Raw genomic sequence first — 112,842 nt, 5'->3', positions numbered from 1 at the left:
GCCGACAGCGTCGATACGAAATAGGCGAACAGGCCGCTGGCCACGATCATTCCGATCGGCGCGCCGAGCTGCGGAACCATGGCATACCAGCCACGCTTTTCCTCCGGCACGTTGAGCGCGAGGAGCGAGGCGAGCCCGTCCCATGCGCCGCCCAGCGCAAGGCCCTGCCCGATGCGGAACACGGCAAGCAGGATGATCGCCCATACCCCGGCATCGGCATAGGATGGCAGGAACGCCAACCCGACGGTCGAGGTACCGAGCAGGAAGAGCGCCGCGGTCAGTTTCGACGCGCGACCGTAATTGCGGTCGACCGCCATGAAGATCAGCGATCCGAACGGCCGCGCGACGAACGCCAGCGCGAAGATCAGGAACGAATAGATCGTGCCGGTCAGCGCATCGGCGAACGGAAAGATCAGCGCGGGAAATACCAGCACCGCGGCGATCGCGAACACGAAGAAGTCGAAAAATTCCGAAGTACGGCCGATAATCACGCCGATGGCGATCTCGCCTGGCGCAACTTCGGTGTGACGGGCATTGATCTGCCGCGCATCATGTTCGACCGCGCCGGAACCCAGCGCTTGTCCTGCACTCATTCGCTTCTACTCCACGCGGCGCGACGCACGGGCGACAAGCCCGCGCGTTTCCCGCAAATCCAATAACGCATCAGCCTCCATATCGTAGCATTGTCGATCGGGGGATTGGACAAAATGTCCAATGTCGCACTGCACAAGCGATTGCTAGTTCGCGCCATCATGACACGAATCTCCTTTTCCGGTGTGCGGTCGCGCGCGCTGGCCGTTGTTGCTGCGGCCGGCCTGCTGCCGCTTGTCAGCGGTTGCAGTTCGGCCGTGCTCAATCCGTCGGGCGACGTCGCCGCGCAACAGCGCGACCTCATCATCATCGCGACCGTGCTGATGCTGCTCATCATCATCCCGGTGATGGTCCTGACCGTATTGTTCGCGCGCAAGTATCGGCACCAGAACGAAGATGCCGATTACGATCCCGACTGGGACCATTCGACCCAGCTCGAGCTGCTGATCTGGTCGGCGCCGCTGCTCATCATCATCTGCCTCGGCGCAGTCACATGGACGAGCACGCACCGTCTCGACCCCTATCGGCCGGTGGAACGGCTCCAGCCCGGTCGCCAGATCGCCAAGGATGTGAAGCCGCTCGACGTTCAGGTCGTGTCGCTCGACTGGAAATGGCTGTTCATCTATCCCGAATACGGGATCGCGACGGTCAATGAGGTCGCGGCCCCCGTCGATCGGCCGATCACCTTTCACCTGACATCGTCGAACGTGATGAACGCCTTCTACGTCCCCGCGCTCGCCGGCATGATCTACACGATGCCGAGCATGGAGACGAAGCTGAACGCGGTCATCAACAAGCCCGGCAATTACGAAGGGTTCAGCTCGAACTTCTCGGGCGACGGCTTCTCGCACATGGATTTCCGCTTCCACGGGCTGAGCGAGGCAGGGTTCAAGCAGTGGATCGGCAAGGCCAAGCAATCGGGCCGTGCGCTGGACACCGCGACCTATCTGAAGCTTGAAAAGCCCAGCGAAGACGTTCCCGTCATCCGCTATTCGCAGGTCGCACCCGGCCTCTACGACAAGGTGATGAACCACTGCGTCGCACCGGGCAGCCGGTGCATGCGCGATATCATGCGCGCCGACGCGGCAACGGCCGCCGGCAAGTCCGAAGGCGAGCCGTCCATGCCGATGCACATGGAGGGCGCCGGCCACGCAGGAACGAGGGCGCAGGCCGAACCCGAGGCACGCGTGATGCGGCTGCACGGCGCGGGCCTGACCCCGCCCGGACGCGACGCGCCGCAACAGATGTCCGCCGATGCAGCCCGGTCGCAGCGCGACCCGGCGACGCTTTGAACTGGTATTGATTATGGCACACGCTCCCATCCCCCCCACGAGCCCTATTTTCGGCCGGCTGACGCTTGACGCGCTGCCGTTTCACGAGCCGATTCTCGTCGCCACCTTCATCGGCGTCGTCTGCGGCGCTTCGGTCGTTCTCGGCCTCATCACCTATTTCAAATGGTGGGGCCTGTTGTGGCGCGACTGGTTCACCAGCATCGACCACAAGAAGATCGGCATCATGTACATGGTGCTGGGCCTTATCATGTTCCTGCGCGGCTTTGCCGACGCGCTGATGATGCGCGCGCAGCAGGCGATGGCGTTCGGCGACAATGCCGGATATCTGCCGCCCGAACACTATAACCAGATCTTCACCGCGCACGGCGTCATCATGATCTTCTTCGTGGCGATGCCGCTGGTGACGGGGCTGATGAACTATGTCGTGCCGCTCCAGATCGGCGCGCGCGACGTCAGCTTCCCGTTCCTCAACAATTTCAGCTTCTGGATGACGACGGCAGGCGCCGTCATCACGATGATTTCGCTGTTCATCGGCGAATATGCGCGGACCGGCTGGCTCGCCTTTCCGCCGCTGTCGGACATCAACGCCAGTCCCGGCGTCGGCGTCGATTATTACATATGGGGCTTGCAGATAGCCGGCCTCGGTACCTTGCTGTCCGGCGTCAACCTGATCGCGACGATCCTCAGGATGCGTGCGCCGGGCATGACGATGATGAAGATGCCGGTCTTCACCTGGACGGCGCTGTGCACCAACGTCCTGATCGTCGCCGCCTTCCCCGTGCTGACGGTCGTTCTCGCACTGCTCAGCCTCGACCGTTATGTCGGCACGCAGTTCTTCACGAACACCTTGGGCGGCAACCCGATGATGTACGTGAACATGATCTGGATCTGGGGCCACCCCGAAGTCTACATCCTGATCCTTCCCGCATTCGGCGTATTCTCGGAAGTCGTCTCGACCTTCTCGGGCAAGCGGCTCTTCGGTTATTCGTCGATGGTCTATGCGACGATCGTCATCACGATCCTCGCCTATCTCGTGTGGCTGCACCACTTCTTCACCATGGGCTCGGGCGCCAGCGTCAACAGCTTCTTCGGCATCACGACGATGATCATCTCGATCCCGACAGGTGCGAAGATATTCAACTGGCTCTTCACGATGTACCGCGGCCGTATCCGCTTCGAACTGCCGATGATGTGGACGATGGCGTTCATGCTGACCTTCGTGATCGGCGGCATGACCGGCGTGCTGCTCGCGGTGCCGCCGGCCGATTTCGTGCTGCACAACTCGCTGTTCCTGGTGGCGCATTTCCACAACGTCATTATCGGCGGCGTGCTGTTCGGCATGTTTGCCGGGATCAACTACTGGTGGCCCAAGGCGTTCGGCTTCAAGCTCGACCAGAAATGGGGCAAGCGCTCCTTCTGGCTCTGGGTTGCCGGCTTCTACTTCGCGTTCATGCCGCTCTATGTGCTCGGCCTGATGGGCGTGACGCGCCGCCTGCAGCACTTCAACGACCCCAGCCTGCAGATCTGGTTCGAGATCGCGGCCTTCGGTGCGCTGCTCATCGCCGGCGGCATCGCCTGCATGGCGATGCAGTTCGCGGTCAGCATCCGCGACCGCAAGAAGAATGTCGATCTGACGGGCGACCCCTGGCATGGCCGCACGCTCGAATGGTCGACCTCTTCGCCGCCGCCGGCGTATAACTTCGCCTTCACGCCCGTCATTCACGACAATGATGCGTGGTGGGACATGAAGCGCCGCGGCTATGAGCGTCCGACCACGGGCTTCGAAGCGATCCACATGCCCAAGAACACCGCCGCCGGCATCATCCTGGCCGGGATCAGCGTGGCGTTCGGCTTTGCGATGATCTGGCATATCTGGTGGCTGGCCGCGGTCAGCTTTGCCGGCCTGATCGCTGTCGGCATCGGCCACACCTTCAACTACGACCGCGACTATCACATTCCCGCCGAGGAAGTGGTGGCGACAGAGGACGCGCGCACCCAGGCGCTCGCGGTGCAGGGCTGAAAGCTATGAGTACGACGACACCCAACGCCTTTTACGACGGCGATCGCCCGCTCTTCCACCTTCCGGAAGAGCCGCATCATCCCGAAGGCCACAGCACGATGCTGGGCTTCTGGCTGTATCTGATGAGCGACTGCCTGCTCTTCGCGGCGCTGTTCGCGATGTATGCGACGGCAAGCCACAGCTATGGCGGCGGTCCCGGCCAGCACCAGCTGTTCGAACTGCCGCTCGTCGCGCTCAACACGACGATGCTGCTGCTGTCCTCGATCACCTATGGCTTTGCCATGCTGTTCATGGAACAGGGCAAGAAGGGCGCGACGCTCGCCTGGCTGGCGATCACCGGCCTGTTCGGCGCCTCGTTCATCGGCATCGAGCTGTACGAGTTCTCGCACCTGATCCATGAAGGCGCGACGCCGCAGTCGAGCGCATTCCTGTCGTCCTTCTTCGCGCTGGTCGGCACGCACGGGCTGCACGTCACCGTCGGCCTCATCTGGCTCGTCACGCTGATGGTCCAGGTTTCGAAAAAGGGTCTGATCCAGGCCAACAAGCGCCGTCTGATGTGCCTGTCGATGTTCTGGCACTTTCTCGACGTCGTCTGGATCGGCGTCTTCACCTTCGTCTATCTGATGGGAGTCGCCCAATGAGCGCCACCCCTGCCACCCACGGCACCGACCACGCACACGCCCATGACGATCATCATGAGGCAGAGATGCCGCATGGTTCGTTCAAGGGCTATATGATCGGGTTCATCCTTTCGGTGATCCTGACGGCCATTCCCTTCGCGCTGGTGATGACCGGGGTGCTCGACCGCAGCACGACGGTGGTTGCCATCCTGGCGATGGCGGTCGTCCAGATCTTCGTCCACATGGTCTATTTCCTCCACATGAACTTCAAGGTGGAAGGCGGCTGGTCGATGCTGGCGCTGATCTTCACCGTCGTGTTCGTGCTCATCACGCTCGCCGGGTCGATCTGGGTCATGTATCACATGAACACCAACATGATGCCGATGTCGCCCGCCGCGATGGCGCAATCTGGATGAAGCGAGGCCGGACGGGCTTTATATTCCTGCTGACGCTGTCGGCGGTCGCCTTTGCGGGGTTCGTATCGCTCGGCATCTGGCAGATTCACCGGCTGGCATGGAAAGAGGCGCTGATCGCCCGCGTCGACGCGCGCGTGGCGGCGGCGCCGGTGCAAGCCCCCGGCCCCGATCTCTGGCCCGACATCACCGCGAAGAATTCCGAATATCTGCATGTCCGCCTGCGCGGGCGGTTCGAGCATGACAGGAACACGCTGGTAAAGGCGGTCACCGACCTCGGCTCGGGCTATTGGGTGCTCACCCCGCTCGATACGAGCCGCGGGTTCACCGTGCTGGTCAACCGCGGCTTCGTCGCCGGCGCGAGGCCCGTCACCGCGCCGACGGGCATCCAGACCATTACCGGCCTGCTGCGCATCTCCGAACCCGGCGGCGGCTTCCTGCGGTCGAACCGCCCCACCGAAGACCGCTGGTATTCGCGCGATGTCGCGGCGATCGCGAAAGCGCGCGATCTGACCCATGTCGCCCCCTATTTCGTCGATGCCGACAAGCGACAGGAAGCGCGCAACTCGCCGATCGGCGGGCTTACCGTCATCCGTTTCCACAACAATCATCTGGGCTATGCCGTCACCTGGTTCGTGATGGCGCTCGGCGCGCTGGTCGGCGCTGGCCTGTTGATCCGCGAGCGGTTTCGGCCCCAAAAGGCCTGATGGCCGAAACACGGGCGACCAGCACAGACGTCAGCGCCAATGACAATATGCGCCAGCTCATCGCGCTGCGGTGGCTGGCCGTCATCGGCCAATATGCAACGATCCAGGTGGTGCACTTCACCATGGGCGTGCATCTGCCGATCGCACCCATGTTCGCCATTCTGGCGGCGCTGGTCGTCCTCAACGTCGTCAGCACCGTCGCGCTTCATCGCGGCATTCGCATGGGCGAGCGCGAGTTGCTGCTCGCGCTGCTGATCGATGTCGCCGGATTGGCGGGCCTGTTATATTTCAGCGGCGGCGCGACCAACCCGTTCGTTTCGCTTTTCCTGTTGCAGGTCGTACTCGGCGCGGTGCTGCTGCGGCCCGCATCGGCATGGGTCATCGTCGGGGTTACGACCGCCAGCTTCCTGATCCTCGCTGTCGCGCACCGGCCGCTGGTGCTCCCGCCGCGCTTCATGCTGGGGATGTTCGATCTCTACATCATCGGCGCGCTCATCAGCTTCGTCCTGATCGCGGCGCTGCTGGTGCTGTTCCTCGCCCGGGTGAATGCCAACCTTCGCGCCCGCGACGCGCGGCTGGCAACGCTCCGGCAACAGGCGGTCGAAGAGGATCATATCGTGCGCATGGGGCTTCTCGCCTCGGGTGCCGCGCACGAACTCGGCACGCCTCTCGCGTCGCTATCGGTCATCGTCAACGACTGGAGCAGGATGCCTAGACTGACCGAAGACTCCGAAATCGCCGAAGAGATTGCCGACATGCGGGTCGCCGTCGATCGGTGCAAGGCGATCGTCAGCGGCATCCTGATGTCGGCCGGTGAGGCGCGCGGCGAACAGACCGCCATCACGACGGTGGGCCGGTTCTTCGACGAAGCGGCATCGGAGTGGCGCAAGCGCAACGGCGACGGGACGCTGGTCTTCACCAACCATCTGACTGCCGACCCCGCGATCGTTTCCGACGCCGCGCTGAAGCAGGTGATCTGGAACGTGCTCGACAATGCATGGGAAGCCTCGCACCAACCGATCGAACTCGCCCTCACCCGCGATGGCGACGAACTGGTGCTGACGACGCGCGACCATGGTCCCGGCTTTGCGGATGCGATCCTCAGCAACTGGGGAAAGCCCTATCAGTCGACCAAGGGACGCGAAGGCGGCGGGCTTGGCCTGTTCCTCGTCGTCAACGTCATGCGCAAGATGGGAGGGCGCGTAGAGGCGAGAAATGATCCATCGGGCGGCGCGGTCGTTACCCTCGCACTACCGCTGGAAACGATCGCATGGACAGGAGAAAGACAGCGATGAGCGACCGGACGCTGCTGATCGTCGAGGACGACGCAGATTTCGCGCGCACCCTCAAACGCTCGTTCGAGCGGCGCGATTACGCGGTCTCGCTCGCGACCTCGCTTTCCGAAGTCGATGCGCGCCTCCACGACGACACGCCCGACTATGCAGTCGTCGATCTGAAGCTCGGGACCGAATCCGGCCTCAATTGCGTGAAGGCGCTGGCCGAACATTCATCCGATACGATCATCGTCGTCCTGACCGGCTATGCCAGCATTGCGACGGCAGTGGAGGCGATCAAGCTGGGCGCGACCCATTACCTTCCGAAGCCGGCGAACAGCGACGATATCGAGGCTGCTTTCGGTAGAACGGCAGGCGACACCGAAGCGCCGATGGCGGAGCGCGAGACCAAATCGGTAAAGACGCTCGAATGGGAGCGTATCCACCAGACGCTCGCGGAAACCGATTTCAACATCTCCGAAACCGCGCGCCGCCTCGGCATGCACCGCCGCACGCTGGCACGAAAGCTGGAGAAACGCCGTGTCAGTTGACCGGCTCCGCGCAGAACCTGCCCTCTAACGCACCGACGGATTACGGCCCGATATCGTTAAAGCTGGTGCGGTATTTCTGCCCGCCGCCGCCACCGAACCCGAGCGCCTTGGCAATCGGATCGTTCCAGCCATAATTGTCGGGGCGATACTGTACCTGCCCCGCCGCGCCGACAAATGCCGGATGATAAAGCAGGCGCACCGGGATTTCCTTCGGCAGGGGCACATAGGAATTCTCGCCCGAGGTGCGTGCCTTTTGCCATTTGTCGACGACACCTTCGTCGCTCGCGATCATGTCCGCAAAGCCCAGCGCGTCGTGAACCCGCACGCAGCCATGGCTCAGCTGTCGCACATTCCTGTCAAACAGGCTGCGCGCCGACGTGTCGTGAAGGTAGATCGCCTGACCGTCCTTCATGTCGAACTTGACCAGGCCGAGCGCGTTGCCCTCACCCGATTTCTGAACGATCCAGCCGTTGCGCCATTCAAGGTTGTTGCGGCGGAAATAGGCTTGGCTCTTCCCCGCCATCTCGGTCCGCTGGATCGAACGCGGCACCGTCCATGTCGGGTTGGCGACAAGGCGAAAGATCGGCGCCTGCAGCTGCGGCGTTTCCTTGCCCGGCTGGCCGACGATAACCTTGCGGCGGTTCACCGGCTGACCGTCGCGGAAATATTGCAGCTCAGCCGCAGCCGTATTGACGTCGATCCGCGTCGCCGGCGGCGTGCGCGAAAGCCAGCGACGCCGATCGAGCGCGACCGCGAGCGAACGCGCATGCTCGGCCGGACCGGCGTTCAGCGCCGACAGCGTATCGGGACCTACGATGCCGTCATCCGCGATGCCAAAATCGGTCTGCAACTGTTTGACGGCGGTTTCGATCCGGGGCGTATAGAGGTCGGCGTTCTGCGTGTCCTGCGCGCTTGAATCGCCGCCATCCGCAGGTGCCGGGGCAGTGTCGGGCTGCTTCTCCAGATAGCCGCTGCTTTCCAGCGCCTTTGCAATCAGCGGAACGCGGGGGTCGTGCTCACCGACATGGATCAGGTCGCCATGCCCGATCTCGGTACGCGTTTCCCGCTTTGCCGCCTTCGACTGGTCGAGATAGGCTTTCGACAGCGCGCGATATTCGTCGGTTTGCGGTGCAAGGCTGTCGAACCACTCACCCACCTTGCCCGTTTCGAGCGCCTTTTGCAGGCCTTTCGGCAGGTCGATATCGGGGCGCGGTATCGTGTAGATCTTGTGCAATTTCGTCGGGTCGGTGAGCCCCCGTGCCAACGCGCCTGCATAGTACAACGCCGCTTTGGTCAATGCGACATCGAGCGCCGCCGGCGTCGCGCCTTCCGTGTTCGGCAGGAAGGTCACGCGGTCGAGGCCGTGACGCGCCCTGTCCGCCAGTTCCTGGCGAAGCGCCTGCTCCGCCGCGGGCGACCATGCCGCCTGCCAATTCCGCGACTGATAGAACTGGTTCAGAACATCGCCCTTCGCCGCATCGCGAAGCGCGGATGCGTCGATCGTGGGGGGCGACGAATCCGTGGTCGAAGCCACCTGTACCTTTTGGGTCGATTCTGCCTTGGAATTGCAGCTTGCGACTGCGGCGACAGCGGTGAGCAAAATGCCCAGCGAGCTATGCTTCATCCGGCGTTCGGTCCTCTTGTACTGTTACTCTACTCAGACGAAACCGGCGCAGGATTCCTTCTGACAACTGCTTGGACGAAAACGGCCGAACGCACAACTCGTTCCGTTTGCCGAATAATATCGCCACCGACTGGCGACGCCAGGACAAGAGTAAGGGGGCGCCCCGTCGCAGCCCCCCTCAACACGATAAGCTTTTCCCGGGAGGCTAGGCCGCGGCTTGCAACGGTACGGGGTCGCCGAACGTCTCGCGGTGAACGCGCCGCTCTGCCTCCATCGTGTAGGAAGCGAAAATCTGCCCGAGCAGAAGCTCACCGGATTCATCAGGGCCGGCAACGTCGGAAGCATCGGCCAGCATCTCCTCGATCTCGGCGCGCGCCGTGTTCGCCGCCACGATAAGATCCTGCGATGCGCCGAACACGCCGGCTGCCGCATTGATCATTTCGGCCGCCCGCGGGCCGTCGCGTCCGAGCAGACCCAGCGCCTCGCGGAGCTGGACATCGACGCCTTCGAGCAGCGCTATCGAACCCGATGCCTGCTCCTCCAGTTCGGCGATCTGCCCGGCGTCTGCGGCGGCGCTGGTTTCTCCGAAGCGCGCTGCGAGTTCGACCGCCTGGTCAAGCCCCGCCATTGCCGCACGCGCGCACTCGACGATATCGCCGGTCAGCGTGCGAAGCTGCTGCGCAATCACGTCGAAGCCATTGGCCTGCAAGCCCATCTGCGCGCATTTGGCAGTGGCATTGAGGCTCAGTAACCGCATATTGTTCTCGATCCGCGCAATCGCATCGACATGGCCGAGCAGATCGTTGACGGTCTGCTGCACCATGCTCGCCAGCCGGTCGAGCTTGCGGCGCTCGGCGCCATATTCGCGCAGCACCGCCGTAGCCGCGCGCATCTCGGTAGCAAGGCGGGTGAGGATCGATTCCTCACGGTCGCCCTGGCCATAGGTCCCCTGCCCCTGATCGCGCATCGTCTGCGCGCTCTGCGCAAGCTGGGCGAGCGCTTTGTCAAGTTCGGCGCGGTCGGTGTCGAACGAAGCCGCCAGATCGGCAAGCTGCGCTGCCTGGAGTTGAAGCACAGTCACGCGCGCGGCGGGCCCGACCTCGTCAGCGCCATTTCCGACACGGGCCAGCGCCTCGCATATATGATCGATGCGCTGGTGCGTGCTGTCGCCGATCTGCAACGAGACGACGGCACGGGCGACACCCTGCGCAATGCTCCGCGACAGCGCGGTCGTCTCTGCACTGCCGCTGGAGGCGCGGTCGCGGTGTTCCTCGAGCGCGCCGACATTGCGGCTGATCTCGGCGGTCAGTTTGGTCAGCGCGGGCGCGTGGCGTGCCTCGAACACCAATTGCCGCTCGGAAACCTGGCGTACCGCATCGTGAAGACGGCGATATAGTTGCGAAAAGGCGGTGATGCGATCCGCCGCCGTGTCCGAAAGCACCACAATGTCATCGGTAAAAACATCGAGCCCGGCCTCGTGCCCCGCGGTTTCCTGCGCCACCACCTGCGCATTCAAAGCGACGATGCCGAGCAGCTTGGCCGCCCGGACGAGATCGGCGACCGGCTGGTTCGCCTCGGCAACGACCTTCAGCAGTCCGCCTACGGTCGATCGTTCGTCGGCAAAGGTCCGTGCGATTTCTCCGGCGCGCGTTCCAACGGCGTTCAGGCGCTCGCAGGATTCGCCGAATTCCTCGCTCTCGAACGAACGCGGCAACGCTTCGAACGCGCCGCCAATGCCGTTCAGGACGCCAGCGCAAGCGGTCAGGCGATTGCCGACATCGGTGAACAGGGCGTCGCTGCGTCCCCGGACGCCGGACAGTGACGCGGTAATCGGGCCGCTGTCGAAATCAAGATCAAAGGCGTGCGACATCAGTTTTTCCCTCGTTCGGCGCATTCGCGCCCGAATGCCGTGATTGCGGGTGCCATCTGTGAAAGCGACAGGACGCGCGCGGCGCCGCCGTGCAGAACCGCCTCTTTCGGCATGCCATAGACCACGCTGCTTTCTTCATCCTGCGCGATCGTATCCGCCCCGGCCGACCGCATTTCAGCCATTCCGCGAGCGCCATCGTCGCCCATGCCGGTCAGCAGCATGCCCATCGCATCGCTGCCTAATTGCTGGGCCGCGGAGCGGAACAGCACGTCGACCGACGGCCGGTGCCTGCACACGGGCGGCGCATCGACGATCTTGACGCTCGTTCTCTCCCCTGCCCGCGACACGAGCATGTGGCGCCCGCCCGGCGCGATCAGCACCTCACCGCGAAGGACGGGATCGCCGTCCTTCGCCTCTCGCACCGTCAAGGCCGACAATCGGTCGAGCCTGCGGGCAAAGGCGGCGGTAAACTTGTCGGGCATGTGCTGGACGATCACGATGCCCGGCGTTCCGGCAGGCAATGCCTCCAGAACCTCGCGGATCGCCTCGGTCCCGCCGGTCGAAGCGCCGATACAGATGACCGGCTCCCCCCGTTGCATCCGCGCAGCCTTCGCGGCGAGCGCAGCAGGCGATCTGGGTGGAATAACGATATCGGCGGTCAGCTTGGCATTTTGCGGGCCTGACGGCACGGCAATCGCTTGCATCCGCTTGCGCGAACACGCCGCTGCGCGGGCGATTTCGCGCAACTGGTCGCCATTATTGTAGATGAAATTGCGCGCATCGAAATGCGGTTTTGCGACGACGTCGACTGCGCCCGCCTCCAGCGCCGCGAGATACGCGTCCGACCCCTCCTCCGCGATGCTCGAACAGACGACAACCGGGATCGGCCGCTGCGACATGATCTTCTTCAGAAAAGTGATGCCGTCCATCCGCGGCATCTCCAGGTCCATGAACAGCACGTCGGGCACCTGCTTGCGCATGCGCTGCGCGGCGGCATAGGGATCGCCGGCGCTTCCGATCACTTCGATCGACGGATCGGCGTTCAGAATGTCGGTAAGCGCCATGCGAACAGAAGCCGAGTCATCGACGATCATCGCCTTGATTACGCGGCCCTTGCACGGATCGCCTTTGTCCTTGCGGTCCATGTCAGCACTCCTGGAAAACAGCGGGCGCGACCTGGGACCAACCCAGGCGGGTGCCCACCATCGATTCCGCATGACCAAGCACCAGATACCCCCCGGGGCGAAGGTGCTGGCGAAGACGCATCACGACCGCTTCCTGATCTTCGGGTTCGAAATAGATCAGCACGTTGCGCAGGAAGATGACGTCGAAGTCGCGGTCGACATTGTACCGCTTGTCCATCAGGTTCAGCGTCCGGAACTCGGTATGGCAGCGCAATTCGGGCGCAATGCGCACCTTGGGAATGACGCCCGGCGCACGCGCGAACATGACGTAGCGCGACTGTTTCGCATCGGGCACCGGCGCGATGACATCCTGCGAATAAACCGCCCGCTTCGCATCGGCGATCATCGACGCGCTCAGATCGGTGCCGAGGATATGCCAGTCGAACGCCTGTCCCGCCGCAACCATGTCGGCAAGAACCATCGCGATGGTATAGATCTCGGCCCCGTTCGAGCTCGCGGCACTCCACATTTTCAGTCGCGGCGGTTGTGGCCGGTCGCACGCAAGTAGCGCCGGCACGGCGGTCCGCTCGAGAAAGGTGAAGTGATCGGGCTCGCGGAAGAAGTCGGTCTTGTTCGTGGTCGCCACGTCGACGAGATACGGCAATTCCTCGGCCAAGCCGCCCTTGTTGAAAAGGTAGCCGCAATAAGCGGCAATTGAAGCGAAGCCCGCCTGCAACGCACGCTTGCGCACCCGCCCTTCCAGCATCATGCGCTTGCCGTCGGGCAGCTTGATACCCGAGGTTTCGTTGACGCTCGCGGCAATCTTGCGAAAGTCGCGGAGCGAAAGCGTATCGTCCATCGGCTGGGCACGCGCCGCCGACCAGTGTTCAACACCCATCGCACGGCTCCAGCACGTTCTCCGCCAACGCCTTGCGCGCGTCGCGGCCCACCAGTGCCGCGAAGTCGAGCACCGTGACGAACGCCCCGTTGCGGCGTCCCACCCCGATGATCGCGCGCGACGCGGTGACACCGATCGCCTCGGGCGGCTCGAGCGTATCGCTATCGAGCTGCGTCACCTCGAACACACGGTCGACACGAAGGCCGACGCGTGGGGCCGCCTGTCCGTCGGCGGGGAATTGCAGCACCACGATCCGGGTCTGTTCGCCATCCACAACGTCGGGCAGATCGAGCAACCGGCGCAGGTCGGCAACGGGCACGGTTTCGCCACGAATGTCGATCAGGCCCAGCAAGTGGCGCGGCATCTGCGGCAGTCGGGCGATCGCACCGGCGGCGAGGATTTCCTGCACCTCGCCGACCGGTACGCCAAATACCTCGTCCCCGGCGCCGAGCGTGACATAAGTGAGCTGCGTGCTCATCGCCTTGCTCCGTTTCAGGCCGCGCCGCGGCGCACGAACTGTGCGTCGAGACCGTCCTCGCCGTCCTCACCATCGAGATCGAAGTCGAACGCATCGCCCGAACCGCCACGGCCTTTCAGCTGCGGAGAGACGATCGCCAGTTCGCGCTCGATCGCGCCGCGCTTCGGGCGAGCCGGCTTGGCGAACGAACGCTCGCCGCCGCCATCGACGTTGAAATAGCTGATCGTGCGCTGAAGCTGTTCGGCCTGGCCGGCCAGTTCATCGGATGTCGACGACATCTGCTCGGCAGCGCTCGTATTCTGCTGTGCAACCTTATCGAGCTGCTGGATCGCGGTGTTGATCTGCGACGCGCCGATCGTCTGTTCACGCGCGGCGGCGGAGATTTCCTCGACAAGCTGCGCGGTGCGCTGAATGTCGGGTACGAGCTTGCCGAGCATCTCGCCAGCGGTCTGCGCCGACTGGACCGTCGTTGCGGAAAGGCCCGAAATCTCGGCCGCTGCCGCCTGGCTGCGCTCGGCGAGCTTGCGCACTTCGGACGCCACCACGGCGAAGCCGCGACCATGTTCGCCGGCACGTGCCGCCTCGACCGCGGCGTTCAGCGCGAGCAGGTCGGTCTGGCGAGCGATTTCCTGCACGACCATGATCTTTTCGGCGATCGTCTGCATCGCGGCGACAGCCTCTGCAACGGTCTTGCCGCTCTGCGTCGCGCTTTCAGCCGAATTGCGAGCGATCGTTTCGGTCTGTACCGCATTGTCGGCGCTCTGCTTGATCGTCGCGGTCATCTCTTCCATGGAAGCCGATGCTTCTTCGGTCGAGGCCGCCTGCTCGGTCGCACCCTGCGAAAGCTGTTCGGCGGTGGCCGACATCTGCTGGCCGCCAGATGCAACGTTGCGGACCGCCGAGGCAACCTCGGTCATCACGCCAGAAAGGCGATCGAGCGCGGTATTGAAATTGGTTTTCAGTTCCTGATAGGCGGCCGGGAAATCGGCTTCCACGCGAACGGTCAGATCCCCCTTGGAAAGGCGGTTGAGCGCGTCCTGCAGCGTGTGCACGACCATCTTCTGATCGACGGCGGCATCGCGGAAAGTGTGCATGGCGCGGGTCAGACGTCCGACGCAGTCGGTATAGTCGGTGAACTGGATGGGGCTTTCGAGATCGCCATCGGCAAGTCCCTCCATACGCAAGACGGTCGTGACATAGGGATCGGCGATCGCCTTGCGGAAAAGATAGCCGAACACGATGCCCAGCGTTGTGCTGACGCCACCGATCATCAGCGTGTAATGACCGCCGAGGAAGAATTCGGCCGCGATGACGGCCACGATCAGCATCACCATCGTCCCGAAGGCGACGGAGAGCTTTTTGCGGATCGGTGCATTTGCTTGGAACCAGCGCACGGGAAAGTCCTTTCGAGAGTGAACGAACCGTATCTTCAGCACCCTTGGCTGTCGGGACACGGACCGAATGCGTGTTAAGAAGATGGCGACTGCTCGGGCCGACTGTTCTCGACCACCTGCAGATCCGCCGGTTACGCGGCCATTCTCACGCGGCCTCCGGAATATCCGACCGGTCGGCCGATCGGCTTATCGCCTCGAAGATCGTCGACAGATCGGGAATGATGATGAAGCCGTCGTCGCGTTGCACGATCGCGCGGACATATTCGCGCGGCCAGCGCATCCCCACCGACGGCGTCGGCTGAAAGTCGCGCTCGTCGATATCGCTGACCGCAGTGACCGCATCGGCCATGATGGCGACCGTCAACGGCTCGCCATCGAGCGTGATTTCCACGACGATGATGCGCGTGTCATGGTCGGCCGCGCGGCGTTCGCATCCGAACATCACGCGCAGGTCGGTCAGCGGTACGATCCGCCCGCGAACATTGACCAGACCATCGGCATAAGCTGGCGCGCCCGGCACGCGCGTCACCGGCGCGACTTCCAGGATTTCGCATACGCAGCTCGCCTCGATCGCGAACATCTGGTCGACCAGACGAAAGATCAGCCGGTCGCTCATGCTGCTTCCCTTTCCTCGATGCCGGCAGGCGTGCGCTTCATCGCACCCATGCCGATCAGTTGCGCCACGTTCAGGATCAGCGAAACGCTGCCGTCGCCCAGGATCGTCGCTCCCGAAAAGGAGTTCAGGCCCGAATGGAGCCGCGAAAGCTGCTTGATGACGACCTGGTGGTTGCCGAGGATCTGATCGACCGCCAGCCCGACACGCGCATCGCCCGCCGACACGACGACGACCTTCTGGAAGTCGCTCGTTTCGCCTTCGGCGCGAAACAGTTCGCGAAGCCGTAGGAACGGTACGATCTGTCCCCGGATGTTAAGGAAATCGCGACCCCGGCGGTCGACTGCCGACGCCGGAAGCTCGACGCACTCCTCGACCGCCGCCATGGGGATCGAGTAGCGCCCGTCGCCGACGCGCACGAGCATGCCGTCGATGATCGCGAGCGTCAGCGGCAGGCGCAGCGTGATCGTCGTGCCGCGCCCCGGTTCGCTCGTCAGGTCGATCGTGCCGCGCAGCGCCTCGATGGTCTGCTTGACGACGTCCATGCCGACACCGCGGCCGGACAGTTCAGTGACCTCGGCGGCGGTCGAAAAGCCGGGCGCGAAGATCAGCGGATAGATTTCCTCGTCGCGCATCTCGGCATCGGGACTGATAATCCCGTTTTCCTCCGCTTTCTGGCGGATGCGCGCCGCATTCAGGCCGGCGCCGTCGTCGGTCAGCGTCACCGTGACCTCGGCACCCGAATATATCGCCGCGAGCCTGACGGTGCCGGCGGCAGGTTTCCCCGCCGCCACGCGCGCATCGGGATTTTCGAGGCCGTGATCCACCGCGTTGCGGATAAGGTGCACGAGCGGGTCTGCCAGGCGCTCGATCACCGTCTTGTCGAGCTCGGTCTCCTCGCCCGACGTGACGAATTCGATCTCCTTGCCGAGCGACCGCGAAAGATCGGACACGAGCCTGCGGAAACGACCGAACAGGCTGCCGATCGGGACCATGCGAATTCCCATGCTGGTGTCGCGCAGACCGCCGATCAGCCGTTCGAGTTCCTCGGCGATGCCCTGAAGCGCGGGCGGCGCGCCATCGGCAGTCAGCTCGCTGAGACGGGTCTGGGCGATCACGAGCTCGCCGACCTGATCCATCAGCGCATCGAGCCGTTCGGCAGGCACGCGGAGCAGCGCGGCCTTCGCAGCGGGCGCGCTGGTGGCGGTGACGACCTCACTGCGCGGCGCGGCCTTTTCCTCCGGTGCATCGCCCGGCACCGCCGCCGCTTCTCCAGCAGGTTCGTCGATCCGCGAAACCTCAAGGTCGAGATCGTCGCCCTGGAACAGGAACACGTCCTCGATCGCCGCCTGCGGATCGGTCGCCTCGATGACGACCTCCCACCCGATATAGCAGCATTCGGGATCAAGCTCGTCGAGCAGAGGAATATCGTCGGTCAGCGCCGAAATGGTCGCGGGCCCGATCTCGGCAAGCTCGTCGAGCCGCAGAAGCGGGTTGGTGCCCATTGCCAGGGCGTCCGCGGGCAGCTTGAACCGGACGCGCCAGCGACCGGCGACACCGTCTGCGGCTGCGGTGGAAACGGGTTCCGCCACGGACGCATCGGAGGCGCCACCTTCCTGCGGCGCGATCGCGTCGAGCGCGGTCAGGATGCGCGCACCGCCTGCAGTATCGGCGTCGGGATCATTGATAAGGCCATCGACATGGTCGCGCGCCTGGAGCGCAAGCGTCACCAGATCGGCAGAGATCGGCTGGCCGCTCTTGCGAACGCGGTCGAAAGCGGTTTCGAAACCGTGGACGAACTCGGCGACCGCGGTGAATCCGAACATCGCCCCCGATCCCTTGATCGTGTGCAGCGCGCGGAACGCGGCGTCGACAAGTTCGCGATCGGCAGGCGCCTGTTCGAGGTCGAGCAGCGTGGTCTCCAGCTGCTCGAGCAACTCCTGCGCCTCCTGCCGAAAGGTCTCGGCTGGATCGACGCGGGTCATCAGCCGGTGACCTTCTTGATGACCGACACGAGCTGCGTCGGGTTGAACGGCTTGACCATCCAGCCGGTGGCACCAGCCGCCCGCGCCTCGCGCTTCAGCGCTTCGTCGGACTCGGTGGTGAGCAGAACGATGGGAACGCCCTTGCTCGACGGGTGCTGGCGATATTTGCGGATGAACTCGATGCCATTCATCACCGGCATGTTGAGGTCGACCACCACCGCATGGACGGTGTTGGTGCTTGCCTTGGCATAGCCTTCGGACCCGTTTCCGGCCTCGATGACCTGGTGCCCTTCGGCGGCCAGCGTCATCGCGACCATCTGCCGGATCGATGGCGAATCGTCGATGGTCAGGATCGTCTTGCTCATGATTCCTCGCATTCGGAAAGGTTGGCGTCCGGCGCCCAGAAGGCGGCATCGGTGGATTGCGGCATGCCATCGGCATCCAGAATGCCCATGCGCTTCAGCACCGCCGTCAGCGGCGGATGGCACGGGTCAGCCAGCTTCAGGTCTCCACCGGCGGCTTCGGCCGAGCGGCGCGCGCTGAGCAGCAGCTGAACGCCGGCCACGTCGATGCTGTCGGCCGCCGAAAGGTCGACCGTCACCGGATACCCTCCGGCGAGCTCACCTTGCAGTCGAGGCGCGACTTCAGCGACGGTCTGCACCGTCAGCTCGCTGCCGACATCGAAAATCGTCACGTAAGACTCCCCACGGGCTGACCACATCGCCTGAACGGCGGATCGGCATCGGATGAGCGACGCATGGGCGCTTCACCGTCCGTCGGTCACATATTAGGAAGATCGGGGAGGTGTTCAGAAACCGATCACGGCTTTTTCGATCGGCAGCGGACAAATTAGGTTCAAAATGGTGTCTTTTGTCCCTACGCTTCCTAACCAAGTTTCGTAACGCAGGCCTAAGATGCCGCGCGATACTGCGCGGTTTAGGTAATGAATAGGTGCGTATGGTTTCCAGGCTTCGTGAAACCACAAGAATAGACACTACGCAGATTGAGCGTATCGCGCGTGTTTGTGCCGGGCTTGCCCTCGTAATATCGCTATTGGCGCTTGCCCGAATGGGAATCGGCGCTTCTTCGGTCACGTCAGTGTTCGGTATCGACCTTATGCCGGTGCCGCTGGCGATGACCGGATTTGCCTGTCTGGCCTTTTCGCTGCTCGCCCATATTCGCGGCGATCGCGACGTTGCGACGGCTCTGCTGACGGTCCCCGCACTGGTTCTGATCCTGTTCGCGACCCAGCAAGTCGCATCGGTGACCGTGCCCAACTGGGTGTTTTTGAATTTCGTCGGTCCGGTCTCGACAACCGCGACACCAGTGGCGGACCTGCTGCTCCTGACGCTCGCGACCCTGCTTGCCCAGCGCCCACAACGCAGCGCCGGCGCCGCGTCGGTGATCTTCGCCAGCCTCACGCTCGCGTTCGCGGTAATGTCGTTCGTGACGCTGGCATCGGACCTGATCGAAGAAGGGGCGCTGGGCCGCTACCTTCTGATGTCGCCGGCAGCCGCGCTCTGTTCCGTTCTGCTTGCAACCGCCATTTTGGCGCTGCGTCAGGAATCGGGCTGGCCGACCCTTTTCCGGTCGGGCGCGTCCGGTCGAATCCTTAGAACCGCCTTCCCTGCCGTCCTGATCGTCCCGGTGGTCATGATGGTTGTCGAGCTGCTGCTCGTCCGATCCGACACTCTCTCCGCCCCGTTGGCCGGCGTTCTGGCTGCATGTGGCAATGTCGTAACGCTATCGGCGATTGTCCTTTGGGCAGCGCGAGGCATCGCTCGCAGCCAGGCAGCACTCTACCAAACCACCGAGGCGCTGGATTCGGCGGCAGTGATGATTACCGACCGCGACGGCACGATCCTGCACTGGTCGGAAGGTTGCGAGCGGCTGTACGGATGGAGCAACGCCGAAGCGGTCGGCAGATCGAAATATGAATTGCTGAACACCGCTGAACGGGGTCAACCCGCCACCGCTCCCCGGCTGGCCGACGGTGCCCTCAGTGCTTCGCGAACGCTCGAGGAATGCGGCAAGGACGGCGAGCGCATCACCATTGTCGAAGACGCGCGACTGATAAAGCGCCCCGACGAAAAGCTGCGGCTGGTATTATCGGTAACCGACATTTCGGAACTGACCAGGACGACCGCCGCTCTCCGCGAAAGCGAAGCAAGGCTCGAACTGGCGCTCGACGCACACTCGATCGGCATCTTCGAATGGGACCGCAAGACGGGCGACCTGCGCTGGTCGCTCGGTGCAGAGCGGCGGCTTGGGCTGATACCGGGCCAGATAACCTCGTTTGACGACTGGACGCGGTTTACCGAACCGGAGGATCTCGCCGTCATCGAACGTGTCCTGGCACGTGCGGTCGCTGAAAAGTCCAGCCGGTTCAGCTTCTCCTACCGTTTCAACGCACCGAGTGGCGAGCAGCGCGTGATCGAGGGATCATCGCGATGCCTATACGACGCGGATGGCGAGTTGGCGGGAACGGTCGGCGTCAATATCGACGTGACGGATCGCGTGAAGGCGGATCGTGCCCTGCGCGCCAGCAACGAACAGTTTCGGTCGGTGCTTGAAACCGTGCCGAGTACGATGCTGATCGTCGACGAACAGGGAACGGTGCTGTCGTTCAGCAAATCAGCCGAAGCCTTGTTCGGCTATGCAGCCGAAGAAATCATCGGACAGCCCGTCACGCTCCTGACGCGGGAAGACACAGACGGAAACGGGTTGTCGGAAAATTTCAGTGCGGAACACGCACGGACGCCGGCGGGAATGCGCACGCTCACGGCCCGTCACCGCGACGGCAGTGACGTTCCTGTCGAAGTCTGGGTGGGCGAATTCGGCACCGAGAAATCGCGTCTTTTCACCATTTTCATGCGCGACATCAGCGAACGACTGCTTGCCCAGGAAAGGCTGTATGACCTGCGCACCGAGCTGGCTCATGTGTCGCGGGTGAATACGATGGGCGAAATCGCCGCCGGTATCGCGCACGAACTCAATCAGCCGCTATCCGCGATGGTCAACTTCCTCGGCGCGGCGAAAATGATGCTGAAGCCCGAAGCTCCTCGGCCCGAACAGGCCACCGAAGTTGTCCAGCTCGCCTCCGAACAGGCGATGCGCGCGGGCGACATCATCCGCCGTTTGCGCCAGTTCGTATCGCGTGGCGAAGTCGAGATGCATCCGCTGCACCTGGACAAGGTCGTCGAAGAATCGGTGGCGCTCATGCAACTCGGCGGGGGTCAGTACGACATCACGCTCGATATCGATCTTTCGGACGACCTGCCGCGCGCCCTGGCCGACCGCGTTCAGGTCCAGCAAGTCCTGGTGAACCTGTTGCGCAACGCGATCGAGGAATTGCGCAAAATGCCCAAGGACCAGCGGCGCATCGGTATCCGCGCGAAACAGATCGATGCCGAGGTGATCGAGATGTGCATCGAAGACAGCGGCCCCGGATTGCCGGACAATATGCTCGATCAGCTATACACCCCTTTCGTTTCGACCAAGAAAACGGGCATGGGTGTAGGACTGTCGATCTGTCGCCGTATCGTGGAGGCGCATGACGGCACATTGACGGCGGAAAACAAGGAAGAAGGGGGAGCCGTGTTCAGATTTACCTTGCCGGCAATGCGAGAGGAGGAACTTGCGTAATGCGCAGCATCTATCTCGTTGACGACGACGATGCGGTCCGCGCATCGCTCCACGCGCTTCTGATGGTCTATCAGAACACGATTATCCGCGGTTTTCGCTCGGGTGACGCGTTTCTTGAAGAACTCGACGATCTCGGCCCCGGCGCGGTTCTGCTCGATTTCCACATGCCGGGAGCGACCGGGCTCGACGTGTTGAAGCAGATCGGGGACCGCCCGGAATTTTCTTCGGTCATCCTGACCGGCCAGGGCGACGTCCAACTGGCCGTCCAGGCGATGAAGGCCGGCGCAATCGATTTTCTCGAAAAACCTTATGAGCCCGAAGAGCTTCTCAAAACGGTGGAAATAGCATTTGCGCGGCTGGACGAAGATGGCCGCGCAGCCGCGCGCACCGAAACGGCGAAGGCGAAACTCGAACGGCTGTCGGCGCGCGAACAGGATGTGCTGGAAGGGTTGATCGACGGAAATTCGAACAAGGTGATCGCGCAGGATCTGGAAATCAGCCCGCGAACCGTTGAGATCTACCGAGCCAACATGATGGAAAAGCTGGAGGTGCGAAGCCTGTCGGAAGCACTGCGCGTGGCTTTTGCCGCCGGGATGATCGAAGACTGATCCACCGGCGCACCGGACGCATTCAATCCTGATCGGGTACCGACAGCCATTCGCGTATCTGGTGTCGAATGGCCTGGGTACCACCACTGCGCGGGATGATCGCCACATCCTCGCTCTGGGCATCTCCGAGCGCGGGTTCGTGATTGGCGCTGATCAGGATAATGCGCCCCTGCCAGCCATGTTCCTGCAGCAGTTCGCGCCGCGCTTCAGGCGCGCACCGCAACTGGTCGGCGTCGACGACAAGGACCGAATGCGCGCGCAGCCCGTCGCTGAGACTGGCCCGACGGTAATCGCGCGCCGTGACCACCGTCTCTCCGTCCATGCCGAGCATCGCCGCCAGAGCGGATCGCCAGACATAGTCTTCTGAAGCTACGACGATTGGCAGCGCCGGCCGGTACATCTCATCCCCCGCAGATTTTCATGGTGCGCGGCGCATGTGGCCCAACTCGCCTTCTTGGCGGGAACCTATGCCGCCCTGCACGCCATTTCATCTAAGGAGAAATACCTAGGCCCGGTCACCTAACGCGCCCGGCCATCGATTTTGCCGTCCTGCGCGCCGTCTGACCCGTGCTGCGTCCTATAATGCCCTGCGAAGCAGATAACCGTGCGTGCTCTTCGCAGCGACCGGTCCTGCCCGAACTGTAATGAGGAACGCCAATGCACTGGTACAAGTCAACCGCCCCGATCAGGCTGAAGCTGCTGATCGCTTTCGGTTCGCTGATAGCCCTTACCGGCGTGGTTACGCTGGTCGGTGTTATCCTGGGCGATCCGATCACCATGGCCACCGGCGCGGCCGCGATGCTGCTCGGCACAATCATCAGCGCCTTTTTCCGACACGCGATCTCGGCACCCTATGTCGCAACCGTTGAACGGATGGAGGGCCTTGCGGCTGGCGATCTCGACAGCGCGATCCACTTCACTGACTATACGGACTGTGTCGGGCGGCTGACCAAGGGAATGGTAACCTTCCGCGACGCTGCCGTCACCCAGAAGCGCCAGGCCGAAGAACAGGCAGAGGTGGTGAAGGTTCTCGCCTCTCATCTCGCCAAACTGTCCGAAGGCGACCTGACGGCTGAGGTAAAGACCGAATTCCCGCCTGCCTATGCCGAGCTGAAGACCAACTTCAACGAAGCGATCAACCGGCTTCGCGAGATGATTACGGCGGTCAATGACAGCGCCGGCGCGATCGGCACCGGTTCGCGCGAAATCGCGCAGGCTTCCGAGGATCTGGCCCGCCGCACCGAAAGCAATGCCGCCAGCCTTGAGGAAACCTCGGCCTCGCTCACGCAGATCGACGACCGCCTCAAGGCGACGGCGAATGCCGGCCAGCGCACGGTCGAACGCGCCGACGGTGCGATTGCAGCCGTCAAGGGCGGCCGCTCGATCGCCGACGAAGCGGTTCAGGCAATGGGCCGCGTCAGCGACAGCGCCAAGGGCATCGACGCGGTGATCGAAGGCCTCGACAAGATCGCCTTCCAGACGCGCGTTCTTGCGATGAACGCGGCGGTCGAAGCCGGTCGTGCCGGTGAGGCCGGTCGTGGCTTCGCGGTCGTCGCCGACCTGGTCAGCGCGCTCGCCATGCGCGCCGAGGAAGAGGCGAAGCTCGCCCGTGACCAGCTGACCGTGACCCAGACCGACATCGGCACTGCCGTCGATGCCGTTCAGAAGGTCGACGGTGCGCTTGCCGACATCACCGAAGGCGTCAGCGAGGTGCATCAGCTGCTCGGCACGATGGCGGCCGACAACCAAACCCAATCCGCGTCGGTGACCGAGATCAGCTCGGCGATCGGCACGATGGACCAGTCGACGCAGCAGAATGCCGCGATGGTGGAAGAAACCTCCGCCGCTGCACGCAATCTGCTCAACGAGGTGTCCGCGCTGACCGAACGCGCATCGCTGTTCAACATCGGCAACGGCGCCCGCTCCGGTTCGGCCAAGCCGAAGGTGCAGGTCACGGCTCCCGCGACCAGCATCACGACGACGCCGCTTCCGGCCAAGAAGGAGCAGCCCTACGTCTCTCCGGTCAAGCCGCTTGCGAGCAACGGCGCCGGCGATGGCATGGACGGCTTCGACGACTGGCAGGACTTCTAAGCACCGCGCCAGCGAAAGGATCGGCCGTCCCCTTCATGCGAAGGGGGCGGCCTTTTCGTATGTGCGCGACAGGCACACCGTAGAATGATGTGGCTTGCTGATGACGTGGCTTGCTCGCTGTCGATCGCCTCGGCAAGCAATGGCTGTCGGTAGCCGGTGTCCTGCCTCTCAACCGGTCAGGCCGTCTGGCCGGCGCTCATACCACCCCCGGGGTTTTCCGCCCCGCCTCTGGGAAGGACCGCCTTCCCCACAGCGACAACAAAAAAGGGGAGCGGCAGACGATGCTGCCGCTCCCCTTTGCGATCCGTGTTTTAAAACCGGGTGGCTTACGCTGCCTGGCGCTGACCGCCGGCAAGCCCCTCCATGATGCTGCGGTTTACCTCGATCAGGTCATCGACCGGTTCGCGCCCGGCGATCACGTCACTGGTGAAGCGATCGACCCAGAGCGCCAGCGATACGATGCTCGCGCGGAGCTGGTCGGGCAGACCGTTTCCGGTCGATGCGCAGTCGGCGGAAAACACGTTCCACATCTCGCGATTGCGGTGCAGTGCCGAGGCCAGGGCGGCGCCGGTATGGCCGGCATCGCGCGCGACGATCATTTCGCCGGTAATCTGCCCCATCAATCGGTGTTCGGTAGTTCGGGGCGCCTCGGCGAAGCGCCGGACGCTTTGATAGGCGGAAAGCGACATGCAAACTCCTCTTGTCGTCTCCTTCCCATTTTAGAAGGCATGGGCGCGCCGCATGGCCCTGCCCTCCCGCTTTTTCCCGGTCGCCCGCCCGCCAGCCGGTTTCCAGCCATCTATAATGAAAATGTTCCGGGTGCCGCACGGCGCCCACGGCCTGGAAAATTAACCATGACAATCCCTGCGCATTCGCTTCCCGACACGGCCATGGCACTGACCGAGGTGCTGAAGACCACGGGATTCACCCGCGTTGCCGCGCTGGGACGTCCGTCGCCCTTCATCGAGGACGCGCTTGCGTGCCATGTTCAGTCGGTCGGTGGCGCGCTCAAGGTGCTCGGTTCGGACTGGGGGCCGAAAGCGATCCCGTCGATGGGCGATGGCTGGGCATGGGTTCTTTCGGACGTGAGGAATTATCACGCCGCCTATCACCAGCTCTATGCCGTCGATGCCTATTGTCGCCGCCACAACCAGCCGATGTTGGTGCTGATGCCGCATGTGCTGGGAGAGGTCGCACGGCGCGACCATTATCCGCGCCCCTATCTGACACCGCCGGCCTGGCGCAAGCGGACCGAAGAGGTGCCCGGAACCGCCGGCCTGCGCCGCGCGATCGCGACCGGCGGTGCGCGCAACGGCGTGGTTACGGCGGTCGAGGACATGGTGTCCGAACGCTCCGACATGGGCGCAGCGCTCACCTGGGCGCACCTGCCCGCCCTGAACGGCCTTGGCGCGCTGTTCGATACCGATGCCGAATGGGCACCCCGGCTCGCGGGCGCGCTCGCCAATTATCACACCAGCAGCATCATCGCGGCGATGAGCGCGCGCCAGATCCGCGAATATCTCGCGATGCTCGACGGGCGGAACCCGCCCTGCTGAGCGCTGCGACAAAGAAAGCCGGGGCGCACGCGGCCAACCATCCGCCGACCGTCCTATAAATTCAAAGACCTGTTTTCACGAAAGACGAGCGAAAAACCCATGCTGAACGGCGTTGGCTTCATCATCATCCTGGGCTGCGTCTTCGGCAGTTTCATGATGGCAGGCGGCAAGATGGACATCATCACGCACGCGCTGCCGCATGAACTGATGGCGATCGGCGGCGCCGCGATCGGCGCGTTCCTGGTCGGAAACTCGATGGGGATCGTCAAAAAGGCCGGCAAGGGTGTCGCGCGCGCGTTCAAGGGGCCGCGCTGGAAGGACAGCGACTATCGCGACCTCCTGACGCTGATGTTCGCGCTGCTGACGACGTTCCGCAAGGGCGGCGCAACGGCGATCGAACCGCATCTCGACAACCCGAAGGAAAGCGCTCTTTTCAACCGCTATCCCCGCATCCTGGCCGATCACCATCTGGTCGAGTTCATCTGCGACTATCTGCGCATGATGACGGTCAGTTTCGAAGACCCGCATCAGATGGCGGAGGCGATGGAAAACGACATCGAACGCCATCACCATGAGGAACTCGGTCCGCAGCACGCGCTCCAGATCATGGCCGACGGGCTTCCCGCGATCGGCATCGTCGCCGCTGTTCTGGGCGTCATCAAGACGATGGGTTCGATCGACCAGCCGACCGAGGTGCTGGGCGCGATGATCGGCGGCGCACTGGTCGGCACCTTTCTCGGCGTGCTGTTGTCCTACTGCGTGGTCGGCCCGATTGCCGCAAAGCTTCTCGAGATCATCGAGGCCGATTCCAAGCCCTTCAACATCGCGAAGACGGCCGTCATCGCGCATGCCCAGGGCCTTCCTACCCAGGTGGCGATCGAGATCGCGCGGCGCATGACGCCGTCGAACTACGCGCCCTCCTTCCAGCAACTCGAAACCGCACTCGACGAGGCGAAGAATGAACTCAACGCTCAACCCGCCTGAAATGGCTGACGCGACCGAAACCGTCCGCCTGCCCGACAACGGCACGACCGTGTCGGCAGAGGAACTGCGCGTACAGCTCGTGCTGGCGCTGGACACCCATGATGCCGTGACCGTCGATGCAGGCGAAGTCGAAAGCATCGGACAGGCCGTCCTGCAACTGCTCGTCGCCGCGCGCGCCGAGGCGCAGGCCGCCGAAAAGCCATTCACCATCATCAACCCGACCCCGGCCTTTGTGGAGCGCGTTACGCGCTGCCGCCTGGCGGACGCGGTCGGATTCGAAATCGAAGGAGCCGACGCGTGAGCAAGCGAATTCTGACCGTCGACGATTCGGCGAGCATGCGAATGCTGCTGAAGGCGTCGCTGACCAAGCAGGGCTTCGCGATCGAAGCCGCCGAGGATGGCGAGCACGGCCTTGCGCGGATGCACGAGCTGAATCCGGACCTGCTCATCACCGACATCAACATGCCGAAGATGGACGGTTTCGAACTGATCGAAGCGGTCCGTCAGCTGCCGCAGTTCCGCGGCACGCCGATCCTCGTCCTGTCGACCGAATTCTCCGACGAGAAGAAGTCGCGTGCGCGCTCGGCCGGCGCAACGGGCTGGATCACCAAGCCCTTCGACCCTGACAAGCTGGGAGCGGCGATCCGCCGGGTGTGCCCATGAGCGACGATCTCGACGATATCCAGGCGATCTTCTTCGAAGAATGCGCCGAAGGTCTGGCCACCGCCGAGGAAGGCCTGAGTGCGATGGCCGATGGCGACGCTTCGGCGGACGTCATTGCGGGCGTGTTCCGCGCGGTCCATTCGATCAAGGGCGGCGCCGGTGCGTTCGGCCATGAGGCGCTGCAAAGCTTCTCGCACCGCTTCGAGAACGTCCTCGACGAGGTTCGCGGCGGCAAGATTCCGGCATCGTCCGATGTCTGCCGCACGATGTTGCTCGCCTTCGACGTGCTGTCCGACCATGTCGCCGCGGCGCAGGGTCAGGCTGACATTCCCGAAGATGCAGCCATCCTCGCAGAGCTCGAAAAGCTCCTCGACGACAAGGGCGCTGCGGCGAGTTCCGCCGCGCAAGCCCCTGCCGAAGCAGCGCCGGCGGACGACGGTGGCACGGACGAGTTCGGCTTCAGTCCGGTGACCGTCGATCTCGACGACCTCGACTCCGACCCGTTCGGGTTCGAGCCGGTGACCGTTGCGATCGAGGACCTCGACGCGCCGGCACCGACATGGACGGTCCGCTTTGCACCGTCGCGCGAAGCGATGGCGAATGGCGGCGAACCGCTGCTCGTCATTCGCGAGCTCGAACGGCTGGGCGCGGAGATCAGTGCCGTCGAAACCGATACACTGCCGCCGCTGCGCGACCTCGATCCAGAGGGCGCCTATTTCGCCTGGACGGTGAGCGTACCGGCGTCGGTCGAAAAGACCGTCATCGAGGAATGTTTCGATTTCGTCGCACCGGACTCGGTGGTCGAAATCGCGCAGGAGGCCCCTGCTCCCGCCGCCCCGGCCGCCGACGATGGCCCGGCCCCGGACGGCCCCGAAGCGATCGCCGATACCGACGCCCCCGCGCCCGAGGCAGAGGCAGAGGCAGAATCCGATGCCGAAGCTGCAAAGGACGAGCCCGAGGCCGAGATCAAGCCCAAGGCAGTAGAGAAGGCGGCGCCCGCTGAGGCGAAGATCGCCGAGGTCGTGCAGAATATCCGGGTCGACGTGTCGAAGCTCGACATGCTGCTCAACCTTGTCGGCGAACTCGTCATCCGCAACTCGATCCTGTCGGACCGCCTGTCGAGCGCCGATCAGCAGCGCGTCGAACTGCCCGAGCTTGCGCGTCTGACGCGCGAGATACAGGACAATGTCATGTCGCTGCGCGCGCAGCCGATCCGCCAGGCATTTTCGCGCGTGCCGCGAATGCTGCGCGAACTGTGCGTCTCGACGTCGAAGGACGTTGCGCTCGAAATGTCGGGCGAGACGACCGAAGTCGACAAGAGCGTCATCGAAAAGATCGGCGAGCCGCTGACGCACATGATCCGCAACGCCGTCGACCACGGTATCGAAAGCGCCGAGGAACGCGTCGCCAAGGGCAAGCCCGCCCAGGGCATGGTGCACCTGTCGGCCGAGCAGAAGGGTGCGCGCATCTTCCTGCGCGTGGCCGATGACGGCCGCGGCATCGACCGCGAGCGCGTGTTCGCCAAGGCGGTCGAAAAGGGCATTATCAGCGCCGACGCGACACTGAGTGACGACGAGATCGACAACCTGATCTGCGCGCCGGGCTTCTCCACGGCAGAGACGATCTCGTCCATCTCCGGCCGCGGCGTCGGGATGGACGTGGTACGCAGCAACGTCGAAGCGCTTGGCGGACGGGTCGAAATCAGCTCGGTTCCGGGCAAGGGCACGACCTTCACCATGGTCCTGCCGCTGACGCTCGCGATCCTCGACGGCATGGTCGTCCGCCTTGCCGGACAGCGCTATGTCGTGCCGCTCGCCAATGTGGTCGAAACGGTCCAGCCTGAAAGCGATCAGGTCCGCCCGGTCGCGAACAGTTCGGAAGTCATCGACCTGCGCGGCACCTATGTACCCGTCAAGCGACTGTCGGACCTGTTCAACCTGCACCCCGGCGCGCGCGACAATCCGCAGGATTGCGTCGTCATCATCGTCGAGACCGATGCCGGCCATGTCGGCCTGATGGTCGACACGATCGAAGACCGCCGCGAGGTCGTCATCAAGAGCCTCGATCAGAATCTCTACCCGATCCGCGGACTGGGTGGCGCCACGATCCTGGGCGATGGCTCGATCGCACTGATCCTCGACATCGATGCGCTGGTCGCATCGCCCTCCTCCTCCAACAAGTTCGCGCTGAAAGGAATCGCAGCATGAGTTCGGTTGAAAACACGGGTGAACGCAAGATCGTAACCTTCCTGCTGGGCAAGCAAATGTTCGGCATCGACATGTCGGCGCTGATCGAGATCCGCGAGTGGGAAGAGCCCACTCCGCTTCCCAGCGTGCCCGCCCACATCAAGGGCGTCACCAACCTGCGCGGCCATGTCGTGCCCGTCGTCGGCCTGGCCGAGCGGCTGGGCTGGGCACCGAGCGTGCTGCATTCGCGCTCGTGCATCCTCGTCGTCAATATCGGCGGCAAGCATGCCGGTTTCCTGGTCGATGAAGTCGCCGACATCGTGGCGGTGGACGAAGGTTCGATCCAGCCGGCACCGTCTGTCGAAAGCTTCGAAAGCGGCGTCATCAGCGGCCTCGTCCAGGTTGGCCAGCGCAGTTCGGAAGGCGCCGAGGACAAGGAGCAGACGATGGTGTCGCTGCTCGACCTCGAAACGCTCAGCCCGACGCGGCACATGGACCTCGCCGCCTGATGTCGACCGCGTTCGCCACCGCCGCCGCGGTCGGCGCGGACGCGTCCGGCGCCGAGGAACTGGCGCCGGCCGAGTTCGCCCGGATCGCAGCCATCATGCAAAGCGAGGCGCGCATCGCGCTGTCGCCGGCAAAGACGACGCTTGTCTGCTCACGACTGAGCCGGCGGTTGCGCACGCATGGGCTGACGACGTTCCGCGACTATCTGTCGCTCGTCGATCGCGATGCCGAGGAACGCGCGGCGATGGTCGTCGCGCTGACCACCAACCACACGCACTTCTTCCGCGAAAACCATCATTTCGAACATTTCCGCGAGCATGTGGTGCCCGAACTGCGCCAGCGCGCCGAGGCTGGACATCCGATCCGCATCTGGTCGGCCGGCTGTTCGAGCGGCGAGGAAGTCTACACGATCGTGATGTGCCTGCTCGGCCCGTCGCGTTCGGGCGCTCGCTGGGTTTTCGACCGCGACGTCAAGCTGCTTGCGACCGACATCGCACCGCATGTCGTCGCGGCGACGCGACGCGGTGTCTATTCCGAAATGACGGTCGAGCCGATCCCCGAGGCGTATCGCCGCGAATGGCTGCAGGCGCAGGGAAACGAATTCGCGATCGATCCGCAGGCACGCCAGCTTGTCACCGCGCGCGAACTCAACCTGTTCGGCCAGTGGCCGATGCGTCAGCAATATGACGTCATCTTCTGCCGCAACGTGATGATCTATTTCGACGATCCGGCGAAAGCCGAGCTCGAACAGCGCTTCGCCCAGATGCTTCGCCCCGGCGGGCACCTGTATATCGGCCATTCCGAGCGGCTGATCGGCCCTGCTGCCGACATGCTCTCCAGTTGCGGCCAGACCATCTATCGCAGGGACGCGGGGCAATGACACGGCCGATCCGCACATTGATCGTCGACGACAGCGCGACGATAAGCTCGATCCTAGAGGCCGACCCCGAAATCGAGGTCGTCGGCGCAGCGCCCGAGCCGAATGCCGCGCGTGCGATGATCAAGGAGCTGAACCCCGATGTCGTGACGCTGGACGTCGAAATGCCCGGCATGGACGGCCTTTCGTTTCTCGAAAAGATCATGCGACTGCGGCCGATGCCTGTGGTCATGTGCTCGACACTGACCGCGCGCGGCGCGGAGGTCACGATCGAGGCGCTGCGCCTCGGCGCGACCGACTGTGTGGAAAAGCCGTCGGCAAAGGCCTCCGACCTCGCCGAAGCGGGCAATACGCTGCGCGACAAGGTGAAGGCCGCCGCCCAGTCGACGGTCCGCCGCATCAACCAGCCCGAACGCATCACAGGGTCCGCCGGCGGCATCGACGACCGGGTCATCGCCATCGGCGCCTCGACCGGCGGGGTGGAAGCGCTCTTCACGATCCTTCCTGCCCTGCCCGCCGATACGCCGCCGATTCTGATCGTGCAGCACATGCCGCCAGCCTTCACGACCAGCTTTGCAAGCCGCCTCGACGGCGTATGCGCGATGCGTGTCGTCGAAGCGACGGATCGCACGCCGATCGCGCGTGGAACCGTCTATATTGCTCCTGGGGGCGACCGGCACATGACGCTCGCAAACGGTCCGCGCGGCAACATCCGCCTGATCGAAGCCGAACGCGTGTCCGGTCACCGTCCCTCGGTCGATATGCTGTTCCGGTCGGTGGTGCCGCTTGGACGCCGTGCGGTCGGCGTGATCCTGACGGGCATGGGCGACGACGGCGCGGATGGCCTTCTCGCCATGCGTCAGGCCGGCGCGAGCACCTTGGGCCAGAACGCCGCGAGTTGCGTCGTGCATGGCATGCCGGGCGCGGCAGCCGCACGGGGCGCGGTGGAACGCGAATTGGGGTTGTCGGCGCTGCCCGAGGCTATCCTCGCGGCGTGCCGCAAGAATTAGGAGTATTCAATGCCGGCAGCATCTGCAATCAGGGTGATGGTGGTCGACGACCAGACGAGCATGCGCGCGATGATCCGTCGCACGCTGCAGGATCTGGGCTTTCGCGACGTCCGCGACAAGGCAAGCGCGACCGAAGCGCTTGAGGCTGTCCGCGCCGACCGCGTTCACCTCATCATTTCCGACTATAACATGCCCGAAATGGACGGACTGCAATTCCTGCAGGAAGTTCGCAAGGACGCAGTGATCGGCAAGACCGTCTTCATCATGCTGACCGCGTCGGCGGAAAAGGAAATCGTCCAGAAGGCGGCGGAGATGGGCGTCAACAACTATGTCGTCAAACCCTTCGCGCCCGCCGCGCTGAAGGAAAAGATCGAGCGCGTCTTCGGGGCGCTGACCTGACGCCATGCGCAGGGTCGCGATCATCCAGGGCGAGCACCGCGTCATGGCCGAACCGGGCGTCATGCTGACGACCGTCTTGGGGTCCTGCGTCGCGGTCTGCCTCCACGATTCCACGGCGAAGGTCGGGGGAATGAACCACTTCCTGCTCGGCGAACCGACGCCCGGGCAGGAGGTGCGCAGCGAAGACATGCAGCGATACGGCATCCACGCGATGGAACTTCTCATCAACGACATGATGCACTCTGGCGCCAAGCGCGAACGGCTGTGCGGGCATGTCTATGGCGGTGCCAACATCATCGCCGGGCTGGGTTCGATCGGCAGCAGCAACGCCGCGTTCGCGCTCCGCTTCATGGAGATGGAAGCGATCCCGATCCGTCACCGCGACCTTGGCGGAAACCAGGCGCGAAAGGTCGAATTCCTGCCCTTTGACGGCAAGGTCCGCTCTATCAAGGTCAACGACGTTCCGCCGGTCCAGAAACCGCAGCGTATCGCCGGCAACGACCTCGAACTGTTCTGACGCGAGGCCGCCTCTCGGCCCGCCGATCTTCTAGAATATAGTATGGACAATCACGATCATCACGCCGCCGACCTGTGTCGCGCGATCGCAGAGGAAATGCGTCAGGTAGGCGCGTTGGTGGAGGAACTCGCCAACGTTCTGGTTGCCGATGACGACATCGCCCTGCGTCATCTCGACCGGCTTCAGGCATTCGACCTCGTCATCCAGCGAACCGGCGAGAGCGCGCAGCTGCTCGACAGGCTCGCCGCCGGCGCTCACTCGCACGAGGCCGTCGAGGGGGTGCGCCTGGAATGCGTCCAGCAACGCCTTCGCGATGCGATGAAGGCGGCCTGAAATGCCGCTGGAGAACGCCGAACGCCCGATCGTCATCCGGCGCGTGAAAAAGGTCGTCGGCGGCGGCCATCACGGCGGTGCGTGGAAGGTCGCCTATGCCGACTTCGTCACCGCGATGATGGCGTTCTTCATGCTGCTCTGGCTTATTTCGAATCCCGACAAGCAGATGCTCAAGGGGCTGGCCGAATATTTCTCTCCAGCCGATCCCAGCAGCTCGAGCGCCATCGGCGCGGCGCAGACGATGGCGGGCGCGGCAAGCGCCGGCAACAGCCGCAACGCCCAGTCGAACAGCCGCTCCGCCACCGGCACGCCAGCGATGGAAGCGGCGACCGCAGGCGCAGCGCGCGGCGGCACCGCGACGGTGCCCGACGCGGCCTTGCGCGTACTGGCGCAGGAACTTCGCATCGATCTCGACACCGTGCGGGCAAAGGATGACGCATCGAACAACGTCGATGTGCAGGAAAAGGACGATACGCTCAGCATCAGCCTGATGGACACCGCCAAGCGCGCGATGTTCCACAGCGGTACCGCGAAGCTCAATCCCTTTGCGATCACGCTCCTGTCGCGGATCGCGCGCAAGGTTTCCGACAGCGGTGTTCAGATCGCGATCGAGGGCCATACCGACGCGCGCGGGGGCCTGAGCGATGCCAATTGGAAATTGTCCGGCGACCGGGCCCAGGCCGCGCGCAACGCGATGATCGCAGCGGGGCTTTCGCCCGATCGCTTCACGCAGGTGATCGCAATGGCGGGCACGCAGCCTGTTTATCCGGACCAGCCGAACCGGCCGGAAAATCGCCGCATCACGATCGTGCTTCAGGCCGCCGGATCGGCCCTGCCCCCCGATACGAGTTTCCGCTTTTGAGGAGTCCGCCATGCCATCGGTAAAGAAACTTCTCGTCCCGCTCGCGCTTCTCGCCGGCGGCATAGGCGTAGGCGGCGGCGCTGCCTATGCGACCACGATTCTTCTCGGCCCGCCACCTGCCGCGGGCGCCGCAGGGCACGAGGATGCCGAGCCGACGACATTTGTCGATGTCGATAATGTTCTGGCGCCGCTCGTCCTTCCCGACGGAGAGCGGCTCGCCGGCTATGTGTCGTTCCAGCTGGCGCTGGAAGTTCCTGCCGACCGCGCCGACGACATCTCAGCGCGGCTGCCGCTGCTGCGGCACGAAATCAATATGCGAACCTATCGCCAGCCGATGGCGAGCGGCCCCGACGGCACGCTTCCAACGCTCGAGGTCTTTCGCAACGTCGTTCGGCAAGCAGCCGATGCCGCCTTCGGGAAAGGCGCCGTATCGGCCATCGCCATCGCACAAGCCACGCCAGCATAAGACTGAGGACAGAACCATGCTCCACACCGAACATAATCAGGAAGCCCGTTCCGTCAGCCAGGGCGACGCGGGTACCGAGCCGCGCGACCGCGCGGCCCGTACGGTCACGCTGTTCCTGCTCGGCCGTTTGCGCACCGATCGCGGCGACGGCATCTGCCGCATCCGCAACGTCTCGTCAGGCGGCATGCAGATCGAAACCTTTTCCCCGCTGAAGGTCGGCCAGCGCGTCGAGGTTGCTGCGCGCAACGAAAGCCCGGTGCGCGGCCATGTCGCATGGGCCAGCGGCACGACCGCGGGTATCAAGTTTTCCGCGCCCATCGACAGCCGTTCGCTGTTGCGCCCTCCGGTGCTGCCGCTGGCGCGCAATGTTTCTATTCGCGCGCCCCGCTTCGCCACGCGCACGCGCGCCGTCCTGACGATCGAGGGCAAAAGGCACGATGTCCGCGTGTTCGACATCTCTCCCGGCGGAGTGCGCCTCGGCACCTCGGCGGCGCTGCCTCAGGGAAGCGAATGTCACCTCGCGATCCCTGGACTGCCTCGCTGCCACGGCACCATTCGCTGGGCGGATGAAGACAGTGCGGGCATCTTCTTTACCGAAAAGCTCGGCTTCGCATCGCTTGCGCCGTGGCTCGACGATCAGGCGGTCCGCTTCGCCGAGGACGATAGCGCGCAGTAATCGTTTCCTTCGGGGGCGGCGTGTCAGCCTCCCCCGAAGCTCCTGACCAGCGACCCGGCGACCAGCGCCCAGCCATCGACCAGCACGAAGAATATGATCTTCATCGGCAAGGATATTGTCGGTGGCGGCAACATCATCATGCCCATCGCCATCAGCACCGCCGACACCGCCAGGTCGATCACCAGGAAAGGCAGGAGCAGCAGGAAGCCGATTTCGAACGCGCGGCGCAGTTCGGAGATCATGAAGGCCGGGACCAGCGTCGAAAGCGGCAGGTCGTTCCGGCTCGCCGCCGGCTTGCCCGACAGCTCTACGAACAGGCCGAGATCGCTTTCATTGACCTGGCCCAGCATGAACGTACGGAAAGGCGCCGCAGTGCGTTCGAACGCCTGTTCCTCGCTGATCTTGCCCGCGGTGTAGGGGGTAACGCCCTGATCCCACGCCTTTTCGAAGGTCGGCGCCATGACGAAGAACGACAGGAACAGCGCCAGGCTGATGATGACCGGATTCGGCGGCACGCCGGGCGCACCGATGCCGGTGCGCAGCAGCGACAGCGCCACCACGATCCGCGTGAACGATGTGACCGTCATCAATATGCCCGGCGCAAGGCTGAGCACCGTCAGCATCAGCACGAGCTGGATGACGCGTCCCGACAGCGAACCATCGCCGCCAAGGTCGAAGGTCGCGCTCTGTGCCAGCGCCTCGGCGGGCATCAGCAGAAGGCCCGCGACCGCAGCGACGCGCAACAGGTGAACGGGTTTCATGTCAGGCGTTCCGTTTGAGCAGGCGGTTGAACCAGGACGGCAGCGACACGCCCGACCGATCGAGCACCGCATCGACGAAGTCGGCGAAGCTGCGCGGTTCGGCTGTTGCCTCGGCCATATCGGTTTCGACCATCTCGGCGAATTCAGTTTCGGGCATCGCTTCCGCCGGTTCGGTGGAAGCGTGGTCAACGGTTTCGACCATCAGATGCCCTTCCGGCGACAGGATGATAAGGTGTTCGCGACCATCGCGGCGCAGGAGCACCGCGGAACGGCGCTGGTCGATGCCCAGCCGTTCGACCAGTTCGAGCCGGCGGCCCGAATGACCGCCCACGCGTCCAGGCAGGCGCAGGTCATAGCGGCGCACCACCCACAGCGCGCCGGCCAGCAGGCCGAGCACGATGGTGAGCGCGCCCAGCGTGCGAATGATAGCCAGTGCTTCCACTTCTCAGCCTTCCCGGCGAACGACGTCGTCGACCTGCAGCGACATCTTGTCGCCGGCGACGCGGATCTGCCCCTTGGCGACCACCCGGCCGTTGACGAAAACCAGCGTGGGATCGTCTTCCTTGCAGTCGAGCGGAATCATCGCGCCGCGGCTCATCTTGAGCACTTCGCGGATCGGCAGCGTGGTCGATCCCAGCATGATGGTGCAGTCGACCTGGATATCGTTGAGTACGGACATGGCAACAATTTCTCCCTCGCATCCATCCTAGGAAGAAAAGTCCCTGCCCCGGCCGCCACTAGGCAAAATTTTCCTATGAGAGAGAAAACGGCGCCGCCAACCGCGGCTCGGCAATGGGAAACTGACGAAGATGGACCTGAAGACTTCGGTTGATATCTCCGCCTCGGGCCTGCGCGCGCAGTCGCTGCGCATGCGGGTAATCGCGGAAAACCTCGCCAATGCGGATTCGGTTTCGGAAACGCCCGGCGGCGATCCCTATCGGCGCCAGGTGACGACGTTCAAGGCCGAGGTCGACCGTGCAACCGGTGGAACCAGCGTAAAGGTGACCGGCGTCCGCGAGGACCAGTCGGACCTGCCGCGCGTCTATCAGCCCGGCAATCCGGCCGCAGATGCCGAAGGCTATGTGAAGATGCCCAACGTCAACTCGCTCATCGAAACGGCCGACATGAAATCGGCGCAGCGTTCCTACGAAGCCAATCTGAATGCCATCGAGGCTGCACGCAGCCTGACGATGCGCACCATCGACCTGCTCAAATAAGGAAACTTCCAGATGTCTATCGGTGCTTTCGACGCGACGGCCGCCTATGGTCGCGCCATCGGCGGTGTTGCGTCCTCGAAGCCGTCCGGCCTCTCGCCCGCGGGCGACGGCGAAGCCGCCGGCGGCTTTGGCGAGATGGTATCCAACCTCGTCTCCGACACTGCCGGAAAGCTGCACAGTGCGGAACAGGCGAGCATCAAGCAGGTCGCCGGCAAGGGCGATCTGATCGACGTCGTGACCGCCATCGGCGCTGCCGAGACCGCGCTCGACACCGTTGTCGCCGTGCGTGACCGGGTGGTCAGCGCCTATGGCGAAATCATGCGCATGCAGATCTGACGGCGCCACCGGACACATCCCATGAACGCCACCGACGCCATCGAGATCGCGCATGCCGCGCTGATCCTGATCCTGACGATCGCCGGCCCGATGCTGATAACGTCGCTTATCATCGGCGTGGCGATCGGCCTGTTTCAGGCGCTCACCCAGATTCAGGAAATGACTCTGACCTTCGTGCCGAAGCTGATGGTCATGGGCTTCGTCCTGCTGCTCTGCCTGCCGATGATCGGCGACGCGATGTCGCATTTCATGACGCAGATCAGCGACAAGATCGTGACCGGCTGACCGGCGTGGCCGACCTTCCCGCCCAGGCATCGAGCTTCCTGATCGTGTTCGCACGATTGGGCGCGGTACTGATGATGCTGCCCGTCTTTTCGGACGATGCGGTACCGGGCCAGATCCGTCTGCTCATCGCGCTCGGGCTTTCGCTCGGGCTGTACGGCCTGCTCGGCCCGCAGGTGCCCGAGGTCGGCAGCGACGCCAAGCTCGCCGCCACGGTGGTGGCAGAACTCGCGACCGGGCTGGCGCTTGGCATGATGGTGCGGATCATGTTCCTCGCCATCACCATTGCCGGATCGGTGATGAGCCTGCAGACCGGCCTGACCTCGGCCGTCGTGCCCGATGCCGGGCTGGGCGGACAGGTGCCGGTGATGGCCAAGGTCGTGAGCGTGGCCGCCGTCGTGGTGTGCCTGGCAATGGGCGTGCACCATCTGTGGATCGCGGCGATGGTCAACAGCTACAATGTCTTTCCGGTCGGCGGTCTTCCTCCGGCCGACGATTTCGCCAAGCTTGCCGTTGCCACGGTCACGCGCGCGATGGCGCTGGGCGTAAGCCTGGCGGCGCCGCTGATCGTGTACGGCATCGTGTTCAACGTCGCGCTGGGGCTGTCGGCCCGTCTTGCGCCGACGATCCAGGTCTTCTTCATCGCACAACCGCTGAACATCCTGCTTGGCCTCGCGCTGTTTGCGACGATTATCGGCGCGGTGCTGACCGGCTTTGCCGATGCGATGACGGGCTGGATGCAGAGCGGCTGGAGCTGACGCGATGGCCGATAGCGACGACAGCGAAAAGACACACGACCCAACCGACAAAAAGCTCTCCGACGCGCGGGAAAAGGGCGATGTCGCCAGTGCCCCCGAGATGCGGCATGCGAGCATGTTCGTGGCCGCCGTGGTGGTTACCGGCGGGATGGGGGCATGGACCATCTCTCGCATGCTGACGCTGTTCGTGAAGCTGTGGGGCGATGCCGACGACTTTTCGCTGCGCACCGGCGGCGGCGCTCAGCTTTTCGCCTCCACCCTGATGGGTCAGGTTGCGCTCGCGATCGGGCCGCTCCTGCTGCTGCTCGTATTCTTCGCGCTGCTGACGATGTTCCTGCAGGGCCGCCCCACCCTCGCCTGGTCGCGGCTCAAGCTCAAATGGAACAAGTTGTCGCCGATGGCTGGCGCCAAGCGCCTGTTCGGCAAACAGGCCTTTGTCGAGTTCGCGAAGACGCTCGCCAAGTTCGCGCTCATCAGTTGTGTCGTCCTGATCGTCATCTGGCCGCGCGCGCGCGGGATCGAGACGCTGGTCGGCGCGCCGGTCGGTTCGGTCGGAGCGATGGTCGCAAGCCTGGTCTTCATGATGGTGAAGGCCGCCACGCTGCTCGTCGCGGCGCTGGCACTGTTCGATTTCGTCTATCAGCGCCGCGCATTCCTCAAGAAGATGCGCATGTCGCTTCAGGAAATCCGCGACGAGCACAAGGAGGCCGAGGGTGATCCGAAGATCAAGGCGAAGGTGCGCTCGATCGGCATGGAGCGCGCCAAAAGGCGTATGATGTCCAAGGTGCCCGAAGCGAGCGTCGTCATCACCAACCCGACCCACTATGCGGTCGCACTGAAATATGACCATGGCCAGATGGCAGCGCCGACCGTCGTGGCGAAGGGTGTCGATGCCGTCGCTTTCAAGATCCGCGAAATCGCGACCGGTGCCGGCATTCCGGTGATCGAAAGCCCGCCGCTTGCGCGTGCGCTCTACGCCAGTGCCGATCTCGACAAGCCGATCCCCACCGAACATTATTCGGCGGTCGCGGAAATCATCGGTTATGTCATGCGACTGGCACGCCAGAAGCGCTAGAGACGAGCGGATCGTCCGGCCCTTGCTGACGCTGAAAAAGGCAGGTTCGCCTCAGATTTCGATGTCGAGCTTCGCCAGTTCCACGCGGACGCGCAGTTCGATTTCGGACATGATGCCGGCAAGCACCGGATCGGCCGGTGTCTCGGCCTGGCGGACCCAGTCGGCGAGCTGCTCCAGCCGCTGCGGCGTCAGCTGACCCGCAACCAGTTCGGCGTGCAGCGCCTCGAGCTGGTCGAGGCCGCGTTTCCCATTTTCAGCCATCTGGCGGCGGCGCTCCTTTTCGGGGTCGATCGCGGCAAGCGTTACAAGCATCTGAAGCGAACCGAGCGGCTGGCCCGGTTGCGCGGTCGGTTGCGGCACCGGAGCAGGCGCGGCCTGTTCCTCACCGCCCGCGAACGGGTCGGTCTTCACAGCCATCGCCGCAAGAATGCGGGGGACAGGCGGTAGCGCGCCGATTTGCACGATAAACTCCTGCCGGGCGCCAATCTGCACCCTCTTCTTATCCTATAAGACAAAAATAGACCCGTTGCGCAGAAGAGAGGGAGAATATGCGCATCACCGTTCTGATAGCGGCGCTCATGGCGCTGATCGCGGTCGGCACGCAGCCGGCACAGGCCAATTCGCGCATCAAGGACATTGTCGATGTCGAGAATGTCCGGCCGAACCAGCTTGTCGGCTATGGCCTAGTTGTCGGCCTTGCCGGCACCGGCGACCGTATCCGCAACGTCCCCTTCACCGAGGAATCGATGCAGGCGATGCTCGAGCGCATGGGCGTGAGCGTACGCGACACGCAGTTGCGCACGAAGAACGTCGCCGCCGTGTCGATCACCGCCACCATGCCGGCCTTTGCCCGGTCGGGCTCGCGCATCGACGTGCAGGTATCTGCGCTGGGCGATGCAACCAGTCTGCAGGGCGGCACGCTGCTCGTATCGCCGCTGCGCGCTCTCGACGGAGAGATCTACGCAGTCGCGCAAGGGCCGGTCGCCGTCTCCGGCTTCAAGGCCCAGGGCGCCGCCGCCAATATCAGCCGCGGCGTCTCCACCTCGGCACGGATCGCGGGCGGCGCCATCGTCGAACGCGAAGTGCCCTATGCCCTGGCCTCCGCAACGACGCTCAAGCTCGCGCTCAAGAACCCCGACTTCACGACCGCGCAGCGTATCGCCAGCGCGATCAACCAGCGCTTTTCGGGCGTGGCGCGGATGCTGGACCCGGCCACCGTCGAAATCGCCCCGCGCGGCGCCTATCAGGGTTCGCTCGTCGAGTTGCTGCCGCAGATCGAGAATATTTCGGTCGCGGTCGATCAGCCTGCGCGCATTGTCGTCAACGAAGCGGCCGGTACCGTCGTGATGAGCGCCGATGTGAAGATCAGCCCCGTCGCCATCGCGCAGGGCGGCCTTACGATCAGCGTTTCGGAAAGTCCGATCGCTTCGCAACCCGCGCCGTTCGCGCGGGCCGGCCAGACCAAGGTGCTGCCGCGAACGCAGATTGCAGTCGATGACGGCAACGGCGCATCGCTCGCCATGCTCGACCAGGGCGCAACGCTCAAGACGCTCGTCGGCGGCCTGAACAGCCTGGGCGTCAGCCCGCGCGACCTCATCACCATTCTTCAGGCGCTGAAGGGTGCCGGCGCGCTTCAGGCAGATATCGAGGTACAATAATGGATCGCATCACCCCGCCGGGCGCGCTGCCGCAAGGACCGCAACTGCCCACCGCAAAGGCCGATATCGGTCGCACCGCGCAGGAATTCGAAGCCGTCTTCCTTGGCGAGATGTCCAAGCTGATGCTCGAAAGCGTCGATATGGGAGACCAGTTTTCGGGCGGGCACGGCGAAGAGATGTTTCGCGGGATGCTCGCCGAAAAACTCGGTGGAGAGATTGCCCGCCGCGGCGGCATCGGGCTCGCACCGAACGTCATGGAACAGATGATACGGATGCAGGGAGGATCGCAATGATCGAAGAGATGCTCGACACCGCGCGCTCGCTGGCCGCGCTGATGGAAGAGGAAAGCAACGAACTGACGGGTCGCGGACGCCATACCGACCATGCCGAAATCGCCGCGGCCAAAACGCGCCTCGTCGCACGGCTGGAAACCGAAGTCGCACGGCTGAACCGTGAATCGGCCGATTGGGTGACGAAGCTCGACGAAGCCGACAGCACAGCGCTCAGCGACGCGATGGCCGCGCTGCGCGATGCAGCGATCGTCAATGCGGGGGTGCTCGACCGGCAGCTCAGCCTGTCGAACGAAATGATCGACGCGGTATCGGCCGAGGCCAAGCGCCTGACGGGTAATCGCGGGCTCAGCTATCAGGCGACGGGCGCGCTGTTCGCGCGCGACGGTTCCAGCCCGATCTCGGTGAACACGCGGCTCTGATCCGCCTGGCCACCGCCAACGAAAAAGGGGTGCCGCATCCGGCTCTGGATGCGGCGCCCCTTTTATATTGTCCGCAGCGGATCAGCCGTTGCCGCGGCCGGTCGCGGTTTTCAGAAGCTGCATCTGCTTGCGATACAGATTGGTAAGCGCGGTGAAGTCGGCCTGGATCGAACCGAGCTTCATCACCTGTTCTTCCAGCGTCACATTGTTGCCGTCGGGCTTCGTTTCCGTGACGTTTTCGTCGAGCACGACGTTGCCGCCGGTGCGCTGCGTCGCGCCAAGCGCCTTCATCGCGCTGCTGATCTGTACCGTGGGCCGCGCGACATGCGGGCCACCGGCCGCGTCGACCATGCCGGCAAAGCTCGGTGCGGTAACCTCTCGCGCCTTGTATCCGGGCGTATCGCCGTTGGCGATATTCTGCGCCACGACGTGCTGCCGCTCGGACAGGTGCTTCATCGCGACGCCAATGCCGCGCATGATTGCGGGTGTGGTATCGGTCATTCGTACAATCCCCAAAAAAGTCAGAAACCGAACATTGTGCCGCCGCCCGTACTGAACGAGGCGGTCAGGCCGCTGATGCGGGTAAGTGCATCCTGATACCGGGCGATCTGCGCCTGCTGATAGGCGGACACGCTGCCCGCCCCGCCTGCGCTGCCATTGACGATCGACGCCTTGCTGCTGTCCCAATAAAGCGAACGATACGCCGTCTGGGTCATCGAAATCGCGCTCTTCACGCGTTTCAGCGCAAGCGCCGCGCCTTCCTTCGTCGACAGGTCGAGCGCATGGGTGAGATCGAGGCCATAGCTGCCGCCCGGCGTCACCTTGGGCGCGTTCACGTCATAGGCCGGCGGCGCAACCAGTTTTGCGGCGGGCAGACCGAGTTTTTCGAGCGCATCGCGTCCTTCGGAACCAGCGATCAACTCGATCGTGCTGCCGGGCTTGGCGCTGATGCTGAGCGTGCGCTGCCCATCGCTGCCGGGCGTCGTTACCGTCGCTTTCGAACCGGTTATCTTGCTCACCTTTGCCGACAGCGTCGTCAGCGTCTCGTCGGCGTCGATCGTAATGCGGCGCACCGCACCGTCGTCGACCCGGATCGAAAACTGATCTCCTGCGCGCAAGCTGGTCTGCGCGGTCAGCTTGACCGAATTCTGGTCGGTCACGACACCCCTGTGCAGGCCAAGCGCGCCGAGCACGGTCGATCCGCCCGTCGCCGCAGTAACGCGAACCGGTTCGGTACGATGCGCGGAAAGGCCGAATTGCTGGTTGCTCGCGATCGCGCCGGTCGCGGCGTCGAGACGGGTAACGAAGCCGTCCACGGCGCCGCGCCGCGTCGCGCCGAGATCGCCCGTCGTTCGCCCGCCGGCATACAGCGAGCCGTTCATAAAGGAGAGGCTGTCGATCTGGTCGTCGCCGCCCGTCCCGACATAGGAAATATCGGCGCTGGCGAGATCGGCCGAAAGACGCGCCACGAACCCGTCGCGACCGCCGGCCATGCTGTTGACCTGTCCGCCGTTCAACGCTGCAGAGGCGGCGCCGCCGACCGCGATGGTGCCGTCATCTGCAACCGCAATCGCCCGTGCATCGGCCTGTCCCAGCGCGAATTCGCCGAGATCGGTGGCAAGCGAGGCGGCATCGATCCGGCGCACCTTCGCGGTGCTGCCCTCTCGCGTCAGCGCGAGCAGTTCGCCGCCTTGCCCGATCGCCAGTGCGTTCAGCGTGTCGCCGCCCCCGCTGTCGATGCGCCGCCGCTCGCGCAGGCTGCCATCGGCATCCAGCCGTGCGATGAATGCATCGCCGCCGCCACTCGACGTCTTGCCGCCGACATAGATCGCGCCGTCGCCGCCGACCGTGACCGCTGTCGCGGTGTCGCTGCCAAGCGCGCGCACCAGCGTGGAGGACAGCTCGTCACCATTGGCGTCGAAGCGTGCGACGAGCATGTCGCCATCGGCATTGTCCCCGTCGAACATGCCGGTGACCGTGCCCGCCACGACGACCTGGCCGTCCGGCCCGATGCTGACCGCAGCGCCCTCGGCCGATCCGGTCGCACCGAGTTCGCGCTGCCACAGGACATTGCCCTCGCTATCGACCTTGGTGAGGAACAGATCCTGCGACCCGGCGACGCGATTGGCGCCGAGATCGCCCGCCGTGGTGCCGACGATATAGCTCGACCCGTCCGAAGCGGTCGCCATCGCGCGAGCGGATGTAGCCGCGAAGCGGTCGGTCGGCGCTGCCTCCACGCCCTCGATCGGCGCATATTTGGGCGCGTTGAGTTCGGCGCGCTCGGTCGCCAGCCGGTCGAGCGCGGAAATGTTCGACAAGGTACGCCGCGTCGCCGCGCCGGCAGGGTCGTCGATGCGCATCACCTGGGCCGAGGACGGCGCGTCGAGGCCGGTCAGACCGGTGGCGACCATCAGCGCATCCTTGCCGCCGATCTGGTCGATAGAGACTTCTTCCAGCCCCGGATTCTCGACCCTGAAGCCCCAGCTTCCGGTGCTCTTGTCGGGCACGAAGCGGACCAGCCAGCGCGGCACCGGATTGCCATTCGCGTCGAGATTGACGCTGCCGTCGGGATTGCGGAGCGGAACCGCCGCAATCGCACCGTTGATGGCTTCGGAAACGGAATCGAGCGTCGGCGGCTGTGGGCCGCCCGCCAGATCGACGTTGATCGTATCGCTGGCGGTGCCGCGCTTGATCGTGATCGCGAACTGTTCGGTGCCGCTGAGCGCGGCAAGCGGCGCGTCGCGCGCATCGGCGACGCCCTTGCCCAGCGTCTCGCCGATCGTCCCTGCCGCGTCGATCGCGACCGATTTGACGCTGCGGCTCGGCTGATCGAACGCGATGGCGAGCTTGTCGCCGCCTGCGCTGCCAAGAAAGTTCTGAAGGTCGGTCAGGCCTTTCGAAAACACGCCCTGCAACGTCTCGCGCACCGATGCGGTCGGCCCTGCGACCGCCGCTTCGGCCAGCGCGCGCAGACTGTCCAGCGCCTTGTAGGTCGTGAACGCGGTGGCGACATCGGGCGTCAGCTTCTGCCCGTCGCCCACCCTGGTGTCGATGATCGTCGAAAGCCGGCGGATCGCGGAAACCTGGGCGGAAAGTGTCGTATTCGGCTGCGCCTGCTTCCATGGCGGCGTGGTGGCAGGTGTGGAAAAGGCCACCTTTGCCTCTCGAACGGCGCGTGTTTCGAATGTGAGCGCGCCCGAACCGAAACTCGCGAAGCTGTTCGATCCGGTGAGCAGGCTTAGCCCTGCCAGGCTGCTGTTGAGGTTCAGGCTCACTTCTTGTCCATTCCCGCCATCAGGTCGTTCTTGATCCTATAATAGGAGGAACAGCCACGCATGCGGGCGTGCGCACGTGAATCTTTGGATCTGGGGAGATCATGAATGACGACGATGCCAGCGGTCGGCGAACCGCCCGAGCTCAAGAAATATAGCGGGCCGCAACGCGCCGCCGCGCTGATGCTTGCGCTTGGCAAGGAGCATGGCGCGCCGATCTGGGAGCAACTTTCGACCGACGAGATCAAGGAATTGTCGTCGAGCATCTCGCAGCTCGGTCGCCTCCCCGCTACCGTCGTCGAATATCTGCTCGTCCAGTTCACCGGCGAGGTTTCGAGCATGGCCTCGCTTCACGGTTCCTATGAAACGACCGAGCGGCTGCTCAACGGCATCCTCCCCGACGACAAGGTTCGCGAGATCATGGAGGATATCCGTGGTCCGTCGGGCCGCACGATGTGGGACAAGCTGTCCAATGTCAGCGAAACGGTGCTCGCTGCCTATCTGCGCAACGAATATCCGCAGACGGTCGCGGTGATCCTGTCCAAGCTCAAGCCCGAACATGCCGCGCGCGTGATCTCCGAACTGCCGGGCGATTTCGCGATCGACGTCATCCAGCGAATGCTGCGGATGGACCCGGTGCAAAAGGAAATCGTCGCCGAGATCGAGCAAACGCTGAAGAGCGAGTTCATGACCAACCTGTCGCGCGCGCAAAAGCGCGATCCGCACGAGGTCATGGCCGATGTCTTCAACGCGCTCGATCGTTCGACCGAGGAATCGATGCTGACGGCGCTCGATGCCTGCAATCCGGAATCGGCCGAGCGCATCCGCGCGCTGATGTTCACCTTCGAAGACCTTGCCAACCTGTTGCCGGCGGCGATCGCCGCGGTCGTGAAGAATGCCGACAAGCGCCAGATGGCGCTCGCGCTGAAGGGCGCGCCGGAAGAGATGAAGCAGCTCTTCATGGGCGCAATGACCGAACGTGCGGCGAAGATGCTGCGCGAGGACATGGCCGCGATGGGGCCGGTGCGCGCACGCGAATGCGAAGAAGCGCAGACCGAACTCGTCCGCCTCGCCAAGTCGCTCGCCGATCGCGGCGAGATTGTGCTGGTCGATCCGAAGGCCGACGAAGCGATGATCTATTGAGGCGATGCGGACGATGGATACCAGCTTTCAGGTAAAGCCGTTCGGCTTCGACCGTGTCTTTGCGGAGCCCGAGCGGCGGCGCGAATATCGCCGCAAGACCGACGCGAGCGATCTCGCGATCGAAGTGGAGGCGCTGCGCGCGGAGTTGAACGCGCTTCGTCAATCGCAACAGGACGAACTGGCCCGCGTGCGCACCGAGGCGTTCGAGGCCGGCCTCGACCATGCGCGCACCGAACGCGACGCAGCGATCCTGTCGTCGCTCGATGCGCTCCAGGCCTCGCTCGAAGCGGTGTCGGACCAGCGCGACGAACTGGTCGCCGAATATTCCAGCGATGCTGCCGAACTCGCACTCGTCGCCGCCGACACGCTTGCCGGCCATGCCGTGCGCCTGGAGCCGGGCCGGACGATCGACGAGGCAATCGGGCGCGTGCTGTCGCAGGTCGCGCGCGGTCAGGAAGTGCATGTCACCGTCCATCCCGACCTGCTCGACGATATCGAACGCAGGGTCGAAGCGCGTCAGGCGAACGACCGTCGGCGCTTGTTCCTCAGCGTTTCGGCCGATCCCAACGTTGCGCCCGGCGATGCGGTGCTCGTCTGGGAACGCGGCGGCGTCACGCTGGATGCGGCAGCGCGCCGTGCAGCCGTGATGACCGAGCTCGAGCCGCTGTTGAAGCGGGGCGACGGCTGACATCGTCGCTGCCGGACATTCACCCGGCAAAAATTTCCCACCGGCAGAATTTGCCGCCCTCCGCCATCCTATAATGATCCCGAGACCAGGGCCGCAGCGCCCACCACTACAGATCGGGATCAACCTTGGAAGCTCTGCGGAAAATCGTCGAACAGCTTGGCCCGCGCCGACTGCTCCTGATGGGCGGGGTCGCTCTCACGCTGCTGGTCGCGCTTGCGGCGGTCGCCATGAGCGGCGGGTCGTCGGATCGGATGGGGTATCTCTATACCGATCTCGACCCGTCGGCTGCCCAGTCGATCACCGAGAAACTGCGCGCGCAGAACGTCCCCTTCTCACTGTCCGGCGACGGCACCGCGATCCTCGCTCCCGAAGACCGGCTGCCCGAGCTGCGGATGAGCATGGCGGGCGAACAGCTGGGCGGGAAGATCGGCTATGAAGTGCTCGACGAGCAGCAGCCGTTCGGCATCTCCTCCTCGCGCGAGAAGATGAACGAAACGCGCGCGATCGAGGGTGAACTCTCCCGCTCGATTGCGACGCTTCAGAATATCGCCAATGCGCGCGTCCATATCGTCATGCCCGAACGCGCGCTGTTCGCTGCGGAAAAGCGCAAGGCAAGCGCGGCCGTCACGGTCAAGACGCGCGGCCGCCTGTCGCAGGAAAATGTCGAGGCGATCCGCTATCTTGTCGCCGCCGCGGTTCCCGAACTGTCGCCTGAATCGATCTCGATCGTCGATCAGACGGGCGCCTTGCTCGCCCGCGCGGGCGAGGTCGGCGAAATCGGCGCGAGCCAGGCCGATGAGCGCAAGGTCGCGATCGAAAGCCGGATCCGCCATCAGGTCGAATCGCTGCTCGAACCGATTGTCGGCGTCGGCAAGGTCCGCGCCGAAGTCGCCGCCGATATCGACCGCGACCAGACGCGCGAGGAAGCGCAGGTCTATGACCCCGACAATCAGGTCATCGCGCGCCAGGTAACGGTGGAATCGGGCGACCAGAGCCGCGAGAACCAGGCCGGTGCGCAAGGTGCGACCGTCGCGGCCCAGTTGCCCGAGGGCCAGGGCCAGATCGACGGCAATGGCGGCGATACCCGCGAAAGCGCGCGCAACGAGAATTCCGAGGACACGACCTATCAGAACAGCAGCCGGCATACGGTCACCGTTCGCACGCCGGGTCAGATCAAGCGGCTGACAGTCGCGGTGATGGTCGATGGCGGCGACAAGGACCTGCCCGCCGAACAGACCCAGCGGCTGACGCGGCTCGTCGAAAACGCCGTCGGTTACGACGCGGATCGCGGCGACAGCGTGATCGTCGAAAGCATGGCCTTCGCCCAACCCGGCGAGATCGCCGATGCCGAAGGCGGCCTGCTGTCGAACCTTCCGGTCGATCAGCTCTTCGGTATCGGCAAGCTGCTTCTGATCGCCGCCGTCGGCCTGATCGTGCTGCGCATGCTGAAACCCAAGGCAGCGCCCGCCGATGCCGCCGGACTGATCGCCGGGCCGGACGGCCAGCCGATCACGCTTACGCCGCAGTCCGGTGAAGCCGGCGAAGCGGGTGAAGGCGGCGGTCAGGCAGCGATCGAAGGACCGCAGCTCGACGATGAAATCGCGCTCGCTCAGGTCGAAGGAAACATCAAGGCATCGGCGCTGAAGAAGATCGGTGAAGCGATCACCGGAAGCCCGGCCGAATCCGCCTCGGTGATCCGCCAGTGGATGAATGCATAATGGAGACGCCAGTGAACATGGATGTGGATAGCGGCGACATCACCCCGCCCCTGCCGACCGAAGCGGTCGATGCCGGTCCGGAACCAATGCCCTTTGAAGACCTGCCGACGATCGAAGAAGCGCCCGCTGCGCCGGCCGGCCTCGAAGCCGTGTACGACGTGCCGGTCAAGGTTCAGGCAGTGCTCGGCCGCGCCCGGATGTCGGTTGCCGAACTGATGCAGATGCGGCCCGGCCATGTCGTCGAACTCGACCGCAAGGTCGGCGAGCCGGTCGACATCTTCGTCAACAACCGCCTGATTGCTCGCGGCGAAGTCGTGATGATCGACAATGCGCTGGGCGTCACGCTCACCGAAATCGTGCGCCAGGAAGATTGATGTCCGGTTCGCTTTCCACCCCGGTGCGGATGCTGCTGGTCGGCGCGCCGCGCACCACCTTCCGCCAGGCCGCCGAAATGGCGCGCGAAACGGGTGCCCAGGTGTGCATGGCCGATGACGCGGCCGCAGCGCTCGAACAGCTTCGCCGCGCCGGTGGCGATCTGGTGATGATCGACGTCGCGCTCGACGTGGCCGGCTTCATCGCCCGGCTCGGTGTCGAGCGGATGAGCGTGCCCGTGATCGCCTGCGGCATCGACGCCCCCGCCGACCGTGCGGTGGCGGCGGTGCGCGCCGGCGCCCGCGACTATCTGCCGCTGCCGCCGCAACGCGATCTGATCGCCGCGGCGATCATGTCGGTCGCGCACCGGCCGCTGCGGATGATCGCCAAGACCGATGCAATGACGCGCGCGGCGCGCTTCGGGTTGTCGATGGCGGCCTCCGCCGCGCCGATCCTGATCCGCGGCGAGCCCGGCACCGGCAAGGAAGTGATGGCGCGCGCGATTCACGCAGCCTCCACCCGGACCGGGCATTTCATCAGCGTCGAATGCCAGGGTGTCGCTCACGAAATCCTTTCTTCCGAACTGTTCGGTCACGAAGCCGGCGCCTTTGCCGGCGCGGTCGCCCCGCGTGTCGGTCGTCTGGAGGAAGCGGCGAACGGCACCGTCTTCCTGCGCGGGATCGAATCGCTGTCGCCGACGCTCCAGGCCGATCTGCTCGGCGCGCTGCAACAGCGCGAAGTCCGCCGGCTGGGCGCCGCAAGACCGTCCGTTCTGACCGCAAGACTGATCGCAAGCACTTCGCGCGATTTGAAGGAACAGGTGGCCCATGGCGGTTTTCGCGCCGACCTTCTTGCCCGGTTGAGCCTTGCCGAGGTCAACCTGCCGCCGCTGCGCGAACGCGGCGAAGACATCGCAGCGCTTGCCCACCACTTCGCCGAGCATCTCGCTGCGGCCAACGACATGCCCCGCCGCGGTTTCGACGATGAGGCACTCGCGATCCTCGCGCGCTATCGTTGGCCCGGCAATGTCCGCGAACTGGAAGAAACGGTTCACCGGGCGATGCTGATCTCGCGCAGCGACACGATCGGCGCCGATGCCCTTGTCCATGCCGACGGTTCGCGGCTCGCCGAACATGCGCCTGCCGAAACGGCGAGCGACGAAATCACGGTCGAGGGCCTTGTCGGACACACCGTCGCCGATGTCGAACGCGAACTGATCCTGCAAACGCTGGAGCGCTGCCAGGGCAACCGCACCTCTGCTTCGTCGATCCTCGGCATTTCGGTGCGCACGATGCGCAACAAGCTGAAGAGCTTCGTCGAAGCCGGCATCCCCGTCGCCCCTTCGCACTGACGCTGACCGGAACACCCCATCATGCCGCAGCAGATCACCGACCTTCTCCAGCGCATCGGCGCCAATCGCGACCTCGCGCTCGCCATCGGCGTGATCGGTATCATCGCGATGCTGATCCTCCCGATGCCCGGCTGGATGCTCGATTTCGGCCTCGCGCTCTCGATCACCCTTTCGGTGATGATCCTGATGACCGCGCTGTTCATCGAAAAGCCGCTCCAGCTTTCGGCCTTCCCGACGATCCTCCTGATCGCGACGATGCTGCGGCTCGGCCTGAACCTTGCCTCCACCCGCCTGATCCTGGGCCACGGTCACGAAGGTCCGCACGCCGCGGGCGGCGTCATCGCCGCGTTCGGCCAGTTTCTGATGGGCGGCGAGACCGTGATCGGTCTGACGATCTTCATCATCCTCGTCGTCATCAACTTCGTCGTCATCACCAAAGGCGCCGGACGCATCGCCGAAGTCGCCGCGCGGTTCAGCCTCGACGCGATGCCCGGCAAGCAGATGGCGATCGACGCCGATCTGGGCGCCGGCATGATAAGCGAGGAACAGGCACGCTCGCGCCGGCAGGAGCTGGAAGCCGAAAGCGGCTTTTTCGGCGCGATGGACGGTGCGTCGAAGTTCGTGAAGGGCGATGCCATCGCTGGCTTGCTGATTACCGGCATCAACGTGCTGATCGGCCTCGTCATCGGCGTCGCGATCCACGGCGTGGCATTTGGCGAAGCGTTCAAGACCTATACGCTGCTGACCGTCGGCGACGGCCTTGTCAGCCAGATTCCGGCGCTGATCGTATCGACCGCGGCGGGTCTGCTCGTGTCGAAGGGCGGCATGGCCGGCAAGACCGGCACGGCGCTGAGCGAACAGCTTGGCCGCTATCCCAAGGCGTTCGGCATGGTTGCGGTGTTGCTCGGCGCACTGGCGCTGATGCCCGGCCTGCCCTTCCTGCCCTTTGCGACGCTCGCCGGTGCGTGCGGCTATGGAGCATGGGCGCTCAGCCGCAAGGCAGAGGCCGAGGCGGCGCGCGCCAAGGCAGAGAAGGCGGAAGCGGAAGCGGCCGCCGTCGAAACCGAAGAACCGATCGCCAACACGCTGGCGATCGACGCAGTGCGCGTCGAAATCGGATATGGCCTGCTGCCGATCATCAACGGATCGAACACCGAACCGCGGCTTGACGATCAGGTCCGCGCGCTGCGCCGCCAGATGGCGACCGATTTCGGCTTCGTGCTGCCCGCCGTCCGCATCCTCGACAATATGGCGCTGGGCGCGAACGAGTACCGCGTCTTCATTCGCGAGACCGAGGCGGCAGCGGGCGAGATTCGCATCGACCGGCTGATGGTCATCAATCCCGGCGGCGGCGATATCGGCCTGCCGGGCGAGGCGACGCGCGAACCCGTGTTCGGCCTGCCCGCGATGTGGATCGACCGCGAACTGCGCGACGAGGCCGGGCTGCGCAATCTGACCGTCGTCGATTGCGGAACGATCATCACCACGCACCTGACCGAGCTGGTGAAGGACAATATCGCCGACCTGCTCTCCTATACCGAGACGCAGAAGCTGCTGAGCGACGTTCACAAGGATACCGAAAAGCTCGTCGCCGATCTGGTACCTGCGAAGATCAGCATCTCGGGCGTGCAGCGCATCCTTCAGAACCTGCTATCCGAAGGCGTGTCGATCCGCGACATGGCGACGATCCTCGAAGGCATCGCCGAAGCGGCGCCGCTGACCCAGAATCTGACGCAGATGACCGAGCATGTCCGCGCACGGCTTGCCCGCCAGATCAGCGCCCAGCAGAGCCGCGACGGCGCGATCCCGATCCTGACGCTGTCGGCGCACTGGGACCAGGAGTTCGCCGAAAGCATCATCGGCGATGGCGACGAGCGGCATCTCGCCATGGCGCCATCGAGCCTCCAGAACTTCATCGGTCAGGTGCGCGAGCTGTACGACCGGCTTGCCGGAGAGGGTGAAATCCCGTGCATCCTCGTCAATCCGATGATCCGCCCGTTCGTCCGCTCGATCATCGAGCGCGTGCGCCCGGCGACCGTCGTCCTGTCGCAGAACGAGATCCACCCGCGCACGCGGATTCGCTCGCTCGGCAGCATCGGCAATCAAACTGCGCTCGAAGCCGCCTGATGACCGCGCAGGCTTCTATAATGCTCCACAGGCGCCCCCCGGGTGAAAGGACCGCATGACCTATTTCCTCTCGCTCGTCACCGGCAGCAACTTCTCCCCAAGGTTGTCCGGGGGCGCCACCCCATTCAATGGCAGCGGCGGCGGCAATGCCTTTGCGAGCCTTCTCGGCGCGGCGCCCATGGGCGCCCCGGCAGAGGGTGCGCCACCGGCCGGCTCCGGCCTGCCGACCGCACCCGGCATGAACGCGTTGCTCGCCACTGACGCCGGAACCGGCGCGGCGCAGGCTCAACCCGGTATCGCCACCGCGCCGACCGCAGCCGATGGCAAGCTGGGCACGGTGGCCGATCCTGCGGCGACGGAGCAAATGCCCCCGGCGGACGATGCCAAGGGCAAGACGGTGACCCAATCGACGCCGGGCAATAAACCCGACGGCGAGATGCAGGCCATTACGCCAAAGCCGGTAGCGGACGCATCTCCGCAGCTCGACAAGACTGCAACTGAGACCGAAGGCGAACCTGAAGAGGCCGTCATCGACGCTCAGCCTGCCATGGATTCGGCGCCCGAGCCGAAGGACAAGGAGCATCTGACGGCCAAGGACGTGCGGCCCGTGAACGATATCGTGGCATCGCTGCCGCCGTCGGCCGCCGCACCGGTCGAAGCCGCGAAGCTTCACCCCTCGCAAGACGCGGCGCAAGAAACTTCCGAACCCGATGACGATGCGTCGCTGCCGGCGGTCGCGCGCAAGGACAAGGAAACCCTGCGTTCGGGCGCCGCACAGCTTGGCGGTCGCGCCACCCCTGCCCCGGCTCAGCCGGCAGCAGACGGCACGGCGAACGACTTTGCCCGCCACATCGCAAACGATGGTGGCGACGGTGCTTCATCGCTGGCGGCGGCAACCGGTTCTGGCGCGGATCACAACACCCCCAAGGCGGCGGACACCATTCGCATGCCATCGCACACAGCCCCGTCCGAAGCGGTTGTGTCGGCTCGCGCCGGACAGATCGGCAAGGACCTCGCGGTCGAAATCGCGAAGCACAGCAAGGACGGTCGCGACAGCCTGACGATCCGTCTCGATCCGGCCGAACTCGGTCGCATCCATGTCCGCATGCATTTCGACGATCAGGGCAGCCTGCGCGCGCATGTCAGCGCCGAAAGCAACGCCGCGCTCGATATGCTGCGCCGCGACAGCCAGGACCTTGCGCGCGCGCTGGGCGATGCCGGTGTGCGCACCGACGGGCAATCATTCCGCTTCGACGGGCGTGGACAGGATGGCAGCCAGCACGGCCAGCGCCACACGCACACGCCGCAGCACCCCGACACCCTCGCCCATACCGGTGAACCGATGCCGGAAGAACCCGCCTATCGACGAGTCCGCGCCAGTGGCGGCGTCGATCTCTTCGCCTGAGGATTACAGACCATGACCAGCATTTCCGCCGCGACCACGGCGCAGAACGTAGCCGCATCGCCAGCCGCGACCAGCAGCCTCACCGCCGATTTCAACATGTTCCTGAACCTGTTGACGACGCAGATGCAGAACCAGGACCCGCTCGATCCGATGGATACGTCGGAATATACGCAGCAGCTGGTGCAATATTCGCAGGTCGAACAGTCGATCCAGCAGACGTCGACGCTCAAGGACATCCTCTCCAGCCTGTCGACGCAGGACATGGCGCAGGCGGCGAATTTCCTCGGCAGACAGGCTGAATTCGACACGCCCGTCGCGGGCCTGTCGGCGGACACGCCGGCGCAGTGGCGCTGGCAGGCCGACCGTTCGGTTCAGTCCGTCACCGCCACGATCAGCGACGCCAGCGGCCGCGTCGTCGAAACGCGCACGCTTACACCCGGCAAGGACGGCGAGTTCGTTTGGGACGGCTCGCTCGCCAATGGCGGCAAGGTCGCGCCGGGCAGCTACTCGCTGGAGCTGCAAGGTCTCGACTCGAACGGAACCAGCGTCCCTGTCACGGTTCATAGCGTAGGCACGGTGGGCGAGGTCGCGACCGTCGATGGCGCGGTTCAGCTCGGCGTCAACGGCGCCACGCTTCCAGCCTCGGCGATGGTCCGGATGGTGTCGCAGAACGGCTAAAAATCAAGCGCATGGCCGCCTGAGGCGGGTACGGCGCGCTATAATGAAAGAAGGACATGGCTGCTTCCTCCCTTGTATCGCGACATGCCATGTTCGGACTTCCGGGGTTCCTGCGTGCCCCTTTCGCAGGATAAGGCCCCTTCGTGTTCGCTCCCTGTCGAGGGGGCGCCCCCGGAAGTCCTCTCTTCGCAGAGAGCGGTGCAACAACAACTGTTCCCCCAAACAGCGTCGCCGTGCCCGGTCTCTGATCGGCTTGTCTGATTTTCAGGCGGCGAGCGTGGCGGCCTCTGCCTGCACATCGCCCTGCGGCACGACCTCTTCGATTGAGAAATCGCGCACCTCGCAGCCAGCCGGCGGGACGGGCCCGACGACGACCGCCAGGCAATCGGCCAGCGACGGATCCTCCTGCGGGCCGATCACATCGATCACGTCGTCCATGTCGAGATCGCCGCTCTGCATCAGCTTGTCGGCCGCCACGGCCCACAGCGCGCCCACGTCGGCAAGCGACAGACGCATGCTCACCGAAAATTCGCGGATGGAGCTGGCGCCGGCAGTCGACGAGAACTGATTGGCAAAGACGTGTGCGCTCAACGCATGACCCTTATGTGCGACCGTTAAGAGGCGCGCATTGTCGCGGATATCATGCGTTCGACCAATCCCGGTGAAACACGCTACGGGTTTTTGCGGAGGTTTGCGCATCAATGTACGCGCGCCGCGCGGCGACGTTCCAGCTCGCGCGCATGGGCGCAGACAAGGCATAGCTCGGCATAGACCCGGTCCCATAAGGGGGCCGGAATATGGAAGGGCCTGGGCTGATGAAGCTGGTCGATGATCACGGCGGAGGCGGGTTCGTTTTCAAGCTGGAACCGCGTCGGAAAGGCACCGCCGATTTCTTCCTCGGGCATCTCGCCCGGCACCGCCAGTCGCGCCGACATGATGTATCCGAGCAGGATGTCCGCGCCGTAAGCATCGAGCATCACCTTGCCCGCGCGCGGCGAATCGGGTCGGTCGATCACGACCAGCGCACCTCCGGGATGCGGTTCCACGCTGACCCGCACAACCGCCCCGAATGCGTCGGCGATCTCCCGAACTCTGGGAAACAAACCGTTTACTCCCTCTCTGCCTGGATTCATTATAGACGCTGACGCCCGAAAGCGCAGGCTTTGCCGCCGCTTCATTTTCACTCCGCACCCAAAAAAATGGGGGCCGGACATGCGTCCGACCCCCGAAATGCCCGCCCATCAACGCGGGAGAGCAAGATACACCACTTAGCGGAACAGCGAGGTGATCGTCTGCGGCGCCTGGTTGGCGATCGACAGCGCCTGGACGCCGAGCTGCTGCTTGACCTGCAGGGCCTGCAGCTTCGCCGACTCCTTGGCGAGGTCGGCATCGACGAGGTTGCCGATACCGCTTTCGATCACGTCGGACAGCTTGCTGTTGAATTCAAGCTGACCCTCGATCTTGCGCGAAGCCGAACCCAGCGTGCTGAGCGTGCTCGTCACCGTGGCGGTCACGGTGTCGATTTCGGTAAGCGCAGTGTCCGCATCGGCCTTGGTGCCAAGACCGGTGCCAAGGGCGGTGGTGACGTTGGTGTCGAACGCCTGGTTCGCAACGCTCAGCGTGCTCGTGGTATCGAGCGACTGCAGCGCCGAGACCTTGCCGGTCGAGGTCGCGTCATCCTTCAGCAGGTTCGTGCCGTTGAACTCCGAAGAGGCGATGATCGTGGTGATCTGCTCCTTCAGAGCCGTATAGTCGGCATTGATCGCCGTGCGGCTGTCAGCGTCCAGGCCGTCGTCCGACGCCTGGATGGCCTTGGCCTTCATCTGGTTGAGGATGTCGGAGATCTGCTCCGTACCCGCAACCGCCACGTCGACGGTGCTCTTCGCCCGGTTGAGCGACGAGTTGACCGCCCCGAGACCACCCACGTCACCGCGGAGGGTCTGCGCAATCGTGAACGATGCCGAATCGTCCTTGGTCGAGGCGACGTTCAAGCCGGTGTTGATGCGGCTCTGAACCTGGGAGAGACCCTTGTTGGTCGCATTCAGGCTCTGCAGAGCCGCCATCGCACCGACGTTGGTGTTGACTGAGAACGCCATTTTCAAATTTCCTTCTGGGAAAAAGAGCCGCCTTCTGCGGCCCGGGTCAGTGACGCTGACCCCCGACGCACCGCACAGATCGCGGCCCGCCCTTCATTCTGGAAAGAAATCGCAAGGCGCCCCAAACCGATCGCTTCTTTTTTTATGGTTACCAGAAACTTACCGCAGCCATGCTGCGCACAACGAAACAGCGCGCCGGGCACTGCCCGACGCGCTGCCGACGGAGAACCGGATAACCGAACTTAGAACGGAAACAGCGCTTCGTAGATCTGCTGGCCCCAGCGCGCCTGCTGAACGTCGGTAAGCTGGCCGCGGCCGCCATAGCTGATCCGTGCCTCGGCGATCTGGCTGTGCGCGATCGTGTTGTCACGCCCGATATCCTGCGGCCGGACGACGCCGGAGACGATCAGTTCACGCAGCTCGAAATTGACGCGCATTTCCTGGCGACCCTTGATGACCAGATTGCCGTTGGGCAGCACGTCGGTGACGATTGCCGCCATCGTCATGTTGATCGTCTCGCTGCGGCTCGTCGTACCCTGCCCGCCCGATTTGGACGAGGAGGACGCATCGACCGCCTTCGCCGGATCGCCGGGAAGAACCTTTTGTAGGCCGAGCAGCGACGCGATCCCCACATTTTCCGATCCGTTGCGCGACCGCGATGTGGAATTGCCCACTTCTGCCTTGTCGGCGATGTTGATCTTGATGGTCAGGATATCGCCGACGCGCGAGGCGCGCTGATCGTGGAAAAGCGCGCCAGCTCCGGCGCGGAACAGCGATGCGCTGGGTTCGGGGCGTTCGACGCCGGCCACGGGCTGGCCGCGGCGCTTCGCCGTCGATTCCATCGCCAGCGACGGTTCATAGGCGGGCGCGGCAACGGGTTCGACCGGCGTCATCGCCGGCGCCTTGCCGATCCGGCCGAGCTGATCGAACGACGCACATCCCGACAGCATCGCGCCCAGCGCGATCGATGAGATAATCTTCTTCATTTTCCTGAACTCCCCAAGGAAAAGCTTAGCGAGCGGCGATACGGACCGCGCCCGAGCCCTCGACGACGGCGTCGAGTGTGTGATTGGTTGCTTCGCTGAACACGCGAACCGGCTCGCCCAACGCCGCGTCGCCCAGCGCGCGGCCATTTGCGGTGATCGCCAGCGAACCGCTGCGAATGCTGATCGTGACCGGCTCCCCGCGCCGGACGAGCCGCGGCTCGATCAGGTCGCCGCTGCGCACCGGCATGCCGGCGCGCAATATCCGGCGTGCCTCCATTCCGGCGGCATCCTGCGCGGAAAGCACGCTGCGCGCGCGCGCCACCGGAATCTCTTCGCTGACGAAGTCGCTGGCCGTAAGCACGTCGCCGCGCTGCACCGTATGCGTAAGCACGTCGGCGGCGGCGGTCGCCGGAGCGGTCTGCGCTGCGGCGGGCACCGCGCAAAGCAGCGTCGCCGCGCCGAACAGCGGACAAAGGTTTCGCACCGCCGTCATCGCAGCTGGCTCGTCGTGCCGAGCATTTCATCGGCGGTTTTGACGACGCGGCTGTTCATCTCATACGCGCGCTGCGCGGTAATGAGCGCGGTGATTTCGGCCACCGGATTGACGTTCGAGGCCTCGACAAAGCCTTGTGCGACGCTGCCGAAACCGGGTTCGCCCGGCGCCGCGATCGTCGGTTCTCCCGACGCTGCCGTGGCGAGGAACAGATTGTCGCCCTTGGCCTCCAGCCCAGCTTCGTTGACGAAGGTGGCAAGCTCGATCTGACCGACCGTCTGCATCTGCGCCTGGCCCGCCAGCTTCACCTGCACTTCGCCGGTCTTCGAAATCGCGACATCGACCGCGCCTTGCGGAACGGTGATGCCGGGTTCGACCCGCAAGCCCTGCGAGGTGACGAGTTCGCCCTGATCCGAAAGCTGGAACGACCCGTCGCGGGTATAGGCGATCTCGCCAGAAGGCAGCTGGACCTGGAAATAGCCGAGCCCCTGAATGGCGAGGTCATAGCGGTTGTCGGTCTGCGTCAGCGCGCCCTGTTCGGCGATGCGATAGACGCCGCCAGTGCGCACGCCCGCGCCGATCTGGATGCCCGACGGCACGCGGGCCTCGGGTCCGTTGGACGCGGCGCCGGGGCGCGAGACCTGCTGATAGAGCAGATCCTGAAATTGTGCGCGCTGCCGTTTGAACCCCGTGGTGTTCATATTGGCGATATTGTTCGAGATGACATCGACATTGGTCTGCTGCGCGAGCATGCCCGTGCCGGCGATCGAAAGAGAACGCATGGGTTTTGCCTTTCAGTGAAATCGGGTGGATCAGCTCACCCGGCCAAGCCGGTCGAGCGCGCGCTTGCGCATGTCGTTCAGACTTTCCGACATGCGAACGCTGTTCTGGTACGAACGGAGGATCTCGATCATCGAGGTGGTCTCGAGGATCGGCTGGACGTTCGATCCCTCGACGCCGCCGCTGCGCAATTTCGTTTCCTCGGCGGGAAGCACGCGGCCTTGCGCACCGGCATAAAGGCCGTCTCCGCGCGGGGCGAGGTTCGTCTCGTCGTCGAATACCGTGACCGCCAAGCGGCCGAGCGGGCCGTCGGTCCCCATCACGGTACCGTCCCCGGCGATCGAGATGCGTCCGGCCTGTTCGGGCGGAACGTTGATCGGCTGTCCCGCCTCGTCGAGCAGGCGCTGGCCGCCGGCGGTCGCGAGATCGCCGCTTTCGAGCACCTTTACGAATCCCGCGCGCGTATAGGCGGTACCGGCGCCGTCGGGCAGTTCGACACCCAGATAGCCCGGCCCCTCGATCATCACATCGAGCGGATTGCCCGTCGGCTGGAACGCGCCAGGCGCCATGTCGTGGATCGCCCGGTAGTCGAGCACGAATGACGTGTCCTTCGCGTCGTCGACCAGCGCCTTGTCGGCCTTTTCGACATATTCGTGAAAAACCGGCTGTTCGCGCTTGAATCCGACGGTCGAAACATTGGCCATATTATTGGCCACGATGTCGAGCCGCCGCTTCAATGCCTGTTCCTGGCTGAGCAGCACGTAAGACGAAATATCCATCTGCCGTCCGTTTCAAAAAATCGGCTTCGAAAATCGTCACTCGGCAAAAATTGCCGGGTCACCATCCTATAATAGGAAGAAAACACCCCGCCGCGGCGGACCCGACGATTTTTACGAAGGAAGGCAAGGCGCCCGTGACGACCGAGACCGACGAAACGAACACGCCGGCAGAAGCGGCCAAGCAACCACGCTTTTCGAAGAAGAAAAAGATCATCGCCGCGGCAGGTGCGGTGGTGCTGCTCGGCGGCGGCACCGGCGGCGCGATGATGTTCATGGGCGGTGACAAGGCGGCAGCCGAAAGCGACCATGGCAGCGCCGATGAGGGCGGCCATGGCGAAGCCGAGAGCGGCGGACACGGGGAAGGCGGCGAAGCCAGCTTCGTCGACGTGCCGCCGATGGTCGTCAACCTGCGCACCAGCGACGGCCAGGCACGCTTTCTGAAACTTCACTTTCTGATCGTGCCGTCAAATGCAGACAAGAAGGCGGAGATCGAGGAAAAGATGCCGCTTATCATCGACCGCTATCAGCCGTTTCTGCGCGAATTGCGGCCCGAGGATCTGGCCGGCTCTGCCGCAGTCTATCGCATCAAGGAAGAACTGATCCTGCGCGCGGGCGAAATTGTCGGCACCGGCGGGGTCAGCGATGTTCTCATTCAGGATCTGATTCAGCAATGACCGGCGACGATTTCGAGGAAATCGCCCTCCCCGAACCGCCCGCGGCGGATGTCGGCGGAGAGGTGACGTTCGACCAGGCGGGTATCGACGCGCTGTTCGGCGATGCGAACGAACCGCTGCCCGAAAAGAGCGGCCTGCGCGCAGTGATCGAATCGCGCGTCGTCAGCCACGAACGGCTGCCGATGCTCGAGGTCGTGTGCGAGCGCATGGTGCGGTCGTTCGCGACCAGCATGCGCAATCTGACGTCCGACGCGATCGAGGTTTCGCTCGACGAGATCGTGCCCGTGCGGTTCGGCGATTTCATGAGCCGTGTCTCGCTGCCCGCGATGATTGCGGTGTTCAAGGTGCCGACCTGGCAGGACTATGGCCTCGTCACGGTGGAATCGAACCTGATCTATGCCGTTGTCGACGCCCTGCTCGGCGGCAAGCGCGGCAGCGCGCCGCAGAAGATCGAGGGGCGCGCCTTCACGACGATCGAAACGTCGCTGGTCTCACGCATGATCGAGCTGGCGCTGCGCGAGTTCAGCGCCGCGTTCGAGCCGATCGCCCCCGTCACGATGGAGCTGGAGCGGATCGAGACCAGCCCGCGCTTCGCGGCGATCGCAGGTCCCACCAACATCGCGTCGGCGGCGACCTTTGCCGTCGATATGGACGGCCGCGGCGGACGCTTCACCATCCTTTTGCCTTCGGCCACGCTCGAACCGGTGCGCGGCAAGCTGACCCAGCGTTTCATGGGCGAAAAGCTGGGCGGCGATACGACGTGGAAGGATCATATGGAGGCCGAGATCCGCCAGACCGAGATCGAGATTTCGACGCTGCTCGGCGAACGCGAACTGCGACTGGCCGATGTCCGCGCGCTTGAAGTCGGTCAGACGCTCGCGTTCGATGTCGCCCCCGACAACCCTGTCGAGGTGCAGTGCGGCGGCGTTCCGCTGGCCCGCGCCCAGATCGGCCGGCGCCGAAATCATATCGCAATCAGCATGGTCACCGAAATCGGACAGGAACAGGCACGATGAGCTTCACGACCTTCACCAACATCATCACCATCATCTTCTGCCTCGCCGTGCTGGTGCAGAGCGTGCGCATGATGCGCAGCCTGAAGGAAGTCCGCGAAGGACAGCTTGATCGCACGGTGACCGCACTCGACACGGCAACCGCGCAGGCGCGAACGGTGCTGTCCAACCTGAAGAACACGCTGTCGACCGACGGCGCGGCGAATGCGCGCGCACTGGCTGATGCGAAAGAAATCCGCGAAGAGCTGAGCATGATGATCGGCATCGCCAACGCCATGGCGGAACGGCTCGTCGAAGCGGCGGCGGCCCCTGCACCCGCCGCAGCGCAGCCCAAGGCAATGACCGCGAAAAAGGACGATGCCGCAAAGGCCGAGCCCGCTACCGCCGCAAAGCGCAAGCGCGCACCCGTAAAACGCACCCCGGCGAAGCGCCCCGCGACATCGGCCAGGACGCGTAAGACCGCGCCCAAGGCCAGCGAGGCTGCAAAGCGGGGCGAGACTGTCGCAAAGGCCAAGAAGCCAGCCACGCGCAAGACCACATCGACGCGCGCAACCGCCAAGGGCGAGCCGCACCTGAAGGTCGTGGCGTCGATCGAGGAGGCAGCGTGATGCTGTATCGCCCTTCTTTGTTGATGCTGACCGCCGGCGCCGCGGCCATTTCGATGGTCGCGCACGGCGTCAGCGCCTCGCCCAACGCTGCTGAGGAGAAATCTGCCAAAGCGGCTGAGCAGACCCGGCTCGGTTCGGCGATCGAAACCGATCTTGCAGAGCGCGACAAGGCCGAGAACAAACGCGCCCGGGCGCTCGACCTGCGCGAACAGGTGCTGAAGGCCTCGCAGAAGCGGATCGATGCCCGCCTGAAGGAAAAGCAGGCAGCGCAGGCGACGGGCAAGGACGACAAGGCCAAGGCGGCGGAGGCCGAACAGGACGCCACCGTCGATCAGCTTGCGCGCATCTATCAGTCGATGAAGGCCAAAAAGGCCGCGATCGTGTTCGAAAAGCTCGACCTGGACGTGCAGCTTGCGGTCGCCCGCAAGATGCGCGAGCGTTCGACGGCGCAGCTCTTGGCGGCAATGAGCCCTGCAGGCGCTGCCCGGCTCAGCATGGCGCTGGCCGGCCGCAAGCCCGAACCGGTCAAAGTCGCCGTTTCGCAGCCGAGCAAGGCAACGCCGCCCGCGAAGGCGGAAGCCGGGAAAACAGGAAAGTAATTTGGGGGGCGTGCGCGGTCAGGAAGACCGCGCCGCCACTTCTACCAGCAGGACGCGGGCGATGGCCGGTTCGCGCTTGTGCATCGCCTGATTCAATTCGGCCGAAAAGCGGCGTGCGTCGACGGCGATGAACGGCGACGCCGACAGCCGCGAAAATTCGGAACCGATACTCAGCGCCTGCGCGCGCAGCGTCGGCAGTTCCGCCGTCAGCTTCTGCGCCGCCTCGTCATCCTTGGCTTCCAGGACGATCCTGAAGCGAAGCGCTCCTTCGACACGTCCGGCATCGACGATCGGCACCGAAATGCGCTCCATCGGAATGAAGGCGAGGTCCGTTCCATTGCCGCCGCCCGATGCCTGCGCGCCGCCAAGCGGTAGCGCCGCGATCGTCGCACTGCCGATAAGAAGGAGCCTGCGCATCATGTCGTCTTGTCCGTCACGGGGATCGAAAAGTCCGGCCAGCCGACACCTGCGGCCCGCCACCTTTCTATAATAGAGGATAATTTCATTCGGAGACCGCATGAGCCGCGATCAGAGGCCTGGAAAGATCAAGATCGTCAGCAGCGGCAGCCCCTCGCCCGGAGCGGGGAGCGCCGTTGCGGTCGCGAATGGCGCGCAACAGGCGGGAGGCGGCGCAGACGCCGCTTCGGGCGCCGCAGCGGCAGACACGGCGCCTGCTACCGGCTCGTTCCTGATCCCTGCGATCCTGTTTCTGGTCGGCTGCCTGGTCGGTGGCGCAGGGCTCGTCGCCCTGCTTCGATTTGCGGGCTGATCGTTATGCGAACGATCCTTCTCGTCTCATCGGCATGGCTGGCACTGACCTCGGCAGCCCCGGCAACCGCACCGAACGGCGACCATGCGTCCGGCCACCAAGCACCGTCCTCGCCCGCCCAATCGCAGGGCGCTGGAAAGCAGGTCGATCACGCGCCGTCCGTTGCGCTACCCGGCTTTGCGGCGTCGCTCGCCAATGCGCCGATGATCGAAGCAAGCGAAGCCTGGAAGGCGGTTCCCTATCGCGACGCGTGGCGCGCGATCGCGCGCAGCACGCCCGGCACGCGGCAACAGGCGCGGTGGCGCTACGCCTCCAGCCTGATCGGCAGTGGCGATTCAGCCGATGCGCTCGGCGTGCTCACTGTAATGGCCAAGGACGACCCCGACCTCGAACTCGTCCCCGCCTATCAGCTCGCGCTCGGCGCGGCGCTGGTCGGGCTCGGGCGCACCGGCGATGCGCTCGCCGCGCTGTCCGGCGACCGGCTGGTCGACAATCCCGAAGCCTGTGCCTGGCGCCTTCGTACGCTCGGTGAGGCGGGGATGGGATCGGACGCGCTGATGCAATGGTCCTGCGCGCGAACGGCGATCGCTTCGCGCCCACGCGGGCAGCGTGCTCCGTTCCTGATCGCGGCCGCGCGCGCCGCGCTCGATGCCCATCGTCCAGCGCGCACGCTGGCGCTGCTCAATACGCTCGCCGATTCCGATCCTGCCGTGAACCTGTTGCGCGGCCGCGCCTATCTCGCGCTCGGCCAGGAGCAGGAGGCCCGTTTGCGTCTCGACCGCGTCGAAGACAATGGCACCCCGTTTCAGGCCGCCGACGCCAGGATCTCGATGATCGAGGGCCGCGTCGCGCATGGCCACGGTGCTCCGCGCGACATGCTGAAACAGCTCGACAAGATCAGCTATGGCTGGCGCGGGGGCAAGCTTGAAGAACGTGCGCTGCGGCTGCGCTATCGGCTCGCCGGCAAGCTCGAGGAAGACCGCGCCGTGCTGCAGGCCGGCGCCACGCTGTTTCGCTATTTTCCTGCCTCGACCGACAGCGGTGCGCTGCTCTCCTCGCTGCAGGACCGCCTGGCGGGTATCCTGGCCCCCGACAGCAAGCTCGCGCTTCCCGAAGCTGCCGGATTGTTCTGGAATTACCGCGATCTGACGCCAGCCGGCGCGCGCGGCGACCTGTTGGTAAGCCAGCTCGCCGACCGCTTGCAGGCGGCCAGGCTCTACAAGCGGGCGGCCGAACTACTCGACTATCAGTTGACGGCGCGGCTGAAGGACGTCGCGCAAGGCCCGCTCTCGGTGCGCGTGGCGAAACTGTATATTCTGGCGGGCGAACCGGACGAAGCGCTCCATGCGATCCGCGATACCGACGGCAATGTCTATCCGGACGACATGCGGTGGTCGCGCAACCGTGTCGAAGCCGTGGCGCTCAACCAGCTCGGCCGCACCGAGGAGGCGCTCGCAACGCTCGAAGGCGTACCCGACGGCGATGCGATCCGCGACGAAATCGAATGGCGCCGCCGCAACTGGAAGGCGCTGGCAGAGGGCGGCGAGATCACGCTGCCGAAGGCGGGCAAGCTTAGCGACGTATCCCAGGCGATCATCCTGCGCCGCGCCGTGGCGCTGGCGATGCTCGGCCGCGAAAGCGGGCTGGCGGGTCTGCGCGATCGCTATGGCAAGGCGTTTGCCGGGCTGTCCACTGCCCCGGCTTTCGACCTTCTGACCGGTCCGCTCGATGCGCTGAATCCCGATACCGTGGCAGGCGCGATGGCGGCGATTCCGACCGCAAGCCCGGCCGGCGACATCGCCGATCTCCTCGCGATCGATCCGGCTGCGGTCCAGCTCGCAAGCAAATAGGTCGTACACGGACCGAACAACGAAAAAAGGGGCGCGGTCTGAAGACTGCGCCCCTTCTTTCACATCTGCCGCGGTTGCGGTGAAGCCTGCCCTACAGGAATTTGGTCAGGTTCAGCGACGAAAGCTGGGCAAACACCGAATAGCTCGCCTCCAGTGTCGCCTTTTGCTGGGCGAGATCGACCGCGACCTTGCCGAGGTCGGCGTCCTCGTTATCGGCGATAATGTCCTGAAGCAGCAGCGAACGCTGTTCGGCGCGCTCGCTAAGCGTTTCGAGCTGGCCCTGTTTGCGCCCATTTTCGCCGTTCACCGCGCGCAATGTCGTCATGCCGTCGTCGATCTGCGTCAGTGCGTCCTGCAGCGCGGTCTTCTGCGCATCGGTCAGCGTCGCACCGATCGGCCCCGCCGCCGCAAGCGTCCGGAACGCTTCGTAAATGCCCTGCCCAACCTCGCTCGCGGTGATACCATAGGTGATGTTGCGTCCATCGGCGATGTGCGCGGTCGGGCGCACGTCATCGTTGCGAAAGGCATCGGTGGACGGGGTCGCCGCCGCCTCGGCCAGCGTCTGCGGCGCAAAGGGCGTGACGTCGCCGCGCGATCCGGAGAATAGCGAAACGCCGCCCTCGGCCGCGTTGAGGCTGTTGCGGAACTGATCGAACGCGCCCTGGATCATGTCCTGCAGCCCCGACGACTGGTCGGTGCCGATCGAAGTGACGATCTGCGTCCGCAGATCGCCCATCGCGGTATCGATGCCGGTGACGTGCGCGTCGTAGATGGCAAGCGTCGTCGCAACATGCTTCGACGTCTGTGCCTGCGCCTGCTGCTTGGCAAGCATCGAATGTGCCGAGATCGTGCGCACCGCTTCGGTGCCCAGCCCGGCATAGTCATGCGCCTTCTTGCCCGTCGACAGCGATGTCTGGGTGGCCGAAAGTTTCTGCTGTGCCCGCTGGATGGCGTCGGCCATCGTGCGCTGGAGGGGAATGGTGGCAACCCGGTTCATTACGCTACCTTTCAGCGGACCATTTCAAGAAGTGTGTCGTACATTTTCGTCGCCGTCGTCATGACGCGCGCAGCGGCCGAATAGCTGTTCTGCAGCACGACCATCTGCGACAGTTCCTCGTCCAGATTGACGCCGGCATAGCTGTCGCGGCGGTTGACCGCATCGTCGCGCCGGGCAGTGGCGTCGGACAGCATGTCCTTGGCCTGTGCGGCCTCGGTCCCGGTACGCCCCATCAACAGACTGGAAAAACGCTCGATGGTCGAGGCGCCGTCCTTGCCGAAATCGACGACCGCAGCCAGGGCATCGACAAAGCCGCCGGCGCCCCGCGTATCGCCGCTGCCGACCGCTGGCTGCCCCACGGCAGCGCCCGTCTGAAGCTGAGCGAGCGGCAGCTTGCGCGGGTCGGACAGAACGGCACTGCGCACCGCTGCGCTGTCCAGTCCACTCGCATGGCCGGTCAGCCCCGAAAGCGTCGAGAAGGATACCCCCGTGCCATAGCGGCTGGTCGAATCGGACGGGATCGATATCGATGCACCGGCAACGCTCGGATTGGCGTCGAACTTCATCCGGCCGCGATCGTCGAGGGCAAAGGTGCCGAACGCGCCAAGCGTTCCCTGATTCAGCTCGGTCACGAGATCGCCGAAGGTGGGACCGACCGACCCGGTCAGCGTCGCCTTGCCGAGGGTACGGCCCGCCGAATCGCGCAGCACGATCTGCGCTGTCTCCCCGGCACCGAAACCATGCGGGTCGCCAGCGTCAAAGCCCGGTGCGACCAGCGTTCCGCTCTCGCTGCGCAGAATGTCGTTCATTCCGAAATAGTGCGAAAAGCCGTTACCCGCACGGGCGCTGGGCGGCGTGCCCTGCCCGATCGCGACACCGTTCGCGCTGCTTGTCGCGGCAAGCGTCAGGCTTCCGCCCTGCAGGCTGGCGGTTGCCTGCCCGCCCAGCCCCGCATTGATCGCGGCGATCGCGTCATCGACGGTCGCTCCCGCACCCAGCGCGTCGAAATCGACCGACGTGCTCGCGACCAGCACGCCTTTCTGGTCGGTGACGGCAAAAACCGCCTGCCCGGTAAAGCCAAGCCGATCACCGCCGATCAGCCCCGTCGGCCGTCCTTCAAGCCGGTTTGGCGGCGGGAACGTCGTTCCGGCGTTCGATACCGCGTTCAAGGTCTCTGCAAGCCCGCCGAACAAAGATCCGAGCTGGTCGGAAAAGCCCGGCAGCGCACGGTCACGCAGGTCGAGCAGGCCGCCCAGCTTGCCACCGATCGCCGCGGTATCGAGCTTTTCGCCGGTGGCCGCGCCGGGCTCCCCGGACGAATTGGCGAAACGGATGTCGATCACCGGATAGCTTGGCTGCGCGACCCCGTCTCCCGCGACCGGATAGGAAAGCTGGCGCAGCCGGCCATCGACCAGCACCGCACCGTTTGCGGCGTCGATATTGATGCGACCGTCGGGCTGCTGGCGGGTGGAGATTTTCATCATCCCGCTCAGTTCCTCGATCGCGGACATGCGCTGCCCCTCGGCGCCTGCCGTGCTGCGGCCCAGCCCTTGTTGCTGCGCGACGGTGGCGTTGAGCGTATGGATGCGCTGCAACAGGCCGTTGATCTGATCGACCGAATAGCCGACTTCCGACTCCACGTCCCCGCGCAGTACCGCGACGTCGCTGTCGAGCTGACGGAGCGACGCCACGGCATCCTGCACGTTCGATGTAAAGGCGGACGCGGTCTGGGTGGAGCTCTGCGCGCCGGTCATCTCGATCGCGGACGCGGCAATCGCGTCGAGCCGCGCGGGCAGCCCCGATTCCGCCCCCGGCTCGCCGAGCAGCGCCTGCAAACGATCGAGATAATTGGCGGTCACATCCGCCCGGCCCATGTCGCCCGAGCGCAGATATACCGACTGTTCGAGAAAACGGTCGGCAACGCGCGCCGGCTCTCCGATGACCACGCCGGAAACGCGTCCCTGCGTGACACCGGTCGAAAGGGATACGCGCTCGCGCGCATAGCCGGGCGTGCTGACATTGGCGATGTTGTTCGATACCGAACGGAGTCCGGCCTGCGCAGCAGACAGGCCGGATACCGCCGATCCCAGGATTTCACTTAACGACATCTGGTCGTGCCCTGTCAGCTATTGGCGTCGATCACGAACGTCAGCGCTTCAGCGCGCTGACTTCCTGGAGCATGTCGTCCACCGTGGTGATGATCTTCGACGACGCGCTATAGGCGCGCTGGAAACGGATCATGTTGGTGAACTCCTGCGCCAGATCGACGTTCGACGCCTCCAGCGTTCCCGCCGAAATCGCACCGCTGCCCAGTTCGCCGGGGCGATTGATCGCGACATTGCCCGACTGCTGCGAAACGCCATAAGCATTGCCCGGCAGGCGGGTCAGGCCGTCGGGGTTGGCGAAGGTCGCGACCGGCAACTGGAAGACCGCGCGCGCGGTGCCGTCGTCGAAGATGGCGCTGACGACGCCTTCCTTGTTCACCTCTACCGAGACGAGATTGTTGAGCATGCCGCCATCGACGCTGGAGGCGATCAGCGCGGATTCGCTGCCGAACTGCGTAAGTCCGTCGAGCCCGTCCTGGCTGCCGAGGTCGAGCGAGATCGGCGACGATCCCGCCTGGTTGTTCCACGCGACGTTCAACGTGTCGAACAGCGCCGGCGTCGAATTCGCGAGGTCGAGGCTACCGTCGGGATTGAACGCGACATTGCCGCTCGACAGCAGGCCGTTGGCGGCGGTCACTTCGGCCGGATCGCCATAGACCTCGGCCACCCACTGGTTCGGGCCGGTCTTGGCAAAACCCATCGTGATCTGGTGTGCACCACCCTGCGCGTCGTAGATTTCGAAGGTGCGCGAGAAATGCGGGGTCAGCGTGCCCGTCGCCATGTCGCCCGCGGCATAGGCGCCGGTCAGCGGGGCCTGCGTCGATTGCAGATTGGCGCGCACCTGAAGATGCGAGGTGGCGACCGCCGTCCCGGTAAGGCCGCTGAGGCGAACCGGCTGCAATTCGTTGAGGCTGCCGGTGTTGGTGAAACCGCCGGTCGCATCGAGCTTCCAGCCTTGCAGATAATAGCCGGCGGTATTGCGCAGATAGCCCTGTTCGTCGGGGCGGAAGGCGCCCGCGCGGGTGAATGCGACGCCGCTGGCCTGGTCTTCGGTCGCGCGCGTCACGAAAAAGCCCGCACCCTCGATGCCGAGATCGGTCTGGCTGCTCGACGCCTGGAGCAGCCCCTGTTTGGAAATCGTTGCGCGCGGCGCGGCCGCAACGCCGCCCGCCGAATAGCTGCTGCGGATCGATCCATCGGTGACGAGCGATTTGAAATCGGCCTCGACGCCCTTGTAGCCGATGGTGTTGATGTTGGTGATATTGTCGGCAACGGTCGCCATTGCGCTCGACTGGGCGCTAAGGCCGGACACGCCGGCATAGAGAGCGGAATAAAGGCTCACGAGATGCATCTCCTGGTTCACGGGCGGCGCGCGCCTGCCCCAGATGCAATTGTAGAGGGGTCACGACCCCAATCCCAAAGGGCGGCAAATTTTTCCTAGCTGCCCGCCCGGCGGTGCGACGCGCCTCTATAATGGGAGCATTCAGCAACCAAGGACCGCCCGATGCTCCGCATTTCCCTTCGCGACAATGAAAAGATCGTCATCAACGGCGCAGTGCTGCGGTCTTCGGGCCGGACCGACATCGTCGTAGAGAATGAGGCGGCGATCCTGCGCGGCCGCGACGTGATGGCTCCCGAGGACGCCGATACGCCGGCCAAGCGGCTCTATTTCGCCTGCATGATGGCGTATCTCGATCCTGAAAATCTGGTCCAGCACCAGAGCCATATTCTTACGCTGTTCGAACAGCTCATCCACGCGCTCGAAGCGCCCGAGGCGAAGGCGAACTGCGTCGCCTTCGCGCGCCGCGTCGCGGCCTGCGATTTCTATCGCGCCCTGACCGAATGCCGCGCGCTGATCGCCTATGAGGCAGAGGCGCTCGGCCGGCTGCTTCCGGCTGACGCCGCCTGAGGCCGACCGATGCAGACGCTGGCGTCCGCAACGCGAGCGATCGGCGCGATCGCTCCCGACCGCCACTTCGGCAAGGTCGCCGCGGTGCGCGGCGCGTTGATCGAGGTCGAAGGACTGCTCGGCGCCGCGCGCATCGGGTCGCAGATCGTTATCGGCAGCGATGAAGGACTGGTCGATGCGGAAGTCACCGGTCTCGACCGTGACGTTGCACACTGCCTGCCGTTCAGCGATCCGCGCGGCGTCGCGGCCGGATCGCGCGCGGATCTTGCCGCCGGCCAGTCGCGCCTGCGCCCGGCCGATGGCTGGCTGGGCCGCGTGGTCGACGGGCTGGGCCGGCCGATCGATGGCAAGGGGCCGCTACAGCTCGGCCCCGAAGCGCGTCCGATCAAGGCCGATCCCCCCGCAGCCGCGAGCCGCAACCGTGTCGGCGCCAAGATCGAAACGGGTGTCCGCGCGCTCGATATCTTCGCACCTTTGTGCAAGGGGCAGCGCCTGGGCCTATTCGCCGGGTCGGGTGTCGGCAAATCGACGCTGATGTCGATGCTGACGCGGTGGACCGATTGCGACGTCGCGGTCATCGGACTGATCGGCGAGCGCGGGCGCGAGGTCCAGGAATTCATCGAGGACGATCTCGGCCCCGAAGGACTGGCGCGCAGCGTCGTCGTCGTCGCCACGTCCGACTCCCCGGCGCTGATGCGCCGTCAGGCGGCCTGGACCACGCTGGCGATGGCCGAACATTTCCGCGACGCCGGGCGCGACGTATTGTGCCTGATGGATTCGGTCACGCGCTTCGCCATGGCGCAGCGCGAAATCGGCCTCGCCAACGGCGAACCGCCCGCCACCAAGGGATATACGCCGACCGTCTTTGCCGAATTGCCGCGCCTGCTCGAACGCGCCGGCCCCGGCGGGCCGGGACAGGGATCGATCACCGGGCTGTTCAGCGTGCTGGTCGATGGCGACGATCACGACGAACCCATCGCCGATGCGGTGCGCGGCATTCTCGACGGCCATATCGTCATGTCGCGCAAGATCGGCGAGCGCGGTCGCTATCCGGCGATCGACCTGCTCAAATCGGTGTCGCGCATGCTGCCCGAATGTCACAGCGACGCTGAAAATGCCGTCCGCATGAACGCCGCTGCGCTGCTTTCGACCTATGCCGACATGGAAGAGCTTGTCCGGCTGGGCGCGTACAAGGCGGGGTCCGACCCCGCTGTCGACACCGCGATCCGCCTCGCACCCGCGATCGAGAATCTGCTCAAACAGACCAAGAAGGACCGCGGCAACGCCGAACAGGATTTAGCGCAGCTCGCGGCACTGCTGGAGACGCCCGCATGAAGACCCCGTTCGACGCGATCCTGCGCACCCGCAGACGCGAACTCGATCAGGTGCGCATCGCGATCAATGCGGAAGCGTCGCGCCTGGTCGAGATCGACGATGCGCATGCCGTGCTGCGCGAGGAAGTCGCGCGCGAATGTCATACCGCCTCGGCCGACTGGGCGATGTCGACGCATGCCTATCTGCGCCGCAAGCTGGCAGAGCGCGCAACGCTTCATGCGCGGCGCATCGCTGCGGCGGAGAATGTCGAGATGCTGCGCGGACGAGCGGCCGAAACCTATGGCTCGATGCGCGCGATCGAAAACGCCGCGGACCGGTTTCGCTTCGATGTCGAACGCAGGCGCCAACGCGCAGAGCAGCAGGCCGCCGACGAGGCAGGGACCGCCCGCTTCGTTCGCGACGCAAATGCCGCGCGGCGACCGCAGGCAGGAGAGCGATGATGCAGACGATCGACCTCGGCACGATGAACCCCGCCGCGCGCGCTCGGCTGATTTATTCGCAAGCGCGTTCGGAGGTGACGGACCGGCTGTGGCAGGCCGCAATCGGCGGCGCCGACCGGGGCACCGATCGTGCGGATTCGTGGCAGGCCGCCGGCACGCCCGGATCGCTCGATTCGATGCTGACCTCGCTTGTCGCGCGTAACAGAGCACCGGGCAGCGCATCGCTATCCGGTCCCGAATCGCTGCTGCCGGCAGGGTATAGCCCGGTCACCCCCACCGTCGTTGCGCCCAGCCCCGGCCCGGTCGCCAACATGGCGGCGCAATCGAACGGAGCGGTCGATGCCGTCGGTGGACTGGGCGTCAACGCCGGCTATGCGCCGGCGCTCGAGCGCGCAGCGGAGCGAAGCGGCGTCCCCGCCCCTTCGCTCGCGGCAATCATCGATGCCGAAGCGGCCAAGCGCTCCGACGGGAGCTGGAACCTGTTTTCGCGCAATCCGCGTTCGAGCGCGGCCGGGCTCGGTCAGTTCCTGTCACGGACCTGGATCGGGATGGCCGAACGCGAGGGGAACTGGCTCAACGACGTCGCGCGCGACAAGGGCTGGCTCGATTCGCGCGGCAATGTCCGATCCCAGGCGCGCGGGCCGCTCCTGGCGCTGCGGTACGACGCCGAAGCGTCGATCAATACGATTGCCGATTATGCCCGGTCGAATATCGACCATATCCGCAATTCGGGCATTCGCACGCCCGACAACCCGGCCGCGCTCGCAAAGCTCGCTTATCTGGGCCATCATCTCGGCCCCGGCGACGCCGTTCGCTTTCTGGACGGGGGGTTGAGCGACCGGCGCGCAGCCACGCTCTTGAAGGCGCAGATCGGTGCCGGTCGGGCTGCCGATCGTATCGATCAGGCGGGAAGCGCCGCCGATGCGCACCGCGCCTGGCTCAACAACTATATCGCGTCGCACATCCGTCCCGACCGATTCAGCGACAACGGCGCCACCGCTTACGCATAAATTCCGTCGGACGATCCGCGAACCCTCTAAATCATCCTATATTTCAACCTATATTTGCTAACGGCTTGATCGGCTGACCTCTGAAGGGGGCAGTCGCCCACCCGAAGTCATTTATCTATATTTTTCCTATTTTTTCCGTGTGATGAATGCGCGATCCGCGAAATTTTCTGCGGTACGCCGCCAAAACGCGATCCGTTAACCTAGGTATTAGTACATATAGGATCGCCAACATTCCTTTAGAGCGCTGGCCTCTATCCCCGTCATGCCCGGTAGCGGTTACCGGCACTCAAGGGGAAGAGTTACGATGTCGAAGACCACTGACGCACTGGAAGCCGCGGTCGCCGCGGTCATCGCCAACAAGCCCGCTGACGGCAGCCGTCCGACGGCTCGCCAGCGCGCCAATGTCGACAAGGCTTTCGCCGCGATCCTGAAGCTTATCGCGCCGCGCATTCGCCACTTTGTCCGTCAGTACGGTCTTACCGCCTTCCATGAGGACGCCGAACAGGTCTGCGCCATTGCCGTGCACCGCGCAATCGAGGCCTATGACCCGGAAAAGGCGAAGTTCACCACTTTCGTCAACTGGCAGATCCGCGGTGAGCTGCAGAGCCTGCGCTTCCGCATGATGACCGACCAGCGCCCCTCGGCGAAGAAGGTCGATGGCGTCACCGTTTCGATCCACGCCGGCACCACCACCGCCGATGGCGAGGAAACCACGCTCGAAGCGCTGATCGAGGACGAAGACGCCCTCGATCGCACCGAAGAAGCGGCGGCCGAGCATCTTGCCGACCAGGCGTCCATCGCCCTGATCGACGCCTATATCGAGCAGGAGCGCGCCGCCGGCATCGCCCAGTTGCGCAAGCGTTCACGCACCCGCCGCCCGTCGACCGAGCTGCGCAAGGCGCGTCCCGACCTGCCCGTCGGCTTCCGCGCCCACATGCCCGCGGTCGATCCGGCCGAGGTGGAGAAGCTCGACGAGCGTCTCGAGCGCGACCGCGAGATCATCAAGCGCAGCCTGTTCGAAAGCGACACGCAGCATGCGCTGAGCCTCGACACCAGCCTGACCCGCGAACGCATCCGCCAGATCACGCGCCGCGCTTCGAAGCACATGGCCGAACTGGTGACCAACGACCCGCGCTTTGCGATGCTGGCCGGACGCGCAGCCGCCGTCGCCGCCAAGCCGGCTGCTCAGCCCACTGTTTCGACCGCCGGCATTCTTCCGGCGATGCACCAGCCGCACAACAAGATGGTTTCGGTTTCGAAGCCGGCGGCTCGCACCGAAGAAACTCTGGATCGCGGCACGGATGCCAAGCCGCACAACGAACGCGTCGAGCACGGCAGCGCACTGCCGGCCTGACCAACCGGAACCGCCCGGCTGCCGACCCCGCGGTCGGGCGGACCAACCCCAATTCGTAAATAAAAAGTTTACGGCGGGCGCCCGAGCTATCGAGCGCCCGCCTATAATGCTCCTGTCTGACAGAGAGGTGGATAGGTGGCAGGTTTGCAGTGGTGCGGTTCGGGCGCAGAGGCGAAAAATCGCACCTGCCGCCGATCAAAGGCGACGCAGTTCCGCATCGCGCCGGCCGACGCCGGACGGATCCGCTGTTACGCAACCGAAATTCTGGATCGCGCATCCGCCTGCTTTCTGACCGTCTCGCTCGACCCGAAACGGCCTGACAATCCTGTCATCGCCCTGCTCGACGCCCAATGGAATCCGCTTGCAGATTCCTCTGCCAACACCTGCCATGCAACCCGGCTCCTGCGCGCCGCGCTGGCGCCGCTCCTGCAGTCTCTCTCCGAAGCATGGCCGCCGCACGCACTTTCGCAACCGCTGGGTGTCGTCAGCGACGGAAGCGGTATCGGCTTCAGCCCCGACCTGCCCTGCCCGCATCACGAAAACTGGGCGGGCCACATATTTGACGGCGATGCGCGACTGATCGAACTCCTTGCTTTCCAACCCGGATCGACCTGGTCGCTGCTTTCCACGCTTTCGGGCGGCGATACGCGGCACTGATTTATCTCTTTGGAAATTCGGCATATTGCGCTATCGCGCGGGTGATGGTGGTTAATGCCGGATCCAAAACTCTCTTTGCCGACGGACGCTGCTAGCGCCGCCCAGGCCGAGCGCATCGCGCTGATCGAGATCGACCGCTTTCGCAAGGTGGTCTTTCCCAATCGTCTTCGCGAGCTCCGCATCGAAGCCGGCCATCCGACGCTGGTCGGGTTCGCCGCGCATGTAACCGACATTCCCTATATCCGCCTGTCGAAGATCGAACGCGGAGAGGTTGTCGCCCGCGCTGTCGAGTTGCGGCGCGTGGCAGCGGCGCTCGCGGTTTCGCCGACGGCGCTGCTGATCGACATCGATTCGCAATATTTCGACATTGCGCGCTGGGCCTCGCCATTCGGTATCGAGGAAGACGGCGAGGAAGCGGAACTCGCGATGCTGCTGGCCGCGGCGTTGCGCCAACGGCGCACGGACGACGCAGCGCTGACGCTCGCAGCACTGGAAAGCGAATACGGCCTGCCGCCAGTCATCGTTTCTCGCGTCGAACACGCAGCGAAGCCGGTCGACCGCTGGAATGCGGCGACGATCGCCGCGCTATGCGCGATCATCGGCGTTGCCGACCCCGAGCATCTCGAACAAGGGCTGCGGCAACTTCATGCCGATGGTGCGCTCGACGAGGCGCTGCGGCAGATTCCCGGGGCAACCGAACGCGAGGACCGGACGCGGGAACGCGTCGCGGCACTGCGCCGGGAACTTTCCGAACCTGCGACTACGCCGCTTCCCGGCAACGAGCCGGCGCATACTAATGTGGACAGCGCCGAAAAGCGGATGCTGGCCGTGATCGGATCGCCGATCGCCGACGGGCTGATCGCAGACATCGCGACCGGCGAACATATCGCCGCGCCACTTGGCGCCGGCCCCCGCGCTTATGCATTGCGAATTTTCCGGTCCACGCTTGGCCCCGGGCTTCCCGCCAGCGCGATCCTGACCGTCGACCCCGACCGTTTTCCGGCCCCCGGCGGCCTTGCAGTGATCCGCGAAAACGGTGCGTTGCGCGTCGTCGGCATCAGCACCGATCGGACCGGCGCGATGATCGGGTTCAGCCTGAACCCGGATAGCTCGGTTGCGATCGACGTGCTGTCACCGCAGGACGTCGCAGCGGTGACAGCCGCCTCCTTCTAGGACTTTCCGTAAGAATCCATAGCTGCGGCGATCGCTCGGCTCCGCCTCCTATAATGAGGGGGTGAGCAAAGAATCGGATATCGCCGTGCAACAAATCGCTTCCCGTATCGACGCTCCACTCCTGCGGCGCGCTCTGCAAAGCGTCGCCGACTTCGTGCGGTTGCCCGGCGTTGGCGAATTGATCGTAATGGGGTGTCTGGTCGCTGCCGCCATGTTGCTGGCCGACCACTGGGACGCGCAAAGCCAGCTCCTTCTGCTCCTTACCGAACACAGCCAATTGAACCTCGACGATGCGCTGATGGGCGTGCTCGCGGCGTCGTTTCTTTTTCTCGGCTGGGCGATACTGCGGAACGTAAAATACCGGGCTCTGCTACGCCAGCGCATCGCGCTGGAGCAGGAAGCGCGCCAGCTTGCCGAAACCGATGGTTTGACCGGATTGCTCAACCGCACGGCGCTTGGCCCGCGCTTTGCCAGCCTGCGCAAGGCCGCGCGCCGCGATCAGCAGATGACGATGATGATTCTCGACCTCGACCGTTTCAAGGCGATCAACGACGTTCACGGCCATCCTGCGGGCGACAGCGTGCTGGCTGCGATCGGCGCCCGGCTGACCGACGTAGCAGCCGAATTTTCCGCCGTCGCAGCACGGCTGGGCGGCGACGAGTTCATGCTGTTCCTCGTCCACGACGCCGGATCGCGGGCCCCCGACCGGCTGGCACAGGCGATTCTCGAACGGTTTCGGCAACCGATCGAAACCGGGACAGGCACGCTCATTGCCGACACGAGCATCGGCATCGCATCGCAACCCTGCCAGCGTGCCAATTGCACCGAACTGCTCAGCCGTGCCGATACCGCGATGTATGCGGCAAAACGGTCCGGCAAGGACCGAATCCGCCATTTCCGGCCGGGAATGCGTCAGGGCCTGCGCGACCGCTCCAAGCTCGAAACCGAATTGCGCGAGGGACTGGGACGCGACGAGTTTTTCCCGGTGTATCAGCCGATCTTCGCGCTGAACTCGGGCACGCCGGTCGGATTCGAATGCCTGGCGCGCTGGAAACATCCGCAGCGCGGCCTGCTTCTGCCAGAGCTCTTCATCCCGATCGCGGAAGAGACCGGCTATATTACCGAACTCAGCCTGAAAATGCTGCGTCAGGCATGCCGCGACGCGCGTCGCTGGCCGGACGCACTGATATTGTCGGTGAACATCTCTCCGCTTGAACTTCGCGACGCCAACCTTGCGACCGAAATGCTCGCCATTCTGAAGGAGGAAGGCATCTCGCCGAACCGGTTGAGCGTCGAGATCACCGAATCCGGCCTTATCGCCGACCCTCGCGCGGCCGATACAGTGCTCTCCCGGTTGAAAAGCGCCGGCGTGTCGATCGCGCTGGACGATTTCGGCACCGGCTATGCCAGCCTGCAACATCTGCGCGAACTTCAGATTGATCGCATCAAGATCGACCGTTCGTTCGTCCAGCAACTCACAACTCGCACCAACAGCGAAATCGTCCGCGCCTCGATTGCGCTTGCCCGAAACCTGTCGCTGGGCATCACCGCCGAAGGCGTCGAATGCAGCGACAGCGTGGACCTGTTGAAGGATTGGGGCTGCGATCTGGGCCAGGGTTTCTATTTCGGAAAGCCGCTATCCGCGTCGGAAGCCACCGAAAGCCTCCTGGGTGGCTCGCTCTCGGATAGTGCCCTTCGCGGCGGGCAGGTCGATGCGGCCTGACGCACTGCGCCGTTCACCTGCACGATCAGTTCGCAAGTCGAATGGCGCCATCGCCATTGACGCGCCTGTCAGGCGTGACATGCTTGCCCGATGCGGATCGCGGTGTTCGGAACCAAGCGATACGATCGCCAATATCTGACCGAGGCGAATGCCGGCTTCGGCCACGAACTGCTGTTTCTCGAGCCGCGCCTCGACCGGGTGACAGCTCCGCTCGCGGATGGTGCGCCCGCGATATGTGCGTTCGTCAACGATCAGCTCGACGCCGCGGTGCTCGAGACACTTGCCGCCGCAGGAACGCGGATCGTCTCGCTGCGCTGCGCTGGATATAACAATGTCGATCTGGCCGCGGCCCAGCGGCTGGGATTGCCCGTCGTCCGCGTGCCCGCCTACTCGCCGCACGCCGTCGCCGAATTCGCCATCGGCCTGTTGCTTGCGCTCGACCGCAAGATCCACCGGGCCTGGGCACGCGTGCGCGAAAACAATTTCGCGCTCGACGGACTGATCGGACGCAATCTGCACGGTCGCTGTGTCGGGGTGATCGGCACCGGCCGCATCGGTGCGCTGGTTGCACGCACGCTGAAGCTCGGTTTCGGCTGCGAAGTGCTCGCCAGCGACGTTGCCGAAAGCGCGGAACTGGCGGCGATCGGCATCCGCTATGTATCACGCGAAGAGCTGTTCGCCCGGGCCGAAATCGTCACGCTGCACTGTCCGCTGACGCCCGATACCCGCCACATGATCGACGACGCCGTCATCGCCGCAGCGCGCGACGATCTGGTCATCGTCAATACCAGCCGCGGCGCGTTGATCGACACCCGCGCGCTGATCGCCGGGCTCAAGTCGAAGAAAATCCGCGGTGTCGCGCTCGACGTCTATGAACAGGAGGCCGACCTGTTCTTCGAGGACCTGTCGAACGAGATCATCGACGATGACGATTTCCAGCGGCTCCTGACCTTTCCCAACGTCCTCGTGACCGGGCATCAGGCGTTCCTGACCGAAGAGGCCTTGCGCGGTATCGCGCACACAACGCTCGCCAATGTCAGCGAGTTCGAGGCGGGGCGGCCACTCGTCAACCAGCTCGGTCCCCATCACGTACATCCGAAATAGGTCCGGCGGCGGTTTCCGCGTCTAAGCCAGATGCCCCTCGATCCGCGAAAGATGACGCGCCTGATGGCGCGCACGGTGATCGAGCAATGAATAGACCACCATCTTCAGTCCGCTCGCGATTGCAAAGGAAACGAGCGCATACCCCCAGACGAACAGCGCCAGTCGCCAGCCGACCGGCTGCATGAACCAGCCATAGACCACCGCAAGCGTGCCGAGCACCTGCGTCGCCTCGCACGGCACGATCAGCTTCCAGCTTGGCCAGGGCCGCTGCCAGATCGGCCCCTTGTTGCGCGTGAGGTAGATCGTCATGTGCCCCGCCACCAGCAGCTTGAGGAACACCACCGACTGCACGACGGGCGCGGCCAGATGGAACTGATCGCGCGCCAGCCAGAACACGCCGAAGCTGCTGAACACGCCGAACACGCCCAACGCAGACGCCACCGTCAGCACGCGCACCATGTCCCAGCGCACGGGCTTCGGCGCGACGGGTGCGTTGTCATAGGCGATCATCATGATCGGGATGTCGTTGAGCAGCGCCAGCAGCACGACCATGATCGCGGTGACGGGGTAGAAATTGAACGCCAGGATGCTGGCGGTCATGAACAGCAGCACGCGTATCGTCTCTGCTATGCGATAGATGGCATAGCCCGTCATCCGCTCGAAAATCTGGCGCGCCTGTTCAATGGCGCTGGTAATGACCGACAGGCCCGGCGCGGTCAGCACCAGATCGGCGGCAGCGCGCGCCGCATCGGTCGCGCCCGATACCGCGATCCCGACATCTGCCTGTTTCAGCGCCGGCGCATCGTTCACGCCGTCGCCGGTCATCCCGACGATATGCCCGGCATCCTGCAGCGTCTTGACGATCGCGAACTTGTGTTCGGGAAATACGCGCGCAAAGCCGTCGGCGGCCTCGATCTTCGGCAACAGGCTGGCCGAGGCGGTATCGCCCTTTTCGAATACACGGTCGGCAACGACGATGTTCTTGCCGAGATCGACTTCGCCCGCGATCTGCCGCGCGATCGCTTCATGATCGCCGGTCACCATCTTGAAATCGAGGCCCATCGCCCGCGTGGCGGCAATGGTCTCGGCGCTGTCGTCGCGCGGTGGATCGAACAGCGGCAATATGCCGAGGAAGCGCCACGCCTTGCCATCGTCGGACCGCGCCACGCCGAGCGTGCGATATCCCTTGGCCGCGGCGGCCTCTACCGTCTTGTCCACGCGCGCGGACAGTTCCGGGTCGGGGGCGCATAGTCCCAGGATCACCTGCGGCGCCCCCTTGGCGACGTGGAAATGCCCGCCATCCATCGCGACCGCGGCCTCCGAACGCTTGGTGACCGGATCGAAGGGCTGGAAATGATCGATATGCGCACGCTCGATCAGCGCCGGATCGGGCAGCGCGGCGACGACCGCGCTATCGATCGCATCGGGGGCGTCGCGGCGCGAAGCGAGCGCCGCCGCCGCCAACAGGTCGGAAACCTCGACGCCGTCGGCGGGCTGCGGATCGCCGAGCGTCAGTTCGTTCTTGGTCAGCGTACCGGTCTTGTCGGTGCACAGCAGGTCCATGCCCGCCATCTCTTCGATCGAGACGAGGCGCGACACGATGGCACGCATCCGCGCGAGCCGCTCGGCGCCTACCGCCATCGTTACCGACAGCACCGCGGGAAGCGCGACGGGGATCGAGGCGACCGCCAGTATCAGCGCGAACTGCGCGGTTTCGATCAGCGGGTCCTGGCGGAACAGCGCAGCCGTGCCGATCACCAGCACGAGCCCGATCGTCGTCAGGATCAGGAAATTACCGATGCGCAGCACGGCGCGCTGGAAATGCGACACGCTTTTCGCGCTTTCGACCAGGTGCGCGGTCTTGCCGAAATAGGTGTTCATTCCGGTTGCCGTGACCACCGCCGTCATCTCGCCCAGCCTGGCAATCGACCCGGAATAAGCGGTGTCCCCGGGCTTCTTGTCGACCGGCAGCGATTCACCGGTAAGCGCCGATTGATCGACGCTCAGATAATCGCCGCCGACCAGCCGCGCATCGGCGGGTACCACGCTGCCGATCCTCAGTGCGATCAGATCGCCCGGCACCAGCAGCCGCGCCGCCACCTCCTGCCATTTTCCGTCGCGGCGGACGTCGGCTTTGAGCGCCAGCCGCTGCTTGAGCAGCGCGATCGCGTTGTCGGCCTTCGCTTCCTGCCAGAAGCCCACGCCGGCATTGACGAACAACATGGTCAGGATCACCGCGAGGTCGGCCCAGTGCCGCACGACCGCCGAAAGCACCGCGGCGATCTCGATCATCCAGGGGATCGGCCCCCAGAAGAAATGCGCCAGCCGTTCGAGCAAGCCGACCCGGTGTTCGGCGAGTATATTTTCGCCGTATTGCCGAAGCCGGGCGCTGGCCTCCGCCTCGGACAGCCCTTGCGGATCGCTTAATTCGGCTTGGTCGGTGTTATCGCCGGTCACATCAGAACCGGCGGCGACCCGCGAATTTGGCCGGTGCTTGTCCATCACCATGCGGAAACAGCCAGCCGCGTCGCCCCCAAAGACCGGGCATGATCCCGCACGGCTCCAATTCCCGAAACGGAATCGGATGGCACCATCCTTGTGTCGAACACAGCCGCCTCCAAAAACGGTGGCAGGTTTATGTCGCGTCAGGACCGCGCTGAATGGGTATTGTCCCGTAAGCTGGGGCGGGCGTGGCTACGACCAAAAATATGAGGGTCTAATCGCCCGCACGCCCCGCTCTGCTAGCGACCGCCTCGACCAGTCGTAGCGGCAGCGATCCCGGCGCGAGCACCGCATCATGAAAAGTCCGCACATCGCCAGCATCGTGTCGCAAAGCCGCAAGCCTGTCTGCCATCAGGAATTCGGCGGCGCGAATGCCGGGTTCGAGGCAAATGCGCGCAACATCGTCCTCGATCGGCGCGAAGATCACACCTTTGCCCTGCAGGTCGCGAAGCTTCGCGACAGCGTACTGCCGAGTCCAGCCATGGTGATGGATGCCGGTATCGGCGAGGGCACGGCCGACGCGGAACAGTGCCCATTGGATGTATCCGAGCTCGGCCGCCGGATCGCCTTCGAATGCACCGGTATCGGCCATCAGCCGTTCGGCGTAGATCGCCCACCCTTCCGTGAAGGCTGCGGCATGGGCCAGCCGTAACCGGTGCGGCGCCGCAGCTGCCTCAATCGGCATCTGCAGCATGTGGCCGGGCAACAGCTCATGGTGGACAACACTCGGCAACGTCCAGCTGGGGCGCTGGCGGATATCACTGAGGTCGACGAAATACCCCCCCTCCCCCGATCCGTCGGCGGGCGGCACCGTGCGATAGCCGCCCCTGCCGGCGACCTCATCGGCCGGCGACATGCGCCGCGCCGCGACATGGTCGACCGCCGGCGGGATATGCGAGAACGCCCGCGGCAACCAGGAACGCGCGCGGGCAAGGCGTCGGTTCATGTCGGCGACGGCACGGTCGCGCCCCGCATCGCTGTCGGGATAAAGGTAACGCGGTTGCTCCGCCAGCAAGCGAAAGCGTTCGCCGGTCGATCCGCTTTCCATGCCGATCGATCGGAACAAGGTGTCGGCCCTCGCCACAAGATTCCGGGCAAATGTTTCCGCCCGCGTATGGGCCGAAGCCGGCCTCACCGCCTTACCCAGCGCACGTTCGAGCATCAGCGCGAAATAGTGCGCCCCACCGGGGACTCGCGACAGGCCGGGTGCGGTGGGAGCGATGCGCTGCTGCCCTTCCAGAACCGCTACCTGATCGACCAGTGCATCGGCTACCGCCCCCTTCGCCGCGGCGGCCGCGGCGGTTACCTGCCGCACCGTTTCTGTCAGGAGTGGCCGCGGCAGAACCACACCGCGACGGGCGGCGAGCGCAAGTCTGTCCGTTTCTGCGGCCAGTTCGCTTGCCGCGACCGGCTTACCCGCTGCGACCTTCCGCCACCCGCCGTTGCGCGGAGAAACCGGATAAGGCGATCCGCCCGGCGCCAACCAGGGCCAGATCGCCTGCATCCGTGCGTCCGTGGCGAGCCCGTCTCGCACCGCGAGAAGATCGAAGCGCCGAACCGGAGACAGTCCAGCCGGGTCGAATCGTTTCAGCCTGGCCAGACCGGCGACAGGGTCGCCCGCGCGAGCGATATCGTCGAGCAGCGCGAGCAATTCGGCATCCTTGCGCAATGCGGCTCGGGCGACCGAGGGCGGGAGCACCGCAAGCGCGGCCGCGCCACGCATGAAGTTTCGCCTGGAACAAGGTGAAAGTGCGCTCAGATCAGCACCTCATGCGTGCGCGCCCAATTGAGAAGCAGTTCGGGCCAGCGCCCCGCCGGCTTGCCGATGACGCGACGCATCGCAAAGCCGTGACCGCCATGTTCGAACAGGTGCGTTTCGACCGGCACCCCCTTCGCCTTCAGCGCGGCGCGGAACATCAGCGTGTTCTCCACCGGAACCGACGGATCATCCTCGGCATGGCAGAGGAAGCAGGGCGGCGTGTTGTCCTTTACATTCATGTCGGGCGAATGCGCAGTCTCAAGCTTCTCGTCCGCGTTCTTCCCGATCAACGCCGTTCGCGACCCTTCGTGTGCAAAGGGCCTTTTCATCGTCATGACGGGGTAGATCGGCGCTGCGACCTTTGGCCGCGCCGAGAGGGTATCGGCATCGTCGATGGCGTCATATGTCTTCGCATCGAAACGCGTTGCCAGATCGGCACACAAATGGCCGCCGGCGGAAAATCCCATTGCGCACACCCGTGCCGGATCGATCGCATAATCGGCTGCACGGTGGCGGATCAGCCGCATCGCGCGTTGTGCATCGGACAACGCGACATCGGGTCCGGCCGCCCATCCCTGGTCGGGAAGGCGGTAGAACAGGACAAAACAGGTAAATCCGCGCTCGGCGAGCCACTGCGCCATCTCATAGCCTTCGCGGTCGATGACGACACGAACGTAACCACCGCCTGGCATGATCAGCATCGACGCGCCATTGGGCCGCCACGGCTTGAACACCGCCATTCGCGGCACGGTTATATTGTCCACCGCGCGGTCGTTGATCGCGCTGTCTTCGCTGCGTTCCTCGACGCTTTCGGTCGGTGGATTGGCGGGCATGCCCGGCGCGCCATCCGGCCAGAGGTCGATGGTCTCTACGGGTTGCGGCCAGGCGGGCACGTCATCTCCTGCGATATGCGGCGGGGCGGTCTGTGCCGTCCCCTTTCCAGAAAGCCCCATGCCCGCCGCAGCGAGCGAGCCGATAAGTGCGGTGCGGCGGTCGATCATGAGAGCGCCCTGTAGGTGAAGTTGGAAAAGCGAACCTCGCCATCGCCTGCCGAATAGAGCGCGGGGCGCAGGCTGAGGAAATCATAGGCCGTGTTGTGGTTGTACCCCGACACTTCCATCTGGACGTCGAACTTGTCCCAATTCCGGCCGCTGTCGGCGCTGGTGTACATCGTCACGATGTTGCGATCATTCTCGATGGCGACGCGCATTCGACGCCCGATCTCGGGCGGCTTGCCAGTCTGTCGCTGCAAGCCATAGCGGTGCATCATCAGCCCCTTCGCGTTGAGTCCCAGTCCGGCATAGAGCCGGCGATTATAATAGAGCAGCAATCCCCCCTCGGCGCCGGGATCGATCCCGACATCGACTTCGATCCGATAGGCGTGATCGCCGCAGATACAGGTGATCGGGGAGCAATCCGACGGCGTCGCGCCCTTGCCGCGAACCCGCATCACCCCATTCGCCCGCTGAACCCGCGCCTTCTCGTCAGGGCCGGGATCGTAGAAGGACCATTGGATGCCGAACTTGTCGGTCGAAAAATCGTCGCTGAGCGGCATTCCCGTCGGCAACTCGCCGAGATCGAGCGGCTTTTCCAATGGCGTCGAAAGATCGCCGCCGACCGGCCTCGCCCACCCGTCCGCGCTCCATTCGAACGGTTGCAACAGTGCCTGACGGCCCAGGGTCCAATAGCCATTTTCATATCCGTGATAGACCATCCACCACTGGCCGCCGGGACCTTCGAAAGGCGTGGCATGACCACGCGACCACCATTTCTCCGTAACGCTCTTGGTGTGAACGACCGGGTTTTCCGGATCGTTTTCCCACGGCCCGTCAAGCGTTCTGGATCGAGCCATGATGACCATGTGTCCGGTTGGCGGCCCCGCCGTGCCGCCCACTGCGAGCGTCATGTAATAATAATCGCCGCGCCGCGTAATCTTGGGGCCTTCCGGTGCGAACGTCTCTACGACCCAATCCTTGGGATAATGCCACGGGTCGTAGACATGCTCGACCGGTCCGGCGGTGCGAAGCCCGTCGGGCGTCAGCTTCACCCGGTCCCCGCCCGATAGGAAGAGGTATCGCGTACCGTCCTCCGCCACGGCATGGCCGGGATCGATATGGTCGGGAAGGCCAAGGTCGATCGGCTCCGACCACGGACCGTCAATATTCTTGGCGTGAATGACGTAGATCGATTTCTTCGTCGGCGTGCGCGCGGGAATATACACGAAATAGCGCCCGCCATGCTTCACCAGTTCGGGCGCCCAGACCGAACCGATCGGCGTGGTCAGTGCTGCGGTAACCGGACGCCAGTTCACCAGGTCGCGGCTGTGCCAGATGACGATCCCGGGATAAGCGTCGAAGCTGGAAAAGGTCAGGTAGTAATCGTCACCGTCGCGGAGGATCGTCGGATCGGGATGATCGCCTGCGAATATGGGATTGAGAAAGGCGCCGTTGCCGAGATCGGCTTTGCGCTGACTTTCGAACCCCTCACCCCATTTCATACCGGCATAGGGGTCGAGCGACGAACTTGCGCGCGCGCCCTGCCCCAGTGCGATTTTCGGAACCGTACCGAGCAGCCCGGCAGCCGCCACAGCCTTCAACCCGGTCCTTCGATCGAACATCGCTGACTCCTTGTAAAATATGGCTGGCGCAACAGGAGTCGCGCCAGCCACGAGGTGGGGAAAGTCAGTTGCGACCAGCGATCACAGCTTGAACCGAACACCAGCCATGATGACCCGACCGAAATGGTTATATTCGTAATTTCGCCGGGCAAAGTCGTCGACGAAGCGGTAGCGATAATCATCGGTCAGGTTGGTTCCGTCGAGCGAAAGCTCGATCTGATCGGTCAGTTCATAGCGGATCGCCGCATCGAGATTGAACGAACTGCCATATCCATCGAAGATATTCTTGTTGTTACTGGTACTGGTCAGATATCCGCTCCGATAGGCACCCGAAATACGGATCGAGAACTTGCCGTCGTCATAATAGATGGTTCCGTTCGCCGACCGCTTCGACAGGCCGAGCAGCGGGCGGGTATAAACCTGCTTGTTGACCGTATAATCGACCTTGCTGTCGACCAGCGTCAGGTTACCCAGCACGCCGAACGACCTGAGCGAGTCCGAAAATACCGAGAAGGGAAGATTAAGCGCGATCTCCATACCCTTCAGGCTCGCGCCCGGGCCGTTGATCGTGGTCTTGAACTCGAATTCGCGGTTCGGCTTGGCACCATTGACGATCGCGTCATAGACCGGCGTGCCAGGCGTCAGGATCGAGGTAGGGAGCCCGCTCGACGCATAGGTTCCTTCGCGGGTGCTTCCCAACGGGAAGCTGACGATATCCTTCTTGAACAACGCAACGGACGCCAGCGCCCCCGGCGCGAAATACCATTCGACCGCCGCGTCGTAGTTCGTCGCCCGGTACGGATCGATGAAAGGATTGCCCGATGAGATGCGAAAGTTGAATTCATCGACCGAACCGCCCGGCGTAAGCGCTCCGAGCGACGGGCGAGTCATCACCTTCGCGATGGCGCCTCGGATAATCACATTCTTGGTCGGATGCAGGTTGAGGTTCATCGCCGGCAGCCAGTCGTCATAGCCGCGCGACACCGATACGTAGGAACCGCTGACGAAACCCTGCGATGTCTGCGCCGTGTGCGCATAGCGGACTCCGGCGTTACCGGTCAGTCGCAGCCCGAAGACATAGGTTTCGAAATCGGCCTGGAACCACCCGCCACTGTCCTTTTCGCTAACCGAGCGCTGGTCGCCCTCCTTCAACACCGCAGGACGGTTGTAGAGGTCGAGAAAGGCAGTTCCCGCCTGAAGGTTGGGTTCGACCCAGGCATTGGTGTTGCCCGACGGCTGCCCAGCATTACCGAGATGAAAGATGTCGGACAGCGCATCGGTCACCGGCGCGCCATATTGACCGGGTGCGCAGGTGAACGCGCTGCAATATTTGCTGTCGCGCCGATACCCGACGGTATCGAAGTCGAACCGCCGATAGAACGGACCGCCGGTCAGCGTGAAATCGTCGGTGACGTCCCATTTCAGGTCCAGCGCAGCCGTGCGGAACTTGTTGGTGACCGATGACGGGCGATCCCGGAATTCGGCGAACTGGAACGCGCCGGGATCGGTGATTTCCGACCCGAAGGTCAGGACCGGCGTCTTCATGTTGGTATAATCGTAACTATACCCCGTAGCATCGCGATTATCGAACATCAGCGAAGTTTCGACTGGAATATCGGCATCCGATCGCGAGAACCCGCCACGCACGGTCGCGCTGAAGACATCGCTGAACGCCTGTTTCAGCTTGCCCGAGATCTGATAGAATTTGGTCTCGCTCTCGCGGTGATAGCGTTCGGTCCGGACATAGACGTTGTTGAGGTCGGCCGAGATGATGTTGTTGTCGCTGTCGATCGTATAGTTCGACAGGTCTATCCCGTCCTCGTTGCTGCGCAGCAGGACCTCGCCCCAGTGCTCATCGCGGTTTTCCTTGAAATCGGAGAACAGGCCGTCGATCGAAACCGAAGTCCGATCGGTCGGTTCCCATTGCAGCGAAGCCGTCGCGCCGAGACGTTCGCGGTCATGCGACACAAGCCCGTATCTGGGGATGCGGGGGTGAAACGCATTGGAAACCTCCGCGCAGCCTGCGTCGCCAGGATTGGCCGTGCAATCCACGCCATCGACCGAGCGGAAATCAGCCTGTGCCCAGCGAACCGAATTATTCCCCAATTCGGCGGTCTTGTACTTGGAATAGGCGACAGACGCCGAAACACCGAATGTTTCGTCGCTGTTGACCCATCCCAGCAGGCCGGCCAGTCGCGGCCCGACATTGTTGTTCAGGTCGTTATATCGCGCCTGTGCGCTGGCCGTCACCGTCACGCCCGATCCGTAAGCGAGCGGGTTGCCCGTGTTGAGATCGACTACCGCGCCCAGCGAACCTTCGTCGATTGCCGCCTCGGCGGTCTTGTGAACGACGATCGAGGAAAACAGCTCCGAGGCGAAAATATTGAAATCGAATGCGCGGTCGCGATTGGCCGACGCACCGTCGGTCGACGTCGCGATCGTTTCCATCCCGTTCACACGAACGCGTGTGAACTGCGCACCAAGTCCGCGGACGGTGATCGCACGCCCCTCGCCCGCGTCGCGTTCGATCGCAATGCCGGGAATGCGCTGCAATGATTCGGCAAGGTTCTGATCGGGAAATTTCGCAATATCTTCGGCCACGATCGCATCGACTGCCGAATTCGATTCACGCTTCAGGTTGAGCGCCGCGTCGAGCGATGCGCGATACCCGGTGACGACGATCTCGCCGCCTTCGGACTGATCGCCGACCGTCGGCCCGTTCTGCTGCTGATATGGCGCCGGCGCGCCCGGATTGACGCCGTTTTGATCGCCACTGTTCTGCGCCTGCGCAGTGCCCGTGGCCAGAACGATCACCGATGCGGCGCAAAGCAGCCGCGCCGAAATCGCCTTCTTCCCTCTCGATCCCCGCAAACCCCGCATGTATCCGTCTCCCTTTTTCTCCGGCCCGATTTTCCCGGGCTATCCGGCATGACACCGGTTTCTATCGATGGGTTGCACGGTGCAACCCGGTGATGTTTTCGGAGAATTGGGATCGAATCACGGCGATTCGGCCAAGTCTCCTCTCCTTACCACCGCGTTTTTGCGGCTATTGTCGTTCTTATCGTCCGGTGATTACGGCCTGACCGCCTTTAAGTAACCGGTGTCATCAACACTGATGACAGATATTTTGCTTGTCAAGCGCTCGCTCCAACTCCTTTGCCGGTGTGGCTTTCAGGTCCCTGGCTGGATGTAGGGCACGCGCGCAAACAACTCGCGCTGCCAGCGGCGCGGATCATCGCTAAGCTTTGAATTTACGTCGAAAATCATCGTTTCGCGGTTCGGCAACGTATAGCCTTGCCAGCGCGCCAGTCCGGCGTGATTGGGGGCGCCCGTCCGCGCGCAGGCAAGGAAGGCGTCCATCATCTGGCGGCTGACGCGCCGCGCGCCCTCCCCCGTGCCGGTAATCGAACCCGGCGCATCAAGCGTGCCGAATACCAAGGGAATGTCGAGCATATGGGGCGCACCCCGATTCGGTTCGATCGGAGATTGGAAATCGAGCTGATATACCCAGGTCGGGGCACCCGCTTCGGCGCGCCTATCGGCCTCGATAATCTGCCCGCGCCAGCTTCGCCCCGCAGTCGTTGCCGCGTAAAAGACGTCGGTAGGCGACATCTGCGGAAAATGACCGCGATACTGCGCGACGACCCATTCGGGCAGGATGTCGATGCGCAACTCGGGCGCCATGCGCGCGGGCAGGTTTTCCCACGTCAATCCGCGGACCCGCTTGCTGTCCGGCGGAATGAACGCCCGCGTCTCGTCATGCGTATTGCCCAGGATCATGGGTATCGCGTTCGACTGAGGATTGGCGTCGGGCCAGAACGGGTGCCGCGTCAGCCATTTCATGTCGAGCACCGGCCCGAAATAGACATGGCCGCCCAGGATCGGGTCAACCGCACCTAGTCCGTCGATCAGCCGTTCGACCGGCATCGCGAGCAGCGGCGAAAGATCGCTCTCGCTCACCCCCACGGCGTCGAGATAGGAGCGGGTCCTTTCGCTCGCGTGAAGCGGGCCCGATGCTGTCACTTGCTGCCCGCTCATCGTCGCCGCGCGCTGGAACAGCCCCTTGGCCGCCGGCATGCCCATCATCGTCGCGATCTTCGCGCCGCCGCCCGACTGGCCAAAGACGAGGATGCGGTGGGGATCGCCGCCGAACGCGGCGATGTTGTCGCGCACCCATTTGAGCGCGAGAATGAGGTCGAGCTGGCCGACATTGCCGCTATCGGCGAAATGCGGGTCAAGCCGCGCGAGATAGAGATAGCCGAGCGCGTTGAGCCGATGGTTTACCGTGACCACCACCGCATCGCCATGCGCGGAGAGCTTGTCGCCATAGTTGAGCGGATCGATCACGCTGCCCGACGAATAGGCGCCGCCATGGATGTAGAGCATCACCGGCCGCTTCGCGCGGCTGTCCGCTCCCGGCGTCCAGATGTTGAGGAAGAGACAGTCCTCGCTCTGCCTCGCGTACCGGTCGCCGGTTTGCGGGCAGGAAGCGGCGAATTCGGTCGCATCGTGGACGTCGCGGTTGGGTTGCGGCGCCAGCGGCGCCTGAAACCGGCGGCTGCGCGTATCCTGTCCGTAGCGAATTCCGCGAAAGACGCTCAAGCCGGCTTCGCGCATGCCGCGATATCGCCCGCCGGGTGCGTCGACGACCGGGTCTCCGCCCGCGGCGCGCGCCAGCCCCGGCAGTGCGCCGATCGCGCCCAGCCCGGCGGTCGCGCCGATCAGTTCGCGTCGCCGCCAGCCATGCTTCGCTCCACGCGTCTCCATAGCCCCCTCCTTTTCAAGGCAAGGCGGACCCGCTTCTTGCGGCGGGTCGCTTCGCATTGCCCCTGTCGACGCGGTCGCGGCGCCTGACGCCGCTCCGCCCTTTCGTCAGCGTGCCAGCCAGCCGCCGTCGACCGCCAGCACATGGCCGTCGACATAATCGGAGGCGTTCGATGCCAGGAACACCGCAGCGCCGCCCATGTCCTTCGGATCGCCCCAGCGCCCCGCCGGAATGCGTTCGAGGATCGATTTCGACCGATCGGCGTCCTCGCGCAGCGCCTGCGTATTGTTGGTGGCGATATAGCCCGGCGCGATCGCGTTGACGTTGATCCCCTTCGCCGCCCATTCATTGGCCAGGATCTTGGTCAGCCCGGCCACGCCGCTTTTCGACGCGGTATAGCTGGGCACGCGGATTCCGCCCTGAAAGCTCAGCAGCGAGGCGATGTTGATGATCTTGCCCCGCCCCTGTTTGAGCATGTGGCGCGCCGCGGCCTGACACAGGAAGAAGACGCTCTTCATGTTGGTGTCGACGACCGCGTCCCAGTCTTCCTCGGTGAAATCGATACTGTCATTACGGCGGATGATGCCGGCATTGTTGACCAGGATGTCGCAGCCGCCCAGCTTCTCGACCGCCTCTGCGACGACGCGCGCTACCGGCTCGATGGTCGACAGGTCGGCCGACACGATCTCCGCCTTGCGACCAAACTCGCGCGCGCGGGCAACGGTGTCCTCGGCCGGTGTCCGGCCGACCGCGGCGATGTCCGCGCCCGCCTCGGCGAGCGCCAGCGCGATTCCCTGGCCGATGCCGGTATTCGCGCCGGTAACGACCGCGACCTTGCCCGTCAGATCGAACATGTTTGCCATGTCGCTTACTTCAGCTGGCAGATGTCGAGGACGTTCATGTCGGTATAGTCGAGATTCTCGCCGCCCATCGCCCAGATGAAGGTATAGGCCTGCGTCCCCGACCCCATATGGATCGACCAGGGCGGGCTGATGACCGCCTGCTCGTTCTCCATCACGATGTGCCGCATCTCGTCGGGCTGCCCCATATAGTGGAAGACACGGTCATCCTCGTCGAGGTCAAAATAGAGGTAGATTTCGCTGCGCCGGTCATGGAGGTGCGGCGGCATGGTGTTCCACACGCTGCCAGGCTGAAGGATGGTCAGCCCCATCAGCAGCTGCGAGCTTTCGCAGATGCCGGGAATGACGAGCTGATAGATCGTCCGCTCGTTCGAGCTTTCCAGTCCGCCCTTTTTCAGCGGATTGGCCTCGGCAACCGAAATCTTCTTGAGCGCGCACGCCTTATGCGCGGGCAGCGACACGATGTAATAGCGCGCGCCGTCACCGCCGAACTGCACGTCCTTCGACCCCATCGGGATATAGAGACAATCCTTGTTCCGCATGTCGAAGCTTTGGCCATCGACCGTGATCGTGCCCGGCTGACCGATATTGACGACACCCATCTCGCGCCGCTCGAGGAAGGGATGCCCCTTCGCGCTTTCCGGCTCGGTCTGGTCGGGCAGCTTCAGCGCACCGCCCTTGGGCACGGCGCCGCCGATCACGAAACGTTCGTTGTGCGAATAGTTGAGGTTGATCTTGCCATCCTCGAACATGCCCTGGACCAGATAGCGGTCGCGCAGCTCGTCGTTTTCGACCCGCTCCATCATGTCGGGATGCGTGGCGTGATAGGTTTTCTCGAACATGACTGCTCCTGCTTCGCAATTGGGATCGCAAGTCTGCGATCGCGTGAGCCCCGGAAATCAGTCCTTCCCGGCCATATGCGCCACATGGCGGCAGCCGAAGACCTCTCCCCGTCGGCCCCTTTTTATCCGACTGACCGAATGGGTAACCGGTGTCAGATGTCAATGCAAGACCAGCACGGATGGGGCGAATGGTTTTTCAGTCGCGTGGCGGCGGAGCGACCGAACTGCGCCGTATCAGGGTCGAAAGGAACATTGACGGCTCGTCCACTTCCTGCTCGCCCTCGGTAACGCTCATCGTCAGCTTCAGAGCGGCGGAACGGGCCATGGTGGCAATCGGCCAGCGCACCGTCGTAAGCGGCGGCCAGATGTGACTGGCAATCGGCGTATCGTCGAACCCGACGATCGACAGATCGGTCGGCACGTCCATCCCGCGCCGCCGTGCCGCCTGGAGCACACCAGTCGCCATCTCGTCATTGCTGGCAAAGATCGCCGTCGGCCGCGGCGACAGGTCGAGCAGCCGTTCCGCGGCAAGCAATCCCGATTCGAACGTATAGTTGCCGTCCGCGATCATGCTCCTCGGCTGCTTGATACCCGCTGCTTCCAGCGCATCCTCGAAACCCAGGCGACGTTCTATCGCCGAGCGAAATCCGTGCGGCCCGGACACGAAACCTATTCTGCTATGCCCTTGGTCTATAAGATATTTTATCGCGTCTCGCACCGCCTCACGATCGTTCGACGCAACCATGTTTCCCGGCTCGTCGAGTTCGGCCGACCCCATCCGGACATAGCGGCACCCAATCTGGCGACACAGCTCCGCCAGCGAGTCGTTTTCCGAAATCGGCGGCATCAGGACAACGCCGAACAGCCGCTGACGTTCGAGGAACTGACGAATATCCTCGAGCATATTTGCCATGCCACGATCGACCGGACGCACGACCAGTTCGAATTCGGTATCGCGGATCGCTTCGAGGATGCCCTGCTGAACCTTGAGCACGGTTTGCGCATTCGGATTGTCGTGGACCAGCCCGATCAGGAAGTTGCGGCGCAGCGCCAGCGCGCGCGCCTGCGGATTGGGGACGTACCCAAGCTGTTTGACGACCTCCTGCACTCGTTTGCGCGTATCGTCATTCAAAAGCGGCGAGCCGTTGACGACGCGGCTGACCGTCTTTTTCGAAACGCCGGCGATCCGCGCCACGTCATTGATGGTCGGCTGCGACCCATTTTCTCTGTTTTTTGCGGCCATCCGCCATCCTTCGTGCTTCCGACTGACGCCCGGACAAAATGGAACAGCCCAAGCTACGTCAGTCCCATCCCTTCCTGCTGCGCGAACCGCCCAAACGCAAGCTTTTAAGCGGCTCTGCGAGGATATGAACAAGCATGGCTTGCTTGTGACACCGGTTTCCCATATCGCTATGGCAATTGGGCTGGGGCTTTTCATCAATACCAGCCGGCGAAAGGGAGAAATGCCGAAATGAACGCGAGCGCAAAGGCGATCGCGGAACGGTTCGTCGATGCGCGCCGGTCCGCAACCGCCCTATCCCAATATCCCGGATCGCCCCCCGACACGCTGGAACAGGCGTATCGCATTCAGGACGAAGCCATCGCGCTCAACGCCCAACCCGTCCTTGGCTGGAAGGTCGGAAGGATCATGCCGCCGCTCGATACGCAATATGGCGCCGACCGCCTTGCCGGGCCTATCTTTTCGGCAACCGGGGCCGGTGACACAAATCCCATGCCCGTATTCGCGAACGGTTTCGCCGCCGGCGAGGCGGAGTTTCTGCTTCGCATCGGCAAGCGCGCGCCGCAGGGAAAGACCGAGTTCACGCTCGATGAAGCCGCGGACATGCTGGACGCAGTGCATCTCGGCATCGAGGTCGCGAGTTCGCCCTTCCCCGGCATCAACGACATGGGGCCGGGCGTCACCATTTCCGATTTCGGGAATAATTTCGGGCTGTTGATTGGCGCGGCCGTGGCCGATTGGCGCAATTGCGGCTTCACCGACTGGAACGTGACTTCCTACCGCAATGGCGAAGAGATCGGCCATGGCAAGGCGTCGGCGATGCCGGACGGCCCGATCGGAGCGGCAAGCTTTCTGTTTTCGCTGCTGGCCAAGCGCGGTATCGCGGTCGAACCCGGCCAGTGGATCTCCTCGGGCGCGGTAACCGGGGTCCACCCCGTTTCGGTCGGAGACGAGTTCGCCGCCCGGTTCAACGGGCACGATCTGCTGACATGCACGTTCATCGCCGCTGGAGCATCCGGCTAACGCACCCGGCAATCGCGCGCCGGCTAGGGTTGGTCGGCGCGCTCTTTCAACGGATAGGCGATCAGCAGCACCAGATTGGCATCGCCGGTCTGGCGGATGCCCACATCGTTGCCGTCGTAAAGATAGGCCGCATCCCCGGCCTCCACCGCCGAAACGGCTCCGTCGATCGTCAATTCACCGGTGCCGCTGATGACGTAATAGACTTCGTCATGTGCGATCACATGACCGCCGATTGCCGCGCCGCGGTGCATCACGCGCTTGCGAAACTCCATCGACCGGTTGGGCATCTGATCGCTGATCCGGTAGGCGGTGCTAAGCCCCTTGCCGTGATGCGGCGGCACTTCGCGCCGCGCCGTGTCGCTTTCGTGGATCACCCTGCCCTCACCGGCGGCAGGGGCCGCCTGCAAGGCCAGGGCGAGCAGCGCCACCGCCAAACCGGTCATCGTCGCCCCCGCATCAGCCGCTGCGACCCTGCTGAAGCGCGGCGATCAGCGTCGCCATGTTGTTGATATAGGTCGCCGTCGAAATGCCGATCACGGGCTTGTCGGCATAATAGGGCGACGTGTCATATTTGTCGCCGACGCGCGTCGTCTCATAATCCTTGTTCGTCGGCGTGTCGGGCGGATCTCCGGCATAAGGATGGCTCGTCGCCTTCAATTCGGTCGGCCACCAGCCCTGCGCGTTGAGCTTTTGAACGACGGTTTCGGCGCTCTTGCCCGCCAAATCGTCATTGAGGTCCGACGTACCCGAAGTATCGGTTTCGACGTAGCGCGGCAGCGGCTGCGCCTGCTCGGCGAACAGCGGCGACCCTTTCCGTGCCTGTTCGGGGGACATCGCCTTCAGCCGCTGATATTCGCGGCGCAGCGCGGGCACGTCGAGATCGCGATAGGACGAATAGTGACCGATCACATGGTCAGGCTTGCTGCTGGTATAATATTCGCCGTTGGCGACATTCGACCCCTTGCGGTGGAGATAGAGCGGCTTGCCCGTGCCGATCTCGATAAAGGTCGGATAGGCGCCCTTGGGACTGGCCTTGTCCGCCGGCAATTTAACCGATTCCAGCCAGTCCAGCGCGTCGGGAATGCGCGCGAGATATTTGCTGTCGCCGGTCAGGCGATAGAAGTGCATCAGCTGCTTCACCGCGGAAGCGGTCGTGTGCGTGGCGAGCGCCTTCGGCTCATAGCTGCGCGCCGCCGCGGGCTTGAGGTCATATGGCGTATATTGCAGCGCCCAACCCGGCTGCGGATCGCCCTGCTGCGTCAGCAGATAGATATCCATTCCACGATAGATCGCCGGCAGCAGCCGCTGATCCTGCAACACCTGATAGCATTCGATCAGATAGCCGACATTTTCCGCCGTCACATTGTCGTTGAACGTGATGTAAGAGGTATAGTCGGCCAGTCCGTGATGGACGAACTCATGCTTCAGCGGCCAGCGTTGCGGCCAGCCGCCGCTCGGATACTGGCTCTTCAGAACGAAATCGAGGTTGCGCAGCACTTCGCTCTTGTACTTGGGGTCATATTTCTCCGCATAAAGACGAAGGATGAACTTCATCGCCTGCGCAGTACCGTCGTCGTCGAAGGTCGCGTTTCCCCAATAGTGCTGGAATTCCTCCATCCGCCAGGCATTCTTGCCGACGGTGTTGTACCAATGGCGTGTCGACGCATCGCCGCCGAAATCGATCAGGTAATTCCAGCCGCCGGTTTCGACTTCACCGGCAATCAGGGCATCTGCGGCCTTTTCAGCGGCCTTGTAGTAATATTCGTCACCCGTGGCGTGGTAGGCGTCGAGGAAAAGATTGCCCATATCGGGCGTGCCGGGCGGCTGGACCCAGATCATCGAGGGCGTCGCCTCCAGCTCGCCCCAGCGGCGCGACATGTCGGGCAGATACGACCAGACATAGCCGCCGCGCGTGCTGACATCGTCGACCATGAATTTGGTCGCCCGCTTCATCGTGTCGAGAATCTTCTGACGACTCGGCGCCTGCTTGGCCTGCGCGGCAAGCGGCGTGACAGTGCCGATCGGGACCAACGCGATCGCGAGCGCCATCGCGCCAAGCCCAGCATTCCACCGATTCCGTACCGCCCGTTTCGACACTTCGCTCTCCTTTTCTATCGCGACCTGATTGGCTTTGCCCGCTCTTTCCAGCCCTTTCGAAAAGGACTGGTAACCGGTGTCATCATTCGTTAGGCGTAGGACAGAAACATGCCGATGACAATGCACCGATTGACGTGCAGCATCGGAAAGCGCGTAAACGGCCGGCGCAATGACAGGCCGACTGAGCCGGTAAGACGCCGGCCGGATGGGGGGTATGCTGCGAACGGGTCGCCGCGAGTTCGTGATTGGATCGTTATGCATGCTTGCGGCGTGCAACCGCGGTCCGCGCACGCAGATGTTCGCCAACGACACCCATCCAAAGGACTATCCGACCGTCAAGGCAGTCGAATATTTCGGCGATCTGATCGCGAAACGCAGCGGCGGGCGGCTGTCGATCAAGATGTTCGCCGGCGGTCAGTTGGGATCGGAGCGTGACACGCTGGAGATCACCGCGTTCGGCGGGCTCGATATCAACCGCGTCAACATCGCGCCGCTCAACGCCATCGACCCGCTGACGATGATTCCGTCGCTGCCCTTCCTGTTCGATTCGATCGACCATAGCCGCCGCGCCTTCGACGGCGCGCCCGGCCGCGCGATTCTCGATTCGCTCGGCAAATACGGGCTGATCGGGCTGTGCTATTACGATTCGGGCGCGCGCAGCTTTTACAACACGCATGGCCCGATCCATTCGCCGGACGATATGCGCGGCTGGAAATTCCGCGTTCAGAACTCCGATCTCTACGTCGGCATGGTCAAGGCACTTGGCGCCGATGCCACGCCGATGGCGCTCGGCGAAGTCTATCAGGGCCTCGTCCAGGGCGTGATCGACGGCGCCGAAAACAACTGGCCATCCTATCAGTCCGAACGCCATTACGAGGTCGCGCGCTATTACAGCGAGACGCAGCACGTCATGGCGCCCGAGGTGCTGCTGATGTCGAAGACGCGCTGGGACAAGCTGACGCCGGGCGACCGCGAGGTCATCATGGAAAGCGCGCGCGATTCGGTGCCCTATATGCGCAAGCTTTGGGACGCGCGCGTGGTCAGTGCCCGCAAGGAGGTGATCGCGGCGGGCGTCAAGGCGAACACGGTCGACCGTGCACCCTTTCGCCGGCTCACCCGCCCGTTATGGGGCCGGTTCGTGACAAGCGACCGGGGCCGCGAGCTCGTCCGCCAGATCCAGGACATGGGAGGTAGCGATGCGTGATCCGCTGGGGCCATGGCCCGAACGCGGCAGTATCTTCATGCTCGCCGCGGGCGCGGTCGGCCTGATCGCGATGACCGCCATCATCGGCTATCAGGTGTTCGGCCGCTATATCCTCCATGCCAGCCCGTCCTGGGCCGAAGAGGCATCGCTCCTGCTGATGATCTGGTATGTGTTCTTCGCCGCTGCCGCCGGCGTCCATGAACAGTTCCACATCCGCATCACCGCGCTCGAAAACGCCGTGTCGCCCGCCATTCGTCGGCCGATGCGCTGGTTCGTTCATGGGTGCGTGGCGCTCGCCGGCCTATCGCTCGCCATCTGGGGCAGCGAACTCGTGCGGCTGACCTGGGATCACGAGATTCCGACGCTCGGCCTATCGCGCGGCTTCGCCTATTTGCCGCTGCCATTGTCGGGCGTGCTGATGATCCTGTTTTCCATCGAACATCTGCTGCGCGGCGACCCCGCCGGCGATCTCGACGACGAAGCGAGCGCGGACTGACCATGGCCCTGACGATCCTCATCCTCACGCTGTTCGTCCTGCTTGCGATGGGCGTGCCCGTCGCATTCGCGCTGATGGGCGCCTCGCTCGCCACCTTCGCCTGGCTCGACATTCCCATGGTTGTCGCGATGCAGCGCATGGCAGCCGGCGTCAGCGTGTTCACGCTGATGGCGATCCCCTTCTTCATCTTCGCGGGCGACCTGATGTACCGCGCCGGCATCGCCAGACGCCTGATGCAGGTGGCCGAGGCGATGTTCGGGCGCGCGCGCGGCGGGCTCGGCCAGGTCGATGTCGGCGCCTCGATGCTATTTGGCGCGGTCTCGGGCTCGGCTATCGCCAGCGCCTCGGCGATGGGCTCCACGCTCATCCCGCTGATGAAGGAAAAGGGCTACGATCCCGACTATGCCGTCAACGTCACCGTCACCGCGGCAATCGTCGGCCTCCTCATCCCGCCCAGCCACAACATGATCATCTATGCCGCCGCCTCGGGCACCGGCGTGTCGATCGGCGCCCTGTTCCTCGCCGGGATCGTTCCCGGCGTGCTCACCGGCGCGCTGCTGATGTTCGTCGCCTGGGTGGTCGCCGCAAAGCGCGGCTATCCCGCCGGCACCTTCCCCGGCTGGCGCAAGTTCATCATCGCCTTTGCCGGCGCTCTTCCCGGCATGATGACCGCTGTCATCATCATGGGCGGTATCCTGTCGGGCGTGTTTACCCCTACCGAGAGCTCGGCCATCGCCGTCATCTACACTATCGCGATCGGCGTGTTCGGGTACCGGACGCTCGGCCTGAAAGATTTTTTCGGGGCCGCCATGCAGTCGGTCCGGACCACCGCCATGGTGCTCCTCATCATCAGCGCCGCCACCGCGTTCGGCTATGCGCTCGCCATCCTGGAGGTGCCCAAGGAATTGTCGCAGGTGATGACCTCGATCTCCGACAATCCGCTCATCATCCTCCTGATGATCAACGTCATGTTGCTCGTCCTTGGCACCTTCATGGACATGGCGCCGCTCATCGTCATCACCACGCCGATCTTCCTGCCGATCGTCCAGCATCTCGGAATCGATCCGGTGCATTTCGGGATCATCCTGATGCTCAATCTCGGCATCGGCCTCGTCACGCCGCCCGTCGGATCGGTTCTGTTCGTCGGCTCCGCCGTCGGCCAGATCCCGGTCGAACGCGCCGTCAGAACCATCTGGCCCTTCTACGGCGCCCTCATCATCGCGCTGCTGTTCGTCACCTATGTGCCCTGGCTATCGATGGCGCTCCCGCACTATTTCGGCGATTGAACCCGATAGCCGGCGAACATATCGGACCATGCGAAGCAACGCTTGGGAAGACAAAGTGCCCAGCCGCGGCTTTTTTGCCGAAAGCCGACGTTAGCGCAGGATGGAATTGGCATCGTCGCGGATCCGTTGCGGACGAGGGGTTCTGCCCGCCGGTCAAAAAGGCGTTCCGCGCGGTGCTTTGGTGAACAGCGCCAGCGCCGATCCAAAGCGTAAAGGTCGGCGTGAGTTCTGCGTCGGACTGTTTGGAGCTGCGATTGAAGGCCGCTTATAAAGCTCTGAGCCCCAGAAACATTTTTCTCCCTATCATTTAGAGTGCAAATGGGGCGCCACCCTCCGGCCGCACGATCGGTTTGCCTGCATCACGAAATTTCACGTGGCTGTCACAGGCGCTGTCTAAATCCACTCCCGATAAGTGTTTGAGCGGCGGCCGAATCCCCGGTCGTGATCGCTCCTGGGGGATTGGGGGAAATTTCATGTCCAAGGTGTATTACGATCTTTCGAGCGGTGATTTCGTGCAGGATTGGTCCGACACCGGACTGATCACGACCAACGACGACTGGAGCAATGTGCCCAGCATCGTCGGCTACCTTGGCGATGATTCGTCGACCTCTTCGGCGGACCGCGATGCGCGGACGGTCACGCAGGACTTCTCCACGATCGACGCGGTCGCGAACCAGACCAATACCGCCATCAACAATGGCGGCGTCGCCGAATTCGAGATCGCCGATCCGACCGTTGCGCTGCAGGGGTCGGGATCTGCCGACAATCCGAACCTCGTGATTTATCTCGACGCGACCGACCGGCAGGGCGTGACGCTCAGCTTCGATGCGCGCGACATCGATACCGGTGATGACGCCGTGCAGCAGGTCGTTGTCCAGTACCGCACCGCAGATTCCGGTGACTGGGTCAATGTCCCGGGCGGATATATCGCCGATGCGACCGATGCCTCGGACACGCTCGTGACCCCGCTAAGCGTGACGCTTCCCGACGACGCCAACGGCGCGGCAAACCTCGAAGTGCGGATCATGACCGCGAATGCCGGCGGCAGCGACGAATGGGTCGGGATCGACAATATTCATGTCACCAGCGACGCCGCTGCCGCGGTACCGCCCGCGGTCGACCCGTTTATCAACGAGTTCCACTACGACAATGCCGGCGCTGACGTGAATGAGGGCATCGAGATCGCCGGTGCGGCAGGAACCGACCTCAGCGGCTACAGCCTCGTGCTCTACAACGGTAATGGCGGCGGCACCTATGGCTCGCCGGTCGATCTTTCAGGCGTCATCGACGACGAAGGCAATGGCTATGGCGCGCTCGCCTTTGACGTCCCGGGCCTGCAAAACGGGTCGCCCGACGGTTTCGCGCTGGTCCGGACCGCCACCGGCGAGGTGCTGCAGTTCCTGTCCTATGAGGGGTCGATCACCGCGGTTGGCGGTCCTGCCGATGGTATGACCAGCACCGATGTCGGCGTTGCCGAAAGCGGAACGACGCCCGAGACCGACTCGCTCCAGCTCGTCGGCAGCGACATCGACCACCTGACCTGGCAGGCCGAGGCACCGAGCAGCTTCGGCTCGCTCAATACCGGCGAAACGCTTGGCGGTAGCAGCAGCGGCACCGGCCAGCCCGGCGCGCTTTCGATCGCCGATGCAAGCGTTGCCGAAGGCGATGCGGGGACGCAGCCGATCAGCTTCACTGTGTCCCGCGACGGCGGCAGCACCGGCGCGGTGACAGCACATTACGACGTTGCCTTCGACACCGCCGATGCCAGCGATTTCGTGAGCGGCCAGGCGTTCAGCGGCGACATCGCCTTTGCCGACGGAGAGACAAGCAAGACGATCACGCTCGACGTCGCTGGCGACACGGCCGTCGAAGCAGACGAAACCTTTTCGGTAACGCTGTCGGGCGTGACGGGCGGTGCAACAATCGACCAGGCCTCGGCCACAGGCACCATCGTCAACGACGATGCGACCGGTTCGACCGATCAGGAAAATGTGTTCATCAACGAGTTGCACTATGACAATAGCGGCCCAGACACGGGCGAGGCGATCGAAGTAGCGGGTGTTGCCGGAACCGACCTCACCGGCTGGTCGGTCGTGCTCTACAACGGCAATGGCGGCGCGGATTACAAGACGATCGCGCTGTCGGGAGTCATCGCCGACCAGTCGAACGGCTTCGGCACCGTTTCGGTCGACGCGACGGGCATCCAGAACGGTTCGCCAGACGGACTGGCGCTCGTCGACGCAAGCGGCAACGTCGTTCAGTTCCTCTCCTATGAAGGCAGCTTCACCGCCACCAGCGGCGCCGCCAACGGCATGACCAGCACCGACATAGGTGTAGCCGAGGAACCGGCGCCCGGCACCGGCTTTTCGTTGCAACTCAAGGGCGCTGGCTCGACCGCAGCCGATTTCACCTGGTCCAGCGCGAGCGATGACAGCTTTGGCACGGTCAATGACGGCCAGAGCTTCCTCGCCGCGACCGATACCGGGCATATCCGTGTCGATGACGCCAGCACGCTTGAAGGCGATAGTGGGACGAGCGACCTCGTCTTCACCGTCCACCGCGCGGGAGGGAGCGCCAGCGAGGCATCGGTCGATTATGCGTTCGACACCAGCGGCATTTCGGCCGACGATCTCGCGCCCGGTCAGGCGCTGACCGGCACCGTCCAATTCGCCGTGGGAGAGTCGACGCAGCAAATCGTGCTGCAGGTACAGGGCGATACCAACTCGGAATATAACGAGGCGGTCGGTCTGACGCTGTCGAATCCGCAGGGCGATATCGTAATCGACGATGCCAGTGCGACTGGCACGATCATCAACGACGACCCCGTCGCGCTCGCGATCTACGAGATTCAGGGCGCGGGCCACACCAGCGCCTATGTCGGTCAGGATGTCACGACGACCGGCATCGTCACGCAGGTCGGGCCTTACGGCTTCTACCTCCAGGATGCGCATGGCGACGGCGACACCGCGACCTCGGACGCGATCTACGTCTATACCGGCAGCACCCCGACGGTCGCGGTCGGCGACGGCGTGGAGACGCGAGGCACCGTTTCCGAATACGCCGGCGACGATGCCGGACTGACGACGACCGAGATCGACCATGCGATCGTGACGGTGACGAGCCAGGGCAACGCGCTCCCTGACGCGGTCGTCATTGGCGCCGATGGCGTTCTGCCGCCGGATCAGGTGATCGACAATGACGGCCTGACTTCCTACGATCCGCAGCATGACGGCATCGATTTCTATGAATCTCTCGAAGGAATGCGCGTCACCGTTGAAAACCCGCTGGTCATCCAGAGCACCAATAATTACGGCGAAACCTATGTCGTCGCGTCGGATGGCGAAGGCGCGAGCGGCGTTTCCGAGCGCGGCGGGCTCACACTCTCGAAAGGCGATGCCAATCCCGAGCGCATCCAGATCGACAGCACCAGTTACGACTTCAACCACCTGACGCAGGGCGATCACCTCGCCAACGTCACTGGCGTCGTCGGCTACAGCTATGACTCCTACGAGGTGCTGGCCGACGCCGAGCCGACGGTAGTGGCGCCGACCACGCTCGCACGCGAGACAACAGCGCTTCAGGGCGATGCCGACCATCTGTCGGTGGCGACCTACAATGTCGAAAATCTCGACCCGTCGGACAACAAGTACGACATTCTCGCGCACGACATGGTCTATAATCTAGGCGCGCCCGACATCATCTCGCTGCAGGAAGTGCAGGATGACAACGGCAACGCATCGGGTGTGCTGAGCGCGGACCAAAATCTGGGCGCGCTGGTCGATGCGATGAATGCGGAGGATCCGACGGCCCACTACGTCTTCGCGCAGATCGATCCGGCCACCGAGAACTCGACCGGTGGCGAGCCCAATGGCAATATCCGCAATGCCTTCGTCTATGACGCGAACCGCGTCACGCTGGTGGATGGCAGCCTGACCGAGATTACCGGCGACGAATATTATCACAGCCGCAACCCGCTGGTCGGCACCTTCTCGTTCAACGGGCAGGACGTGACGCTCATCAACATGCACTCGTATTCGCGCGGCGGCAGCGATCCCGATTTCGGCAATGTCCAGCCGCCGGTGCAGTCGGGCGACGCCCGTCGCACGGCGCAGGCAGATGGCGTCCGCGCCTATATCAACGAGCATCTCGCCGACGATCCGAGCCTGAACATCGCGGTAATGGGCGATTTCAACGGCTTCTATTGGGAAGATGCGATCCAGCATCTGACCGCGGGCGGCGTGCTCACCAATCTCAGCTCATTGTTGCCGAGCGAGGAACGGTACAGCTATCAATATGCCGGCAACCTGCAGGAGTTCGATCATATCCTGGTAACGGGCGGATTGCTCGACGGAGCGCAGTACGATTCGGTGCATATCAACGCCGAATTCTCGCCTGACACACGTCCGACCGACCATGATCCGCAGGTAGCGCTCCTGCATGTCGCGGCACCGAACCAGGCGCCTGCCGACCTTGCCATCGACCACGCATCGGTCGACGAGAATCTGCCGGCCGGAACGCTGGTCGGCACGCTTCACGCAACCGATGCTGCGACCGACACGCTCACCTACAGCCTGGTCGACGATGCCGGCGGCCGGTTCGCGGTGGACGCGCAGACCGGTGCCGTCACCACTACTGATGCCTTCGATCATGAATCGAATGCCAGCTTTACCATCGTTGCTGAAGCGACCGATCAGGGTGGCCTGGCGACACAGGAGACGATCGAGATCGGCATCGGTGACGTCAACGAAGCACCGCATGCGGTGCATGATGCGATCAGCGTCGACGACGATTCGGAAACGGCCAATCTCTGGGATACGCTTCTCGGCAACGACCGCGACCCAGATGCCGGCAACTCGATTGTCATCAAGAGCGTTGATGGCTCGCAAACGCACGGCACGCTTGAATTCGACGCCGATCAGCACAAGCTGGTTTATGTCGCCGATGCGGACAGCTTCGATGCTCTCAAGCCCGGCGAGACCGCGATCGACCACTTCACCTACACCATCACCGACGCCGATGGCCTGACCGACACCGGCAGCGTCGACGTGACCGTCAATGGCATCGATCATCACGGCGTGTTCAAGGTCGGTGGATTTTTCGGTGGCGATCTGACCGGCACCGCCGGCGACGACACGCTGATCGGCCTGTTCGGCAAGAACGTCATCGAGGGGCTGAAGGGCAATGACTTGCTCGTCGGTGGTCCGGGCAACGACAAGATCGATGGCGGTGCAGGCAATGACCGTATCTTCGGCGGTCTCGGCAACGACGTCATGTCCGGTGGCGAAGGACATGATAGCTTCGGGTTCGAACTATTTGGTGGTCGCGATACCATCACCGACTTCGATACGAGCGAGGACAAGATCGAACTCGGCTTCGGCATGCGCGTTCGTAGCACGAAAGTGGCCGATATCGATCACGACGGCGTGAAGGATACGGTGTTCGGTTTCTCGTTCGGCGGGTCGGTAACGTTGCTCGGCGTCAGCGATCCGAATGCTGTCGAGTTTGAGCATGGCGGTGCGCCGTCGCTCGCCAGCCTTTTGACCAACGGTCATCACGGGTGGCTGGGCACGCCGGCCGAACGCAGCCTGCCGGCGTTTGTCGGTGGTCTGTTCGGTGACCAAGATCAGCACGAGCTTGGCTATGGCTCGCACGGACTAATGGACGCATTCCATCATTAAAGGGGTACGGGGTCGGCCCACGCCGGCCCCGCTTGTTTGCGTGCGGATGACTTATGACCAAGAGTAGCGCCAGAAACGCCCTGTCGAACGCGCTCACCGCGTGTCGGCGGCATTTTGCCTATGCCGCACTGTTCAGCGGCCTGATCAACCTTCTTTATTTAGCGCCCTCGCTCTTCATGCTGCAGGTGTACGACCGTGTCGTGCCCTCGCGTAGCGGATCGACGCTGTTGTTGCTGAGCGTCATTCTCGCCTTCGCACTGGTCACGCTGGCGCTGCTCGACATGGTCCGTATGCGCCTGCTGCAACGTGCCAGCATACGCCTTGAACGCACGCTGGCTCCGGCACTGCTGGTCGAAGTGCTGGGCGCCGAGGGAATGGACAATGCCGAACGGTCGCAGGCGCTGCGCGATTTCGACAGCCTGCGCGGCGTGCTCGTCGGCCCCGCGATCATCGCGCTGTTCGACGGGCCGTGGGCGCCGGTTTATATCATCGTCTGTTGCCTGCTGAGCCCGTGGCTGGGCCTGCTCGCGCTGTTCGCTGGCCTCATTCTCGGCGTGATCGCGTGGAGCGGCGAAGTGCGAACCCGCAACGGACTTCGCACCGCGCAGGCGCGCTCGGCCGAGCTGATGCGGAGCCAGGAATATTCGGTGCAGTCGTCCGAGGTCGTTCGGGCACTGGGGATGCGAGATGCCATTGTCGCGGGCCATCTAAACGACCGCGCGTCGGTCGCGCTGGTTCAGGCCGATACCGCACGCGTATCGGGCCTCCATCTCGCCACCACGAAATTCCTGCGCATGCTCCTCCAGTCGATGGCACTGGCACTGGGCGGGTGGCTCGCCATCAACCAGCAGATTTCAGCCGGGTCGATCTTTGCCGCGTCGCTGCTTCTCGGCCGATCCTTGCAGCCGATCGAGCAGATCATCGCGTCGTACAAGAGCCTGATCGGCGCACGATCGGCCTATCGCAATCTCGTCAAATTCTCGCAGGACGGTGCATTCGAGCCGCAGCGGACCGAGTTACCTGCGCCAAAAGGCCATATCGTCGCCAAGGGCGTCACTGTCCTCGCGCCGGATGGCGAGCGGAAGATTCTCGACGGGGTCGACATGAGCGCGGCACCCGGCGAAATCCTGGTGATGGTAGGGGCGAGCGGAGCGGGCAAATCGACGCTGCTGCGCGTGCTGTCGGGCGCGATCGATGCCGACGCGGGCGACCTGCGGATCGATGGCGCGCGCCATGCCGACTGGGACCGCGAAGCCCTCGGTCGCCATATCGGCTATATGCCTCAGGACGCCGTGCTGTTTCCAGCGAGCGTCTACGCCAATATCGCGCGGCTGGCTCCCGCTCCCGATGGTGATCGTCAGGTGGTGGAGGCGGCGATGCTCGCCGGGGCGCATGACATGATCCTGAAGCTGCCCAAGGCCTATGAAACCGATTTGCGCAGCCGTGAAGGCGGTCTGTCCGCCGGCCAGCGTCAGCAGGTCGCGCTCGCCCGGGCGCTCTATCGATCTCCGCGGCTTGTGCTTCTCGATGAGCCCAACGCCCATCTCGATCGCAATGGCGAGGCCCGGCTTCTGCAGACCTTGCAGGAACTCAAGCGGCGCGGTTCGACGGTCGTCGTTTCGACGCACCGCCCGGCGGTGCTTCAGATCGCTGACAAGATCATGGTCCTGCGCGACGGTGCGGTGCAGGCATTCGGACCGCGCGAGAAAATGCTGGTGCGCGATACCGGCGACAAGCCGGACAACAGCCGCTCCGCCGGCGTGGACGACGCCAATCTGGTGGAGGCGGCAGAATGAACGGTTCGATCAGCGCGGGGCCCCCGCGTCAGCTTCTCGACGGACTCGATAAGCCGCCAGCGCGCGTGGCGCTGCTCGGCTGGATCGTCGCCGGTCTGTTCTTCGTCGTGTTTCTCGGCTGGGCATCGTTCGCGCGGCTCGATGCGGCGGCGCAGGGACGCGGCCAAGTGACCGTCGTCGGCAATCGCCAGACGGTGCAGCAGCGCGACGGCGGCGTCATCGCGTCGCTCAACGTGCGCGAGGGCCAGCATGTGAAGGCTGGTCAGGTGCTGATCCGACTGGCCGGCGACGAGGTTCGCGCGCAGGAACGGTCGCTCGCCAGCTCGGTGATCAACCTCCAGGCGCAGGACGCCAGGCTTGAGGCCGAGGTCAGCGGTCGCGCGATCGCATGGCCGGCGAGCTTCACCAAGCTTCCGCCAGAGGATCGCGCGATTGCGGAACGGGCGAAGCGGCTACAGCTCGACCAGTATAATGCGCGCCGACAGTCGATTTCGGCCGAACATGCCGTGCTCCACCAGCAGGAAGCGCAGCTTCGCGAACAAGCGGAGGGCAATCGCGCGCAGTCCGCTTCGGCGGCGAGCCAGCGAGACTCCTATGCCGAGCAACTCGAGGCGATGAAGCCCGTTGCCGAAAAGGGTTTCGTTTCGAAGAACCAGCTCCGCGCGCTCCGGCGCAGCGTGACTGAGATGGAAGGTGCAGAGGCGGATTACCGCGCGCGCGCCGCGGCGGCCGGGGAGCAGATCGGCCAGAGTCGCAACGAGTTCATCCGTGCGCAGCGTAAATATGTCGAGGACAGCGCGGCCCAGCTCCGCGATGACCATTTCCAGCTAAACGATCTGCTCCCCAAGCTCAGCGCAGCGCGCGAACAACTGGCGCGGACGCAGATCCGCGCGCCTGTATCTGGGCGCGTCGTCGGGCTGCACGTCTTCACCGAAGGCGGTGTCATCAGCCCCGGCCAGCCGATCATGGACATCGTGCCCGACGCGGCGCCACTGATCATTCGTGCGCAATTTAACCCGACTGACATCGACGGTGTTGGCGAGGATATGCCGGCAGAGGTTCGCTTCCTGTCGTTCCACGAACGCGATCTTCCGATCCTGAAGGGCGTGGTGCGCAACGTGTCCGCCGATACGCTTCACGACGACAAAACGGGCAGGAGCTACTATACCGCCGACATCGTGGTTCCGCACGACCAGCTTAAGATGCTCGCCAGGGCGCGCGGGACGAGCGAGGGACTGCGCCCTGGTATCCCCGTCCAGGCGACGGTCCGCGTGCGGGCGCGCACCGCGCTCGCCTATCTTCTCGGACCGCTCAGCGAAGCCGTGTCGCGATCGTTCCACCAGCGCTGATTGGCGAAATTCATCGCAGTGCCTTGCCACTAAGCCGATGCGACCGGGCATTGGAACATTTTGCGACCGGGTAATGGATTCGACTGGCGCGGGTTGAACATAGGGCTGACATCCGGCAGGGCGGGTATTCATGATTGTGCGGTCCCGCCTCCTTTCCATCGATATATTGTTCGCGTTGAGGGGCTCGATCCTTCCATCGATTGCGACCAAGCTTGCCTTTACGATGGTGATCTCGATCGGGGCAGTTCTGGTTGCGCATTTTCAACAGCAATGGCTCACTGGTCTTAGCCCAACGCCGTTTACGCTGATCGGCCTGTCCATTTCGATTTTCATGAGCTTCCGTAACAGCGCTAGCTATGAAAGATGGTGGGAAGCCCGCAAACTTTGGGGGCGTTTCGTGATCGCCGCGCGATCTTTTGCGCGGCAGACCGCCTCGGTCGCGCCCCTCGAGCGGCGTCCGATGTTGATCGGCTTGTGTGCCGTCGCCGCCGGCCTTGCAGCTCGACTGCGTAACGAGGATGAAACTGCTGCGATTGCTACGAGAGTTAGCCGCCTGGCCGCGGTGAAGGTCCCCAATGCCACCGATTCGGCCCTTACGATGGTAGGTCGCGCATGCACTCAACTGATGGTCGAGGGAAAGATCGATCCGATCCACTATTCGGTTTTGGAGAACCAGCTAAGCGAGATATCGCTTATCCAGGGTGGTTGCGAACGCATCAAGGCAACTCCGCTTCCCTTTGCATACTCACTGCTTCTTCACCGAACCGTGTATCTATTCTGCATCTTGCTGCCATTTGCGCTTGCCCCGTCGCTTGGCTGGTGGACGCTGCCCCTGGTGGTCATCATCAGTTACGCGTTTTTTGGCCTGGACGCGTTGAGTGACGAATTGGCCGATCCATTTGGCACCGAGGCGAACGATCTTCCGCTCGACGCGATCGTACGCACCATAGAGCGCGACCTGCTTGCGGCAGCCGGGGACGAGAATCTCCCGCCTGTTTTGGAGCCGGTGGCATATCGACTAAGTTAAGTATTGAGGCCTTGCGACAATTAGTTCGATAAAGGTCTGCCATGCGCGTTTGCCCGGTTGAAAGCTGATGGGCAGCGAGCGGCCCATCAGTCGCCATTACATAGATCGCACAATGCGACCTCACCGGAAATCACGCCCTCGTTGATCCCAAACGGATTTTGGCAATGAATGCAGATCGCGATCGGTTCTGAGCGATATCCAGGTTCTGGCCGACGCTCGCGCGACAACTTCTCATCATGCCAGCGGCGCTTTTCTTCGTCTGTGAATGCCATGCCCCCTCCCCCGTTTGTCGGTGCGAGAATAGGTGTCGTGAATTAAGGTCCCGTTTTCCTACATCGTGGCCAATATGGGGCTAGCGGCTGCCAACCCAGTTGTTGACGATTACTTGCTTCTCAGCCGATGACCGGTTTCGGGCACGCCAAATCGCGAAGCACAGGACCGGAACGGGTAGAAAGCGGACATTTGCGGCAAGCCGCAGATGGAATTAGCCTCAAACATCTGGGTTTCGTCCAAACGAGATCAAGCGTGCTCAGTGCCAGGAAGATCAATTTCTTGATTATGAGGGATCACGATGAAAAAAAGCGAAGCTATCGAGAGGATTGCGGATGAAACCGGTCTTAGCAGAGCAGATGCAAAAAAGGCACTTCACGCCATAATCGGAGTATTACGGACCGTTGGAACCGAATGCGACCGACTGACTCTCCCGAACCTTGGCACTTTCGTGGGCAAGGAGCGCAAAGCGCGCCCATCGCGCAATCCCGCAACCGGTTCGTATATCTTAGTTCCCGAAAAAAAGGTTTTAAGGTTCAAGATGTCGAAATCACTCGACCTGTCATAACCACACCAACCGCGTCGGACCGTCTCAGGCTCTGGTCATCTCCCAAGCTTAATCGGCCGCGTTGCACGCCAGCCATAGGAAGTATTCCTGTACGGTGAAATTCCCATTCCAAGCCCGCGCTAAAGCGTGAATCTTGCCGTTCCGTAGTTGTCGTCCTCGACAGTCAATTTGCCCTTCCCCCAGGTCCATTGCGACCTTTCGACCCGTCCGCTGCTCAACTCGACCCGCAAGGGCGCATCGCCAACGATGGTCTGCGTCTTCAGGTTTTAGATCACCGCGCGGAAAGCGGTAGCCGGGTCGCCGGTTCCGGCGCGGTATTCGACCAGCGCGATCTCGGAAGCCTGCTTGGGAAAGACAACCTTGTCCAGCGCCACGCCGGGGCCGATGTTCATCAACTCGATGCTCTTTTCCGGCATCCCCGCAAGGGCTAGATGATAGCCATCGTCATCATGCGAGAGCGCCAATCGGCCAATTGGCTGCCGATAACATGACCCGTTACCCAGGACGCTCCGCCAGTTTCTCGCTTTCACGTAGTGCGGGATAGGAGCACGGCACCGGTTCGCCGGTGAGTTCGGGTGAGAGGGCGAATGTCACCTTGATCGGGGTACCGGGGCAGCAGCCTGGATCGTCCTTCGACCAACGCTTACCCTCGATCACGATGGTACCGCGGCTAATTCGGATGGTCTGCCAGTCGAGCGTGCGGCTCCATTTGCCGCCGACCAGCGTAGTGGCGACCAGATGGAACGGGCGTTCCTTCCGGCCCCCGCCTTGCTCAGGCCGCGGCCGGCACCCCGGGCGAGGATCGCCATGTACTTGCGATAAGAATTGGTCAGATCGACACCGGCGAGAGTGAAGAAGGCCACCGCAGCCGGCTTGTCGTCGTCGAACAGTGGGCCATTGGCGACATGACGCCACTCCAGCCGGTCATAGGACAGCCCATCCGAATAGAGGTCGACCAGCTTGGCAAGCTCGGCATCGAGTTGCGGTGACGTGCCCGGTGCTTCGGCCAGCGAGACCGACGAGCAGAGAGCGAGCGTAACGGCCAGCGCCGCCGCCAACGCGCGCCTGGCAGGCGACAATTGCGGCCGGTCACCTGGAACCCGCTCTTGCATCATGGCTGTCCCGATCGCTCACAATCGGTCACTATGGTTCCCTGGCGGCGAGCTGGCCGGTCAACTTCAACATCCCGTTATAAACCTCGTCGGTGGGAGTCTTGGTGTCCCAGGGATCGGGAGCGACATAATACTTCCCGTTTACAACGATGGCCGGGATTCCGGGCACATCGAAGGACTTCTCCGCTTGCTGGATCGACTTCACGGCCTCATCCACCTCATGCGAAAAGAAGATCTTCTTGAATTCATCTTTGCCCATGCCCTCGCGCGCCACTTGCGCGGCCATGAATTCCACCATGTCCTTGTAGGTCCCCGGCGGGTCGGACTTCGTCATATGCTGGTAGAAGGGTAGGATTTCGTCGAAGAATTGCCGGTGAGCAAGCAGCGATTGTGTCGGGTAGCCATTCCTGCCCATGATCATCAGCGCGATGTAGGCTCTCCCCGAGAGCAGCTGCAGGTTCGAATCCAGGCTGCTGCCAAGCAGATAGGGCAACTGCAAGATATCCACGTCGTCAGCCTGTTGCATGGCCCATTTGTCGAACATCGGCTGAAAGGCGCGACAATGGCTGCAGGCATAATCGAATATTTCCATGACCAGCACTCGTTTGTCATGGCTGCCGGGTATGGCCGACGGGACGGGCGGATCGATTTCCTTGGCCACTACGCCGTCCGGGATCGCGATGTCCTGGGCATAGGCTGGCTGGAGCCCGGACCAGGCGCTGGCAACAACGACAATCAGAAAGGCAATTCTGGTCAAACGCACGCGTGCCCCCCGTCGATAAAAAACTTGATGATCCCCCCGGATCGTCAATGCGAAACTAGCAGCCTTCGAGCGAGGCCATCAGCGGCACAATCAGGCTCCCGATCCATTTGTCGCTATCCGCATAGGTCAGCGTCGCGGTGATCGTGATCGGGTCCTTCAGGCAATTTTGGGCCCGCTGGGTCCGCTGATAGTAGGTGTCACCCGTTTTGGTCTTGCCGGAATAGACAAACCATTTGTCGGTGATCCGCTGGTAAGTGATCGTCGAGCCGTCTTCCTTGAGGGCTTGTGCAGCCATTTGATAGACTTGCTGCCAGCTATCCTGCCAGAACTGCTGCCCGAAGGCGAGCAACTCGATATGCCCGTCATCCGCTTCGAACACCGCGCCATCGGTCGCGTCGCCCGAACCGGTGAGGCGCCAGTCGAGAGTTCGCATGGTCTCGCCATCTGCTGCCGTACCGGCCGGGAGCGTGATCTGGAAGCCGAAACGACCGTTCGTGTAAGTCAAAGTATCAGCAGATACGGGCGCGGCTTGCATCCCGGCGACAAAAATGAAGGCTGTAGTCGTCACCATGCCGGATTTAGCCAATATCTTACCCCCCATATCCAAGGCAGTGGATAACATGCTGCAATAGATCGGTCCACTTGTTGCAGCAGGAGTAGGATCTGGCGACAAATTGGGGGATTGGACTGGAGAGACCATCAGCGTAGCCGTTGACGTGCCCCTCAGCTTTCCTCCAGCCGGGATTG

At 63.8% G+C, this 112,842-nt stretch carries 110 protein-coding genes (1 of these 110 only partly in view); 64 read left to right on the top strand and 46 right to left on the bottom strand.

Features of this window, described 5'->3' with window-relative positions; all coding sequences use genetic code 11:
• On the bottom strand, positions 1–593 hold the 5' end (the start) of the coding sequence (locus J7S20_RS00545) for an MFS transporter (RefSeq protein WP_284052282.1). It extends 733 nt beyond the left edge of the window; the window shows 593 of its 1,326 coding nt (coding positions 1–593); the start codon lies at positions 591–593; its stop codon lies off the left edge, out of view.
• 159 nt (positions 594–752) lie between these two features.
• On the opposite strand from J7S20_RS00545, the gene cyoA reads away from it, so the two are divergent.
• From cyoA to J7S20_RS00510, 7 genes are read left to right on the top strand one after another with little or no spacing between them, the layout of a single operon-like run.
• A complete protein-coding gene (gene cyoA, locus J7S20_RS00540; RefSeq protein WP_284052281.1) occupies positions 753–1,883 on the top strand; it encodes a ubiquinol oxidase subunit II in 1,131 nt (376 codons plus the stop codon).
• A 13-nt stretch (positions 1,884–1,896) separates the two neighbouring features.
• Positions 1,897–3,903: a cytochrome o ubiquinol oxidase subunit I gene (cyoB, locus tag J7S20_RS00535; RefSeq protein ID WP_284052280.1), complete on the top strand. Its 2,007-nt coding sequence runs from the start codon at positions 1,897–1,899 to the stop codon at positions 3,901–3,903.
• Positions 3,904–3,908: 5 nt separating this feature from the next.
• Positions 3,909–4,544 carry a cytochrome o ubiquinol oxidase subunit III gene (gene cyoC, locus J7S20_RS00530; RefSeq protein WP_284052279.1) on the top strand — a complete coding sequence of 212 codons (636 nt, stop codon included), beginning with the start codon at positions 3,909–3,911 and terminating at the stop codon, positions 4,542–4,544.
• The gene (cyoD, locus tag J7S20_RS00525) at positions 4,541–4,939 is read left to right on the top strand and encodes a cytochrome o ubiquinol oxidase subunit IV (protein WP_284052278.1); all 399 of its coding nucleotides are present in this window, start codon (positions 4,541–4,543) and stop codon (positions 4,937–4,939) included. The genes cyoC and cyoD overlap by 4 nt, the downstream gene beginning before the upstream one ends.
• Positions 4,936–5,643, top strand: coding sequence for an SURF1 family protein (locus J7S20_RS00520; protein ID WP_284052277.1), 708 nt, complete (start codon positions 4,936–4,938; stop codon positions 5,641–5,643). The genes cyoD and J7S20_RS00520 overlap by 4 nt, the downstream gene beginning before the upstream one ends.
• Complete coding sequence (locus J7S20_RS00515) at positions 5,643–6,938, top strand: ATP-binding protein (protein ID WP_284052276.1); 1,296 nt, start codon at positions 5,643–5,645, stop codon at positions 6,936–6,938. The genes J7S20_RS00520 and J7S20_RS00515 overlap by 1 nt, the downstream gene beginning before the upstream one ends.
• Positions 6,935–7,468, top strand: coding sequence for a response regulator transcription factor (locus tag J7S20_RS00510; protein WP_284052275.1), 534 nt, complete (start codon positions 6,935–6,937; stop codon positions 7,466–7,468). The genes J7S20_RS00515 and J7S20_RS00510 overlap by 4 nt, the downstream gene beginning before the upstream one ends.
• Positions 7,469–7,508: 40 nt before the next feature.
• On the opposite strand, the gene J7S20_RS00505 is transcribed toward J7S20_RS00510, so the two are convergent.
• From J7S20_RS00505 to J7S20_RS00460, 10 genes are all read right to left on the bottom strand, one after another.
• Positions 7,509–9,002: a L,D-transpeptidase family protein gene (locus tag J7S20_RS00505; RefSeq protein WP_284052274.1), complete on the bottom strand. Its 1,494-nt coding sequence runs from the start codon at positions 9,000–9,002 to the stop codon at positions 7,509–7,511.
• Positions 9,003–9,297: 295 nt separating this feature from the next.
• Entirely contained in the window at positions 9,298–10,962 is a 1,665-nt protein-coding gene (locus J7S20_RS00500; RefSeq protein WP_284052273.1) for a hypothetical protein, read from the bottom strand.
• On the bottom strand, positions 10,962–12,107 hold the full coding sequence (locus J7S20_RS00495; protein ID WP_284052272.1) for a protein-glutamate methylesterase/protein-glutamine glutaminase: 1,146 nt from the start codon (positions 12,105–12,107) through the stop codon (positions 10,962–10,964). Before J7S20_RS00495 ends, J7S20_RS00500 begins: the two co-directional genes overlap by 1 nt.
• Before the next feature lies 1 nt (position 12,108).
• Positions 12,109–12,984 (bottom strand): CheR family methyltransferase, encoded by an 876-nt coding sequence (locus tag J7S20_RS00490; protein ID WP_284052271.1) that lies wholly within the window; start codon positions 12,982–12,984, stop codon positions 12,109–12,111.
• Positions 12,974–13,462, bottom strand: a complete 489-nt coding sequence (locus J7S20_RS00485) for a chemotaxis protein CheW (RefSeq protein WP_284052270.1) — start codon at positions 13,460–13,462, stop codon at positions 12,974–12,976. Before J7S20_RS00485 ends, J7S20_RS00490 begins: the two co-directional genes overlap by 11 nt.
• A gap of 14 nt (positions 13,463–13,476) precedes the next feature.
• The gene (locus tag J7S20_RS00480) at positions 13,477–14,856 is read right to left on the bottom strand and encodes a methyl-accepting chemotaxis protein (RefSeq protein ID WP_284052269.1); all 1,380 of its coding nucleotides are present in this window, start codon (positions 14,854–14,856) and stop codon (positions 13,477–13,479) included.
• A 145-nt stretch (positions 14,857–15,001) separates the two neighbouring features.
• Positions 15,002–15,472, bottom strand: a complete 471-nt coding sequence (locus tag J7S20_RS00475; RefSeq protein WP_284052268.1) for a chemotaxis protein CheW — start codon at positions 15,470–15,472, stop codon at positions 15,002–15,004.
• A complete protein-coding gene (locus J7S20_RS00470) occupies positions 15,469–17,454 on the bottom strand; it encodes a chemotaxis protein CheA (protein ID WP_284052267.1) in 1,986 nt (661 codons plus the stop codon). The genes J7S20_RS00475 and J7S20_RS00470 overlap by 4 nt, the downstream gene beginning before the upstream one ends.
• Entirely contained in the window at positions 17,454–17,819 is a 366-nt protein-coding gene (locus J7S20_RS00465) for a response regulator (RefSeq protein WP_284052266.1), read from the bottom strand. Before J7S20_RS00465 ends, J7S20_RS00470 begins: the two co-directional genes overlap by 1 nt.
• On the bottom strand, positions 17,816–18,175 hold the full coding sequence (locus J7S20_RS00460; protein WP_347709214.1) for an STAS domain-containing protein: 360 nt from the start codon (positions 18,173–18,175) through the stop codon (positions 17,816–17,818). The genes J7S20_RS00465 and J7S20_RS00460 overlap by 4 nt, the downstream gene beginning before the upstream one ends.
• Positions 18,176–18,522: 347 nt before the next feature.
• Between J7S20_RS00460 and J7S20_RS00455 the strand changes: the two genes are divergently transcribed.
• Both J7S20_RS00455 and J7S20_RS00450 read left to right on the top strand, forming a co-directional pair.
• Positions 18,523–21,099 (top strand): PAS domain S-box protein, encoded by a 2,577-nt coding sequence (locus J7S20_RS00455; RefSeq protein ID WP_284052264.1) that lies wholly within the window; start codon positions 18,523–18,525, stop codon positions 21,097–21,099.
• Complete coding sequence (locus tag J7S20_RS00450) at positions 21,099–21,707, top strand: response regulator transcription factor (protein ID WP_284052263.1); 609 nt, start codon at positions 21,099–21,101, stop codon at positions 21,705–21,707. Before J7S20_RS00455 ends, J7S20_RS00450 begins: the two co-directional genes overlap by 1 nt.
• Before the next feature lie 22 nt (positions 21,708–21,729).
• On the opposite strand, the gene J7S20_RS00445 is transcribed toward J7S20_RS00450, so the two are convergent.
• The gene (locus J7S20_RS00445; protein ID WP_284052262.1) at positions 21,730–22,107 is read right to left on the bottom strand and encodes a hypothetical protein; all 378 of its coding nucleotides are present in this window, start codon (positions 22,105–22,107) and stop codon (positions 21,730–21,732) included.
• A gap of 257 nt (positions 22,108–22,364) precedes the next feature.
• Between J7S20_RS00445 and J7S20_RS00440 the strand changes: the two genes are divergently transcribed.
• Positions 22,365–23,798 carry a methyl-accepting chemotaxis protein gene (locus J7S20_RS00440; protein ID WP_347709213.1) on the top strand — a complete coding sequence of 478 codons (1,434 nt, stop codon included), beginning with the start codon at positions 22,365–22,367 and terminating at the stop codon, positions 23,796–23,798.
• A 326-nt stretch (positions 23,799–24,124) separates the two neighbouring features.
• Here the strand turns inward: J7S20_RS00440 and flaF are convergent, their stop codons facing one another.
• Complete coding sequence (flaF, locus tag J7S20_RS00435; protein WP_284052261.1) at positions 24,125–24,487, bottom strand: flagellar biosynthesis regulator FlaF; 363 nt, start codon at positions 24,485–24,487, stop codon at positions 24,125–24,127.
• Positions 24,488–24,652: 165 nt separating this feature from the next.
• Here flaF and J7S20_RS00430 point away from each other — a divergent pair, with 165 nt between their 5' ends.
• The 14 genes from J7S20_RS00430 (at position 24,653) to J7S20_RS00365 (ending at position 34,834) form a co-directional block, all read left to right on the top strand.
• A complete protein-coding gene (locus J7S20_RS00430) occupies positions 24,653–25,354 on the top strand; it encodes a hypothetical protein (protein ID WP_284052260.1) in 702 nt (233 codons plus the stop codon).
• A 99-nt stretch (positions 25,355–25,453) separates the two neighbouring features.
• Positions 25,454–26,338 carry a flagellar motor stator protein MotA gene (gene motA / locus J7S20_RS00425; protein ID WP_284052259.1) on the top strand — a complete coding sequence of 295 codons (885 nt, stop codon included), beginning with the start codon at positions 25,454–25,456 and terminating at the stop codon, positions 26,336–26,338.
• 1 nt (position 26,339) lies between these two features.
• Entirely contained in the window at positions 26,340–26,639 is a 300-nt protein-coding gene (locus J7S20_RS00420; RefSeq protein ID WP_284052258.1) for an STAS domain-containing protein, read from the top strand.
• The gene (locus J7S20_RS00415) at positions 26,636–27,001 is read left to right on the top strand and encodes a response regulator (protein ID WP_284052257.1); all 366 of its coding nucleotides are present in this window, start codon (positions 26,636–26,638) and stop codon (positions 26,999–27,001) included. The genes J7S20_RS00420 and J7S20_RS00415 overlap by 4 nt, the downstream gene beginning before the upstream one ends.
• A complete protein-coding gene (locus J7S20_RS00410; protein WP_284052256.1) occupies positions 26,998–29,208 on the top strand; it encodes a chemotaxis protein CheA in 2,211 nt (736 codons plus the stop codon). Before J7S20_RS00415 ends, J7S20_RS00410 begins: the two co-directional genes overlap by 4 nt.
• Entirely contained in the window at positions 29,205–29,696 is a 492-nt protein-coding gene (locus tag J7S20_RS00405) for a chemotaxis protein CheW (RefSeq protein WP_284052255.1), read from the top strand. Before J7S20_RS00410 ends, J7S20_RS00405 begins: the two co-directional genes overlap by 4 nt.
• Complete coding sequence (locus tag J7S20_RS00400; protein WP_284052254.1) at positions 29,696–30,574, top strand: CheR family methyltransferase; 879 nt, start codon at positions 29,696–29,698, stop codon at positions 30,572–30,574. Before J7S20_RS00405 ends, J7S20_RS00400 begins: the two co-directional genes overlap by 1 nt.
• Positions 30,571–31,581: a protein-glutamate methylesterase/protein-glutamine glutaminase gene (locus J7S20_RS00395; RefSeq protein ID WP_284052253.1), complete on the top strand. Its 1,011-nt coding sequence runs from the start codon at positions 30,571–30,573 to the stop codon at positions 31,579–31,581. Before J7S20_RS00400 ends, J7S20_RS00395 begins: the two co-directional genes overlap by 4 nt.
• A 9-nt stretch (positions 31,582–31,590) precedes the next feature.
• The gene (locus tag J7S20_RS00390; RefSeq protein ID WP_284052252.1) at positions 31,591–31,980 is read left to right on the top strand and encodes a response regulator; all 390 of its coding nucleotides are present in this window, start codon (positions 31,591–31,593) and stop codon (positions 31,978–31,980) included.
• A 4-nt stretch (positions 31,981–31,984) separates the two neighbouring features.
• On the top strand, positions 31,985–32,497 hold the full coding sequence (locus tag J7S20_RS00385; protein ID WP_284052251.1) for a chemotaxis protein CheD: 513 nt from the start codon (positions 31,985–31,987) through the stop codon (positions 32,495–32,497).
• 42 nt (positions 32,498–32,539) lie between these two features.
• A complete protein-coding gene (locus J7S20_RS00380) occupies positions 32,540–32,830 on the top strand; it encodes a hypothetical protein (protein ID WP_284052250.1) in 291 nt (96 codons plus the stop codon).
• 1 nt (position 32,831) lies between these two features.
• Complete coding sequence (locus J7S20_RS00375; RefSeq protein WP_284052249.1) at positions 32,832–33,692, top strand: flagellar motor protein MotB; 861 nt, start codon at positions 32,832–32,834, stop codon at positions 33,690–33,692.
• Between the two features lie 10 nt (positions 33,693–33,702).
• Positions 33,703–34,158 (top strand): hypothetical protein, encoded by a 456-nt coding sequence (locus tag J7S20_RS00370; protein ID WP_284052248.1) that lies wholly within the window; start codon positions 33,703–33,705, stop codon positions 34,156–34,158.
• Positions 34,159–34,174: 16 nt separating this feature from the next.
• A complete protein-coding gene (locus tag J7S20_RS00365; RefSeq protein WP_284052247.1) occupies positions 34,175–34,834 on the top strand; it encodes a PilZ domain-containing protein in 660 nt (219 codons plus the stop codon).
• A 23-nt stretch (positions 34,835–34,857) separates the two neighbouring features.
• Here the strand turns inward: J7S20_RS00365 and fliP are convergent, their stop codons facing one another.
• Genes fliP through J7S20_RS00350 form a run of 3 tightly spaced genes read right to left on the bottom strand, consistent with a single transcriptional unit; the run spans position 34,858 to position 36,274 of the window.
• Positions 34,858–35,595, bottom strand: coding sequence for a flagellar type III secretion system pore protein FliP (gene fliP, locus J7S20_RS00360; RefSeq protein WP_284052246.1), 738 nt, complete (start codon positions 35,593–35,595; stop codon positions 34,858–34,860).
• A gap of 1 nt (position 35,596) precedes the next feature.
• Positions 35,597–36,037 (bottom strand): FliO/MopB family protein, encoded by a 441-nt coding sequence (locus J7S20_RS00355; RefSeq protein ID WP_284052245.1) that lies wholly within the window; start codon positions 36,035–36,037, stop codon positions 35,597–35,599.
• Between the two features lie 3 nt (positions 36,038–36,040).
• Complete coding sequence (locus tag J7S20_RS00350; RefSeq protein ID WP_284052244.1) at positions 36,041–36,274, bottom strand: FliM/FliN family flagellar motor switch protein; 234 nt, start codon at positions 36,272–36,274, stop codon at positions 36,041–36,043.
• 130 nt (positions 36,275–36,404) lie between these two features.
• On the opposite strand from J7S20_RS00350, the gene flgC reads away from it, so the two are divergent.
• Genes flgC through flhB form a run of 5 tightly spaced genes read left to right on the top strand, consistent with a single transcriptional unit; the run spans position 36,405 to position 39,263 of the window.
• On the top strand, positions 36,405–36,812 hold the full coding sequence (gene flgC / locus J7S20_RS00345; RefSeq protein ID WP_284052243.1) for a flagellar basal body rod protein FlgC: 408 nt from the start codon (positions 36,405–36,407) through the stop codon (positions 36,810–36,812).
• 12 nt (positions 36,813–36,824) lie between these two features.
• Positions 36,825–37,148 (top strand): flagellar hook-basal body complex protein FliE, encoded by a 324-nt coding sequence (gene fliE, locus J7S20_RS00340; protein ID WP_284052242.1) that lies wholly within the window; start codon positions 36,825–36,827, stop codon positions 37,146–37,148.
• A 21-nt stretch (positions 37,149–37,169) separates the two neighbouring features.
• Positions 37,170–37,433: a flagellar biosynthetic protein FliQ gene (locus J7S20_RS00335; protein ID WP_284052241.1), complete on the top strand. Its 264-nt coding sequence runs from the start codon at positions 37,170–37,172 to the stop codon at positions 37,431–37,433.
• Positions 37,434–37,438: 5 nt separating this feature from the next.
• A complete protein-coding gene (gene fliR / locus J7S20_RS00330; protein WP_284052240.1) occupies positions 37,439–38,188 on the top strand; it encodes a flagellar biosynthetic protein FliR in 750 nt (249 codons plus the stop codon).
• A gap of 4 nt (positions 38,189–38,192) precedes the next feature.
• Positions 38,193–39,263 (top strand): flagellar biosynthesis protein FlhB, encoded by a 1,071-nt coding sequence (gene flhB / locus J7S20_RS00325; RefSeq protein WP_284052239.1) that lies wholly within the window; start codon positions 38,193–38,195, stop codon positions 39,261–39,263.
• Positions 39,264–39,314: 51 nt separating this feature from the next.
• On the opposite strand, the gene J7S20_RS00320 is transcribed toward flhB, so the two are convergent.
• Positions 39,315–39,680: a flagellar assembly protein FliX gene (locus J7S20_RS00320; protein WP_284052238.1), complete on the bottom strand. Its 366-nt coding sequence runs from the start codon at positions 39,678–39,680 to the stop codon at positions 39,315–39,317.
• A 131-nt stretch (positions 39,681–39,811) separates the two neighbouring features.
• On the opposite strand from J7S20_RS00320, the gene J7S20_RS00315 reads away from it, so the two are divergent.
• From J7S20_RS00315 to J7S20_RS00305, 3 genes are read left to right on the top strand one after another with little or no spacing between them, the layout of a single operon-like run.
• Positions 39,812–40,921, top strand: a complete 1,110-nt coding sequence (locus J7S20_RS00315; RefSeq protein ID WP_430980886.1) for a flagellar basal body P-ring protein FlgI — start codon at positions 39,812–39,814, stop codon at positions 40,919–40,921.
• Positions 40,921–41,214 (top strand): rod-binding protein, encoded by a 294-nt coding sequence (locus J7S20_RS00310; protein WP_284052237.1) that lies wholly within the window; start codon positions 40,921–40,923, stop codon positions 41,212–41,214. The genes J7S20_RS00315 and J7S20_RS00310 overlap by 1 nt, the downstream gene beginning before the upstream one ends.
• The gene (locus tag J7S20_RS00305) at positions 41,211–41,633 is read left to right on the top strand and encodes a hypothetical protein (protein ID WP_284052236.1); all 423 of its coding nucleotides are present in this window, start codon (positions 41,211–41,213) and stop codon (positions 41,631–41,633) included. The genes J7S20_RS00310 and J7S20_RS00305 overlap by 4 nt, the downstream gene beginning before the upstream one ends.
• An 81-nt stretch (positions 41,634–41,714) precedes the next feature.
• On the opposite strand, the gene J7S20_RS00300 is transcribed toward J7S20_RS00305, so the two are convergent.
• Both J7S20_RS00300 and J7S20_RS00295 read right to left on the bottom strand, forming a co-directional pair.
• A complete protein-coding gene (locus J7S20_RS00300; RefSeq protein WP_284052235.1) occupies positions 41,715–42,134 on the bottom strand; it encodes a flagellar basal body protein in 420 nt (139 codons plus the stop codon).
• Between the two features lie 20 nt (positions 42,135–42,154).
• Positions 42,155–44,908 carry an NHL repeat-containing protein gene (locus J7S20_RS00295; protein ID WP_284052234.1) on the bottom strand — a complete coding sequence of 918 codons (2,754 nt, stop codon included), beginning with the start codon at positions 44,906–44,908 and terminating at the stop codon, positions 42,155–42,157.
• A 105-nt stretch (positions 44,909–45,013) separates the two neighbouring features.
• On the opposite strand from J7S20_RS00295, the gene J7S20_RS00290 reads away from it, so the two are divergent.
• The 8 genes from J7S20_RS00290 to J7S20_RS00255 all read left to right on the top strand — a co-directional run bounded on the left by J7S20_RS00290 (position 45,014) and on the right by J7S20_RS00255 (position 54,387).
• Complete coding sequence (locus tag J7S20_RS00290) at positions 45,014–46,048, top strand: flagellar motor switch protein FliG (protein ID WP_284052233.1); 1,035 nt, start codon at positions 45,014–45,016, stop codon at positions 46,046–46,048.
• 13 nt (positions 46,049–46,061) lie between these two features.
• On the top strand, positions 46,062–46,736 hold the full coding sequence (locus J7S20_RS00285; RefSeq protein WP_284052232.1) for a FliH/SctL family protein: 675 nt from the start codon (positions 46,062–46,064) through the stop codon (positions 46,734–46,736).
• Positions 46,737–46,915: 179 nt separating this feature from the next.
• Positions 46,916–48,454: a flagellar basal-body MS-ring/collar protein FliF gene (gene fliF, locus J7S20_RS00280; protein ID WP_284053365.1), complete on the top strand. Its 1,539-nt coding sequence runs from the start codon at positions 46,916–46,918 to the stop codon at positions 48,452–48,454.
• Positions 48,455–48,471: 17 nt separating this feature from the next.
• Positions 48,472–48,828 (top strand): flagellar motor switch protein FliN, encoded by a 357-nt coding sequence (gene fliN / locus J7S20_RS00275; protein WP_430980909.1) that lies wholly within the window; start codon positions 48,472–48,474, stop codon positions 48,826–48,828.
• Positions 48,828–50,177, top strand: a complete 1,350-nt coding sequence (locus J7S20_RS00270; RefSeq protein ID WP_284052231.1) for a sigma-54-dependent transcriptional regulator — start codon at positions 48,828–48,830, stop codon at positions 50,175–50,177. The genes fliN and J7S20_RS00270 overlap by 1 nt, the downstream gene beginning before the upstream one ends.
• 21 nt (positions 50,178–50,198) lie before the next feature.
• Entirely contained in the window at positions 50,199–52,304 is a 2,106-nt protein-coding gene (gene flhA, locus J7S20_RS00265; protein ID WP_284052230.1) for a flagellar biosynthesis protein FlhA, read from the top strand.
• A gap of 55 nt (positions 52,305–52,359) precedes the next feature.
• Positions 52,360–53,709, top strand: a complete 1,350-nt coding sequence (locus tag J7S20_RS00260) for a flagellar hook-length control protein FliK (protein ID WP_284052229.1) — start codon at positions 52,360–52,362, stop codon at positions 53,707–53,709.
• Positions 53,710–53,721: 12 nt separating this feature from the next.
• Positions 53,722–54,387: a flagellar hook assembly protein FlgD gene (locus tag J7S20_RS00255; RefSeq protein ID WP_284052228.1), complete on the top strand. Its 666-nt coding sequence runs from the start codon at positions 53,722–53,724 to the stop codon at positions 54,385–54,387.
• A 264-nt stretch (positions 54,388–54,651) separates the two neighbouring features.
• Here J7S20_RS00255 and J7S20_RS00250 read toward each other — a convergent pair whose 3' ends face one another.
• The 7 genes from J7S20_RS00250 to J7S20_RS00220 all read right to left on the bottom strand — a co-directional run bounded on the left by J7S20_RS00250 (position 54,652) and on the right by J7S20_RS00220 (position 59,521).
• On the bottom strand, positions 54,652–54,978 hold the full coding sequence (locus tag J7S20_RS00250; RefSeq protein WP_284052227.1) for a hypothetical protein: 327 nt from the start codon (positions 54,976–54,978) through the stop codon (positions 54,652–54,654).
• 107 nt (positions 54,979–55,085) lie between these two features.
• Complete coding sequence (locus J7S20_RS00245; RefSeq protein ID WP_284052226.1) at positions 55,086–55,433, bottom strand: hypothetical protein; 348 nt, start codon at positions 55,431–55,433, stop codon at positions 55,086–55,088.
• A 222-nt stretch (positions 55,434–55,655) separates the two neighbouring features.
• Positions 55,656–56,483: a flagellin gene (locus J7S20_RS00240; protein ID WP_284052225.1), complete on the bottom strand. Its 828-nt coding sequence runs from the start codon at positions 56,481–56,483 to the stop codon at positions 55,656–55,658.
• Positions 56,484–56,725: 242 nt separating this feature from the next.
• Positions 56,726–57,469, bottom strand: a complete 744-nt coding sequence (gene flgH / locus J7S20_RS00235) for a flagellar basal body L-ring protein FlgH (protein ID WP_284052224.1) — start codon at positions 57,467–57,469, stop codon at positions 56,726–56,728.
• Between the two features lie 25 nt (positions 57,470–57,494).
• Positions 57,495–57,962 (bottom strand): flagellar basal body P-ring formation chaperone FlgA, encoded by a 468-nt coding sequence (flgA, locus tag J7S20_RS00230; RefSeq protein WP_284052223.1) that lies wholly within the window; start codon positions 57,960–57,962, stop codon positions 57,495–57,497.
• The gene (flgG, locus tag J7S20_RS00225) at positions 57,959–58,744 is read right to left on the bottom strand and encodes a flagellar basal-body rod protein FlgG (RefSeq protein WP_284052222.1); all 786 of its coding nucleotides are present in this window, start codon (positions 58,742–58,744) and stop codon (positions 57,959–57,961) included. Before flgG ends, flgA begins: the two co-directional genes overlap by 4 nt.
• A 30-nt stretch (positions 58,745–58,774) precedes the next feature.
• Positions 58,775–59,521 carry a flagellar hook basal-body protein gene (locus J7S20_RS00220; RefSeq protein WP_284052221.1) on the bottom strand — a complete coding sequence of 249 codons (747 nt, stop codon included), beginning with the start codon at positions 59,519–59,521 and terminating at the stop codon, positions 58,775–58,777.
• Between the two features lie 134 nt (positions 59,522–59,655).
• Between J7S20_RS00220 and J7S20_RS00215 the strand changes: the two genes are divergently transcribed.
• From J7S20_RS00215 to J7S20_RS00200, 4 genes are read left to right on the top strand one after another with little or no spacing between them, the layout of a single operon-like run.
• Positions 59,656–60,195 carry a flagellar basal body-associated FliL family protein gene (locus J7S20_RS00215; protein WP_284052220.1) on the top strand — a complete coding sequence of 180 codons (540 nt, stop codon included), beginning with the start codon at positions 59,656–59,658 and terminating at the stop codon, positions 60,193–60,195.
• Complete coding sequence (fliM, locus tag J7S20_RS00210) at positions 60,192–61,211, top strand: flagellar motor switch protein FliM (RefSeq protein WP_284052219.1); 1,020 nt, start codon at positions 60,192–60,194, stop codon at positions 61,209–61,211. The genes J7S20_RS00215 and fliM overlap by 4 nt, the downstream gene beginning before the upstream one ends.
• Positions 61,208–61,816: a DUF6468 domain-containing protein gene (locus tag J7S20_RS00205; protein ID WP_284052218.1), complete on the top strand. Its 609-nt coding sequence runs from the start codon at positions 61,208–61,210 to the stop codon at positions 61,814–61,816. The genes fliM and J7S20_RS00205 overlap by 4 nt, the downstream gene beginning before the upstream one ends.
• Positions 61,816–62,415 carry a MotE family protein gene (locus tag J7S20_RS00200; protein ID WP_284052217.1) on the top strand — a complete coding sequence of 200 codons (600 nt, stop codon included), beginning with the start codon at positions 61,816–61,818 and terminating at the stop codon, positions 62,413–62,415. Before J7S20_RS00205 ends, J7S20_RS00200 begins: the two co-directional genes overlap by 1 nt.
• An 18-nt stretch (positions 62,416–62,433) precedes the next feature.
• Here the strand turns inward: J7S20_RS00200 and J7S20_RS00195 are convergent, their stop codons facing one another.
• Positions 62,434–62,835: a hypothetical protein gene (locus J7S20_RS00195; protein ID WP_284052216.1), complete on the bottom strand. Its 402-nt coding sequence runs from the start codon at positions 62,833–62,835 to the stop codon at positions 62,434–62,436.
• Positions 62,836–62,932: 97 nt separating this feature from the next.
• Between J7S20_RS00195 and J7S20_RS00190 the strand changes: the two genes are divergently transcribed.
• Positions 62,933–63,184: a hypothetical protein gene (locus J7S20_RS00190; RefSeq protein ID WP_284052215.1), complete on the top strand. Its 252-nt coding sequence runs from the start codon at positions 62,933–62,935 to the stop codon at positions 63,182–63,184.
• 5 nt (positions 63,185–63,189) lie between these two features.
• A complete protein-coding gene (locus tag J7S20_RS00185; RefSeq protein WP_284052214.1) occupies positions 63,190–65,034 on the top strand; it encodes a hypothetical protein in 1,845 nt (614 codons plus the stop codon).
• Positions 65,035–65,125: 91 nt separating this feature from the next.
• Here the strand turns inward: J7S20_RS00185 and J7S20_RS00180 are convergent, their stop codons facing one another.
• The 3 genes from J7S20_RS00180 to J7S20_RS00170 are packed head-to-tail and all read right to left on the bottom strand — an operon-like array spanning position 65,126 to position 69,478.
• Positions 65,126–66,031, bottom strand: coding sequence for a flagellin family protein (locus J7S20_RS00180; RefSeq protein WP_284052213.1), 906 nt, complete (start codon positions 66,029–66,031; stop codon positions 65,126–65,128).
• An 11-nt stretch (positions 66,032–66,042) separates the two neighbouring features.
• Entirely contained in the window at positions 66,043–68,139 is a 2,097-nt protein-coding gene (locus tag J7S20_RS00175; protein WP_284052212.1) for a flagellar hook-associated protein FlgK, read from the bottom strand.
• A gap of 40 nt (positions 68,140–68,179) precedes the next feature.
• Entirely contained in the window at positions 68,180–69,478 is a 1,299-nt protein-coding gene (locus J7S20_RS00170) for a flagellar hook protein FlgE (RefSeq protein WP_284052211.1), read from the bottom strand.
• A gap of 162 nt (positions 69,479–69,640) precedes the next feature.
• On the opposite strand from J7S20_RS00170, the gene J7S20_RS00165 reads away from it, so the two are divergent.
• The 9 genes from J7S20_RS00165 to J7S20_RS00125 all read left to right on the top strand — a co-directional run bounded on the left by J7S20_RS00165 (position 69,641) and on the right by J7S20_RS00125 (position 78,841).
• Entirely contained in the window at positions 69,641–70,045 is a 405-nt protein-coding gene (locus J7S20_RS00165) for a flagellar biosynthesis repressor FlbT (protein ID WP_284052210.1), read from the top strand.
• 9 nt (positions 70,046–70,054) lie between these two features.
• Positions 70,055–71,380, top strand: coding sequence for a flagellar protein export ATPase FliI (gene fliI, locus J7S20_RS00160; protein ID WP_284052209.1), 1,326 nt, complete (start codon positions 70,055–70,057; stop codon positions 71,378–71,380).
• Positions 71,377–71,820 (top strand): hypothetical protein, encoded by a 444-nt coding sequence (locus tag J7S20_RS00155; protein ID WP_284052208.1) that lies wholly within the window; start codon positions 71,377–71,379, stop codon positions 71,818–71,820. Before fliI ends, J7S20_RS00155 begins: the two co-directional genes overlap by 4 nt.
• Positions 71,817–72,830: a peptidoglycan-binding protein gene (locus J7S20_RS00150; RefSeq protein WP_347709212.1), complete on the top strand. Its 1,014-nt coding sequence runs from the start codon at positions 71,817–71,819 to the stop codon at positions 72,828–72,830. The genes J7S20_RS00155 and J7S20_RS00150 overlap by 4 nt, the downstream gene beginning before the upstream one ends.
• Before the next feature lie 304 nt (positions 72,831–73,134).
• Positions 73,135–74,184: a sigma factor gene (locus tag J7S20_RS00145; RefSeq protein ID WP_284052207.1), complete on the top strand. Its 1,050-nt coding sequence runs from the start codon at positions 73,135–73,137 to the stop codon at positions 74,182–74,184.
• Positions 74,185–74,319: 135 nt separating this feature from the next.
• Positions 74,320–74,841 carry a hypothetical protein gene (locus tag J7S20_RS00140; RefSeq protein ID WP_284052206.1) on the top strand — a complete coding sequence of 174 codons (522 nt, stop codon included), beginning with the start codon at positions 74,320–74,322 and terminating at the stop codon, positions 74,839–74,841.
• Between the two features lie 54 nt (positions 74,842–74,895).
• Positions 74,896–76,014 carry a helix-turn-helix domain-containing protein gene (locus J7S20_RS00135; protein WP_284052205.1) on the top strand — a complete coding sequence of 373 codons (1,119 nt, stop codon included), beginning with the start codon at positions 74,896–74,898 and terminating at the stop codon, positions 76,012–76,014.
• 61 nt (positions 76,015–76,075) lie between these two features.
• Positions 76,076–77,737: a putative bifunctional diguanylate cyclase/phosphodiesterase gene (locus J7S20_RS00130; protein ID WP_284052204.1), complete on the top strand. Its 1,662-nt coding sequence runs from the start codon at positions 76,076–76,078 to the stop codon at positions 77,735–77,737.
• Between the two features lie 90 nt (positions 77,738–77,827).
• Positions 77,828–78,841, top strand: a complete 1,014-nt coding sequence (locus J7S20_RS00125; RefSeq protein WP_284052203.1) for a 2-hydroxyacid dehydrogenase — start codon at positions 77,828–77,830, stop codon at positions 78,839–78,841.
• Between the two features lie 21 nt (positions 78,842–78,862).
• On the opposite strand, the gene J7S20_RS00120 is transcribed toward J7S20_RS00125, so the two are convergent.
• From J7S20_RS00120 to J7S20_RS00080, 9 genes are all read right to left on the bottom strand, one after another.
• Entirely contained in the window at positions 78,863–81,298 is a 2,436-nt protein-coding gene (locus J7S20_RS00120) for a plasma-membrane proton-efflux P-type ATPase (protein ID WP_284052202.1), read from the bottom strand.
• 259 nt (positions 81,299–81,557) lie between these two features.
• Positions 81,558–83,066: a DUF885 family protein gene (locus J7S20_RS00115; protein ID WP_284052201.1), complete on the bottom strand. Its 1,509-nt coding sequence runs from the start codon at positions 83,064–83,066 to the stop codon at positions 81,558–81,560.
• Between the two features lie 32 nt (positions 83,067–83,098).
• Positions 83,099–84,103 (bottom strand): alpha/beta hydrolase, encoded by a 1,005-nt coding sequence (locus J7S20_RS00110; protein ID WP_284052200.1) that lies wholly within the window; start codon positions 84,101–84,103, stop codon positions 83,099–83,101.
• Positions 84,100–85,719: a family 43 glycosylhydrolase gene (locus J7S20_RS00105; protein WP_284052199.1), complete on the bottom strand. Its 1,620-nt coding sequence runs from the start codon at positions 85,717–85,719 to the stop codon at positions 84,100–84,102. The genes J7S20_RS00110 and J7S20_RS00105 overlap by 4 nt, the downstream gene beginning before the upstream one ends.
• 81 nt (positions 85,720–85,800) lie before the next feature.
• Positions 85,801–88,599 (bottom strand): TonB-dependent receptor, encoded by a 2,799-nt coding sequence (locus J7S20_RS00100; RefSeq protein ID WP_284052198.1) that lies wholly within the window; start codon positions 88,597–88,599, stop codon positions 85,801–85,803.
• Between the two features lie 291 nt (positions 88,600–88,890).
• The gene (locus J7S20_RS00095; RefSeq protein WP_284052197.1) at positions 88,891–90,486 is read right to left on the bottom strand and encodes a carboxylesterase/lipase family protein; all 1,596 of its coding nucleotides are present in this window, start codon (positions 90,484–90,486) and stop codon (positions 88,891–88,893) included.
• A 105-nt stretch (positions 90,487–90,591) separates the two neighbouring features.
• The gene (kduD, locus tag J7S20_RS00090) at positions 90,592–91,347 is read right to left on the bottom strand and encodes a 2-dehydro-3-deoxy-D-gluconate 5-dehydrogenase KduD (RefSeq protein ID WP_284052196.1); all 756 of its coding nucleotides are present in this window, start codon (positions 91,345–91,347) and stop codon (positions 90,592–90,594) included.
• Positions 91,348–91,352: 5 nt separating this feature from the next.
• A complete protein-coding gene (kduI, locus tag J7S20_RS00085) occupies positions 91,353–92,186 on the bottom strand; it encodes a 5-dehydro-4-deoxy-D-glucuronate isomerase (protein WP_284052195.1) in 834 nt (277 codons plus the stop codon).
• 196 nt (positions 92,187–92,382) lie between these two features.
• The gene (locus tag J7S20_RS00080; RefSeq protein ID WP_284052194.1) at positions 92,383–93,429 is read right to left on the bottom strand and encodes a LacI family DNA-binding transcriptional regulator; all 1,047 of its coding nucleotides are present in this window, start codon (positions 93,427–93,429) and stop codon (positions 92,383–92,385) included.
• A 228-nt stretch (positions 93,430–93,657) separates the two neighbouring features.
• On the opposite strand from J7S20_RS00080, the gene J7S20_RS00075 reads away from it, so the two are divergent.
• Positions 93,658–94,449 carry a 2-keto-4-pentenoate hydratase gene (locus J7S20_RS00075; protein ID WP_284052193.1) on the top strand — a complete coding sequence of 264 codons (792 nt, stop codon included), beginning with the start codon at positions 93,658–93,660 and terminating at the stop codon, positions 94,447–94,449.
• A 23-nt stretch (positions 94,450–94,472) separates the two neighbouring features.
• On the opposite strand, the gene J7S20_RS00070 is transcribed toward J7S20_RS00075, so the two are convergent.
• Together J7S20_RS00070 and J7S20_RS00065 are read right to left on the bottom strand one after the other, a co-directional pair.
• Complete coding sequence (locus J7S20_RS00070; protein WP_284052192.1) at positions 94,473–94,892, bottom strand: cupin domain-containing protein; 420 nt, start codon at positions 94,890–94,892, stop codon at positions 94,473–94,475.
• A 13-nt stretch (positions 94,893–94,905) separates the two neighbouring features.
• Positions 94,906–96,498 carry a pectate lyase gene (locus J7S20_RS00065; RefSeq protein ID WP_284052191.1) on the bottom strand — a complete coding sequence of 531 codons (1,593 nt, stop codon included), beginning with the start codon at positions 96,496–96,498 and terminating at the stop codon, positions 94,906–94,908.
• A 343-nt stretch (positions 96,499–96,841) separates the two neighbouring features.
• On the opposite strand from J7S20_RS00065, the gene J7S20_RS00060 reads away from it, so the two are divergent.
• The 7 genes from J7S20_RS00060 (at position 96,842) to J7S20_RS00030 (ending at position 109,382) form a co-directional block, all read left to right on the top strand.
• Positions 96,842–97,750 carry a TRAP transporter substrate-binding protein gene (locus J7S20_RS00060; RefSeq protein WP_284052190.1) on the top strand — a complete coding sequence of 303 codons (909 nt, stop codon included), beginning with the start codon at positions 96,842–96,844 and terminating at the stop codon, positions 97,748–97,750.
• Positions 97,743–98,246 carry a TRAP transporter small permease gene (locus J7S20_RS00055; protein ID WP_284052189.1) on the top strand — a complete coding sequence of 168 codons (504 nt, stop codon included), beginning with the start codon at positions 97,743–97,745 and terminating at the stop codon, positions 98,244–98,246. Before J7S20_RS00060 ends, J7S20_RS00055 begins: the two co-directional genes overlap by 8 nt.
• 2 nt (positions 98,247–98,248) lie before the next feature.
• Complete coding sequence (locus J7S20_RS00050; RefSeq protein ID WP_284052188.1) at positions 98,249–99,532, top strand: TRAP transporter large permease; 1,284 nt, start codon at positions 98,249–98,251, stop codon at positions 99,530–99,532.
• Between the two features lie 473 nt (positions 99,533–100,005).
• Positions 100,006–105,210: an Ig-like domain-containing protein gene (locus J7S20_RS00045; protein ID WP_284052187.1), complete on the top strand. Its 5,205-nt coding sequence runs from the start codon at positions 100,006–100,008 to the stop codon at positions 105,208–105,210.
• A 53-nt stretch (positions 105,211–105,263) separates the two neighbouring features.
• A complete protein-coding gene (locus J7S20_RS00040; RefSeq protein WP_284052186.1) occupies positions 105,264–107,006 on the top strand; it encodes a type I secretion system permease/ATPase in 1,743 nt (580 codons plus the stop codon).
• Positions 107,003–108,355 (top strand): HlyD family type I secretion periplasmic adaptor subunit, encoded by a 1,353-nt coding sequence (locus tag J7S20_RS00035; RefSeq protein WP_284052185.1) that lies wholly within the window; start codon positions 107,003–107,005, stop codon positions 108,353–108,355. The genes J7S20_RS00040 and J7S20_RS00035 overlap by 4 nt, the downstream gene beginning before the upstream one ends.
• A gap of 130 nt (positions 108,356–108,485) precedes the next feature.
• Positions 108,486–109,382, top strand: coding sequence for a bestrophin family protein (locus tag J7S20_RS00030; protein ID WP_284052184.1), 897 nt, complete (start codon positions 108,486–108,488; stop codon positions 109,380–109,382).
• An 86-nt stretch (positions 109,383–109,468) separates the two neighbouring features.
• Here the strand turns inward: J7S20_RS00030 and J7S20_RS00025 are convergent, their stop codons facing one another.
• Positions 109,469–109,654 carry a hypothetical protein gene (locus tag J7S20_RS00025; protein ID WP_284052183.1) on the bottom strand — a complete coding sequence of 62 codons (186 nt, stop codon included), beginning with the start codon at positions 109,652–109,654 and terminating at the stop codon, positions 109,469–109,471.
• A gap of 299 nt (positions 109,655–109,953) precedes the next feature.
• On the opposite strand from J7S20_RS00025, the gene J7S20_RS16320 reads away from it, so the two are divergent.
• Positions 109,954–110,220, top strand: a complete 267-nt coding sequence (locus J7S20_RS16320; protein WP_430980885.1) for an HU family DNA-binding protein — start codon at positions 109,954–109,956, stop codon at positions 110,218–110,220.
• 266 nt (positions 110,221–110,486) lie between these two features.
• Here J7S20_RS16320 and J7S20_RS00020 read toward each other — a convergent pair whose 3' ends face one another.
• The 4 genes from J7S20_RS00020 to J7S20_RS00005 form a co-directional block, all read right to left on the bottom strand.
• Positions 110,487–110,684, bottom strand: a complete 198-nt coding sequence (locus J7S20_RS00020; RefSeq protein ID WP_284052182.1) for a hypothetical protein — start codon at positions 110,682–110,684, stop codon at positions 110,487–110,489.
• 189 nt (positions 110,685–110,873) lie between these two features.
• The gene (locus tag J7S20_RS00015; RefSeq protein WP_284052181.1) at positions 110,874–111,335 is read right to left on the bottom strand and encodes a hypothetical protein; all 462 of its coding nucleotides are present in this window, start codon (positions 111,333–111,335) and stop codon (positions 110,874–110,876) included.
• Between the two features lie 28 nt (positions 111,336–111,363).
• Positions 111,364–112,095, bottom strand: a complete 732-nt coding sequence (locus J7S20_RS00010; protein WP_284052180.1) for a thioredoxin domain-containing protein — start codon at positions 112,093–112,095, stop codon at positions 111,364–111,366.
• Positions 112,096–112,150: 55 nt separating this feature from the next.
• Positions 112,151–112,842: hypothetical protein (locus J7S20_RS00005; RefSeq protein WP_284052179.1), on the bottom strand; the 692-nt coding region annotated here is incomplete at its 5' end.

The organism is Stakelama marina (assembly GCF_018122655.1).
Classification (GTDB): Bacteria; Pseudomonadota; Alphaproteobacteria; order Sphingomonadales; family Sphingomonadaceae; genus Sphingomonas; species Sphingomonas marina.
This window is presented reverse-complemented; position numbering and strand designations above follow the sequence as displayed.

What these genes read in the sequence shown, in the direction of transcription:
- J7S20_RS00030 (WP_284052184.1), top strand. Translation starts at nt 108,486, where the DNA reads ATGATTGTGCGGTCCCGCCTCCTTTCCATCGATATATTGTTCGCGTTG.
- J7S20_RS00495 (WP_284052272.1), bottom strand. Translation starts at nt 12,107, where the DNA reads ATGGACCGCAAGGACAAAGGCGATCCGTGCAAGGGCCGCGTAATCAAG.
- fliN (WP_430980909.1), top strand. Translation starts at nt 48,472, where the DNA reads ATGGATGTGGATAGCGGCGACATCACCCCGCCCCTGCCGACCGAAGCG.
- J7S20_RS00150 (WP_347709212.1), top strand. Translation starts at nt 71,817, where the DNA reads ATGATGCAGACGATCGACCTCGGCACGATGAACCCCGCCGCGCGCGCT.
- J7S20_RS00195 (WP_284052216.1), bottom strand. Translation starts at nt 62,835, where the DNA reads ATGATGCGCAGGCTCCTTCTTATCGGCAGTGCGACGATCGCGGCGCTA.
- J7S20_RS00305 (WP_284052236.1), top strand. Translation starts at nt 41,211, where the DNA reads ATGATCGAAGAGATGCTCGACACCGCGCGCTCGCTGGCCGCGCTGATG.
- J7S20_RS00405 (WP_284052255.1), top strand. Translation starts at nt 29,205, where the DNA reads ATGAGTTCGGTTGAAAACACGGGTGAACGCAAGATCGTAACCTTCCTG.
- fliE (WP_284052242.1), top strand. Translation starts at nt 36,825, where the DNA reads ATGTCTATCGGTGCTTTCGACGCGACGGCCGCCTATGGTCGCGCCATC.
- fliM (WP_284052219.1), top strand. Translation starts at nt 60,192, where the DNA reads ATGACCGGCGACGATTTCGAGGAAATCGCCCTCCCCGAACCGCCCGCG.
- J7S20_RS00125 (WP_284052203.1), top strand. Translation starts at nt 77,828, where the DNA reads ATGCGGATCGCGGTGTTCGGAACCAAGCGATACGATCGCCAATATCTG.
- J7S20_RS00430 (WP_284052260.1), top strand. Translation starts at nt 24,653, where the DNA reads ATGACAATCCCTGCGCATTCGCTTCCCGACACGGCCATGGCACTGACC.
- J7S20_RS00035 (WP_284052185.1), top strand. Translation starts at nt 107,003, where the DNA reads ATGAACGGTTCGATCAGCGCGGGGCCCCCGCGTCAGCTTCTCGACGGA.
- J7S20_RS00070 (WP_284052192.1), bottom strand. Translation starts at nt 94,892, where the DNA reads ATGACCGGTTTGGCGGTGGCGCTGCTCGCCCTGGCCTTGCAGGCGGCC.
- J7S20_RS00350 (WP_284052244.1), bottom strand. Translation starts at nt 36,274, where the DNA reads ATGTCCGTACTCAACGATATCCAGGTCGACTGCACCATCATGCTGGGA.
- J7S20_RS00445 (WP_284052262.1), bottom strand. Translation starts at nt 22,107, where the DNA reads ATGTACCGGCCGGCGCTGCCAATCGTCGTAGCTTCAGAAGACTATGTC.
- J7S20_RS00145 (WP_284052207.1), top strand. Translation starts at nt 73,135, where the DNA reads ATGTCGAAGACCACTGACGCACTGGAAGCCGCGGTCGCCGCGGTCATC.
- flhB (WP_284052239.1), top strand. Translation starts at nt 38,193, where the DNA reads ATGGCCGATAGCGACGACAGCGAAAAGACACACGACCCAACCGACAAA.
- J7S20_RS00200 (WP_284052217.1), top strand. Translation starts at nt 61,816, where the DNA reads ATGCTGTATCGCCCTTCTTTGTTGATGCTGACCGCCGGCGCCGCGGCC.
- cyoC (WP_284052279.1), top strand. Translation starts at nt 3,909, where the DNA reads ATGAGTACGACGACACCCAACGCCTTTTACGACGGCGATCGCCCGCTC.
- J7S20_RS00440 (WP_347709213.1), top strand. Translation starts at nt 22,365, where the DNA reads ATGCACTGGTACAAGTCAACCGCCCCGATCAGGCTGAAGCTGCTGATC.
- J7S20_RS00370 (WP_284052248.1), top strand. Translation starts at nt 33,703, where the DNA reads ATGCCATCGGTAAAGAAACTTCTCGTCCCGCTCGCGCTTCTCGCCGGC.
- J7S20_RS00155 (WP_284052208.1), top strand. Translation starts at nt 71,377, where the DNA reads ATGAAGACCCCGTTCGACGCGATCCTGCGCACCCGCAGACGCGAACTC.
- J7S20_RS00450 (WP_284052263.1), top strand. Translation starts at nt 21,099, where the DNA reads ATGCGCAGCATCTATCTCGTTGACGACGACGATGCGGTCCGCGCATCG.
- J7S20_RS00475 (WP_284052268.1), bottom strand. Translation starts at nt 15,472, where the DNA reads ATGAGCGACCGGCTGATCTTTCGTCTGGTCGACCAGATGTTCGCGATC.
- J7S20_RS00015 (WP_284052181.1), bottom strand. Translation starts at nt 111,335, where the DNA reads ATGATGCAAGAGCGGGTTCCAGGTGACCGGCCGCAATTGTCGCCTGCC.
- J7S20_RS00045 (WP_284052187.1), top strand. Translation starts at nt 100,006, where the DNA reads ATGTCCAAGGTGTATTACGATCTTTCGAGCGGTGATTTCGTGCAGGAT.
- J7S20_RS00400 (WP_284052254.1), top strand. Translation starts at nt 29,696, where the DNA reads ATGTCGACCGCGTTCGCCACCGCCGCCGCGGTCGGCGCGGACGCGTCC.
- J7S20_RS00115 (WP_284052201.1), bottom strand. Translation starts at nt 83,066, where the DNA reads ATGCGTGGCGCGGCCGCGCTTGCGGTGCTCCCGCCCTCGGTCGCCCGA.
- J7S20_RS00460 (WP_347709214.1), bottom strand. Translation starts at nt 18,175, where the DNA reads ATGTGGTCAGCCCGTGGGGAGTCTTACGTGACGATTTTCGATGTCGGC.
- J7S20_RS00465 (WP_284052266.1), bottom strand. Translation starts at nt 17,819, where the DNA reads ATGAGCAAGACGATCCTGACCATCGACGATTCGCCATCGATCCGGCAG.
- J7S20_RS00100 (WP_284052198.1), bottom strand. Translation starts at nt 88,599, where the DNA reads ATGCGGGGTTTGCGGGGATCGAGAGGGAAGAAGGCGATTTCGGCGCGG.
- J7S20_RS00315 (WP_430980886.1), top strand. Translation starts at nt 39,812, where the DNA reads ATGCGCATCACCGTTCTGATAGCGGCGCTCATGGCGCTGATCGCGGTC.
- J7S20_RS00455 (WP_284052264.1), top strand. Translation starts at nt 18,523, where the DNA reads ATGGGAATCGGCGCTTCTTCGGTCACGTCAGTGTTCGGTATCGACCTT.
- J7S20_RS00520 (WP_284052277.1), top strand. Translation starts at nt 4,936, where the DNA reads ATGAAGCGAGGCCGGACGGGCTTTATATTCCTGCTGACGCTGTCGGCG.
- J7S20_RS00260 (WP_284052229.1), top strand. Translation starts at nt 52,360, where the DNA reads ATGACCTATTTCCTCTCGCTCGTCACCGGCAGCAACTTCTCCCCAAGG.
- J7S20_RS00335 (WP_284052241.1), top strand. Translation starts at nt 37,170, where the DNA reads ATGAACGCCACCGACGCCATCGAGATCGCGCATGCCGCGCTGATCCTG.
- flaF (WP_284052261.1), bottom strand. Translation starts at nt 24,487, where the DNA reads ATGTCGCTTTCCGCCTATCAAAGCGTCCGGCGCTTCGCCGAGGCGCCC.
- J7S20_RS00220 (WP_284052221.1), bottom strand. Translation starts at nt 59,521, where the DNA reads ATGGATATTTCGTCTTACGTGCTGCTCAGCCAGGAACAGGCATTGAAG.
- J7S20_RS00075 (WP_284052193.1), top strand. Translation starts at nt 93,658, where the DNA reads ATGAACGCGAGCGCAAAGGCGATCGCGGAACGGTTCGTCGATGCGCGC.
- J7S20_RS00175 (WP_284052212.1), bottom strand. Translation starts at nt 68,139, where the DNA reads ATGTCGTTAAGTGAAATCCTGGGATCGGCGGTATCCGGCCTGTCTGCT.
- J7S20_RS00390 (WP_284052252.1), top strand. Translation starts at nt 31,591, where the DNA reads ATGCCGGCAGCATCTGCAATCAGGGTGATGGTGGTCGACGACCAGACG.
- J7S20_RS00285 (WP_284052232.1), top strand. Translation starts at nt 46,062, where the DNA reads ATGGATACCAGCTTTCAGGTAAAGCCGTTCGGCTTCGACCGTGTCTTT.
- J7S20_RS00185 (WP_284052214.1), top strand. Translation starts at nt 63,190, where the DNA reads ATGCGAACGATCCTTCTCGTCTCATCGGCATGGCTGGCACTGACCTCG.
- J7S20_RS00485 (WP_284052270.1), bottom strand. Translation starts at nt 13,462, where the DNA reads ATGAGCACGCAGCTCACTTATGTCACGCTCGGCGCCGGGGACGAGGTA.
- J7S20_RS00065 (WP_284052191.1), bottom strand. Translation starts at nt 96,498, where the DNA reads ATGGCGCTCGCGATCGCGTTGGTCCCGATCGGCACTGTCACGCCGCTT.
- J7S20_RS00105 (WP_284052199.1), bottom strand. Translation starts at nt 85,719, where the DNA reads ATGTTCGATCGAAGGACCGGGTTGAAGGCTGTGGCGGCTGCCGGGCTG.
- J7S20_RS00290 (WP_284052233.1), top strand. Translation starts at nt 45,014, where the DNA reads ATGACGACGATGCCAGCGGTCGGCGAACCGCCCGAGCTCAAGAAATAT.
- J7S20_RS00300 (WP_284052235.1), bottom strand. Translation starts at nt 42,134, where the DNA reads ATGACCGATACCACACCCGCAATCATGCGCGGCATTGGCGTCGCGATG.
- motA (WP_284052259.1), top strand. Translation starts at nt 25,454, where the DNA reads ATGCTGAACGGCGTTGGCTTCATCATCATCCTGGGCTGCGTCTTCGGC.
- J7S20_RS00410 (WP_284052256.1), top strand. Translation starts at nt 26,998, where the DNA reads ATGAGCGACGATCTCGACGATATCCAGGCGATCTTCTTCGAAGAATGC.
- J7S20_RS00510 (WP_284052275.1), top strand. Translation starts at nt 6,935, where the DNA reads ATGAGCGACCGGACGCTGCTGATCGTCGAGGACGACGCAGATTTCGCG.
- J7S20_RS00375 (WP_284052249.1), top strand. Translation starts at nt 32,832, where the DNA reads ATGCCGCTGGAGAACGCCGAACGCCCGATCGTCATCCGGCGCGTGAAA.
- kduI (WP_284052195.1), bottom strand. Translation starts at nt 92,186, where the DNA reads ATGTTCGAGAAAACCTATCACGCCACGCATCCCGACATGATGGAGCGG.
- J7S20_RS00165 (WP_284052210.1), top strand. Translation starts at nt 69,641, where the DNA reads ATGCTCCGCATTTCCCTTCGCGACAATGAAAAGATCGTCATCAACGGC.
- J7S20_RS00365 (WP_284052247.1), top strand. Translation starts at nt 34,175, where the DNA reads ATGCTCCACACCGAACATAATCAGGAAGCCCGTTCCGTCAGCCAGGGC.
- J7S20_RS00380 (WP_284052250.1), top strand. Translation starts at nt 32,540, where the DNA reads ATGGACAATCACGATCATCACGCCGCCGACCTGTGTCGCGCGATCGCA.
- J7S20_RS00050 (WP_284052188.1), top strand. Translation starts at nt 98,249, where the DNA reads ATGGCCCTGACGATCCTCATCCTCACGCTGTTCGTCCTGCTTGCGATG.
- J7S20_RS16320 (WP_430980885.1), top strand. Translation starts at nt 109,954, where the DNA reads ATGAAAAAAAGCGAAGCTATCGAGAGGATTGCGGATGAAACCGGTCTT.
- cyoD (WP_284052278.1), top strand. Translation starts at nt 4,541, where the DNA reads ATGAGCGCCACCCCTGCCACCCACGGCACCGACCACGCACACGCCCAT.
- J7S20_RS00055 (WP_284052189.1), top strand. Translation starts at nt 97,743, where the DNA reads ATGCGTGATCCGCTGGGGCCATGGCCCGAACGCGGCAGTATCTTCATG.
- J7S20_RS00135 (WP_284052205.1), top strand. Translation starts at nt 74,896, where the DNA reads ATGCCGGATCCAAAACTCTCTTTGCCGACGGACGCTGCTAGCGCCGCC.
- J7S20_RS00515 (WP_284052276.1), top strand. Translation starts at nt 5,643, where the DNA reads ATGGCCGAAACACGGGCGACCAGCACAGACGTCAGCGCCAATGACAAT.
- flgH (WP_284052224.1), bottom strand. Translation starts at nt 57,469, where the DNA reads ATGAAGAAGATTATCTCATCGATCGCGCTGGGCGCGATGCTGTCGGGA.
- J7S20_RS00255 (WP_284052228.1), top strand. Translation starts at nt 53,722, where the DNA reads ATGACCAGCATTTCCGCCGCGACCACGGCGCAGAACGTAGCCGCATCG.
- fliF (WP_284053365.1), top strand. Translation starts at nt 46,916, where the DNA reads ATGGGCGGGGTCGCTCTCACGCTGCTGGTCGCGCTTGCGGCGGTCGCC.
- J7S20_RS00190 (WP_284052215.1), top strand. Translation starts at nt 62,933, where the DNA reads ATGAGCCGCGATCAGAGGCCTGGAAAGATCAAGATCGTCAGCAGCGGC.
- flgG (WP_284052222.1), bottom strand. Translation starts at nt 58,744, where the DNA reads ATGCGTTCTCTTTCGATCGCCGGCACGGGCATGCTCGCGCAGCAGACC.
- kduD (WP_284052196.1), bottom strand. Translation starts at nt 91,347, where the DNA reads ATGGCAAACATGTTCGATCTGACGGGCAAGGTCGCGGTCGTTACCGGC.
- J7S20_RS00500 (WP_284052273.1), bottom strand. Translation starts at nt 10,962, where the DNA reads ATGTCGCACGCCTTTGATCTTGATTTCGACAGCGGCCCGATTACCGCG.
- J7S20_RS00310 (WP_284052237.1), top strand. Translation starts at nt 40,921, where the DNA reads ATGGATCGCATCACCCCGCCGGGCGCGCTGCCGCAAGGACCGCAACTG.
- J7S20_RS00270 (WP_284052231.1), top strand. Translation starts at nt 48,828, where the DNA reads ATGTCCGGTTCGCTTTCCACCCCGGTGCGGATGCTGCTGGTCGGCGCG.
- J7S20_RS00180 (WP_284052213.1), bottom strand. Translation starts at nt 66,031, where the DNA reads ATGAACCGGGTTGCCACCATTCCCCTCCAGCGCACGATGGCCGACGCC.
- J7S20_RS00385 (WP_284052251.1), top strand. Translation starts at nt 31,985, where the DNA reads ATGCGCAGGGTCGCGATCATCCAGGGCGAGCACCGCGTCATGGCCGAA.
- flhA (WP_284052230.1), top strand. Translation starts at nt 50,199, where the DNA reads ATGCCGCAGCAGATCACCGACCTTCTCCAGCGCATCGGCGCCAATCGC.
- J7S20_RS00205 (WP_284052218.1), top strand. Translation starts at nt 61,208, where the DNA reads ATGAGCTTCACGACCTTCACCAACATCATCACCATCATCTTCTGCCTC.
- J7S20_RS00395 (WP_284052253.1), top strand. Translation starts at nt 30,571, where the DNA reads ATGACACGGCCGATCCGCACATTGATCGTCGACGACAGCGCGACGATA.
- J7S20_RS00025 (WP_284052183.1), bottom strand. Translation starts at nt 109,654, where the DNA reads ATGGCATTCACAGACGAAGAAAAGCGCCGCTGGCATGATGAGAAGTTG.
- J7S20_RS00040 (WP_284052186.1), top strand. Translation starts at nt 105,264, where the DNA reads ATGACCAAGAGTAGCGCCAGAAACGCCCTGTCGAACGCGCTCACCGCG.
- fliI (WP_284052209.1), top strand. Translation starts at nt 70,055, where the DNA reads ATGCAGACGCTGGCGTCCGCAACGCGAGCGATCGGCGCGATCGCTCCC.
- J7S20_RS00420 (WP_284052258.1), top strand. Translation starts at nt 26,340, where the DNA reads ATGGCTGACGCGACCGAAACCGTCCGCCTGCCCGACAACGGCACGACC.
- J7S20_RS00490 (WP_284052271.1), bottom strand. Translation starts at nt 12,984, where the DNA reads ATGGGTGTTGAACACTGGTCGGCGGCGCGTGCCCAGCCGATGGACGAT.
- J7S20_RS00060 (WP_284052190.1), top strand. Translation starts at nt 96,842, where the DNA reads ATGTTCGCCAACGACACCCATCCAAAGGACTATCCGACCGTCAAGGCA.
- J7S20_RS00470 (WP_284052267.1), bottom strand. Translation starts at nt 17,454, where the DNA reads ATGACCCGCGTCGATCCAGCCGAGACCTTTCGGCAGGAGGCGCAGGAG.
- flgA (WP_284052223.1), bottom strand. Translation starts at nt 57,962, where the DNA reads ATGACGGCGGTGCGAAACCTTTGTCCGCTGTTCGGCGCGGCGACGCTG.
- fliP (WP_284052246.1), bottom strand. Translation starts at nt 35,595, where the DNA reads ATGAAACCCGTTCACCTGTTGCGCGTCGCTGCGGTCGCGGGCCTTCTG.
- J7S20_RS00320 (WP_284052238.1), bottom strand. Translation starts at nt 39,680, where the DNA reads ATGGCTGTGAAGACCGACCCGTTCGCGGGCGGTGAGGAACAGGCCGCG.
- J7S20_RS00110 (WP_284052200.1), bottom strand. Translation starts at nt 84,103, where the DNA reads ATGATCGACCGCCGCACCGCACTTATCGGCTCGCTCGCTGCGGCGGGC.
- J7S20_RS00095 (WP_284052197.1), bottom strand. Translation starts at nt 90,486, where the DNA reads ATGGAGACGCGTGGAGCGAAGCATGGCTGGCGGCGACGCGAACTGATC.
- J7S20_RS00080 (WP_284052194.1), bottom strand. Translation starts at nt 93,429, where the DNA reads ATGGCCGCAAAAAACAGAGAAAATGGGTCGCAGCCGACCATCAATGAC.
- J7S20_RS00240 (WP_284052225.1), bottom strand. Translation starts at nt 56,483, where the DNA reads ATGGCGTTCTCAGTCAACACCAACGTCGGTGCGATGGCGGCTCTGCAG.
- cyoB (WP_284052280.1), top strand. Translation starts at nt 1,897, where the DNA reads ATGGCACACGCTCCCATCCCCCCCACGAGCCCTATTTTCGGCCGGCTG.
- flgC (WP_284052243.1), top strand. Translation starts at nt 36,405, where the DNA reads ATGGACCTGAAGACTTCGGTTGATATCTCCGCCTCGGGCCTGCGCGCG.
- cyoA (WP_284052281.1), top strand. Translation starts at nt 753, where the DNA reads ATGACACGAATCTCCTTTTCCGGTGTGCGGTCGCGCGCGCTGGCCGTT.